Genomic DNA, 115,343 nt, shown 5'->3' on the forward strand with positions numbered 1-115,343 from the left:
CTGTGGTTCGCCCCAGGCCAGGACCACGTCGCCGCGCACAGGAACTCGGGTGGCCTCCTCGCCGAGGTTGCACGCGATGGAGAAGGCGCCGCGGTGTAGCACGATCCAGCGCCGTGTCTCGTCGAAGTCGATGTGCAGGTCGTCCAGCCACGGGTCGGCGAAGTCCGGTTCGCCTCGTCGCAGCGCGATCAAACCCTGATAGACGCGGTAGAGCCGCGCATGGTCACCGTCGCCCACCTCGTCCCAGTTCAGTTTCGATCGCAGGAAGGTGGCCGGATCCTGCGGATTCGGTATTTCGTCGGCGTCCCAACCGTGTTCGGCGAACTCGGCCTTGCGGCCCTCGGCGGTCGCACGCGCCAGATCCGGTTCCGGGTGCGAGCTGAAGAACTGGAACGGTGAGGACGACCCCCACTCCTCACCCATGAAAAGCATTGCAGTATAGGGAGATCCAAGAGCCAGCGCGGCCTTGACGGCAAGCTGGCCGAAGTCGAGCCGCTGGGAGGGCCGGTCGCCGACAGCGCGGTTGCCGACTTGGTCGTGAGTCAGCGTGTACGCCAGCAGGCGCGTCGCGGGAATGGTCGCGGTGTCCAGCGGCCTGCCGTGCCTGCGGCGCCGGAACGACGAGTACGTCCCGGCATGGAAGTATCCGTGCTTGAGCGTGTTCGCCAGGGTCTCCAGCGAGCCGAAATCGGCGTAATAGCCCTGTCGTTCCCCGGACACCGCGGTGTGGATCGCATGGTGGATGTCGTCGTCCCACTGCGCGGTCAACCCGTACCCGCCCTGATCTCTCGGGGTGATGAGGCGTGGGTCGTTGAGGTCGCTTTCGGCGATCAGCGACAGCGGGCGGCCGAGTTGCTCTGCCAGGGCGTCGGTTTCGGCCGAGAGCTCCTCCAGCAGATGCACCGCGGTGGTGTCGACGAGCGCGTGCACCGCGTCGAGACGCAGCCCGTCGGCATGGAAATCGCGCATCCACCGCAGCGCGCACTCGATGATGTAGGAACGCACCTCGTCGGAATCGGCGTCGGACAGGTTGATCGAGCTGCCCCACGGATTGTGCCCGGCGGACAGGTACGGGCCGAACCGTGGCAGGTAGTTGCCCGAGGGGCCGAGATGGTTGAAGACCGCGTCGATCAGCACGCCGAGCCCGCGCGCGTGGCACGCGTCGATGAGCCGGATCAGTCCGTCCGGGCCGCCGTAGGGCTCGTGCACGGCGTACCAGAGCACACCGTCATAGCCCCAGCCGTGGACCCCGCTGAAGGCGTTGACGGGCATCAGTTCGACCAGGCCCACGCCGAGGTCGACCAGGTGGTCGAGCTTCGAAATGGCCGCGTCGAACGTGCCTTCGGTGGTGAAGGTGCCGACGTGCAGCTCGTAGATGACCTCGCCCGCGATGGATCGACCGGCCCAGCCCGTGTCGGTCCAGGCGTCGGGCTTCGGTTGCCACAGCTGCGAGCGCGCGTGCACACCGTCGGGCTGGCGCGGCGAGCGCGGATCCGGCAGCACCTTCGGGTCGTCGTCGAGGACGAAGCCGTATCGAGCGTCGTCGCGCGCATCGACGTCGGCACGCCACCAGCCGTCGTCCGACGGGGTCATGTCGTACAAGGCGCCGTCCACATCGAGACGGACCCGGTCGGGCTCGGGCGCCCAGACGGCGAATTCAGTCATTGCATCGCTCCAGGAGGGCCACGGGGAGTTCGTCGAACAACGCAGCCGCGGGCACCGTGCGGGGGAACTCCCGCCCGTGCAGGACGTCATGCCAAGATCCGTCGGGAAGCGTCAACGTTGTATCACCCCAACTGGTTTCGGCTAACTTCACGGTCCATCGGCAGGCCGCCACCACCACGTCCGTACCCCGGCAGTAGGACACCACATGCGCGGCGGCCGGCCCGTCGGCGGGCAGTGGACGGTAACCGCCGGACTGGAAGAGATCGGCGTACTTCCTGCGCAGCCGCAGCGCGGCGCTGGTCACCCTGATCTTCGGATCCTGCCGACGCTGCAGCGCATCCCGGCGTGCGGCGTAGTCGACGGGTCGGCGGTTGTCCGGGTCGACAAGGCTGTCTTCGGTCAGTTCGGTGCCCTGATACACATCGGGCACGCCCGGCCCGGTCAGCTGGATGAGCTTCTGGCCCAGGCTGTCCGCGCGTGCATGCTCGTCGAGCCGCGCGGTCAGCCCGGTGAGCCCATCGGCGACCGGGCCGTCGAGCACAGCGTCGAGCCAGCGGTGCACGGAATCCTCGAACGCCTCGTCGGGCGTGTGCCACGAGGTGTGGACCGCGGCTTCGCGGATCGCCTTCTCGGCGTACGCGTGCAACCGGCCGCGCAACTCGTCGGTCACGGCGCCGTCGCGGGGCCACACCCCGAAGATGTTCTGCCACAGGAACAGTCCGGTCGCGCGGTCCGGGGGAGGGCTCGTGACGGTCCACTGCTGCACCAGCTCGGCCCACGTCGTGGCGACCTGCGACAGCACGCCGATCCGGGCGCGCACGTCCTCGCCGCGTTTGGTGTCGTGGGTGGACAGTGTCGTCATGGCGCGCGGCCACAGCCGACCCCGGTTGGCGGTGCGCTGGTGGAACTCGGCGAGGCTGACTCCGAACAGCTCGGGTGCCCCGCCGACCTCGTTGAGCGACACCAGCCGGGCGTCGCGGTAGAACAGGCAGTCCTCGACCGCTTTCGCCGTCGCAGCGCCGCACAACTGGTTGAAGCGCGCCACCGCCTCGCGGTCGGTCGCGAGCGCACTGCTGACGATCGTCAGCGCGGGCACCAATTCGGGTGCTGCGGAGGTTGTTTCAGCGATCGCCACGGGCAGCACCGTGGACAGCGATGGATAGTCGCTGCGGTACACCCCGACTCGGCTGATCAGCGCTGCGACGGCGTCGGGCAGCCGCGGGTCGCTGGTCGCGGTGGCCGCCGACATCACGCGGCCCAGCCTGCTCAATTCGCTGCCCAGCGTCTCGGTGACGGCGATGGTCTTGAGCTGTCGCTCGGTGCCCGGATCGCAGTCCCGGCACAGCCTGTTCAGTTCAGCCTCGCCGTCGGGGTCCACGAACAGTCCGCCGACCTCGCGCAGCGCGTCGTAGCCGGTGGTGCCGTCCACCGGCAGCTCCCGGTCCAAGCCTTCGTCTGCCGCCAGGATCTTCTCTGCCACAATCCATGCCGAGGGCCCGACCAGTTCGCGCAACCACCGCAGATAGCCGGCGGGGTCGGTGAGCCCGTCCGGATGGTCGATCCGGAGCCCGTCGACCAGCCCCTCGTCGAACCAGCGTTTGACCTCGACGTGCGTGGCCTCGAAGACCCTGCGATCCTCCTGGCGCAGCGCGGCCAGCGAGGTGATCGAGAAGAACCGGCGGTATCCGCAGACGCCGTTGCGCCATCCGGTCAACTGGTAGTGCTGGCGGGCGTGCACGTCAGCGCCTGAGCCAGTCCTGGTTCCGGGCGCGATCGGCAGCACCAGATCCCCGAGCCGCAGGACGTCGCCGTCCACCGTCAGTGCCGCGACATCGTCGTCAGAACCCAGGACGGGCAACACGATTCGTCCGTCGGCGACGTCCCAGTCGATGTCGAAGTAGTCGGCGAACTCCGATTGCCGCCCGTTGGTGAGGACATCCCACCACCAGCGGTTCTGCCGCGGATCGTCGACGCCGACGTGGTTGGGCACGATGTCCACGATCAGCCCCATCCCGCGGCTGTGCGCGGCCTCCGACAGCCTGCGCAGGCCGTCGGGGCCACCCAGGCCCGCCGACACCGTGGTGGGATCTGTGACGTCGTACCCGTGCGTGGAGCCTGCGGCCGCGGTCAGGATGGGCGACAGATACACGTGGCTCACGCCGAGATCGTCGAGGTAGTCCAGCAGGTTCACGGCGTCGTCGAACGTGCAGCAGTCCGCGCGCATCTGCAGCCGATACGTCGAAAGCACCGGACGCGTCATGCTCACGCTGTCTTGCGGAGTACGAGCAGCGACCGTGCCTGCAGTGAGATCTTCTCACCTGCGGCCACCACGAGGTCGGAATCGCCGACTGGGTCGGCGGTGTCGAGAGCGGCAGTCCACTCGGTCGCGTAGTCACCGTCCGGTGTCACGAAGTCCTGCGAGTGGTCATTGGCGTTGAAACACAACAGGAACGAATCGTCGACCACTCGCTCGCCGCGGGCATTGGGTGCCTCGATGGCATCGCCGTTGAGGAACACCGCCACGCACGTGCCCAGGCCGGTGCCCCAGTCCTCCGGGGTCATCTCGGTCCCGGACGGGGTCAGCCATGCGATGTCGCGCACCTGGTCGCCGCTGCGGATCGGCTTGCCCTCGAAGAACCTGCGGCGGCGGAAGACCGGGTGACGCTTGCGGAACTCGACCACCTTACGGGTGAACGCCAGCAGATCGGCATTCGTCTCGCACCTGGACCAATCCATCCAGGACAGTTCCGAATCCTGGCAGTACACGTTGTTGTTGCCGAGTTGGGTGCGCCCGATCTCGTCGCCGTGGGCGAGCATCGGAGTGCCCTGCGACAGCATGAGCGTGCCCATGATGTTGCGCATCTGCTTGGCGCGCAGGGCCAGGATGTCCGGATCGTCGGTGGGGCCCTCCACGCCGCAGTTCCACGACCGGTTGTGGCTCTCCCCGTCGCGGTTGTCCTCGCCGTTGGCCTCGTTGTGTTTCTCGTTGTACGACACCAGGTCATGCAGCGTAAACCCGTCGTGGCACGTGACGAAGTTGATGCTCGCGCTCGGGCGCCGGCCCGTCGCCTCGTACAGGTCCGACGAACCGGTGAGCCGGGAGGCGAACTCGCCCAGTGTCGCGGGTTCTCCCCGCCAGTAATCGCGCACAGTATCGCGATACTTCCCATTCCACTCGGTCCACAAACCTGGGAAGTTGCCGACCTGGTAGCCGCCCTCACCCACGTCCCACGGTTCGGCGATCAATTTGACCTGGCTGACCACCGGATCCTGCTGCACCAGGTCGAAGAACGCCGAAAGCCGGTCGACGTCGTAGAACTCGCGGGCGAGCGTCGAGGCCAGGTCGAATCGGAACCCGTCGACGTGCATCTCCAAAACCCAGTACCGCAGCGAATCCATGATCAGTTGCAGCGTGTGCGGATGGCGGGCATTGAGGCTGTTGCCGGTTCCCGTGAAATCCTTGTACAACTCCCGCTGACCGTCCATCAGGCGGTAATAGCCTGCGTTGTCGATTCCGCGGAAGTTGATGGTGGGCCCGAGGTGGTTGCCCTCGGCGGTGTGGTTGTACACCACGTCGAGGATCACCTCGATGCCCGCGTCGTGGAACGCCTTCACCATGGTCTTGAACTCGGCCACCGCGCCGCCGGCATGGCGGTTGGCGGCGTACTGGTAGTGCGGCGCGAAGAAGCCAACAGTGTTGTAGCCCCAGTAGTTTCGCAGCCCGAGGTCCAACAGCCGGTGGTCGTGCATGAACTGGTGTACCGGCATCAGTTCGATCGCGGTGACGTTGAGCGATTTGAGATGCTCGATGATCACCGGGTGGCCCAGGCCTGCGTAGGTACCGCGCAGTTCCTCCGGAATACCGGGATGGGTCTGGGTCATGCCCTTGACGTGGGCCTCGTAGATCACCGTGTCGTGATACGGGGTCTTGGGCGCTCGGTCGGACCCCCATTGGAAGAACGGGTTGATCACGACGCTGGTCATGGTGTGGCCCAGTGAGTCCACCCGCGGGGGAGTGCCGGTCCCCGGAGGCTCGGCGGTCAGGTCGTAGGAGAACAACGCCTGGGTGAAGTCGAAGTCGCCGTGGAACGACTTGCCGTAGGGATCCAGCAGCAACTTGCTGGGGTCGCAGCGATGCCCGGCGGCGGGATCCCACGGGCCGTACACACGGAAGCCGTAGCGCTGTCCCGGCGTAACGGTCGGAAGGTAGGCGTGCCACACGTAGCCGTCGACCTCGTCGAGGTTGATCCGCTCCTCGGAGCCGTTCTTGGCCACCAGACACAACTCGACGCGTTCGGCGACCTCGGAGAACAGCGAAAAGTTGGTTCCCGCGCCGTCGTAGGTCGAACCGAGCGGATACGGCTCACCGGGCCAGACCGTGGGCGCGGGCTTGCGGGGCGGTACGTCGGGCGAGGACATCGCTCACCACCACCCGGTGGCTGCCGCCATCTGTCGTCCGAGCTCGTTGGTCATGGTGCGCATGTACGTCGTCGAGATGTGGTGAGAATCGTGGTACATCAACACATTTCCCTCCACCACACGGCAATAGTCCTTACGGCACACCGCATCACTCATGTCGAGCGGTTTCAGCAGCGGGAACCGGGCGACGAAATCCAGTGTTGGGTTGTGGTCGGAGAGTACCTTGGACCGGTCGATACCGCACGAGATCGCGTCGCCGCCGTTGGCCAGGCAGTCGGCCGGGAAATAGGGCTTGCCGTTGCGCACCAGCCACGGCGTGTCCCGCATCGCGAGAATCGGAATGTTGTTCTTCGACAACGTTTCCCAGATACCGACGTACGTCCCTGGCATGACGTCACCGGGCTTGATGTTCCACGGTCGGGTCGACGTGGTGAACACGTATGCGGGGTGATCGGCGATCAGCCTGTCCATCACCTCTTCGTTCCACTTGTGGCACTTCGGGTATGGCCGGTTGTCACCCATCACCAGCGGAACCTCTTCGGTGGTCAGCGGGCAACCCATCTTGAGGTAGGTGACCACCTTGAAGTTGTGCAACCGTCCCAGCAGATCGAGCGCGGTGATCCAATGCTCGGCATGTGAGCCGCCGGCCAGCGCAATGGTGCGGGTCGCGTTCTGGTCACCATAGGTGCAGTTGATGACGTCGACGTTGTCGAAGTCGCTGATGCAGCCGTCGGTTGTGGATGCGGGCAGGTCGTTCTTCGCCTCAAGGACGGTCGGCCGCATCGGCAGCTTGGGCACTCGCACGTGGTTGAGCAGGGCGCGGGCGCCGGGGTAGTCCCGCGCCGACAAACCCGACAGTTCCTTGCCGTTGGCGCGTTGCACCGTGACGTGCTCACGCCAGGTGAACGACGTGGCCGTGAGCGCGACCCCGAGCAGCGCCACCACGGAACCGAGCACGATCGTGGGCCTGCGCAGCCGCGCGCGCAGGGGCACGACAGGGGCCGGCGCCGAGACCTTCTGTGCACGCAGCGGTTCCTCGATGTAGCGCGTCGTCAACCAGGCCAGCACCCCGGACACCAGCAGGATGATCGCGCCCTCGAGGAAGTTCGCGCGCGTGTGACCCGAGTACGACAGCCAGAAGATCAGCAGCGGCCAGTGCCAGAGGTACAGCGAGTACGCCATCGCGCCGAGGGACACGAACGGTGCGGTCGCGAGCATCCGGTTGGGGGCGGGCAGGCGCTGGGCTGTCGCCGGATCCCCCATGCGGTTGGCCGCCGACAGGATGAACAGCATGGTGGCGCCGACCGGGACCAGCGTCCAGGGGCCCGGGAATTCCTTGACCCCGTCGATCAACGCGCCGCACGACAAGATGGCCGCCAGGGACACGATCGAGACAACGGTGCGCAACCACATCGGCCACCGGACGAATGGGACCAGTGCCCCGACAAGCGCACCGAGCAGCAACTCCCAGGCCCGCGCGAAGCTGTTGTAGTACGCGGTTGCCTGATCGGTGTTGTGGGCGATGATCGCGTACACGAACGACGCGATGGTCAGTGCGCTGAGCAGGACGATGAACGCGGTCCGCAGATGCCTGCCGAACAGCTTGCGGCACAGGAAGGCGAACCCGAAGATCAGCGCGAGGAACGCGATGTAGAACTGTCCCTGAACGGACATCGACCAGATGTGCTGAAGCGGGCTGACCGCTTCACCGGCGCGAAGGTAGTCAGCGGCGGTGTTGGCCAACTCCCAGTTCTGGTAGTAGCCGAGGCTTGCCAGACTCTGATCAGCAAACGCTTCCCAGCGGGTCTCCGGCTGGATGAGGATGGTCAGCACCGCGGCGGCCGCCAACACGACGACCAGAGCGGGCAGCAGCCGGCGGATCAGCCGCACGACCTCTCCGACGGGCCACAGCGAAGCCCCCGGTGTCAGGGCGGTGCGCAACAGTTTGCCACCGAAGAAAAACCCCGACAGTGCCAGGAAAACGTCGACACCACCGGAAACCCGGCCGAACCAGATGTGGAAGACAGCGACGAGCGCGATCGCGATACCGCGGAGCCCGTCCAGATCATGACGGTAAAAACCCGACGTACGAGTCCCCATTGCGGCGGGGGCGGCGGGCGATTCCTCGCTCATGGGCGCCGACCGGGAGGGGGCAAGGGTCATCATGATCGAGGCCAATTTACCTAAGAATCCTCGCGTCCTCACATTTCGGATGCGTGCGTCGCACTCTGTGAGCAAAGGGCTAGGCTCCCCGTCTGTGGCTGAGCCGACCAGGGCGCTGACCCCTGCGCAGATCAGTGCCATCGACGCCGCCCATGTCTGGCACCCCTACAGCACCATCGGCGCCGAGGCGTTGGCGCCGGTCGTGGCCGTCGGGGCGCGCGGCGCGTGGCTCACCGTGATCGACCCGTCCGACGGCCGCCCCATCGAGGTGCTGGACGCGATGGCGTCGTGGTGGACGGCCGTGCACGGCCACGGTCATCCGGTGTTGGATGCGGCGATCACCGAGCAGCTTTCCACCATGAATCACGTGATGTTCGGCGGGCTGACGCATGAACCCGCCGCGCGCCTGGCGCAACTGCTCGTGGATCTCACACCCGCCGGACTGGACACGGTGTTCTTCAGCGACTCCGGATCCGTGTCGGTCGAGGTGGCCGTCAAGATGGCCCTGCAGTATTGGCGCAGCCGCGGCCAGGGCGGCAAGCATCGGCTCATGACGTGGCGCGGCGGCTACCACGGCGACACGTTCACGCCGATGAGCGTGTGCGACCCCGACGGGGGCATGCACTCGCTGTGGACCGACGTGCTCGTCGCGCAGGTGTTCGCGCCACCGGTGCCTGCCGACTACCGCCCGGAGTACGTCGCGGCATTCGAAGCGCAGCTCGCCGCGCACGCCGACGAACTCGCGGCCGTCATCGTCGAACCGGTGGTGCAGGGCGCGGGCGGCATGAGGTTCCACGACCCGCAGTACCTGACCGACCTGCGCGCGATCTGCGACCGGCACGGCGTTTTGCTGATCTTCGACGAGATCGCGACCGGGTTCGGCCGCACCGGCACGTTGTTCGCCGCCGAGCGTGCCGGCGTGAGTCCCGACATCATGTGCGTCGGGAAGGCACTGACGGGCGGCTACATCACGCTCGCCGCGACCCTCTGCACGGGCGAGATCGCACACACCATCAGCTCGGGGGAGCCCGGCGCGCTCATGCACGGACCCACGTTCATGGCCAACGCGCTGGCGTGCGCGGTGGGCGTGGCGGCTGTCGAACTGCTGATCAGCACCGACTGGCAGGCCCAGGTTCGCGGCATCGAATCCGGGCTGCGGGCGGGTCTGGAACCGGCCAGGGCGTTGCCCGGCGTAGCCGACGTTCGCGTGCTCGGTGCGATCGGCGTCATCGAGATGGAACAGCCGGTCGACATGCGGGTCGCGACTGCCGCCGCGCTGGCGCACCGCGTGTGGCTGCGGCCGTTCCGCAACCTCGTCTACGTGATGCCGCCGTACATCTGCACCGCTGAAGAGGTCGCTCAGATCACCGCCGCTATGGTCGGCGTCGCGCGTGCTCTAACCTGAACAGTGTTCAATGGCCGGTTCGCCGGCGTGTTCGATGCCGGCTCGGCCGGCGTCTCGGCACTGAGGAGTCAGGTGACGCGCACAGGTCTCTCCCCGCTGGCCTGGTTGGCCGACGTCGAACAGCAGCGCCGCGCGGCCGGGCTGCGGCGCGCGCTGCGCACGCGGCCGCCGGTGGGTGCCGAGCTGGATCTGGCGTCCAACGACTACCTCGGGCTGTCACAGCATCCCGACGTTCTCGACGGCGGCGTCGCGGCACTGCGGACCTGGGGCGCCGGCGCAGGCGGCTCACGCCTGGTCACCGGGAACACCGAGCTGCACGAAGAATTCGAGAAAGCCCTCGCGCGGTTCGTCGGTGCCGAATCCGCGCTGGTGTTCTCGTCGGGGTACACCGCCAACCTGGGTGCGGTGGTGGCCTTGTCCGGGCCGGGGGCACTGGTGGTGTCGGATGCGCTGACCCACGCGTCGCTGGTCGACGCCTGCCGGTTGTCCCGCGCCCGCGTGACCGTCACGCCGCATCGCGATGTCGAAGCCGTCGAAGCGGCACTGAGCTCGCGGACCGAAGCACGCGCGATCGTCGTCACCGAGTCGGTGTTCTCCGCCGACGGAGTGCTGGCCCCGCTGCGGGAGTTGCACGAGGTCTGTCGTCGGCACGGTGCACTGCTGGTGGTGGACGAGGCCCACGGGCTCGGCGTGCGTGGCAGCGGTGGGCAGGGGCTGCTGCACGAGGTCGGCCTGGCGGGTGCGCCCGATGTCGTGATGACCACGACCCTGTCGAAGGCCCTGGGCAGCCAGGGTGGCGTGGTGCTCGGACCGGAGGCGGTCCGCGCGCATCTCATCGACGCCGCGCGGCCGTTCATCTTCGACACCGGGCTCGCCCCAGCGGCGGTCGGCGCCGCGCTGGCGGCGCTGCGAGTCCTGATGGTCGAGCCGCAGCGCGCACAAGCCGTGCTGACCCATGCCGCCGACCTGGCCGCGATGTGCGGGGTCGGCGACCAACCAGATTCTGCGGTCGTGTCCGTCATCCTGGGCGAGCCCGAGGTCGCCGTGGCTGCCGCCGCGGCCTGCCTCGACCGCGGTGTACGGGTGGGGTGCTTCCGGCCGCCGACGGTTCCCGTGGGAACGTCGCGGCTGCGCCTGACGGCCCGCGCGTCGCTGTCCGGCGACGAGATGGAGCTGGCGCGCCACGTGCTGACCGAGGTGCTCGCCGCAGCCCGCGCATGACCGACGAGCGCTTGCGCGAGGAGCCGATATGAGCGTTCTCGTCATCACCGGCACCGACACCGGTGTCGGCAAGACCGTGACCACTGCAGCGCTGGCCTGCGCGGCCCGGATCGCCGGCGTGGACGTCGCGGTGTGCAAGCCCGTGCAGACCGGGACGATCGACGGTGACAACGATCTCGGTGAGGTCGAGCGGCTCTCGGGTGTGCACGAACTGCACGGCGGCTGGCGTTATCCCGAGCCGCTGGCCCCGCTGGCCGCCGCCGGGCGCGCCGGGATGCCCCTGCCTACGCGTGCGGACCTGGTGACCGCCGTGCGCGATGCGGATGCGCCACACCGGCTCACCCTGGTCGAGGGAGCCGGTGGTCTCCTTGTTCGATTGGGCACGGGCGGCGTGACGCTGCGGGAGCTGGCCACGGATCTTTCCGCTTCGGTGCTTGTGGTCACCTCGCCGGGCCTGGGCACCCTCAACCACACCGAACTGACGTTGGAAGCACTTGCTGCACAGGGCATTCCATGCGCCGGCTTGGTCATCGGGGCATGGCCGGAGCAACCGGGTATCGCGGAGGCGGGCAATCGTGACGCGCTCGCGGAACTCGCCCCGGTGCGCGCTGTGTTGCCCGCCGGGGCCGGACTCCTCGGTGCGGCAGATTTCGAAGCCGTCAGTACCGCAGCGTTCGACCGGAGCTGGATCGAAAGCCTGCGGTGACATGGTCCACTCCGTTGAGCTGATCTACGACGCAGACACCGAAGCTGCCGTCCGAGGGATCTGGGACGCTCTGCGCGACAAAGGAATTCCCAGCCAATCGCCCGCCAGCCGGCCGCATACCACCGTGGCGGTGGCAGAACGCATATCGCCCGAGGTGGACTCCGCGCTGGTACCGCTGCTCGACCGCTTCCCGTTGCCGTGCCGGCTCGGCGCGACGCTGCTGTTCGGCCGGTCGGCCGCGGTCCTGGCCCGGTTGGTGGTGCCGACGGCCGAGCTGCTGCGCACCCACCGCGACGTCTACCGGGCGTGCCTGCCCTTCCTGGCACCGAAACCGTTGCCGCACACCGCCGCGGATCAGTGGACGCCGCACGTGACGCTGGCCCGTCATATCGCACCGGCGCGGCTTGCGACAGCGCAGCGCATCGCCGGACGACCCGACGAGATCGTCGGCAGCATCGTCGGGTTGCGGCGCTGGGAGGGCGACAAGAAGGTCGAACATCTCATCGGGTGACATGCTGGTGACGTGGACCGGATCGCGATCATCCGTACCGAGGCCCAACGATTCGCCGATGTGCTGTCGTCCACGGCCCCCGGAACCCCATGTCCGACCTGTCCCGACTGGGACGCCGCCGATCTGCTGTGGCACCTCACCGAGGTGCACTACTTCTGGGCCGGCGTGCTGGCCCGCAACGCGCGGACCGAAGCCGACGTGAGGGCGGTCGAGCAGGCCAAGCCCGCGCGGCCCGACGCGTTGGAAGATCTGCTCGCGGCGCGCGCGGACGCGACAGCGTCGCTGCTGGCCGAGTTGGCGCACCTGGACGACGCCGAGCGCCGCTGGTCGTGGTGGGACGCGGATCAGACGGTCGGCTTCACCCGGCGGATGCAAACCTACGAAGCCACCATGCACCGGGCTGACGCCGAGCTGACCGCCGGTCTGCCGCTCGGACCCGTGAGCGCAGAGGTTGCGGCAGGCGCAGTCGACCATGCCGTCGACGTGATGTGGGGATGGCAGCCCGAAGGTGCAACCTATTCACCGTTAGCGGTCGCTCAGTTCACGGCGACCGACACCGGACAACGCTGGCTCGTCGAGTTCGGCGTTTCCGGGGAATGGCCGCGTGCCGTCCGCGCCGTCGACGCCCGACCTACTGCCGCGGTCACGGGCGCAGTGGCCGACCTGGCCTGGTGGGCGTGGCGCCGGGGCGGGTCGGTGGATGTCAGCGGAGCGCCGGAGTCAGTTGCGGCGCTGCGCGCCGTCGTCGACCACGGAATGCCGTGACGCACGGTCGGCCGCAAGGTTTTTCTGAGCGGCCAGCCCGTCCACGAGCAGGTGCAGGCCGAATGCGAACTGCCGGTTGGTGTCACGGATCAGAATGGACTGCTCGTCGGCGAGTGCGCCTGCGGCATCCCACTGCAGCCGGGACTGTTCGTCGACCGTGAACCCGAGCACGTAATAGATCACCGTGCGAGCGGCCAGTTCGGCGTCGTCATCGTCGACCCCGGCGTGGCGGGCCGCATCCGTCAACCGCGCGACGATCGCGGTCGCCGTGACGGATTGGCCCGCCGCGAAGCTCGATGACACCAACTCGGCGCCGTCGGTGTGCGACAGCAGCGCATCGCGGAGCGACGCACAGATCTCATGGATCCGAGCGCGCCAGCCGGAATCGCCGCCATCGACGCGCACGGGCCGCAAGATGTGGTCGGCCACCGCACCCAGCAGCTCCTGTTTGTTGGCGAAGTGCCAGTACAGGGCGCCGGGGCTGACGTTGAGTTCGCGCGCGAGGCGCCGCATGGTCAGGTCGGCGATGCCGTAGTTGTCGAGGATCGCCGTCGCCGCATTCACCACGTCGGGTTTGTGGAGTTGCACACCGTTACCCTAACCTGAACGGTGTTCAATTGTCGGCACCGCCGACGTGTTCAATCGTTGGCACCGCCGACACGACCTTCAGGAGGACAGCCCGTGACGCAGGCAGCCGTAGACGTACTGGGCGTAGCTCGCGAGCAGGTGCTGGAGCGCGGCGTCGGCCTCGACCAGGATCAGACGTTGCAGGTGCTGCAGCTGCCGGACGAAAAGCTCGAAGAGCTGCTGGCCCTGGCCCACGAAGTTCGCATGAAGTGGTGCGGCCCGGATGTCGAGGTCGAGGGCATCATCAGCCTCAAGACCGGCGGCTGCCCGGAGGACTGCCATTTCTGCTCGCAGTCGGGTCTGTTCGCCTCCCCGGTGCGTAGCGCCTGGCTGGACATCCCGAGCCTCGTCGAGGCTGCCAAGCAGACCGCCAAGACCGGTGCCACCGAGTTTTGCATCGTGGCTGCGGTGCGCGGCCCCGATGAGCGGCTGCTGGCCCAGGTGGCCGCGGGCATCGAGGCGATCCGCAACGAGGTCGACATCCAGATCGCCTGCTCGCTGGGCATGCTGACCCAGGAGCAGGTGGACCGCCTCAAGGACATGGGCGTGCACCGCTACAACCACAACCTGGAGACCGCGCAGTCGTTCTTCCCTAACGTCGTGACCACCCACTCGTGGGAGGAGCGCTGGGGCACGCTGGAGATGGTTCGTGAGGCGGGCATGGAGGTCTGCTGCGGCGGCATCCTCGGCATGGGGGAGACACTTGAGCAGCGTGCCGAATTCGCGGCCAACCTGGCCGAGCTCGACCCGCACGAGGTGCCGCTGAACTTCCTCAACCCGCGCCCCGGCACGCCGTTCGGCGATCTCGACGTCTTGCCGGCGTCCGAGGCGCTCAAGGCCGTTGCCGCCTTCCGCCTGGCGTTGCCCCGCACGATGCTGCGCTTCGCAGGTGGTCGCGAGATCACCCTCGGCGACCTCGGCGCCAAGCAGGGCATCCTCGGCGGCATCAACGCCGTCATCGTCGGCAATTACCTGACCACGTTGGGCCGGCCGGCCGAGGCCGACCTGGAACTGCTCGACGATCTGCAGATGCCGATCAAGGCACTCAACGCCAGCCTGTAAAACGGGTGGTGATGATTAGCGACATTCCGGCGTTGCCCGCACCCGTAGGTGCCGGGGTCTACAACGTCTACACCGGTGCCGAAATCGGCTCGGCGTCGGGCTCGACAATCCCGACGGCCGCGCAGCTCGGACTCGAGCCGCCGCGATTCTGTGCGGAATGCGGGCGTCGGATGATCGTGCAGGTGCGTCCCGACGGCTGGCATGCGAAGTGTTCGCGGCATGGTGAGGTCGATTCGCACGACCTGGAGATGCAGCGATGAGCCTCTCGGGCGAAGAGCCGAAAGCCCCGATGAGCCTCTCGGGCGAAGAGCCGACCGCGGTAGCAGCGGAAAGTGCTGTGGGGCCGCGGGTTTCACGCAACCGCGCGGCGGCCGCCGTGATTGGGGCGTTGACGGTCTCGGGCGTTGTCGTGGGTGCGGTGTGGGCCTGGCTGGCCCCGCCGATCCACGGTGTCGTGGCGTTGACGCGCGGCGGCGAGCGGGTGCACGTCTATCTCGGCAGTGAATCCGATCACTTCTTCACTGCGGCGTTCCTGCTGCTCGGAATGCTCATGGTGCTCGCGGTGATAGCCGGTGTGGCGGTGTGGCAGTGGCGGGTTCACCGTGGGCCCGTTCTCGCGACCGCGTTGTCGCTGGGGTGTGTCGCCTCGGCCGCGGCGGCCTCGGCGGTCGGTGCGGCTCTGGTGCACTGGCGTTACGGCATCATCGACATCGCGGGCGCTCCCGTCACGCCGGAGCATCGCGTGCACTACGTCGTCGAGGCGCCGCCGGTGTTCTTCGGTCACACGCCGTGGCAGATCGCCGCGACGTTGCTGTCGGGCGCCGCGGTCGCGGCCCTGGTGTACGCGCTGACCGCGGTGTCCACGTCGCGCGACGACCTGGGCGCATGGCCTCCGGTCGAGGCTCCGCCGGTGCTCGCGCCGCTGCCCGTCTCCGTCATTCCGCCGGGGGCCTGACCGCCGCAGGTTCGAACAACTCGATCGGGTTTCCGTCCGGATCGTTGAGCTGGATCTGCCTTCCGCCTGGTCCGGATTCGATTGCGTTGCGGAACTGCATGCCGTCCTGGCGGAGTGCCGCGACGGTCCGGTCCAGGTCGTCGACTTCCAGCACGATCCGGTTGGATCCGCCCGGGGTCTGCGGGCTGCCGTCGGGCATCGGCCGGGCGCCCGAGCTGCCCGGGCCACTCAGCCAGAGCGTGAGATCACCGTTGGCGATCGCCGCGAACGCCGGGGCAGGCTGCCGCGTGAGGTGGAATCCGAGCCGCTCGGTATAGAACGTTATCGCCCTGGCGACGTCAGACACCTGGTACCGGACAGCGCCGGCCCGGAACCCGCTGTGGTCGGCCCGCGCGGCGGCGCAGCCGGCCATCGAGGTGGCGGCGAGGCATATGACGAGTAGGCGAAACATATGTGGATTGTGCCGACCGCGATGACGTGCGTATTGAACAAAATTGACCTACGGCCGCAGCGCGACGTGGTCATCCTTGGTGGCCTGTGCGCACCGGTCGAGATGCTCTGTGGGGGTCAGGCCGGAGAACGTCTGGAATTCCCGGATCATGTGGGACTGGTCGGAGTAGCCGTGCTCGACCGCGATGCGTGACAGCTCAGGTGTCCGGCACGAGATGAGCGTCCGGTGGGCGGACCGGAATCGACACAGCCTGGCGAATTTCTTGGGTGTCATTCCGACCTGGACCTTGAACAGTGCGATGAACCGCCGGTGGCTCAATCCCGCTTCGTCGGCGAGTACGCGTACCGGAGGCTGGCTACCGCCGCGCGCGAACGTACGCACCGCGCGCGCAACATGATTGGGTACGGAATCGTCGTCGCGCAGGTGGCCGAGCAGGAGCGATTCGACGATGCGGAAGCGGTACGCGGTCGACGTCGCGTCGCACAGCTGCTCACGCAGGTCGTCGGCCTCGAGGCCCCACAGGGCGCCGAGGTCGACGTGTGTGTCGGCCAGCTCGGCCGGTGACACGCCCAGAAGCGCAAGAGCGCCACCGATTTTGAAATGGATGCCGATCATGTCGGTGTGTTTTCGGGCATCGATGTCGAACGGGCTGGTATATGGACCCGACACCACCGACCCGGAAAGTCGTTGCTGCCCTTCGCGGTTCTCGACACACACGGCTGCGTCGCGCAGATTGACCACTACCTCGACGGTGCCCGCGGGGAGTATCCGCTCGGCCGGATGGGTCGGCCCGTCGGTAAGACACCACACGTGATCGACGTGGCGACGCAGCGCCGCGGCCGGCTGGTGACGGGTGTAGATCATCCGCCCCCATTCTGCCAGCGGCGGACCTGGCACTGCGGGCCGAATCAGAGCGGCATACGCCCGATTGTGCGCCCGGTGACCATCTTGATGCCGATCCCGGCCAGGCGGGCCATGCCCACATAGGTCATCGGGTTGAGCATCGTCGGCCACTTGGTGCGCACCAGGTGCTCGGTCAGCGGTCGTTCGGTGAAGCGATCTTCCAGCCAGCGCAGCGTCATCGGCGCCGACAGCGGGTGCAGCAGCAGGTGCTCGGTGAACAGGTCGCGGTGGTAGGTGACATCGGCACCGCCCGCCGCATAGGTGTCGACGAGGGCGTCGATGTCGTCGACCGAGATGATCTCGTCGTACACGGCCTGCACGATCAGCACGGGCGGGGCGGGGATGGCGACACCGAGTTTGATGTCGTCGAAAACGTGCGTGACCTCGGGTGTTTCGAGGATCTGTTCCAGCGGCATGTCGATCAGGTCGGCCATGTCGGTGCCTACCAGGCGCAACACGGCCTCGACCGTGGACATCCGGTGGAGGCGGTCGAGCAGCTTGCGGCCTTTCGCGGTGGCGTGCTCTTCGACGATGCGGTTCAGGCCCGGGTAGATGTCGGCGAGGGCCGCGACCACCAGCGCGGGCAACCCGGAGAACATGGTGCCGTTGAGGCGGCGGAACGTGTGTCCGAGGTCGCCGACCGGGGAGCCGAGCACCGCACCGACGATGTTGAGCTCAGGTGCGTAGCTTCCGCTCATCTCCGCCGCCCATGCGCTGGCCAGCCCGCCGCCCGAGTAGCCCCACAGCCCGATGGGAGCCGTCGGCGACAGCGCGAGGTGCTCGGAGTTGAGCGCGGCCCGCAGGCCGTCGAGGACGTGGTATCCGGGTTCGTAGGGTGCGCCCCACATGCCGTTGACGCCCTCGTGGTCGGGTACCGACACCGCCCAGCCCTTGGCCAGCGCGGCCGAGACCAACAGCAGCTCCAGCTGGGCCAGGGAGCCTGTGGCCTTGGCATGGCGCCGCAGCGCGTAGGACGGGAAGCATCGTGAAGAGATCGCGTCGATCGCGCACTGGTAGGACACGATCGGACAGTTGGGCTTCGGGTCCGGCGGCATGATGACCGTGGTGGCCGCGGCTTCGGGTGCGCCGTTGCGGTCGGTGGACCGGTACAGCAGCTGGGTTGCGTGCAGGCGCTGGGGAATCAGGCCGACAAAGGCCAGTTCGACGTCGCGGCTGCGCAGCACGGTGCCGGGGCTCGCGTGCTGGAATCCCGCCGGGGGGAGGTAGAACGGATCCTCGCTGGGTAGCCGGGGCCGGTCACCGCGGTTGAGCTCTTCATGCGGTGCACGCCCGATCCATTCAGGTTCCGGTGTGTTGGCGACCGCATTGGCGACGCTGCCCAAGTCCATCCGGGCATTCTTACTTAAGAAGGGTCTAAGAATCCAGTCGACTCACCCGGGCGGGCGCAACGCGGCGAACTCGTCGGTGACGCGGTAGCGCGCTTCGGTGAACCGGTAGAGCGCCGCCGGTCGGCCGCCGCTGCGTCCCGATCGCGCGGTGGTGCCGGTACGGGTGATGACGTTGCGCCGTTCGAGCACGCGCTGCAGGTTGGTCGCGTCCACCTGGTAGCCCAGCGCGGCACTGTAGACGTCGCGAAGCGATGACAGCGCGAATTCCTTTGGGGCCAAGGCATATCCGATGTTCGTATAGGAGAGCTTGGCGGCCAACCGGGTGCGGGCGTGCTCGACCATCGGGGCGTGGTCGAAGGCCATTTCCGGCAACGCGTTGACGGGATGCCAACGGGTGTCCTCGGGAAGTGCCGGCGTGGCGGGGGAGGGCACCAGCCCGAGGAATGTCGACGCGATCGTGCGCACACCCGGCACCCGGGCCGGTTCGGAGAACACTGCGAGTTGTTCGAGGTGGGCGATCTCACGCAGATCCACCTTTTCGGCCAGCTGACGCCGTACCGACGACGTCAGATCTTCGGTGTCGCCGAGGCGACCGCCCGGCAATGACCACTTTCCGCGCTCGGGATCGAGTGCCCGTTGCCATAACAGCACGTTAAGCGTGGGTTGCCGGGAGTTGAGATCGCGAACCTGGAACACAGCGGCGAGTACCTCGTGGGCAGTGTTACCATATTGCATGTTTTCGATTGTAAGTCGAAAACCTGAATCGGACGAGGAGGCCCGCCGTGACGGTGCTCAACGGGATGTCTACGGGGGATTTGGCGGATCGGATCGTTGACGGTCCAGGCGGCTACACCGGGATCGAAGGTGACGAGCAGTGGGCCGCGGAGGTCCGGCGGCTCGTCGAGCAGCGCGGCGCGACGTTGCTCGCGCACAACTACCAGCTGCCCGCGATCCAGGACGTCGCGGACCACGTCGGCGACTCGCTGGCACTCTCGCGCATCGCCGCGGAGGCCCCTGAGGACACCATCGTGTTCTGCGGCGTGCACTTCATGGCCGAGACCGCCAAGATCCTCAGCCCCGACAAGACCGTGCTGATCCCCGATCAGCGGGCGGGTTGCTCGCTGGCCGATTCGATCACCGCCGACGAGTTGCAGGCCTGGAAGGACGAACACCCCGGCGCGGTCGTCGTCTCGTACGTCAACACCACGGCAGCCGTGAAGGCGCTCACCGACATCTGCTGCACGTCGTCCAACGCGGTCGAGGTCGTCGCCTCGATCCCCGACGATCGCGAGGTGCTGTTCTGCCCCGACCAGTTCCTCGGAGCGCATGTCCGCCGGGTCACCGGGCGCAAGAACCTGCACGTCTGGGCAGGCGAATGCCACGTCCACGCCGGGATCAACGGCGACGAACTGGCCGATCAGGCGCGGTCACACCCCGACGCGGAGCTGTTCGTGCATCCCGAATGTGGCTGCGCCACTTCGGCGTTGTATCTCGCCGGTGAAGGTGCCGTACCCGAGGAGCGCGTGAAGATCCTGTCCACCGGGGGCATGCTCGACGCTGCCCGCGAGACCCGCGCACGCCAGGTGCTGGTCGCCACCGAGATCGGCATGCTGCACCAGCTGCGCAGGGCCGCACCCGAAGTCGACTTCCTGGCGGTCAACGACCGGGCGTCCTGCACTTACATGAAGATGATCACGCCGGCTGCGCTGCTCCGATGCCTCGTCGACGGGGCCGACGAGGTCCACGTCGACCCCGAGACCGCCCGGCTGGGGCGCGCGAGTGTGCAGCGCATGATCGCCATCGGCCAGCCCGGCGGCGGGGAATGAAGGTAGGCCGGTGAAACCCTTCGCCTGCGGCACCTCCACGCTGTGGCAGCAGCGGGCCGATGTCGTCGTCATCGGCACCGGTGTCGCGGGTCTGGTCGCGGCACTGGCCGCACAGCGGCGCGGCGGGCGCGTCGTGGTGCTGAGCAAGGCACGCGAGACGGCGACGTTCTACGCCCAGGGCGGCATCGCCGTCGTGCTGCCCGACAACGACGATTCGATCGAGGCGCACGTCGCGGACACCCTCGCGGCCGGCGGCGGAATCTGCGACGCGACGGCGGTGCGATCCATCGTGGCCGACGGCTACGCCGCGGTGGCCGAGCTGGTGGCCGGCGGCGCCAGGTTCGACGAATCCGCGCCGGGGCAGTGGGCGCTGACGCGTGAAGGCGGCCACACCCGCCGCCGGATCATCCACTCCGGCGGCGACGCGACCGGCGCAGAGGTGCAACGCGCCCTCGACTTCGCCGCGGCGAATCTCGACGTCCGGCGCAATCACGTGGCACTGCAGATACTTCGCGACGACACGGCAGTGACCGGCGTCCTGGTCCGCAACGAGGACGGCGTGGGCATCGTGCACGCCCCGTCGGTCATCCTGGCCACGGGCGGCCTCGGTCACCTGTATTCGGCGACGACGAATCCCGATGGCTCGACCGGGGACGGCATCGCGCTGGCGCTGTGGGCCGGCGTCCCCGTCGGCGACATCGAGTTCATCCAGTTCCACCCCACCATGCTCTACGACGGCAACGGCGGGGGACGTCGACCGCTGATCACCGAAGCGATTCGGGGTGAGGGCGCCGTCCTACTTGACGCACAAGGGAATTCGGTCACCGAGGGTGTTCACCCGATGGGCGATCTGGCGCCGCGGGACGTGGTGGCCGCCGCGATCAACGCGCACCTCACCGAGTCGGGCGCGCTGTGCGTGTACTTGGACGCACGGGCCATCCCGGAATTCGGCCGGCGATTTCCGACTGTTGCGGCGGCATGCGCAGCGGCCGGCATCGACCCGACCGTCGAACCGATCCCGGTGGTGCCCGGCGCGCACTACAGCTGCGGCGGAGTGGCGACCGACGTGTGCGGCCGCACCGAACTCGCCGGGCTGTTCGCCGCGGGCGAGGTGGCCCGCACGGGCATGCACGGCGCCAACCGACTGGCGTCCAACAGCCTGTTGGAAGGTCTGGTCGTCGGCGGACGCGCGGGCCGGGCCGCGGCAGACCACGCGGTGGCGGCAGGCTCGGTGCGGGCTCAGGCGCCGGCGGACGGCCGTCGCGACGTGATCGACCGCGCCGTCCTGCAACAGGCGATGTCCGAGTGCGCGTCGGTGGTTCGGGATGCGGCCGGCCTGGACCGCCTGCGTGACATCTTGACCTCGGGCCGCGCGGTCGAACCCCGCAACCGACGCGGTTTCGAGGACGCCGCACTGACGGCGACCGCACGAGCGGTCGTCGCGGCCGCACAGGCGCGCACCGAAAGCCGGGGTTGCCACCACCGCGCTGACCATCCCGAAACCGATCCGGCACAGGAGCATTCGTTGACCGTGCGCAACACTGACGGCCGCGTGGCCGTCGAGACCCCTACGGCGGTGTGCTGATGACACTTTCACCCACTGAATTCGACGAAGCGCGGGCAATCATCGCCCGTGCGCTCGAAGAGGATCTCCGCTACGGACCCGACATCACCACGATCGCGACGGTGCCTGCCGAGGCGACCACCACGGCGTCGGTGGTGACCCGGGAGCCCGGCGTCGTCGCCGGCGTCGACATCGCCCTGCTGGTGCTCGACGAGTTGATCGGGGCCGACCGGTATTCGGTCAAGGACCGGGTCGAGGACGGCGCCCGGCTGGCGGCGCAGGCGCCGCTGCTGACGATCGAAGCGCCCACCCGCGAGCTGTTGACGGCTGAACGCACGATGCTCAACCTGGTGTGTCACCTGTCCGGTATCGCGACCGCCACCGCGGCCTGGGTCGATGCGGTGGCGGGCACGAACGCCAAGATCCGCGACACCCGCAAGACACTGCCGGGCCTTCGGGCGCTGCAGAAGTACGCCGTGCGGGTCGGCGGCGGTGTCAACCACCGGATGGGTCTGGGCGATGCGGCGCTGATCAAGGACAACCACGTGGCCGCGGCCGGTTCGGTCCTTGCCGCGTTGAAGGCCGTGCGGGCCGAGGCGCCCGATCTGCCGTGCGAGGTCGAGGTGGATTCGCTCGAGCAGCTCGACGAGGTGCTGTCCGCCGACGTCGAGTTGGTCCTGCTGGACAACTTCCCGGTCTGGCAGACCCAGATCGCGGTGCAACGGCGCGATTCACAGTCGCCTTCGACGCTGCTCGAATCGTCGGGTGGGCTGACCCTGGACACCGCGGCCGAATACGCCGGCACTGGCGTCGACTACCTCGCGATCGGGGCGCTGACCCACTCGGTGCGGGTGCTCGACATCGGACTCGACACGTAGCGTCAGGTGGTCGCGCCGCGGCGCACCAGAGACAGCGCGACGGCCGCGGTGGCGAACAGGCCGGACAGCACCCGGTTGAGTACGGTCTGCTGGCGGGGCGTGTGCAGCCACCCCAGCAGCCGCGCCGCGAGACCCGTGTAGAGCGCCATCACGACGATGTCGACGATGATCGAGGTCACCCCGATCGCCAGGTACTGCGGAAGCAGCGGCGCCGTCGGTACGACGAACTGCGGCAGCACCGCGATGAAGAACACCAGGCCCTTGGGGTTGGTGGCGTTGACCAGGAAACCACGCGTCACCAGAGCGAGCCGCCCGCCTTCGGCCGAGGCACTGACCTGTTCGCGCAGGTCGATGCCGGCCGTCCGCCATTGCCGGTAGGCCAGGTAGATGAGGTAGGCCACGCCGAGCCATTTGATGACGGTGAACGCGAGCAACGAGTTCGCAACGGCCGCGCCGAGCCCCACCGCGACCACCGCCAGCTGCAATGCGAGCCCGATCTGAAGCCCCAGGATGCTCCAGAAACCGCGACGCACCCCGTGGGTCAGGCCGGTCGCCATCGACTGGATGGCCCCGGCACCAGGGGAGAGGCTGATTGCGATTGCCGCGCCGAAGTAGGCCAACCAGAGCTGCCAGGTCATGACAGCAGTCTGGCAGCGCCGTCAAACGATATCGGCGACGAAGACCCCGATCCGGCGGCCCGCGATCCGTGCGATTCCGGGCAGGTTCGGATCGTCGGTCCCCGCGGGCAGCACCCGTGGGTTGGTGATGTGAACGTCGCCACTGAACAGGTGCACATCTGCCTCGCCGGCCGCCAGCACGTTTTTGACCCAGTTGGTCTTGCCGTGGGCCAGCCCTACCGCAAGCGTGTTGCCTTTGCGAAAGCTGGTGACGACGGTCTCGTAGGGTGTGCCCGACGTCCGGCCGCGATGTTTGATCACCGTGAATCCGGGCATGCGCTTCGCGAACGGTTTCATGAGCGGGTTGATGTATTTGATCTGGAACCGCTCGACCGCGGGTGGGATCAACATCGGTACGCCGGGCGCGTTGTTGGGATGGGATCCCCGTGAGCTGGCAGCTGACATGGCTATCAGCCTACGGCGCCCGGATTTTTATTCAGCTGGACTGATCAGGGACAATTGTGGCGATGCCCGAATTTCAGATGTCCCGTATCGACCTGCGTAACCGTTCCATGAACGCCGCGCAACTGCGTGGCGCCCTGCCGCGCGGTGGCGTCGACGTGGACGCGGTCGTGCCGAAGGTCCGTCCGATCGTCGAAGCGGTCGCCGAGCGGGGTGCCGTCGCCGCCCTGGAGTACGGCGAGTCGTTCGACGGAGTGCGGCCCGCGACGGTGCGGGTGCCTGCCGCCGCGTTGGCGCAGGCGCTCGACGAGCTCGCCCCCGATGTGCGCGCCGCGTTGCAGGTGTCGATCGACCGCGCGCGGGCTGTGCACGCCGATCAGCGCCGCACCGACACCACCACGGTCCTGGCTCCCGGTGCGACCGTCACCGAGCGGTGGGTGCCCGTCGAACGGGTCGGCCTCTACGTGCCGGGCGGCAACGCCGTCTATCCGTCGAGCGTCGTGATGAACGTGGTGCCCGCGCAGACGGCTGGCGTCGACTCCCTGGTGATCGCGAGCCCGCCGCAGGCCCAGTTCGGTGGACTGCCCCATCCCACGATCCTGGCGGCCGCCGCGCTCCTCGGCGTGGACGAGGTGTGGGCGGTCGGCGGGGCTCAGGCCGTCGCGTTGCTGGCCTACGGCGGCACCGACACCGACGACACCGAGCTGGCGCCGGTCGACATGATCACCGGCCCCGGCAACATCTATGTCACGGCCGCCAAGCGCATCTGCCGTTCCCAGGTGGGCATCGACGCCGAGGCCGGACCGACCGAGATCGCGATCCTGGCCGACCACACCGCAGATCCCGTGCACGTCGCCGCCGACCTGATCAGCCAGGCCGAGCACGACGAGATGGCCGCCAGCGTGCTGGTCACCGACAGCGTCGCACTCGCCGACGCCACCGACCGCGAACTCACCGCTCAATTGGCCACCACGGTGCACGTCGAGCGCGTCACCGCGGCGCTGTCCGGTCAGCAGTCCGCGATCGTGCTCGTCGACGACATCGAGGCAGGCATCCGGACCGTCAATGCGTACGCGGCCGAGCACCTGGAGATCCAGACCGTCGACGCTGCCGATGTCGCGGGCCGGATCCGTTCGGCCGGCGCGATATTCGTGGGAGCGTGGTCGCCGGTGAGCCTCGGCGACTACTGCGCCGGATCCAATCACGTGCTGCCCACCGCCGGCTGCGCGCGTCACTCCAGCGGGCTTTCCGTGCAGACGTTCCTGCGTGGCATCCACGTGGTGGAGTACGACGAGGCGGCACTGAAAGACGTTTCCGGACATGTGATCACGCTGTCGAAGGCAGAGGATCTACCCGCCCACGGCGAGGCAGTACGACGGAGGTTCGAGCGGTGACAGAGGTGACATTGGCCGATCTGCCGCTGCGGGACAACCTGCGCGGCAAATCGCCTTACGGGGCACCGCAGCTGCAGGTTCCGGTGCGGCTGAACACCAACGAGAACCCGCACCCGCCCACGCAGGCGCTCATCGACGACGTCGCGGCTTCGGTGCGCGACGCCGCTGCCGAACTGCACCGGTATCCGGACCGCGACGCGGTCGCGCTGCGCACCGATCTGGCGGCCTACCTGACCTCGGCCACCGGAGTGACGCTGACCGCCGAGAACCTGTGGGCGGCAAACGGTTCCAATGAGATCTTGCAGCAGCTCCTGCAGGCTTTCGGCGGGCCGGGCCGCAGCGCGATCGGTTTCGTGCCGTCCTACTCGATGCACCCGATCATCTCCGACGGCACCCAGACGGAATGGTTGCAGGCCGCCCGCGCCGGCGATTTCAGCCTGGATGTGGACGCGGCCGTGGCGGCGATCGAAGACCGCAAGCCCGACGTCGTGTTCGTGGCGAGCCCGAACAACCCGTCGGGACAGAGCGTTCCGCTCGATGACCTGCGCCGGCTGCTCGACGCCATGCCGGGCGGCATGCTGATTCTCGACGAGGCCTACGGCGAATTCTCGTCGCAGCCCAGTGCGGTCGCACTGCTCGCGGAGTACCCGGCAAAGCTCGTGGTGTCCCGCACCATGAGCAAGGCGTTCGCCTTCGCCGGCGGCCGGCTGGGTTACCTGGCGGCCTCACCGGCCGTGATCGACGCCCTGCTGCTGGTGCGGTTGCCGTACCACCTTTCGGTGCTCACCCAAGCCGCGGCCCGGGCAGCGCTGCGCCATGCCGACGACACCCTGGGCAGTGTGGCCACCCTCGCCGCGGAACGCGACCGGGTCAGCGCCGAGCTCGCCCGGCTGGGGTATCGGGTGATTCCCAGCGACGCCAACTTCGTACTGTTCGGTGAATTCGCCGACGCACCCGCGACCTGGCAGCGTTATCTCGACGCGGGCGTGCTGATCCGCGACGTCGGCATCCCCGGATTCCTGCGCACCACCGTCGGCCTGGCCGCGGAGAACGACGCCTTCCTGGCCGCCAGCGCCGAATTGGCCAAGACCGAACTCACCAGCCCAGTAGGAGCGCCATGACCGCCTCGGCGAACCGCCGCGCAAGAGTCGAACGCAAGACCAAGGAATCCGACATCGTCGTCGAGATCGACCTCGACGGCACCGGTGTCGTCGACATCGACACCGGGGTTCCGTTCTTCGATCACATGCTGATCTCGCTGGGCAGCCACGCCAGTTTCGACCTCACCGTGCACGCGAAGGGTGACATCGAGATCGAGGGTCACCACACCGTCGAGGACACCGCGATCGTGCTGGGCCAGGCGCTCGGCCAGGCACTGGGGGACAAGGCCGGTATCCGCCGGTTCGGCGACGCCTTCATCCCGATGGACGAGACGCTCGCGCACGCTGCGGTCGACGTGTCCGGCCGGCCGTACTTCGTGCACAGCGGAGAACCGGACTACATGGTGGAGTTCACCATCGCCGGGTCGAGCACGCCGTACCACACCGTGATCAACCGGCACGTGTTCGAGTCGTTGGCGTTCAACGCCCGCATCGCCCTGCACGTGCGCACCATCTACGGCCGCGATCCCCACCACATCACCGAAGCCCAGTACAAGGCCGTGGCGCGGGCATTGCGCCAAGCGGTCGAGTACGACCCCCGCGTGACCGGCATACCGTCAACCAAAGGCGCTCTGTGACAAAGAAAGTCATCGTCCTTGACTACGGGTCGGGCAATCTCCGCTCGGCCCAGCGGGCACTGGAGCGGGTCGGTGCCGAGGTCGAGGTGACCGCAGATCCGGGCGCCGCGGCCGCGGCGGACGGCCTGGTGGTGCCGGGCGTCGGGGCGTTCGAGGCCTGCATGACCGGACTGCGCGGCATCGGCGGCGAGAAGATCATCGCCGACCGGCTCGCGGCCGGGCGGCCCGTGCTCGGGGTGTGCGTGGGGATGCAGATCCTGTTCGCGCGCGGCGTCGAATTCGGTGTCGAGTCGGCCGGCTGCGGGCAATGGCCGGGGTCGGTGACGCGGCTCGATGCCCCGGTGATCCCCCACATGGGCTGGAACGTGGTCGAGGCTGCGGCGGGCAGCACGCTGTTCAAAGGGCTCGACGCGGCCACGCGCTTCTATTTCGTGCACTCCTACGCCGCACAAACCTGGGAGGGCAAGCCGGATGCGTTGCTCACCTGGGCAACCCATCACGTGCCGTTCCTGGCCGCGGTCGAGGACGGTCCGCTGTCGGCCACGCAGTTCCATCCCGAGAAGAGCGGTGACGCCGGTGCGGCGCTGCTGCGCAACTGGGTCGAGAGCCTGAGCTGACGAGACAAGTAAGGTAGCCCCACGTGTCATTAATTCTTCTTCCCGCAGTCGACGTCGTGGAAGGTCGCGCCGTGCGACTGGTCCAGGGCCAGGCCGGCAGTGAAACCGAGTACGGCTCGGCGCTGGATGCTGCCCTGGGCTGGCAGCGCGACGGCGCCGAGTGGATCCATCTGGTGGATCTCGATGCGGCATTCGGCCGGGGATCCAACCGCGAACTGCTCGCCGAGGTGGTCGGGAAACTCGACGTGGCAGTCGAATTGTCGGGCGGTATCCGCGACGACGAATCGCTCAAGGCGGCACTGGCCACCGGTTGTGCCCGGGTCAACCTCGGCACCGCCGCGCTGGAAAACCCACAGTGGTGTGCCCGCGCGATCGCCGAGCACGGTGACAAGGTCGCCGTAGGCCTCGACGTGAAGATCGACGGCGGTGACTACCGGTTGCGCGGCCGCGGTTGGGAGACCGACGGCGGCGACCTCTGGCCCGTGCTGGAACGCCTTGACGGCGAGGGGTGTTCGCGCTTCGTCGTGACCGACGTCACCAAGGACGGCACCCTCAACGGCCCCAACCTCGAGCTGCTGAGCAGTGTCGCGGCGCGGACCGAAGCACCGGTGATCGCTTCGGGTGGTGTGTCGAGCCTCGACGATCTCCGGGCCATCGCCACGCTCACCGACCAGGGCATCGAAGGTGCCATCGTCGGAAAGGCCTTGTACGCCGGACGGTTCACGTTGCCGGAGGCGCTGGCCGCGGTCAGCGGATAGCCGCGCTGATGGCCCCGAACACGATGGACCCGTCGCGGTTGGAGAGCCTGGTCGCCACGGCCGCCGAGATTCTCGACGCCGCGGCGGTGCCGTTCGTCGCGGGGCACCGCGCCGATTCGGCGGTCCGCAAGAAGGGCAACGATTTCGCGACCGAGGTCGACCTGGCCATCGAACGCCAAGTCGTGCGGGCATTGACCGAGGCGACCGGCATCGGCGTGCACGGTGAGGAATTCGGTGGCGAGCCGATCGATTCGCCCTTGGTATGGGTGCTCGACCCGATCGACGGGACGTTCAACTATGCGGCGGGATCACCCATGGCGGCCATCCTGCTGGCCCTGTTGAGCGACGGAGAGCCCGTTGCCGGGTTGACATGGTTGCCGTTCATGGGCCAGCGATACTCCGCATTGGCGGGGCAGCCGTTCCGGGACAACGGCATCGCGCAACCTCCGCTCGCCTCACCGGGACTGGCCGACTCGATCGTCGGTATCCAGACGTTCAACATCGAGTCACGCGGACGGTTCCCGGGACGCTATCGCGCGGCCATACTGGCGAACCTCAGCAAGGAATGCTCGCGGCTGCGGATGCACGGGGCGACCGGTGTCGACCTCGCCTACGTCGCTGCCGGGATCCTCGGTGGCGCCATCAGTTTCGGCCACCACATCTGGGACCACGCGGCAGGTGTCGCCCTGGTCCGCGCCGCGGGCGGCATCGTGACCGACCTGACCGGTGCGCCGTGGACACCCACATCGAAATCCGCGCTGGCCGCAGCGCCGGGCGTGCACGAACGAATGCTGGAAATCGTGAAATCCACTGGCAACCCGGAGGACTACCTGTGAGCACCAGTACCGACGTGGCCACGAGGGTGATTCCGTGCCTCGACGTCGACGCGGGCCGGGTGGTCAAGGGAGTCAACTTCGAAAACCTCAGGGATGCAGGCGATCCCGTGGAACTCGCGGCCGCCTATGACGCCGAGGGCGCCGACGAGCTGACGTTTCTCGACGTGACCGCGTCGTCGTCGGGCCGCGCCACCATGCTCGAGGTGGTCAAGCGCACCGCCGAGCAGGTCTTCATTCCGCTGACGGTCGGTGGCGGGGTGCGCGCGGTCGAGGATGTCGACGTGCTGCTGCGCGCCGGCGCCGACAAGGTGTCGGTCAACACCGCTGCGATCGCACGCCCGGAACTGCTCGCCGAGATGTCGCGGCAGTTCGGGTCGCAGTGCATCGTGCTGAGTGTCGACGCGCGCACCGTGCCCGAGGGCAGCACCCCGACGCCGTCGGGCTGGGAGGTGACGACGCACGGTGGCCGCCGGGGTACCGGCATCGACGCCATCGAGTGGGCCGTGCGTGGTGCGGAGCTCGGCGTCGGCGAGATCCTGCTCAACTCGATGGACCGCGACGGCACCAAGGCCGGTTTCGATCTGGCAATGCTCCGCGCGGTGCGCGCTGCGGTGTCGGTTCCCGTGATCGCCAGTGGCGGCGCCGGTTCCGTGGAACATTTCGCGCCCGCGGTTGTTGCAGGGGCTGACGCCGTATTGGCGGCGAGCGTCTTCCATTTCCGCGAATTGACCATCGCGGAGGTGAAGGCGGCGATGGCGGCGGAAGGGATCACCGTCCGATGAGCGCAGATCGAGGTGTGGTCAGATGAGTCTGGATCCGAACATCGCCGCGCGACTCAAGCGTAACGCCGACGGTCTGTTCACCGCCGTGGTGCAGGAACGTGGCACCGGTGACGTGCTCATGGTCGCCTGGATGGACGACGACGCCCTGGCCCGCACCCTCGAAACCCGCGAGGCCACCTACTTTTCCCGGTCCCGCGGTGAGCAGTGGATCAAAGGTGCGACGTCCGGGCACACCCAGCACGTGCATTCGGTCCGCCTGGACTGTGACGGTGACACCGTCTTGCTCGAGGTCGACCAAGTCGGCGGCGCCTGTCACACGGGTGCGCATACGTGCTTCGACGCGGATCTGTTACTCGGGGCCGAACCCGAGGGATAGCCAGCTGCGAAAATGCACTGAGCGCCCACCGACCACGCTTTCCGGTGCACCGGCACCGCAGCTGACGGTTCCGGCAAACGGTTCGATCAGAGCAGTGGAATCATCAGCGTTGCGGTGCCCGAACTTGTCGGTGCCGTCGGCAACAATGACGGGATGACCGACACCGCTGCGATCCGCAAAGCGCGCGGTGCTTTCTTCACCCCGCCGGACATCACCCGTTATCTCACGCGATGGGCGGTCCGGGACGCCAACGATACGGTCTTCGAACCCGCGGCCGGGGAAGCCGCGTTCCTCGTCGAGGCGGTCAATCGACTGGCGGAGCTGGGTGCTGCACAGCCGTCGGTGGACGGCGTGGAGCTCCACGCCGCCAGCGCGGCCACTGCGCGCAGACGCGTCGCCGACGCCGGCGGCACGGCTCGGATCACGACAGCCGACTTCTTCACCATCGAACCGCGACCGGCCTACGCGGCGGTGATCGGCAACCCGCCCTACATCCGGTACCAGGACTTCCGGGGCATGGCCCGCGCGCAGTCGCGCCGCGCCGCGCTCAACGCCGGGGTGGCGCTCTCCGCGCTGGCGTCCAGCTGGGCCGCGTTCACCGTGCACGCCGCGCTGTTCCTGCGGCCCGGTGGCCGGATGGCCCTGGTGCTGCCCGCCGAGCTGCTCAGCGTGAATTATGCCGCCGCGGTACGGAAGTTCCTGTTCGACCGGTTCGCCCGCGTCGAATTGGTGATGTTCGACGAGCAGGTCTTTCCCGAGGCCGAGGCCGATGTGGTGCTGCTGCTGGCCGACGGATTCGATGAGGGCCCGTCGGGGCATGCCGTCATCCACCGGGCCCAGAATGCGCGATCGCTCAGTTCCGAACTGGTGCAACGCAGTTGGTCGCCACGCGACCCGTCCGACAAATGGGTCAGCGGCCTGATCGGCAACGCACCGGTGGAGACGCTGCACGGCCTGGAGGCCGCGGGCCTGTTCACGCCGCTGGAGCAGTGGGGGGACACCACGCTCGGCATGGTGACCGGCAACAACGGCTTCTTCGCGCTGTCGCCCGACCGAGTCCGCGAATTGGGCCTGCGGCGCACCGACCTGTTACCGCTGTCGCCGCCCGGCAGTGCGCACCTGCGGGGCCTCACCTTCACGGCCGAGCAGGCCAGGAAACTGGGGGAGGACGGCAGAGCGGTGCATCTGTTCCGTCCGGTCGGCCGGCTGTCGGCAGCGGCGCAGCGCTATGTCGATGCGGGCCATGCCGCCGGCGTGCACCTGGCCTACAAGTGCCGGGTCCGCACGCCCTGGTATCAGGTGCCGCTCGTGCCACCGGCCGACCTGCTGTTGACGTGCATGAACGCCGACACTCCGCGGCTGGTCACCAACCGCGCGGGTGCGCATCACCTCAACTCGGTGCACGGGGTCTACCTGCGTGACGGGCTCACCACGGCCGGCAGGGATCTGCTGGCGCTGGCCGCGCTGAACTCGGTGACCCTGCTGCATGCGGAGATGGTGGGCCGATCGTATGGCGGTGGCATCCTCAAGATCGAACCGCGAGAGGCCGATCGCTGGCTGGTGCCATCGCCCGAGTTCGTCGTCGCCCGCGCCGCAGAACTCCGCGCCGCCCGCCGCCCGGTGGCCGCCCTGCTGGCCCGAGGTGCGCTCCTCGAGGCCGTCGATGTCGTCGACGCGGCGCTTGCCGTCGGCACCGATCTGGATTCGATACGGGCAGCGCGTCATTCGTTGGCAACCCGGCGGGCGGTAAGGTCACGGCGTGCCCGCTGAACCGTCGACGAAAGCCACCGCTTGGGCAATCTTCGACCGGATCGTGGCCGACGCCGCTCCCGGCGGAGTGCACACCAACCCGTGGGTGCGTATCGACGGCGCCTTGACATACGCGCCCGATTTTCGGGTGCTGCGCCGGTTGCTCGGTGTCCCGCTGTATCTCGACGCGCCGTCGACCACGGGGGTGCCGGCCCTGGCATTGGACGTGTGGCTCTCCTACGAGCTGCGTCGTGCCGGGTTCGACCCACAGGCCGTCTGGCCGCGTGCCACCGAACCACGCATCATGCCCGGCGCCATCGCGAATCTGCTTGACGCCCTTCCGGTCCGCGAACGTCAGCTCATCGAAACTCGGCTGCGCCGCTCGATGAAGGGCGTGTCGGGTTCGAGTGCGAGTGTGCTCGGCAAGCATTACATGAAGCAGGTCGACGTGGTGATGTCAGACTGGGACACCGGGCCTGAGTTGCTGATCAGCACCAAGCGCATGGATTCCAGCTTCGGCAAGAACGCCGCCAACCGGGTCGAGGAAAGCTACGGCGACGCCAAGAATCTGCGCTTGCGGCATCCGCTTGCGGCCCTCGGGTTCGTCTACGGTCTGCGCTCGACCATCTTGACCTCGGAGCCGGACAAGGCCGAATGGCTCATCGATCTGTTGGCCAAGCTCGGCACCGAGGATGACGCGTACCACGCTGTGGCGCTGATCATGATCGACCACGATGCCGAACCGAGCGACGAGATCGAGGAGGCCGACAGCATCGAAACAGCCGATCCTGACACGCTTTTCGAGATCGTCGACGTCGCCACCGCCGCAGTCGACGAGGCCGTCGCCGCGCTGCCCGACATCGCCATCCGCCATGACACGGTGCCCCCGGAGCTACAGCCGGCGCGGTTCCTCGCGACCATGGTCAAGCGCGTCATCGACACCACCCCGGTAACCCGGCACCGGGAGGCCCGACGGCGACTCCGCGAAGCTTAGCCTCCCCAACGCGTAGGACGCGGGTCAGAGCACGCGGGAGCTGGCCTTGGCCCGGGCCGTCCACCGGCCGTCCTCGTGCCCCACGACAACCGGGTGCTGGAACGCCTCGGTCACATTCTCGGTGGTGACCGTCGACAATGCGGCACCGCTGGCGACCGTGCGGCCCTGACCGATCAGCAGGGCGTGCGTGGTGGACGTCGGCAGCTCCTCCAGGTGGTGGGTGACCAGGATCGAGGCCATGCCTGGATGCGAGTCGTCCAGCGTGTCAAGGGTTTCCAGGAGCTGTTCGCGCGCAGCGACGTCGAGGCCCGTGGTCGGCTCATCGAGCAACAACAGGTGCGGATCGGAGATCAGTGCGCGCGCGATCAGGGTGCGGCCGCGTTCGCCTTGGGACAACGTCGGCCAGACCGCGTCGACGCGAGCCGACAGGCCCACGGTGTCGATCAGCTCCTCGGCGCGGGCCACCTGCGCGGGGCTCGGCTCCCAGCGCGCCGCGGTGTCGATCGTGGCGGTGATTCCGGTGAGCACCACTTCGCGCACAGTCAACGGGTACTGCAGGCGGTGGCGGGGATTGACGTGGCCGATCGAGCGGCGCAGCACCGCCAGATCGGTGCGTCCCATCTGCCCGCCCAGTACGCGCACCGTGCCGGTCGTCGGAAACGTCACGGCCGCACAGAATCCCAGCAGCGTGCTCTTACCCGCGCCGTTCGGGCCGAGCAGCGCCCAATGTTCGCCGGCCTGCACGGTCAGCGAGATGCCGTCGATGATCTGCTTGCCGTCGCGACGGAATGTCACGTCGGTGATCTCCAAAACTGGTGTCATGAAAAGGATTCCTTCAGTGCGCTGAGGTGGGTTCGGCTTGATGCGGATGCCGCGGCGGGGTCACGCGCGATGATCGCGTCCGCGAGCTGCTGGTGCAGGGCGTGGTCGCACGGCTCCGATTCGATCGGCTTGATCTTGAGCATGTCGATCATCGCGAGCCGCAGCCGCGGCAGGAAGGCGTCGAACAACTGCGTCAGCACGTCGTTGTGGGCTGCGGCGATCACCGCGCGGTGAAACGCCATGTCGGCGTCCACGTGATCGGGTACCGACTGGCCTTCGACGCCGCGGGCGGCCAGGGTGCGGCGGATCGCGCGCAGATCGGCGGGGTGCGGCGGGTCGCGGCGAGGGCAGCTGCCTCGGCCTCGATCGCGATGCGGGCCTCGATCACCGAGGCGATGGTCGTCCGCCGCAGCACGGTGTCCCAATCTTCGGCCACATCCAGCGCGGTGACGAACACGCCCGCACCCTGGCGACTGTCCAGGACGCCCTTGCCCGCGAGCTCGCGGATGGCCTCCCGTAGCGTCGACCGGCCCACACCGAGCTGAGCGGCCAGCGTGGTTTCGCCGGGCAGCCGGTGGCCGAGCGGCCATTCACCATCACGGATACGGGTCAGCAGCAGCTGCGCGGTCTGCGCCGCCAACGGATGCCGTTGCACCTGGGAAACCATCAGAACCTCTCTACTTGTCTGAGGAGTTGTGTATAGTCTAGCCATCATGACGCGCGTGCTTCTCCTTAGCTGCCTCGGCAGGGCCTGACCGACCGGCCCCCTGCCGTGGGGCTCTGTCGCGCCGGTCGATTTCACCCCGACCGATCAGGAAGCACTCATGAACTGGAACCGTCAACAAACCTCTGGAATGCCCTGGCATCGTTACACCGATGTCTACCACCGCGTGGATGTACCACTGGCCCAACGCCGTTGGCCCGACGCACGGATCACCGAAGCGCCGCTGTGGGTGCCCGTCGACCTGCGCGACGGCAATCAGGCGCTCGCCGAACCGATGGACCCGGACCGCAAACGCCGATTCTTCGAACTGCTGGTCGCCATCGGGTACAAGGAGATCGAGGTCGGTTATCCGTCGGCCTCACAGACCGACTTCGACTTCGTGCGCCTGCTCGCCGAAACCGACATTGCGCCACCAGACGTCACGATCGTGGTTTTCACGCCCGCCCGGCGCGACCTGATCGAACGCACCGTGCAGTCGGTCCGCGGCATCAGCAACGACGTCGTCATCCACATGTATGCGGCCACCGCGCCGGTGTGGCGAAACACGGTGTTGGGCAAGGACCGAGCGGAACTGCGCGAGCTGATCCTCTCCGGGGCGCGCGACGTCGCCGAGTTCGTCGACGACGCCACCAACATTCGATTCGAGTTCTCCCCGGAAGTCTTCAACCTCACCGAACCCGACTACGTCCTGGAATTGTGCGATGCCGTCACCGACCAGTGGCAGGCCACGCCGCAGCGTCCGGTGATCCTCAACCTGCCCGCCACCGTGGAGGTGGCCACTCCCAACGTGTACGCCGACCAGATCGAGTACATGCATCGCAACATCGCGCGCCGGGACAGCGTGATCCTGTCAGTACACCCGCACAACGACCGCGGCACCGGCATCGCGTGCGCCGAATTGGCGGTCCTCGCCGGCGCGCAACGCGTCGAGGGCTGTGTGTTCGGCAACGGGGAACGCACCGGCAACGTCGACATCGCCACCCTTGCGCTCAACCTCTATGCGCAGGGTGTGGATCCGATGATCGACTTCTCCGACATCGACGCCATCGCCCGCACAGTCGCGCACTGCACCAGAATGCCGATTCACGAACGGCACCCGTACGTCGGCGACCTGGTGCACACGGCGTTCTCCGGAACGCATCAGGACGCGATCAAGAAGGGGCTGGCCGAACATCGCAACAGGGCCGCGGCAGAGGGCCGGGACGAACGTGAAATCGATTGGCGGGTACCGTATCTGCCTATCGATCCGGCCGACATCGGCCGGACCTATGACGCAGTGATCCGGGTGAACTCACAGTCGGGCAAGGGTGGGATCGCCTACCTGCTGCTCACCGAGTACGGGCTGGACCTGCCGCGCCGGCTGCAGATCGACTTCGCCCGGCACGTGCAGACCCACACCGACCGATCGGGTGCCGAAATCACCGCCGCCGACTTGTACGACTTGTTCGAGGCCACCTACCTGGACAACCGGGGTTCGGTGGAGCTGAAGGACTGGCACACCGGCGGCGACTCGGGCACGGAAATCACCCTGGCGGTCGATGGCCGGGCGCAGACCAGCGCACACCGCGGGATCGGCCCTGTCGACGCCTTGGTGCAGGCGCTCGGCGACATCGGCAGGCGCGTCGAGGTGCTGAGCCTGACCCAACAATCGGTCGGCAGCTCTGCGGTCACCTACCTGGAGTACCGCCGGGACGGTCAGGTCCGCTGGGCGTGTGGGCGCAGCGAATCGGTGCTCGCGGCGTCGATGGCAGCGGTGATGCGGGCCGTCAACGAGCCCTGAGCACCTCCAGCGCCTTGTCGGCGTGGGTGTCCATGCTGATCTCGCTGGAGATCACCTCCAGCACGGTGCGGTCGGTGTCGATGACGAACGTGGTCCGCTTGACGGGCATGAGCTTGCCGAGCAGGCCACGTTTGACGCCGAAATGGCTGGCCACCTTGCCGTCGGCATCGGACAGCAGCGGATAGTCGAACCGCTGGATGTCGGCGAACTTGGCCTGCTTGGCGACCGGGTCGGTGCTGATGCCGACCCGGGACGCGCCGACATCAGCGAACTCTGCGGCGAGATCCCGGAAGTGGCAGGCTTCCTTCGTACAACCCGGCGTCATCGCCGCCGGGTAGAAGAACAGCACCACCGGGCCGTCGGCGAGCAAACTGGTCAGGCTCCGCACCGTGCCGGTCTGATCCGGCAGTTCGAACTCGGCAACGGTATCGCCACGTTTCATGGCTGCCTACGCTACGCCAGCAGCAGTCACCAGGTCTGGGAGGATTGACCCGTGCAAAACCCCGTCGACAACCTCGCCCGGACGACTTCGCGCGATGATTTCCGGGCCCTGGCCGCCGAGCACCGGGTGGTACCGGTGACGCGCAAGGTGCTCGCCGACTCCGAGACGCCGCTGTCGGCCTACCGCAAGCTGGCCGCCAACCGGCCCGGCACGTTCCTGCTCGAGTCCGCGGAGAACGGCCGGTCCTGGTCGCGATGGTCCTTCATCGGTGCCGGTGCGCCCTCGGCCCTGACGGTGCGTGACAACGAGGCGGTGTGGCTGGGCACCACCCCGCAGGGCGCGCCGACCGGTGGCGACCCGTTGCAGGCGTTGCGGACGACGCTCGACGTGTTGGCCACCGCTGCGTTGCCCGGTCTGCCGCCGCTGTCGGGGGGCTTGGTCGGGTTTTTCGCCTACGACATGGTGCGGCGGCTGGAGCGGCTGCCCGAGTTGGCGGTCGACGATCTGGGGCTGCCGGACATGCTGCTGCTGTTGGCCACCGACATCGCGGCCGTCGACCACCACGAGGGCACCATCACGTTGATTGCCAACGCGGTGAACTGGAACGGCACCGACGAACGTGTGGACTGGGCGTATGACGACGCCGTGGCCCGGCTCGACGTGATGACCAAGGCGCTGGGGCAGCCGTTGACCTCGACGGTGGCCACCTTCAGCCGGCCCGCGCCCGCGGCCCGGGCCCAGCTCACGCTCGAGGAGTACGGCGCGATCGTGGAGAAGCTCGTCGGCGACATCGAGGCGGGCGAAGCCTTCCAGGTGGTGCCGTCGCAGCGGTTCGAGATGGACACCGAGGCCGACCCGCTCGACGTCTACCGGATCCTGCGGGTGACCAATCCGAGTCCCTACATGTATCTGCTCAACGTGCCCAATGCCGAAGGCGGACTGGACTTCTCGGTGGTCGGGTCGAGTCCCGAGGCGTTGGTGACCGTCAAGGACGGGCGGGCCACGACGCATCCGATCGCGGGCACCCGCTGGCGTGGGCAGACCGAGGAAGAGGACGTGCTGCTCGAAAAGGAGCTGCTGGCCGACGACAAGGAGCGCGCCGAGCACCTCATGCTGGTCGACCTGGGCCGCAACGACCTCGGCCGGGTCTGCCGGCCCGGCACCGTGCGGGTCGAGGACTACAGCCACATCGAGCGCTACAGCCACGTGATGCACCTGGTGTCCACGGTGACCGGTGAGCTCGCGGAGGGCAAGACAGCGCTGGATGCGGTGACCGCGTGCTTCCCGGCGGGAACGCTGTCAGGCGCGCCCAAGGTGCGGGCGATGGAGCTGATCGAGGAAGTCGAGAAGACCCGCCGGGGTCTCTACGGCGGCGTGCTGGGGTACCTGGATTTCGCCGGCGACGCCGATTTCGCGATCGCGATCCGAACCACGTTGATGCGTGACGGCATCGCCTACGTGCAGTCGGGCGGGGGAGTCGTGGCCGATTCCAACGGGCCGTACGAGTACAACGAATCAGCGAACAAGGCCAAAGCCGTGCTCAACGCGATCGCGGCCGCGGCAACCCTGGCCGAGCCATGAGGTTGATGCGGATCGCGCAGGTTCTGCTCGTCGTCGCCGCCGGGGCGTTGTGGGGCGCGTCGCGCATGACCTGGGTGCAGGTCGGCTCGTTCGACGGGCTCGGCCAGCCCAAGACGACCACCTTGACCGGCGCGACCTGGTCGACGGCGCTGATTCCGCTGGCATTGCTGTTGCTGGCGGCCGCGGTGGCTGCGCTGGCGGTGCGGGGGTGGCCGATGCGACTGCTGGCGCTGCTGGTCGCGGCGGCAAGTGCAGGCATGGGTTACCTGGCGGTCAGCCTGTGGGTGGTCAAGGATGTCGCCGTACGGGCCGCTCACCTGGGAGAAGTGCCGGTAGCGCAGCTCACCGGGACCGAGCGCTTCTACGGCGGCGCGGTCTTGACGCTGGTGGCAGCGGTGTGCGCGTTGGTCGGTGCGGTTCTGTTCATGCGCTCCGCGGCCAAGGGGCGTACCGCCGCGACGCGCTACGCCGCGCCCGCGGCTCGTCGCGCCGCGGCCCAGGCTGACGAATCCGGTGAACCGCTGTCCGAACGCATGATCTGGGACGCGTTGGATGAGGGGCACGATCCCACAGGTGAGGGGACCGATCCGGACAACAAGGGTCGGTGACAGGACGAGGTGTGGTGGCGACTACCCTTCCAGGGAGGTCAACCGGGATCGTCCCGGGCACACCGGAAAGGAATCGACGGGCGATGAGTTCGGCCACAGTGCTCGACTCCATCATCGAAGGCGTGCGCGCCGACGTTGCCGCCCGCGAGGCCGTGATCAGCCTTGCCGACATCAAAGCGCGGGCCAAGGATGCTCCGGCACCGCTCAACGTGATGGCGGCGCTGCGGGAACCCGGTATCGGTGTGATCGCAGAGGTGAAGCGGGCCAGCCCGTCGCGCGGCGCGCTGGCCAACATTGCCGATCCGGCTGAGCTCGCCCGCGCCTACCAGGACGGCGGCGCCCGCGTGGTCAGCGTGCTGACCGAAGAGCGCCGTTTCAACGGCTCGTTGGCGGATCTCGACGCGGTACGGGCAGCGGTGTCAATTCCGGTGTTGCGCAAGGACTTTATCGTCAAGCCGTACCAGATCCACGAGGCCCGTGCGCACGGTGCCGACATGCTGCTGCTGATCGTGGCGGCGTTGGAGCAGTCGGTGCTGGAGTCACTCCTGGAGCGCACCGAATCGCTGGGGATGACGGCACTGGTCGAAGTGCACACCGAGGAGGAGGCGGACCGCGCCCTGACGGCCGGCGCCACCGTCATCGGGGTGAACGCCCGCGATCTGAAGACCCTTGAGGTTGACCGTGACTGCTTCGCGCGCATCGCGCCGGGTCTTCCCAGCAAGGTCATCCGCGTCGCAGAATCCGGTGTCCGGGGCACCGCCGACCTGTTGGCCTATGCCGGTGCCGGCGCTGACGCCGTACTCGTCGGCGAAGGCCTGGTCACCAGCGGAGACCCGCGCACCGCGGTGGCCGATCTGGTCACTGCGGGAACCCACCCGTCCTGCCCGAAACCGGCTCGTTGATTCGGCAATGAGCCGCCGGCACGAAGAGGCACACTGATGGCGGATCTCGCCGGCCCAGAGTTGCCGCGTTCCAGCGCGGCTGTCGCCGAACCTACTGTCCACGACCCTGATGTGCGTGGACATTTCGGTTCCTATGGGGGCCGTCTGGTTCCCGAGGCGTTGATGGCGGTGATCGAAGAGGTCACCGCCGCCTACGAGAAGGCCCGCGGCGATCAGAGCTTCCTCGACGAGCTCGACCGCCTGCAGAGGCATTACAGCGGCAGGCCGTCCCCGCTCTACGAGGCCAGCCGCCTTTCGGAGCACGCGGGCGGCGCGCGGCTCTTCCTGAAGCGGGAAGACCTGAACCACACCGGTTCTCATAAGATCAACAATGTGCTCGGGCAGGCGCTGCTGGCCCGGCAGATGGGCAAGACCCGGGTCATCGCCGAGACCGGCGCCGGGCAGCACGGCGTGGCCACCGCAACGGCCTGTGCGCTGCTCGGGCTCGAGTGCGTGATCTACATGGGCGCGGTCGATACCGAACGCCAGGCCCTCAACGTCGCCCGCATGCGCCTCCTCGGTGCGACGGTGGTGTCGGTGGAGGCCGGCTCGAAGACTCTCAAGGACGCGATCAACGAAGCGTTCCGGGACTGGGTCACCAACGCCGACGCGACGTACTACTGCTTCGGCACCGCGGCCGGTCCGCATCCGTTCCCGGTGATGGTGCGCGACTTCCAGCGCGTGATCGGGCTCGAGGCGCGCGTGCAGATCCAGGCGCAGGCCGGTCGACTGCCCGACGCGGTCACCGCGTGCGTCGGCGGCGGCTCCAATGCCATCGGCATCTTCCACGCGTTCATCGACGACCCCGGCGTTCGTCTGGTGGGCTACGAAGCGGCTGGCGACGGCGTGGAAACCGGAAGGCACGCAGCGACTTTCACCGGCGGTTCGCCCGGCGCATTCCAGGGCTCCTTCTCGTACCTGCTGCAGGACGAGGACGGGCAGACCATCGAATCGCACTCCATCTCGGCGGGGCTCGACTATCCAGGGGTCGGTCCCGAGCATGCGTACCTCAAGGACATCGGCCGTGCCGAGTACCAGCCCATCACCGATACCGAGGCGATGGACGCGTTCTCGCTGCTGTGCCGCACCGAGGGCATCATCCCAGCGATCGAATCCGCGCACGCGGTGGCGGGCGCGCTCAAGCTCGGCCGCGAGTTGGGCAGCGGATCGATCATCCTGGTGAACATCTCCGGCCGCGGTGACAAGGACGTCGAAACGGCGGCCAAGTGGTTCGGCCTGCTCGACGAGGGGAGTGCCCGATGAGTCGGCTAGCCGAACTGTTCGACGCGTGCCACGCCGAGGGTCGCGCAGCGCTCATCGGTTATCTGCCGACCGGATTCCCCGACGTACCGACGTCCATCGCGGCGATGACCGCACTGGTCGAATCCGGTTGCGACCTGGTCGAAGTCGGCGTGCCCTACTCCGATCCCGGCATGGACGGTCCCACCATCGCTGCGGCGACCGAGACCGCGCTGGCGGGCGGGGTGCGCGTGCGTGACACCCTCGCCGCGGTGGAGGCCATCAGCAATGCCGGTGGTCGCGCGGTCGTGATGACGTACTGGAATCCGGTGCTGCGCAAGGGCGTCGACAGCTTCGCACGTGATCTCGCGGCCGCAGGCGGCTACGGCCTGATCACTCCTGACCTCATCCCGGAAGAGGCCGACGACTGGATGGCAGCCTCGGAGGAGCACAACCTGGACCGCATCTTCCTGGTGGCACCGTCGTCGACCCCGGAGCGGCTGGCGGCAACGGTGAACGCTTCTCGTGGCTTCGTCTACGCCGCATCGACGATGGGCGTCACGGGTGCCCGTGACGCGGTGTCCTCGGCGGCGCCGGAGCTGGTGCGCAGGGTCAGGGAGATCTCGGACATTCCGGTCGGTGTGGGACTGGGCGTGCGGTCCGGCCCGCAGGCCGCGGAGATCGGCGCCTACGCCAACGGGGTCATCGTCGGTTCGGCACTGGTCGCGGCGCTGCAGAACGGGCTCGACTCGGTGCGGTCACTCACCGAGGAATTGGCCAGCGGAGTTCGGCAAAGGATTTCGGCTTGACCACAACCGTCCTCGCCTACCTGCCCAGCCCGTCACAGGGCGTATGGCATCTCGGCCCGGTACCCATCCGCGCGTACGCGCTGTGCATCATCCTCGGCATCGTCGCCGCGCTGATCATCGGTGACCGTCGTTGGGAGGCGCGCGGCGGTGAACGCGGCGTCATCTACGACATCGCGCTGTGGGCCGTACCGTTCGGTCTGATCGGTGGCCGCCTGTATCACGTGATGACAGATTGGCGCACCTACTTCGGTCCCGAAGGCAAGGGGCTGGGCGCCGCGTTCCAGGTGTGGGAAGGCGGCCTCGGCATCTGGGGTGCCGTCGCGCTGGGCGGTGTCGGCGCCTGGATCGGCTGCCGCCGCCATGGCATCCCGCTGCCCGCTTTCGGGGACGCGATCGCGCCGGGAATCATTCTGGCGCAGGCGATCGGCCGCATCGGCAACTACTTCAACCAGGAACTGTACGGCCGCGAGACGACGCTGCCATGGGGGCTGGAGATCTACCAGCGTCTCAACGTCAACGGTGTTCGTGACGACCTCAACGGAGTGTCCACCGGTGAGGTGCTGTGGGTCGTGCACCCCACCTTCCTCTACGAATTGCTGTGGAACCTGCTGGTTTTCGCCCTACTGCTGTGGGCCGACCGCAGGTTCAAGCTGGGCCACGGCCGGCTGTTCGCGCTCTATGTCGCCGGATATTGCCTGGGCCGCTTCTGGATCGAGCTCATGCGCAGCGACCTGGCCACCCATGTCGCGGGTATCCGGATCAACACGTTCACGTCGGCCTTCGTGCTCATCGGTGCCGTCGTGTACATGATGTTGGCCCCGAAGGGCCGTGAAGCGCCCGCGTCGCTGGCCGGCAATCACGCTGACGACGACTCCGGGGAGTCCGCTGTCGATGAGTTGGGCAAGGAACTCGTCACTGCGGCGGCGGGCACCGGTGTGGTCGCGGCCGCGACCGTGGCGGGCCAGGACGACATCGACGACGCCGATCACATGCATCCGGACGAGGTTTCCGCCGACGAAGGCGCAGAGGCGGCCGCAGCAGTCGAGATGAAGGCGATCGTCGGCGAGCCCGAAGAGGCTGTTGCCGACGAGGAAGCCGCCGAGGCCGAGCCTTCTGAAGAGGCCGAGGGCGACGAAGCATCGACCGACGCCGCTGAAGCCGAAGCCGAGGCGGACGTTGAGTCGGCTGACGACGAGGACGAAGCCGTGGTCGAGGCTGTGGCCGAGTCTGAGTCGGAAGACGGCGACGCTGCCGCAGAAGCAGCGGCCGAATCCGAGCCCGCCGGCGCCGAGGCCGAGGCTGAGGCCACTGACGAAGCCGAGCCGGAGGCCGAAGAGCCCGAGGTTGAGGCCGCCGAACAGGCCGTCGCAGAGGCGGCAGATCATGAAGCGGCCGCCGAAACCACTGACGTCGAAGACGACGAAGCTGCAGTCGGGGCGGAGGTTGAGTCGGCTGACGCCGAGGACGAAGCCGTGGTCGAGGCCGTGGCCGAGTCTGAGTCCGAAGACGGCGACGCTGCCGCAGAAGCAGCGCCTGGGACCGAGCCCGCCGAGGGCGACGCGGCATCGGCCGAGGTCACTGACGGTGACGTCGAGGAAATACCCGAGGCCCAAGCCGAGACTCCGGTCAGCGGCGAAGCCGAGTCCAACGAAGACGAATCCGAGGTTGAGGCCGCCGAAGATGCCGTTGCGGAGTCGGCAGATCGTGAAGCGGTCACCGACGCCACTGACGCCGAAGAAGTCGAGGCTGCAGTCGAGGCGGAGGCTGAGTCGGCTGACGCCGAGGACGCGGTCACTGACGGCGACATCGAGGAAACACCCGAAGTCGAAGTCGAGACTGACGCCGACACTGACGAAGCCGAGTCGCAGGCCGAAGAGTCCGTTGCAGAGGCGGCAGATCGTGAAGCGGACGCCGAAACCACTGGCGTCGAAAACGAGGCTGCAGTTGCGGCGGAGTCTGAGTCGGCTGACGCCGAAACCGCCGCAGACGAGGCGGCTGAGACCGAGCCTGCCGACGTCGAGGGCGACGCGGCATCTGGCGAGGTCACTGACGGTGACGTCGAGGAAGCACCCGAAGCCGAGAAGGACGGGTCCGGCGCCGAGGCCGCTGCCGAAACAGAATCGGCCGAACCAGCTGGGGACGAGACCGACGATGGCGAGGCACCGAGCAAGGACTCCGAGGATGCGCCCGCCGAGCAGGCAGAGTCCGTACCCGACGAGGCAGAGGCGTCGACCGATACCGACGTGGACGAGCCCGCCGGCGAAGCTGTCGCCGAATCGGAAGATGGTGAAGCGGCCGCCGCGGTGTCGACCGAAAGCGGCGAGACCGATGCCGACGAGTCCGAAGGCGCAGATCTACCAGCTGGCACTGCAGCGCAACCGTCTGTCACAGCGGCGCCGGACACCACCCCGGCGCGCGGTCGTATTCGTCGGCTTCTGCGTCGTCGCAATCGCTGAGCACGGTCAGTCCATGTCTCACCAGTTCGCGAGAACACCGCGCACTGGTGGGCAACTCGAATAGCCCCGAATCGCCAGCTGGTCGAAGGCCTGCGACAAGAGTTGCCGCTGTGACAAACGGGGTAGCGCGCCGCCACCCTCGCTACGTCCGAACACGGCCCTTCCCAGTTCTGGCATCCTGAATCCATGACCGACCAACCACCCTTCGGTGCCGGCGGCACCCCTCCGCCTCCCATGCCGCCGCCAGGCGGATACCCGCCGCCCGGCGGTGGCTACTACCAGCCGATGTACGTCGACCCGAGCGCGCCGTACGGCCGGCATCCGCTGACCGGTGAGCCGTACTCGGACAAGTCCAAAACGGTTGCGGGCCTTCTGCAGTTGCTCGGGTTGTTCGGCTTCGTCGGCATCGGGCGCATCTACCTCGGGGAGACCGGTCTCGGCATCGCGCAGCTGCTCGTCGGCTTCGTCACGTGCGGTATCGGTGCGCTCATCTGGGGTGTCATCGACGCCATCCTGATCCTGACCGACAAGGTCCGTGATCCGTACGGCCGCCCGCTGCGCGATGGCACCTGATCCGATTCTGCAGAATCGACCCGCCCGCTACGGCGCACTTGCCACCGGCGCGCTGATGGCGGGTGGGCTGACCTATATCGGGTTGGCAGATCCTCATCGGCCGGGCTTCTTGTTTCCGCCGTGCCCGTTCAAGGCGCTCACCGGCTGGAACTGCCCGGCCTGCGGGGGACTGCGGATGACGCACGACCTGCTGCACGCCGACCTGGGCGCCGCAGTCGTCGACAACGTCTTCGCGCTCGTCGGGTCGCCGCTGCTGGCGCTGTGGATCGTGGTGCGGTGGCGCCAGGGCCGCCGCGTCTTCCCGGTTCCCGTCATCATCACCCTCGTCGTCGCCGTCGTCGCGTGGACGGTGGTCCGCAACCTACCCGGGTTCCCGCTGGTCCCGACGTTCTTCGCTCGTTAGCCGCCGACCTGCGCTGATACACTGGACGTTCGGGCCGGTGCAGTCCCGGGACCAGGACGTTCCGGACTGCGGAGGTGCGATTCAATGCTGTTCTCGGCGTTGCCAGACGCGCAGGGTCTCTATGACCCGGACAACGAGGCCGATTCTTGCGGCGTCGCAATGATCACCGATATCCAAGGCCGCCGCTCACACGGCATCGTGACCGATGGCCTCGTCGCACTCGAGCATCTCGAGCACCGCGGCGCGGCAGGCGCCGAACCCAACAGCGGCGACGGAGCCGGCATCCTGTTGCAGCTTCCGGTCGAACTGTTGCGTGAAGTGGTCGATTTCGCGCTACCGGCACCGAAAGCCGACGGCACCAACACGTTCGCGGCGGGCATCTGTTTCCTGCCGCAAGACCCGGTCGCCCGGGCCGCATCGCGTGAACGGATCGAAGTGATCGCGGTCGAGGAGGGCCTCGAAGTGCTGGGCTGGCGCGCGCTTCCGGTCGACCCGGACGGCGCGGGCATCGGCATGACCGCGCTCGGCTGTATGCCGTACATGGCGCAGCTGTTCGTCGCCGCACCCGAGTCGGGCGGAGTGCGGCCCGGCGGGCTCGACCTGGATCGCCTCGTCTACCCGCTGCGCAAGCGGGCCGAACAGTCCGATGTGTACTTCCCGTCGCTGTCCAGCCGGACCATCGTGTACAAGGGCATGCTGACCACGATGCAGCTGCCGCAGTTCTTTCCGGACCTGCGCGACGAACGTTGCCTGAGCGCCATCGCGATCGTGCACAGCCGCTTCTCCACCAACACCTTTCCGTCGTGGCCGCTGGCACACCCGTTCCGCTTCGTGGCGCACAACGGTGAGATCAACACCGTGCGTGGTAACCGCAACCGCATGCACGCCCGTGAAGCGATGTTGGCCAGCGCCCGCATTCCGGGTGACCTCAGCCGGCTCTCGCCGATCTGTACACCGGACGCATCGGACTCGGCCTCGTTCGACGAGGTTCTCGAGCTCGTCCATCTCGGCGGGCGCAGCCTGCCGCACGCCGTGTTGATGATGATTCCCGAGGCGTGGGAGAACAACACCACGATGGGGTCCGAGGAGCGCGCGTTCTGGCAGTTCCACGCGTCGCTCATGGAACCGTGGGACGGTCCGGCCTGCGTCACCTTCACCGACGGCACGGTCGTGGGAGCGGTGCTGGACCGCAACGGTTTACGACCGGGCCGCTGGTGGCGCACGGTCGACGATCGGGTCATCCTCGCCAGCGAGAGTGGCGTGCTCGACGTGCCGTCCGGAGAGATCGTTGCCAAGGGCCGCCTGCAGCCCGGCAAGATGTTCCTGGTCGACACAGCGGCCGGTCGCATCGTCACCGATGACGAGGTCAAAGAGCAGCTGTCGGCCGCCGAACCCTACGGCGAGTGGCTGCACGCCGGCCTGCTCGATCTCGCGACGCTGCCCGAGCGGACCCGGGTGCAGCCGAACCACGAGTCGGTGGTGCGCCGGCAGATCGCCTTCGGATACACCGAAGAGGAATTGCGGATCCTGTTGTCGCCCATGGCGGCTTCGGGCGGCGAGCCGCTCGGGTCGATGGGTACCGACACCCCGACCGCCGTGCTGTCGTCGCGCTCCCGGTTGCTCTACGACTATTTCGTCGAATTGTTCGCGCAGGTCACCAACCCGCCCCTGGACGCGATCCGTGAGGAGGTCGTCACCTCGATGGCCCGCGTGATGGGCCCGGAGGAGAACCTGCTCGAGCCCAGCGCGGCGTCGTGTCGTCAGATCGTGCTGCGCCGGCCGGTTCTCGACAACGACGAGCTGGGCAAGATCGTCCACATCAACGACGACGGCGAACACCCCGGGTTGCGCACCACGGTCCTGCGCGCGCTCTACGACGTCGAACGCGGCGGCGAGGGGCTGGCCGAGGCGCTCGACGAGCTGTGTGGCCGGGCCTCCGACGCTATCGCCAAAGGCGCCCGCACCCTGGTGATCTCCGACCGGGACTCTGACCATACGCGAGCCCCGATCCCCTCGTTGCTGGCGATCTCGGCGGTTCATCACCATCTGGTCCGCACCAAGGAACGCACCAAGGTGGCCCTCGTCGTGGAGAGTGGCGATGCCCGCGAGGTACACCACATCGCGATGCTGATCGGGTTCGGCGCCGCGGCGGTCAACCCTTATCTGGCGTTCGAATCGATCGAGGATCTGATCCGCGAAGGCGAGCTCACGGGCATCGAACCAGCGGCGGCGGTGCGCAATTACGTAAAGGCGCTCGGTAAGGGCGTGGTCAAGGTGATGAGCAAGATGGGCATCTCCACGGTCGCGTCCTACACCGGTGCGCAGGTCTTCGAGGCGATCGGGTTGGACCGCGACGTCGTCGATCAGTACTTCACCGGCACCACAAGCCAACTCGGTGGTGTCGGTCTGGACGTGCTGGCCGAAGAGGTCAAGCTGCGGCACCGTCGCGCCTACCCGGAGAACCCGACCGAGCGGGTGCACCGGCGCCTGGAGGTCGGCGGTGAGTACGCGTTCCGGCGCGAGGGCGAGCTGCATTTGTTCACGCCGGAAGTCGTCTTCCTGCTGCAGCATTCGACCCGCACCGGCCGCCGCGACATCTTCGAGAAATACTCCGAGGAAGTCAACCGGCTGGCCGCCGAAGGTGGGGCGCTGCGCGGCCTGTTCGACTTCAAACGTGGTGTGCGCCCGCCGGTGCCGCTCGACGAGGTCGAACCCGTCGACGCCATCGTCGCGCGATTCAACACCGGCGCCATGAGTTACGGGTCGATCTCCGCCGAGGCACACGAGACCATGGCCATCGCCATGAACAACCTGGGCGGCCGGTCCAACAGCGGTGAGGGCGGCGAGGACGTCGATCGCCTGTACGACCCGCAGCGCCGCAGCGCCGTCAAGCAGGTCGCCTCGGGCCGGTTCGGCGTCACCAGCGACTATCTGGTCAACGCCACCGACATTCAGATCAAGATGGCGCAGGGCGCCAAACCTGGTGAAGGCGGCCAGCTTCCGGGCTACAAGGTGTATCCGAACATCGCCAAGACCCGGCATTCCACACCGGGCGTCGGGCTGATCTCGCCGCCCCCGCACCACGACATCTACTCCATCGAGGATCTGGCCCAGCTGATCCACGACCTCAAGAACGCCAACGCCGATGCGCGCATCCACGTCAAACTGGTGAGCAGCGTCGGTGTGGGCACGGTGGCGGCAGGCGTGTCCAAGGCCCACGCCGACGTGGTGCTGATCTCGGGGTACGACGGTGGCACCGGCGCAGCGCCACTGACCTCGCTCAAGCACGCCGGTGCACCGTGGGAGATCGGTTTGGCCGACACCCAGCAGACATTGGTGCTCAACGGGTTACGTGACCGGATCACGGTCCAGTGCGACGGCGGCCTGCGCACCGCGCGTGACGTCATGGTCGCGGCGCTGCTGGGCGCCGAGGAATTCGGCTTCGCCACCGCGCCGCTGGTGGTCTCGGGCTGCATCATGATGCGGGTCTGCCATCTGGACACGTGCCCGGTGGGCGTCGCGACCCAGAACCCGGAACTGCGGGCCCGCTTCAACGGCAAACCGGAATTCGTGGAGAACTTCTTCACCTTCATCGCCGAGGACATCCGTCGCTACCTGGCGGAGCTGGGTTTCCGCAGCATCGACGAGGCCGTCGGGCACGCCGAGGTGCTCGACACCGCCGAGGGGGTGGCGCACTGGAAGAGCCGCGGCCTGGACCTCAGCCCGATCTTCGCGCTGCCCACCGATGCGCACGGTGCCAAGCTCACCCAGCGGCGCCGGCTGCGCGGCCAGGATCACGGCCTCGATCAGGCGTTGGACCGCACGCTGATTCAGCTTGCCGAGGGCGCGCTCGAAGATGCCCACCCCGTGCGTCTGGAACTGCCGATCCGCAACGTCAACCGCACCGTCGGCACCTTGCTCGGATCGGAGGTGACGCGCCGCTACGGCGCGGCGGGCCTGCCGGACAACACGATCCATGTCACCTTGACGGGGTCGGCAGGACAGTCGATCGGCGCTTTCCTGCCGCCTGGCATCACCCTCGACCTCATCGGTGACGCCAACGACTATGTCGGCAAGGGACTCTCGGGTGGGCGCGTGGTGGTGCGACCACCCGACGACGTGCTTTTCCTGCCCGAAGACAACGTCATCGCGGGCAACACGCTGCTGTACGGTGCCACGTCTGGCGAGGTGTTCCTGCGAGGCCGGGTCGGAGAGCGGTTCTGCGCCCGTAACTCCGGGGCCCTGGCCGTGGTCGAAGGTGTCGGCGACCACGCCTGCGAGTACATGACCGGCGGACGTGTCGTGGTGCTCGGCCGGACCGGTCGCAACTTCGCGGCAGGCATGTCCGGCGGCATCGCCTTCGTCCTGGGGCTCGATCCGGCGAAGGTCAACACCGAAATGGTCCAGCTGCAAAGGCTGGATCCCGAAGACCTGTCCTGGTTGCACGATGTGGTGCACCGGCACGCCCAACACACGGGCAGCACCCTGGCCACCTCGATCCTGTCCGACTGGCCAAGGCGCAGTGCCCAGTTCACCAAAGTCATGCCCACCGACTACGAGCGCGTCCTACAGGCCACCCGGATGGCCAAGGCCGAGGGCCGCGATGTCGACAGTGCGATCATGGAGGCCAGCCGTGGCTGATCCGACCGGATTTTTGCGAGTGCCCAAGATCGATGCGGCCAAACGGCCCGTCGACGAGCGGGTGGGGGACTGGCGCGAGGTGTACGAGCGCCAGGATCCGAACGAGCGGCGCGGGGAGGTGTCGCAGCAGGCCCGGCGCTGTATGGATTGCGGTATCCCGTTCTGTCACTCCGGAAGTGCGGGCTGCCCACTGGGCAATCTGATCCCCGAATGGAACGATCTGGTGCGACGCGGGCGCTGGGACGCGGCGAGCGACCGGCTGCACGCCACCAACAACTTCCCGGAATTCACCGGAAGGCTGTGCCCGGCGCCCTGCGAGGCGGCGTGCGTGCTCTCGATCGCCGAGGACCAAACCGGCGGCAGCGTCACCATCAAGCGGATCGAGCAGACCATCGCCGACCAGGCCTGGTTGAGCGGCACCGTCGAACCTCAGCCCGGCGCGATCCGCACCGGCAAGAGTGTTGCTGTGGTGGGGTCCGGGCCTGCCGGACTGGCTGCGGCGCAACAGCTCACCCGCGCCGGCCACGACGTCACGGTGTACGAGCGTGACGACCGGCTCGGTGGGTTGCTGCGCTACGGCATTCCCGAGTACAAGCTGGAGAAGTCGACGCTGAACCAGCGGTTGGCGCAGATGCGCGCCGAGGGCACCCGGTTTGTCACCGAATGTGAGGTCGGTGTCGATCTGACCGTCGAGCAGCTGCGCAACCGGCATGAAGCGGTCGTGCTTGCGGTCGGAGCCCTGCGCGCCCGCGACAACGACGTGCCGGGTCGGGATCTCGCCGGTGTGCACCTCGCGATGGATCACCTGGTCCCGGCCAACCGCGAGTGCGAAGGTGACGGTGCCTCACCGGTTTCGGCGGCAGGCAAGCACGTGGTCATCATCGGTGGTGGTGACACGGGCGCCGACTGTCTCGGCACCGCCCACCGCCAGGGCGCGGCGTCGGTGACGCAACTCGATTACAACCCCGAGCCGCCCGAGTCCCGTGACGAGAGCCTCAGCCCGTGGCCCACGTGGCCGTTGGTGCTGCGGACCTCACCGGCCCATGCCGAGGGTGGCGCGCGTCGGTACGAGGTCGCGGTGCAGCGTTTCGTGGGCGACGACAAGGGTCACGTGCGGGCAATGGAGATCGCAGAGGTGCGGGTGACGCGGGACGCCGACGGGCGCCGCCAGATCACGCCCGTGGGGGAGTCGCTGCAGATTCCTTGCGACATGGCGCTGTTGGCGATCGGGTTCGAGGGGGTCGAACACATGGCGCTGCTCGACGAGCTGGGCCTGCAGCTCAACCGGCGCGGTGCGTTGTCGTGCGGGTCGGATTGGCAGACGGACGCGCCTGGCGTGTTCGTGTGTGGCGACGCGCACCGCGGGGCATCGCTCGTGGTGTGGGCCATCGCCGAGGGACGCAGTGCCGCGCACGCGGTCGACGCCTATCTGATGGGTGAGTCGGATCTGCCCGCGCCGGTCCGGCCGGGCGCCCTCCCTCTCGCCGCCGTCTGAATCGATCAACGACTATGCTCTGAAGCCGTGAACAGACGCGGAAAGATCGTTTGTACGCTCGGTCCTGCCACAGGTACCGAGGAGACAGTGCGGGCACTGGTAGAGGCAGGAATGGATGTCGCGCGGCTGAACTTCAGCCACGGTGACTACAGCGACCACGAGGCGTCCTACCGGCGGGTACGCGCGGCCTCCGACGTCACGGGGCATGCCGTCGGCATCCTCGCGGACCTCCAGGGTCCCAAGATCCGGCTGGGCCGGTTCGCCGACGGGCCGACGTTCTGGGCCACCGACGAAACGGTGCGGATCACGGTCGACGACTGCGCGGGCACCCACGACCGGGTCTCGACCACGTACAAGCGGCTGGCCGAAGACGCCAAGCCCGGCGACCGGGTGCTCGTCGACGACGGCAACGTCGGCCTGGTGGTCGAGGAGATCGACGGCAACGACGTGGTCTGCAAGGTCACCGAGGGCGGCCCGGTCAGCAATAACAAGGGCATGTCGCTGCCCGGCATGAACGTCACGGCCCCCGCGCTGTCGGAGAAGGACGTCGAAGACCTGGAGTTCGCGCTGCGCCTCGGGGTCGACCTGATCGCGCTGTCGTTCGTGCGGTCACCCGCCGACATCGAACTGGTTCACGAGGTAATGGACCGCGTCGGCCGCCGGGTGCCGGTGATCGCCAAGCTGGAGAAGCCCGAGGCCGTCGAGAACCTCGAGGCCATCGTGCTGGCCTTCGACGCGATCATGGTCGCGCGCGGTGACCTGGGCGTCGAGCTGCCGCTCGAAGAAGTGCCGCTGGTGCAGAAGCGCGCCATCCAGATGGCAAGGGAGAACGCCAAACCCGTCATCGTGGCGACCCAGATGCTGGAGTCGATGATCGAGAACTCCCGGCCGACCCGCGCAGAGGCCTCCGACGTGGCCAACGCCGTGCTCGACGGCGCCGACGCGGTGATGCTCTCGGGCGAGACCTCGGTGGGCAAGTATCCGCTGGAGGCGGTCCGGACCATGGCGCGCATCGTCTGCGCGGTCGAGGAGAACTCGGTCGTCGTGCCGCCGCTGACCCACGTTCCCCGCACCAAGCGCGGCGTGATCTCGTATGCGGCCCGCGACATCGGTGAACGGCTCGACGCCAAGGCGCTGGTCGCGTTCACGCAGTCCGGTGACACCGTGCGACGCCTGGCGCGGCTGCACACACCGCTTCCCGTGCTGGCGTTCACCGCGCTGCCGGAGGTGCGCAGCCAGCTGGCACTGACCTGGGGTACCGAAACGTTCATCGTGCCGCAGATGTCGAGCACCGACGACATGATCCGGCAGGTCGACAAGTCGTTGCTGGAGCTGGGCCGCTACAAGCGTGGCGAGCTGGTCGTCATCGTGGCAGGCGCTCCGCCCGGCACAGTAGGCTCCACCAATCTGATCCATGTCCACCGTATCGGGGAGGACGACGTCTGACGCACGCTCGGGAAAGGGGCCCAGTGTCACACTCGGATTTCGAGGAGCTGCTGGCGGTTCTCGATCTCAACCGGATCGACGATGACCTGTTCATCGGGTCACATCCGAGCAAGAACCCGGTGCGCACGTTCGGCGGGCAGATGGTGGCGCAGGCCTTCGTGGCCGGTGGCCGGACGCTGGAGCACAATCAGGCGCCGAGCGCGTTGAACGCCCACTTCATCGCAGGTGGAAACCCCGAGAAGGATCTGGAGTTCCACGTCGTCCGCCTGCGCGACGAGAAGCGGTTCGCCAATCGCCGGGTCGACGTCATGCAGGACGGTCAGCTGCTGACCACCGTGATGATCTCGTACATGAACGGTGGTCGCGGTCTGGAGCACAGCGTCGCGGCACCCGAGGTGCCGCGCCCGGAGACTCTGCCCGCGATTGATGAACTGCTGCGCGGGTACGAAAAGACCGTGCCGTTGTTCGTCGAAGCGCTCCGGCCGATCGAGTGGCGCTATACCAACGATCCGGCCTGGGTGATGCGGGACAAGGGCGGACGGCTCGATTACAACCGGGTGTGGCTCAAGACCCACGGCACCATGCCCGACGACCCCGTGCTGCACGCCGCGGCCCTGGTGTATTCGTCGGACACGACCGTGCTCGACTCGATCATCACGACCCACGGACTGTCCTGGGGGTTCGATCGGATCTTCGCGGTGACCATGAACCATTCGGTGTGGTTTCACCGGCCGTTCCGGTTCGACGAGTGGGTGTTGTACTCGACGACCTCGCCCGTCGCCGCGGAGTCACGGGGTCTGGGCACCGGCCACTTCTTCGATGCCGCAGGCCAACTGGTGGCCACGGTCGTGCAAGAAGGCATCGTCAAGTACTTCCCGGGCGCAAAGGCATCAGGCTCGCCATGAGAGTCGCGTCGCGGTTGCCCGCGCGTGAGCGGATCATCGTTCACGTCGGGTCACCCGCGGCCCGGTGGATCAGCGCACTGACCGTCTTCCTCGGCTTCTGCTGGCTGATCATCCTGCTGGCGCGCGACCCACACCATCCCGACTGGGATCCGGCCAGCCGGCTGACGTGGTCACTGACCATCCTCACCGCGGTCGCCTTCATCGCCCGCGGCATCTTCCTCGGGCGTCCGGTCACCGCCGCGCACGCATGGGCTGCCTCGGGGTTCGTGGTGGCAGGGCTGACCGCGCACGTGTTCGTCTTCGACGAACTCGGCAACCTGTTGATCGTCTGCGCCGGGATCGCGTTGATGTGGCCCACCACGGCCCGGCCCAATCCTGCTGATCTACCGAAGGTTTGGGCACTCGTCGACGCCACCAGCGGTGACCCGTTGGCGCCGTTCGCGATGCATGTCGGCAAGTGCCACTACTTCAACGCACCGGAAACGGCGGCCATCGCGTACCGAACCCGCATGGGTTACGCGGTGGTCAGCGGTGATCCCATCGGTGATGAACGCTGCTTCGCCGAACTCGTGGTGGGATTCGCGCAACTCTGCCACCAGCGCGGGTGGCGCATGGTCGTGCTGGGCTGCAGTGAACGCCGGTTGCAGCTGTGGACGGATCGTGCTGCCGTGGGGCAGAAGCTGCGAAGCGTGCCGATAGGCCACGACGTCGTCATCGATGTCGACACGTTCGACCTGGTCGGCCGGAAATACCGCAATCTGCGCCAGGCCGTCCAGCGGACCCGCAACGCCGGCATCACCACCGAAATCGTTGCCGAGCAAGAACTTGCCGAGCCGCTGCGTGGCGAGCTGATCGAAGTGCTCGCTGCATCAGGGCACGGCGCTCGAACCGAACGTGGTTTCTCGATGATCCTCGACGGCGCTCTGGAAGGCCGGTATCCGGGGATAGTGTTGGCCATCGCCCGCGATGCGACGGGGCGCGTACAGGGCTTTCACCGCTATGCCACCGCGGGCCACGGCACGGACATCACGCTCGACGTGCCGTGGCGGCGCCGCGGGGCACCCAACGGTATCGACGAGCGACTCACGGTCGACATGGTCGACGACGCCCGCGGACGCGGTGCGCAACGGGTTTCGCTGGCATTCGCTGCATTTCCGGAGATCTTCGACCAGAAGGAGCGGGGACGGCTCCAGAACCTGGCCTACATCGCGATACATCTCGGTGACGCCCTGATCGCGCTCGAGTCCCTGTTCCGGTATCTACGGAAGTTCCACGCGTTGGGCGGCCGCCGTTATGTGCTGCTGACCATGACCCAGGTGGTGCCGTTGCTGATCGTGCTCTTGTCGCTGGAGTTCGTGCCGCGGCGCAGGCATCTCGTGACAGCTAGCGCGTCGGCGTCGGCGTGACGCCGAATTCGTCCTCCAGACGCTTCTGGAACGTCTCTTCGCACTGCTGCTGAGCCGCCTGATCGTTGCCCGCCTCCTGTAGACAGCTGACATAGTCGCGGCCGCCAACCTCGTTGAACCAGTGCGCGCCGACGGTGAAGTACACCACCACGAATGCCACCGAGATCACCATCGCGATGAATCCGAGCACGATGCCGGTGGTGGCCACACCGCTGTTGTCGGCTTCGCCGCGTTTGCAGCGGCCTCGTCCGACGAACCCGAGGATGACCGCGACGAGGCCGAGGATCAGACCGCCCAGCACCGACCACACCAGCAGCAGGCCCACGATCGCCGTCACCAGTGCCGCGATGCCCAGCCCGTTGCGGGGGCCGGCGGCCTGCGGCTGATAGGCGCCGTAGGGCGGAGGTGGCGGAGGGGGATAGCCACCGCCGTACGCACCGTACGGCGACGGTGGGACGGGAGGGGTCGGGGGCGGCTTGGGCGTGTCCGACTCGCCGGTCATGTGTGCGAGGTTACCCGCTGTCGGCGGTGTCGAGCCCGTGACAGCGCACGATCGGGCAATCCAGATCGGCAGGCAGTTGATGAGTGGCGACGACGACGGTGCGCTCGGCGGCGAACAACGCGCCAGGCGTCAGCAGATCGGTCAAGATGCGCCGGCCGTCGGCCGCGTCGAGGTGCTCGGTCGGTTCGTCGAGCAACACGGTCGGGAAGGTGGAAACCAATGCCCGGGCCAGCAGCAGGCGCCGGCGCTGCCCGGCCGACACCGCTGCGGCACCTCCGACCAGAACGGTCGAAAGACCGTCGGGCAGGCCTGCCAACCAGTGCCCGAGCCCGACGCGGTGCAACGCCGCGGTCATCTCCTCGTCGGTGATGTCACCGCGCACCACCAGCAGGTTGTCCCGCACGGTGGTGTCGAACAGGTGCGCGTCCTCGGCGAAAAATGCTGCGTGCTGCGGGGTTTCGCGAAACCGGTCGGCCAGCGCCAACAGCAGGGTGGTCTTGCCCGAGCCGCTCGGGCCGACCACCGCGAGGCGGCCACCGGGGGGCAGGTGCACTGCCGGCGCGGCGGGGCGCGACCGCAACCGTCTGTCCGGCGCAGTGATGTCGAGCAACCGCCGCGCCGCGATGCGCGAACGGCTGAGCTGGATCGCGGCGTCTGGCAGCGCGGTCGTCGCTTCGAATGCCGACAACGGCAGCAGCATCAGAATCGCGACCGTGGTGGGCGCCGCGACGGGTGCCAGGGCTATCCCGGCGATGGCCGCGCCGAGGACCGCGGCACCGATTGCCGCGCTCGGCATGGCAGCGGCGATCGCGGCCGGCGCGGCGGCCCGGTCCGCGGCATGGCCCCAATCCCGATGGTGTGCCTCCGATTCCGCGATGACGTCGTCGAGCCGGCCGCTGACGCGCAACTCGGGTGCGTACTCGAGGGCGAGCATCGTCGCGCTGTCGCGGCTCGAGCGATGTTGGGCGGCGAGCGTTTCCGTGGCCACCGCGGCCCGTGCGGTCAACGCCGGGGCCAGTACGCCGGCGATCGCGAGGCACACTGCCAATACGACGGCGGCGCCGGGTGAAATCACGGCGATCACGGCGACCGCCGCGCCGCTCAGCACGACGGCCACCGCGATCGGCAACAGGGCTCGCACGAGCACATCGGACAGTTCGTCGACCGACGTGCCGACCCGCGACACCAGATCGCCGCTGGAGAGCGTGACCGCTTCGTCGGCGGGGGCCGCCGCGAGCCTCCGGTACAACCCGGTGCGGGCATTGGCCGCGGCGCGCAGCGCGACGTCGTGGGACGCCAGTCGCTGGCAATAGCCGAGTACCCCGCGCGATATGCCGAGCGCTCGTACCGCCACCACTGCCACGGTGAGGTCGAGAACGGGCGGCATCTGCCAGGCACGGGTGATCAGCCAGGCCGAGATGCCGGCCAGCGCGAGCGCGCTGCCCAGCGACAGCACGCCGAACGTCGTCGCGAGAGCGAGCCGCCCCAGCCGTGGCCGCAACAGGTCACGTGCCAACCGCAGCAGGGGATCATCGGCGAACAAGCGGAGCACCCCCCACGTCGAGTACGCGGTCGCCGATCGCCAGCACGCTGTCACGGTGCCCGACCACCACGACCGTCGCACCGGCGCGGGCCCGCGCCACGATCGCCGCGAGCACGACGGCTTCGGACTCTGCGTCCAGATGCGCGGTCGGCTCGTCGAGCAGCAGCACCCGCGCCGAGGATCCGAGCACCCGGGCCAGGCCGAGCCGCTGCCGCTGGCCGAGGGACAGACCGGCTCCGTCGCGGCCGACCACGGTGTCCAAACCCTCCGGCAATGTGCGCACCACCTCGTCGAAACCTGAGTCACGACAGGCGTTTTCCAGGTTCGCCAGCGGTCCGAGCAACTCCAGGTTGGATCGCACAGTGCCGGGGATCAGCACCGGGCGGTGCGGCAGCCAGGCGACCTTCTTCCACCACGCCGCCAGGTCCAACTCGTCGACGTCGACCCCGTCGACGCGTGCGCGTACGGCGGTGGTCAGACCGAGGATCGCATGCAGCGCAGTACTCTTGCCCGCGCCGTTGGGTCCGGTGAGCACCGTGACCTGCCCGGGCGTGATCGGCGCGCTCAGCCCGTCGACGTCGATGGTGGGTGCGGTACCGGCAACCGTCCGGTCGCCACCGATGACCGCTCGCGGTGTGCAGAGCCGGAATGCCTCTTCTGCCGCGGTCTTACCGTCCTGGGCCGCGTGGAACGCCGCGCCGACCCGCCGCAGTGGCCAGAAGACCTCGGGCGCGAGCAGCAGCGCCGTCAATCCGGCCGCCAGGGTCATGTCGCCGAACACGAGTCGCAACCCGACGCTGACCGCCACGAGGGCGACCCCCAGTGTCGCCAGCAGTTCCAGCACCAGTGCCGACAAGAAGGCGATGCGCAGGGTGGCCATCGCTGAACGGCGATGGGCGGCAGACAGTTCGGCGATCCGCCCGGTGGATCCGGTGGCTCGTCCGAGCGCGCGGAGCGTCGGCAGGCCCGCCACCAGATCGAGCAACCTGGCTTGCAGGGTCGTCATGGCGGCCAGCGCCGCCGCCGAACGGTCTTTGGTGACCAAGCCGATCAGCACCATGAAGATCGGCACCAACGGCAACGCGATCATCACGATCGCGGCCGCTTGCAGGTCGTACCACGCCATGACGACAAGGGCCGCAGGAGTGAGTATTCCGGCGAGCATCACCGACGGCAGATATCCGGTGAAGTAGGGGCGTAGCCCGTCGAGCCCGCGGGTCACCACCGCGGCGGCCGCGTCGCGATCGGCCGAGAGTTGTCGTGGCGGCGCGGTTGTGACGGTTTTGAGCACCTGTGTCGACAGTTCGCCGATGACCGCGGTAGCCCCGCGCTGGGAGAGCCGTCCCTGCAACCAGGTAGCGACCGCGCGAATCGCCCACAGCACACCCAGCGCCAACAGAGATGAGCCCCACGAGTTTCCGGATCGCGTGACCACACCTGCCACCAGGTGTGCCAGCACCACGGCAGACGCGATCGTGGCGCAGGCGATGACGACGCCGCACGCCACGGAGGCCACGAGATATCGACGCAGCGTCCCGACTGATCCGGTGCCGCCGCGAATACCGAGGGCGCGCCAGAGATTCAGTCTGACCGCCGTGACAGCCCGACCGGGGCGGGGATGCGGTCGGCGGAGATCCGCTTGCGGAACACCCAGTACGTCCAGCCCTGGTACACGATCACCAGCGGAGCGAAGATCAGGGCCGCCCAGGTCATGATCTTGAGGGTGTAGGGAGAGGACGATCCGTTGTAGATCGTGAGGCTCCAGTCCGGGTTCATCGACGACGGCACCAGATTCGGGAACAGGGCGCCGAACAGCAGGATCACCACGGCCGCAACCACAACCGAGGTGTAGGCGAACGCCCAGCCTTCGCCGCTGCGGCTGAACACTCGCGTGACGGCCGCAATCTGCGCCACCACCGCGACGGCCAGCACGATCCAGGTCCACGGCTTGCCGTGGGCCAATTGCGTCCACAGCCCGAATCCGGCGACGAGCACGGTGGCCGGGATGGCCAATCGCGCCGCGAATCCGAAGGCGTCTGTCCGCATCTGGCCGCTGGTCTTGAGTGCTACGAACACCGCGCCGTGCAATGCGAACAGCGCCCCAGTGGCCAGGCCGCCGAGCAGTGTGTATGCGTTGAGCACGTCACCGATCGTCAAGTGCATCTGGCGGTCGGCGTCGACGGGCAGGCCGCGCACCAATCCGGCGAACGCCACACCCCACAGAATCGCGGGCACCCACGAGCCCACTGCGATTGCGATGTCGGCCCACCGCTGCCACCCGGGATCATCGATCTTGCCGCGCCACTCGATGGCTACGACGCGCACGATCATCGCGCACAGGATCGCCAGCAACGGTAGGTACAACCCCGCGAACACCGTCGCGTACATCTCGGGGAACGCGGCGAACATCGCACCACCCGCGGTGATCAGCCAGACCTCGTTGCCGTCCCACACCGGGCCGATGGTGTTGAGTGCGGCCCGGCGGTGCTGTTCGGGGTCGGTGCCCGTGCGGCCCTTAGCGGCCCGGCCGAAAAAGGCCATGAGCATGCCGACCCCGAAGTCGAATCCTTCGAGCACGAAGAACCCGAGAAACAGCGCGGCCAGCAGGATGAACCAGAGTTCTTGCAATCCCATCGTTTCGCTCCTCGGTTGGCGAACGGCTCAGTACGCGAACGACAGTGGCGCCACTTCGTCGGAACCAGGCGGTGCCGGCGGTGCGGGTTCGGAGTCGTGCTCGAGTGGGCCTTCGACGATGTAGCGGCGCAGCAGCCAGGACCAGATCACCGCGAGGACGGCGTAGAGCAACGTGAAGGTCACCAGCGACAGCACCACCATGCCGGTCGAGTGGCCCGAGACGCCTTGTGCCACGGTCAATCGAATGTCCTGGTCGCCGGTCGGGTTCGGGACGACCACCCAGGGTTGGCGTCCCATCTCGGTGAAGACCCAGCCTGCACTGTTGGCCAGGAACGGTGTGGGGATGGTCAACAACGCGAACCAGGAGAACCAGCGCTGGTTGGGAATCCGCCCGCCACGGGTGAGCCACAGGGCAGCGAGCGCGAACAGCCCAGGCACGGCGAGGAATCCGATCATCGCGCGGAACGACCAGTACGTCACGAACAGGTTGGGCCGGTAGTCGCCCGGGCCGAACTTCTGCTCGTACTGGTCCTGCAGATCCTTCACGCCGTCCAGATGCACGCCGGTGAACTTGCCCTCGGCCAGGAACGGCAGCACGTATGGCACCTCGATCAGGTGCGTGACACTGTCGCAGTTGTTGTGGGTGCCGACGGTGAGGACCGAGAACGACGGATCGGTTTCGCTGTGGCACAAGGACTCCGCCGATGCCATCTTCATGGGCTGCTGCTGGAACATCAGCTTGCCCTGGGCATCGCCCGTGAAGAAGAGGCCGACTGCCGCCACGAGTGTCACCAGGCAGCCGAGGATGGTCGCCGGCCGGTACATGGTCACGGCGTCGCCTGTCGGGTCGGTGGCGGCACCAGCACCGGCCCGTTGCGTCCGGACCATCCACCACGCGCTCACACATGCCACGAACACCCCGGCGGTGAGGAAGGCGCCCGCCACGGCGTGGGTAAACGCCGCGATGGCAGTGTTATTGGTGAACAACGCGACGATGCTGGTGAGCTCGGCACGTCCGGTATCGGGGTTGAACCGGGCGCCGACCGGATGCTGCATGAACGAGTTGGCCGAGATGATGAAGAACGCCGACATGTTCACCGCGATCGCGACGATCCAGATGCACGCCAGGTGCACCAGCCGCGGTAGCCGCGTCCAGCCGAAGATCCACAGGCCGATGAAGGTGGACTCGAAGAAGAACGCGGCCAGGCCCTCCATGGCCAGCGGCGCGCCGAAGATGTCGCCGACGAATCGTGAGTATTCGCTCCAGTTCATGCCGAACTGGAACTCCTGCACGATTCCGGTGGCGACGCCGATCGCGAAGTTGATCAGGAAGAGCTTCCCGAAGAACTTTGTGAGCCGGTACCAGCTGGTGTTTCCCGTGACCACCCATGCGGTCTGCATGACCGCGATCAGCGGCGCCAACCCGATGGTCAGCGGGACAAATATGAAGTGGTAGACGGTGGTGATCCCGAACTGCCACCGTGACACATCCAAAGCGTCCATCTGACCCACTCCCGTGGTCGCTAGTTCAATCTACGACGAAGTGTAGTAGACATTCGGTTCGGTAACCAGCGACGACGATCACACAACGGCGGTGGTCCTACTCCGCTCGTGGTGACAGCGCGGCGCTGAGCTTCTTGGCGTCGCTGCGGATCCCGAAGGCCGTGACGATGTCGATCACGCCGAGCACGATCAGCAGGATGCCGGTCATGAGCGCGATCGCGGCCAGACCGTCGACCGGGGCGACGAACATGATGATGCCCGCGATCACACTGATGACACCGAGGATGATCTCCCAGATCCGACCTGGCAGTGACGGATCGCCGATGGCCGACATCGCGGTCGCCACACCGCGGAAGATGAAGCCGACGCCGATCCAGATGGCCAGCAGCTGGATCGAATTCTCCAGGCTGATGAAGCACAGGATGGCCAGGATCACCGCGGCCGCGCCGCTGATGAACAGCAGCACCCGGCCGCCGACGGTGGAACGCAAACTGAACGCCAGCACCACCTGCCAGATGCCGGTGACGAGCAGGTAGGCGCCGAAGAAGATCGCTGCGACCAGGATGGTGATCCCCGGCCACACCAGAACCAACACGCCGAGAATGAGCGCGAGGATTCCCGAGGCCAGAGTGGCCTTCCACAGATGCGGCAACACGCTTGGTACAGCAGTGGTTTCCATGCAGGCAGTGTGGCACATGCAAGGTTGCGCTCGCGGATTTTACGGTACCGCTGTGATGTCGGTGCGCGGTCGTTAATGTTCCGTTACCGGCACTGCGAGCTGGGTCCATGGCCGTTAACGTCTCCGACTTGAAACAGGCGGCAGGCGACGCGACACAGAGAGAAGAAGAGGCAACCGTGAACGCTGGATGTCATATCCGTCGAGGCAGGCTTTGGCGCGTGGTGGGGGTGCTCGCGGCTACGAGCGCACTCGCACTGTCGGGGTGCGCGAGCAACACCGAGGGCGGGGGCGGCGGAGGTGGCGGGGAGACCAAGACCACCACCGCGGCGACGGCCGAGAAGGTCGACGCGATCGCCAACACGGTGCCCGAGCCCATCAAGTCGAGCGGCAAGCTCATCATCGGGACCGACCCGTCGTATCCGCCGAACGAATTCAAGGATCCCGCGGGCAAGATCATCGGCTTCGACGTCGACTTGATGAACGCCATCGCCGCAACGCTCGGCCTGACCCCCGAATACCGGGCGTCGTTGTTCGACAAGATCATCCCGTCCGTGCAGGGCGGCAACTACAACGTCGGCATGTCGTCGTTCACCGACTCGAAGAAGCGTGAAGAGCAGGTCGACTTCGTGACGTACTTCAAGGCCGGTTCGGCATGGGCGCAGAAGGTCGGTGCGGGCATCAATCCGGACGATGCGTGTGGCAAGAAGATTGCGGTGCAGACCGCCACCGTGCAGGACACCGAGGAGATGCCTGCCCGTAGCAAGAAGTGCACCGACGCGGGTAAGCCCGCGATCAATGTCGTGAAGTTCGACGACCAGACCGCGGCCACCAGTGCCGTGATGCTCGGCCAGGCCGACGCCATGTCGGCGGATTCACCGGTGACCGCCTACGCGATCAAGCAGAGTGACGGAAAGCTCGAGGCGGCCGGAGAGATCTTCGATTCCGCGCCGTACGGCTGGGCCGTGCAGAAGGGTTCGCCGCTCGCGCAGTCACTGCAGCAGGCCCTCCAACACCTCATCGACAGCGGTGCCTACAAGCAGGTGGCCGCGAACTGGGGTGCCGAGAACGGGATGATCGACAAGCCGGTCATCAACGGAGCGGTCAGCTGAGCCAACTCATGACTGATGCATCGCCGTCACCCACTATCGACGCTGTCCCACTGAAGCATCCGTGGCGGTGGGTGGCGGCGGGCGTCATCATCGTCCTGCTGGGGCTGTTCCTCTGGGGCGCCGCCACCAACGACGCGTACGGATGGGAGACCTACGCCAAGTACCTCTTCGACCAACGCATCTCGGAAGCCGCGTGGAACACACTGCAATTGACCATCTATTCGATGGTTCTCGCGCTTGTGCTCGGCGTGTTGCTCGCGGTGATGCGGTTGTCGCCGAACCCGGTGCTCAAGGCCGTGTCCTGGACGTATCTGTGGATCTTCCGCGGAACACCGATCTACGTGCAGTTGGTGCTCTGGGGACTCGTTCCGGTGATCTACAAGAACATTCAGCTCGGCGTGCCGTTCGGCCCGACGCTGTTCGAGTTCAGCCTGTCCGATCCGAACGTATTCCTGCTGGCCGTCCTCGGTCTGGGGCTCAACGAAGCGGCCTACATGGCCGAGATCATCCGGGCAGGCATCAACTCGGTGCCCGAGGGGCAGACCGAAGCGTCTGTGGCCCTCGGCATGTCGTGGGGTCTTACCATGCGGCGCACCGTTCTGCCGCAGGCCATGCGCGTCATCATCCCGCCCACGGGTAACGAGTTCATCAGCATGCTCAAGACCACGTCGCTGGTCACCGCGGTGCCGTACAGCTTCGAGTTGTACGGTCGCTCAAAGGATATCGGCGTCGCGCTGTTCCAGCCGGTGCCGTTGCTCCTGGTGGCCTCCACCTGGTACCTGGCCATCACCAGCGTCCTGATGATCGGGCAGTACTACCTCGAGCGACACTATGCGCGCGGCGCGTCCCGCAAGTTGACGTCCAAGCAGCTCGAGGCGTTGGCGAAAGCACAGATGGGGGAGCCGCATCCATGACCGCCATGGTGAAGGCCGAAAGCGTCTGCAAGAACTTCGGCGCCCTGCACGTCCTCAAAGGGGTCACGCTCGAGATCGATCGCGGCGAGGTGCTGTGCATGGTCGGCCCCTCCGGCTCGGGCAAGTCGACATTCCTGCGCTGCATCAACCATCTTGAGCAGATCAACGCCGGCCGGCTCTACGTCGACGGCGAGCTCGTGGGTTACCGCGAACGCGGCGGCAAGCTGCACGAGCTGCGTCCCAAGGACGCCGCCAAGCAGCGCCGCGAAGTGGGCATGGTGTTCCAGCACTTCAACCTGTTCCCGCACCGCACCGCGCTCGAGAACATCATCGAGGCACCCATTCAGGTCAAGAAAGTCAAGAAGTCCGAAGCGGTGAGCCGGGCCAAGGATCTGCTCGACCAGGTCGGCCTGGCGGCCAAGGCCGATGCCTACCCGGCGCAGCTATCGGGGGGACAACAGCAGCGTGTGGCAATCGCCAGGGCGCTGGCGATGAGTCCCAAGCTGATGTTGTTCGACGAACCCACCTCGGCCCTCGACCCCGAGCTCGTCGGTGAGGTGCTGGCCGTCATGAAGAAGCTCGCCGGTGAGGGCATGACCATGGTGGTGGTCACCCACGAGATGGGGTTCGCCCGTGAGGTCGCCGACAAACTGGTGTTCATGGACGGCGGTGTCATCGTGGAGAGCGGTAATCCACGTGAGGTCATGGCCAACCCGAAACACGAACGCACGAAAGCGTTTTTGTCCAAGGTGATGTAGCTTCGATCGGGTGGTGTCAGAACGGTCGCAGGTATTCGTCACAGCAGCAGAACTCAGCCGCCTGATCGCGGCGGGGGAGCCGGTCACCCTCCTCGACGTGCGCTGGACGCTGGCCGAACCCGACGGCCATGAGGCCTATCTCGGCGGGCACTTGCCGGGCGCGGTGTACGTGTCACTCGACGACGAGCTCAGCGATCACTCGGTGACCGGGCGCGGCAGGCACCCGTTGCCGAGCGGGCGGAACGTCGAGGCGGCAGCGCGACGCTGGGGCGTGCGCGAAGGCGTTCCGGTGGTGGTGTACGACGACTGGAACCGGGCCGGTTCGGCGCGTGCCTGGTGGGTGCTCACCGCCGCGGGTGTCGGCGACGTTCGCATTCTCGACGGCGGCTTGACGGCGTGGACGGCGGTCGGTGGCGCCCTGCAGCAGGGGCCCGTCACCCCGGTTCCCGGGGATGTACGGGTTCACCACGACGACCTGTACCGCGGCGGCCGCCGCGTGATGACGGCCGACGAGGCCGCGTCCTGGGGTGGGGTTCTCGTGGACGCCCGGGCGCCGGAACGCTTCCGTGGTGAGGTCGAACCGGTTGATCCCGTCGCCGGTCACATTCCCGGCGCGGTCAACATCCCGAGCACCCGGATCCTCGCGGCCGACGGCACATTGCTGCCCGCCCCCGAACTGCGGGCGGTACTGGCCGAAGCGGGCGCGACGGGTGACACCGAGGTGGGTGCGTACTGCGGTTCGGGTGTCACGGCCGCGCTCGCGGTCGCAGGCCTGGCCGCGGCGGGTGTCGACGCCACCCTGTTCCCCGGATCATGGTCGGAATGGGCGTCCGATCCGACCCGGCAAGTGGTGCGCGGATAACGCTCTGAGCGACTTTATGCTGGGCTGATGCAGCGCGGCCCCGATCCGGTTGCACCGCTGTGGCGGGCGGCCCAAGCCTTCCGGCTGCTCAGTTGCATCTACGCCGCGGGTTTTCAGATCGCGGTGAACGACGATCTGGACCGGCCCTTGCTCGCCTCGGCGTTGTTCGGCGTGTTGATCGTCTGGAGCGTCGCGTGTGGGGTGGCCTACCTGCAGGGGTTCGGCAGGCGACCGGGTTGGGTGATCACGGAGATCGTCGTGGTGATCGCGCTCATGTTGTCCACCGACCTGGTGGCCTCCGATCAATGGGTGGCCGACAACCAGTCCTGGCCGACGACGCTGTGGGCCACCAACGCCACCATCTCGGCTGCTCTGCAGTTCGGCCCGATCGGTGGGATGGCTGCGGGGGTTGCGGTGATGGCGGCCGCAGCCGTGCTGAAGGGCTACGTGAGCGTCAACCTCGGCCGCAATGCGACGATTGTCATCGAAGTAGCGGTCGGACTCGCGGTTGGCATGGCCGCACTCACAGCTCGGCGCGCGCACGCCGAGTTGGAGAAGGCCGCACGGCTCGCGGCCGCGCTCGAGGAACGCGAGCGGTTGTCGCGGCAGGTCCACGACGGCGTGATCCAGGTGTTGGCGTTGGTGTCGCGCCGGGGACGGGAAATCGGTGGTGAAACCGCACAATTGGCCGAGCTCGCCGGCGAGCAGGAACGCCGGCTGCGGCGGCTGGTGAGCGCGGGCGACGCCGACCTTGGCACCGCGACGGCGACCGATATCGGTGTCCTCTTGCGTCGCAGGGCCTCCGATCGGGTTTCGGTGAGCCTGCCCGGCGATCCCGTGCTGTTGCCGGAGGCCACGGCCCGCGAACTGTTCGCCGCCGTCGAGAATGCGCTCGACAACGTGGCCGCTCATGCCGGCGCTGATGCGCACGCCTTTGTGTTGCTCGAGGATCTCGGCGACTCGGTGACGGTGAGCATCCGCGACGACGGGGTCGGCATCCCAGCGGGCAGACTCGCCGAGGCAGCCCGGCAGGGCCGCATGGGGGTATCGAAATCGATTGTGGGACGGATGGATTGGCTCGGCGGTCAGGCCAGTCTGCACACCGAGGTGGGAGGTGGCACCGAGTGGGAGCTGACGGTGCCCCGGCCTGCGGGAGTCGAGAGGAGCGGTGATGAGCGAGGCTGAGTTGAAGGTGATGGTGGTCGATGACCATCCCATCTGGCGCGATGCTGTGGCACGGGATTTGGCGGCGGACGGATTTTCCGTGGTGGCCACCGCCGACGGGGTCGCCGCGGCACGGCGCCGCGCGGCGGTGGTGCTGCCCGACGTCGTGGTGATGGACATGCGGTTGGCGGACGGCAGCGGGGCCGAGGCGACCGCCGAGGTGCTGGCGGTGTCGCCGTCATCGCGGGTTCTCGTGCTTTCGGCATCCGACGAGCGCGACGATGTGCTGGAGGCCGTGAAGGCCGGCGCCACGGGATACCTGGTGAAGAGCGCGTCGAAGGAGGAGCTCGGGGCCGCGGTCCGCGCGACAGCCGAAGGGCGCGCGGTGTTCACGCCTGGTCTGGCGGGGCTGGTGCTCGGAGAGTACCGGCGGATCGCGCAGCGCCCGGACAACGGACCAGGCACCCCGAGCCTCACCGAACGGGAAACCGAGGTGTTGCGATATGTTGCGAAAGGGTTGACCGCCAAGCAGATTGCCACGCGGCTCTCGTTGAGTCACCGCACTGTGGAGAACCACGTGCAGGCGACGTTCCGCAAACTGCAGGTGGCCAATCGGGTCGAATTGGCCAGATACGCGATCGAACACGGCCTGGACGAGTAGTCCTACTCATCTGCTCGGCGCGGTTTCGTTGCACGATATCGGCTATGACCGAACCGCATCGTGCCGTCATCAGCCGGTTGTCCGCCGACTTCGCCGCGATTTCGGCGTACATGTCGCGGGTCTCCGCCGACCTGGTGGAACTCGATCGCCTGCTCGCACACCAGCCCCAGCCGCAGCCCCAGTATTGGGCTGCACCGTTCCCGTACCCGGTCGCCGCACCGCAGTACGCCGTGCCGCAGGCGCCGGTGCACCGGCCGCCAGTGCCACCCCCAGCTGCTCCGGCCCGGCCGCCCGTGACCGAGCGCTCAGAGAATTGGATCGGCAACGTGCTGGCGGTCGCGGGCGTGGCGGTCACCCTCATCGGCGTGGTGCTGCTGCTGGTGCTGGCCGCGCAGGCCGGGATCCTGCGGCCCGAGTTCCGGGTGGCGGCGGGCGGCGTGCTGGCTGCGTCCTTGGTGGGGGCTGCGGTCTGGCTGAACCGCAGGCCGGGTGGGCGGGTCGGGGCGATCGCGCTGGCCGCCACCGGTGTGGCCGCGGCCTACATCGACATCATCGCGGTCACCACCGTCTACCAGTGGGTGCCGGCACCAGTGGGGTTGGCGCTCGCGGCCGTGATCGGCGGCGGGGGCCTCATGCTGGCGCGCCGGTGGGACGCGGAGAGCCTCGGGTTGTTGGTGCTCGTGCCGCTGCTGATCCTGGCACCTGTGGTGACCGATGGCGTCACGTTGCTGTTGGTCGGATTCATGCTCGCGCTGTCCGCGGCGTCGTTGCCTGTGCAGTTCGGCAAGGACTGGATCTGGCTGCACGCCGCACGGACCGCGGCCGCCAGCGTTCCGCTGTTGATCGCGCTGACCGCGGCGGCGTTCGACACCCGCGACGATCTGCGGCTGGCCCTGGCGTGTGCGCTGGCGGCGGTACTGGCGCTCACCGGAGGGCTGCTGCTGGTGCGGCGGACCGCACGTCCGGCCGCCACAGCGGTGCTGGCCGCGATCGGCGTGGTTCCGCTGTTGTGTGTGTCAGCCTGCGTCGACCGGTTGTTGGCCGCGCTGATGATTGCCGCGCTCGCCGCCGCGCTGCTCGGCATCGTGGCCATCGGCGATCGGCTGCCGGGAGTGACCGTGGCGGTCCGGCGGGTGTGGTCGGCGCTCTCGGCAGTCGCAGCGCTGATCGCGGTGGTCGTTGCGTTCGACGGTGCGGTAGCCGGACCGGTACTGCTCGCGATGGCAGCTGTGGTTGCCTTCGCGGGCCGCGGAAATCTCGTCGCCCGGTGGAGCGCAATGAGTTTCGCAGCGGTCGGCGCAGCGTTCTACCTGGATGCCGCACCGCCGCGTGCGCTCGCCCGCGCGGTCGAACTCTCCACCGGGGCATCGGTTTCGGTGTTGATCAGTAGCGTCCTGGTGGTCGCCGCGACGGTGGCGATCGCGTGGTCGTGGACTCCGGTCTTGGCCGGGAACACCCTGCGGGTGTGGTGGTCGGTGGCTGCGGCGGTGGCCGGCTACGCGGTGACCACGTTTGCGGTGACGGCGGGCGTGCTCGTCGGCGGGACCGGCGGTGGCTTCTTCGGCGGCCATATGGCAGCAACGATCTGCTGGATCGCCGTGGCAGCCGGATTGTTCGCGTTTGCCGCGCGTCGGCCGAAGGCCCAGCGATCGCTGCCGATCGGGGGCGGACTCGTGCTGGTGATCGCGGCGATGGCCAAGCTGTTCCTGTTCGACCTGGGCACGCTCGACGGCATCTTCCGGGTGGTGGTCTTCATCGTCGTGGGCCTGGTGCTGCTCGGTATGGGGGCGGGGTACGCGCGGCTGCTGACACAGCAGGACCAGCATGACGAGCTGCCTGTGTGATACGAGCCACACATCACCTAATCTGGATTGATTCCAGATTTGGGGATGTTGCACCTGTCATGAACGCACGTCGAAACGAAACAGATATCCAGGGGTTCCACGCAACGCCCGAGCTCAGCGCACGTCTGCAGCAGGTTCTGGTCGACCTGATCGAATTGGCGTTGCAGGGCAAGCAGGCGCACTGGAACGTCGTCGGCACCAATTTCCGCGACCTGCACCTGCAGCTCGATGAGGTCGTCGACTTCGCCCGCGAGGGCGGCGACACAGTCGCCGAACGCATGCGGGCGCTCGACGCAGTGCCCGACGGCCGGTCCGACACCGTGACCGCGCAGACCTCACTGCCGCAATTCCCCGCCTACGAGCACAGCGCAACCGATGTCGTCGATCTGATCGTCACGAGGATCTACGCCGTGGTGGACACCATGCGCCAGGTTCACGATGCCGTGGACGCCGAGGATCCGACCACCGCGGACATCCTGCACCAGTTGATCGACGGACTCGAGAAACTGGCGTGGCTTCTGAAGTCCGAGAACCGGAAAGTTTAAGTCTGACTTCCGATTTCGAGCGAGTCACGCACGGCGTCGTCACGCCGGCCGACCAGGTACCAGGTGCGCATGAGGCCCTTGCCCTTGATGTCGATCTCGCCGCGCTCTTCGAGCAGGAACGTCTGCCGAATGCGGTCATAGACGTTCTGCGGAACCTGGATCCGGCCGGCGACGTCCGTGGTCTCCATCCGGGAGGCGACGTTGACGGCGTCCCCCCACACGTCGTAGAAGAACTTGCGGGCGCCGACGACCCCGGCCACCACGGGCCCGGAAGCCAGCCCGATCCGCAGTGGAACCGCCCGGCCCTGCGGATCTTTGAGGTCCGCAACGGCATCAGCCATGTCGAGCGCCAGGCAGGCCAGTGCCTCGACATGGTCGGCGCGTGGACGCGGGACACCGCTGACCACCATGTACGAATCGCCACTGGTCTTGACCTTCTCCAGGCCGTGCTTGTCCACCAGGGCGTCGAGGTCGGTGTAGAGCTGATCGAGGAACCGCACCAGATCGGTCGGGGTGGTGTCGCTGGCCCGTTCGGTGTATCCGGCGATGTCCGCGAACAGGATTGACGCGTCGTCGTACTTGTCTGCGATGATCGTGCGGGCCGGATCCTTGAGCCGGGCGGCGATGGTGGCCGGCAGGATATTGGCCAAAAGCTGTTCGGAGCGCTGATATTCGGCTTCCATGGCCTGTTCGGCGCGGGCGGTTTCACGCAACGAGTACCAGACCGTCGCGAACATCATCACCGCCGACGAGATCGCCGAGCTGACGAATCCGACGGTGAGCGTCCACGACGGGCCAAGACCGCGGTCGTTGGGCACCAGGAGTTCCAGGGCGATGATCGCCGCCACGCCCATGGCCGCCAATGTGCCTGCGAGCACGATGCGTTCGATGCCCAGCACCAACACCACCAGCGTCGCGGACACCAGCAGATAGAACTGCAGCCCCGAGCCGGTGCCGATCTCGAAACACATGAACGCCACCGAGACGTACGCGACGACGAAGAACGCCAGCGGCGCGATCAGCTCGCCGAACCGGTACAGCAGCGGCACCATGAGGAACAGGGCAGCCGAGGCCAGGTTGATGAACCCGAACCGCCAGATCTGACCCCCGAGCGTCAGCTGGAAAATCCCGAACCCGCCGGACACCGCCGCGGCGATCCAGGTCGCGATGGTGAGCACCCGCAGCCGGCTCGACACGCTCAGCGCGTAATGCTGGGTGCGTGCCGGCACCCGGCTCTGCAGCGCCAACTCGGGGATACACACCGGGCGCCGGAACTCGCTGACGGCCACGGACAGAGCCTATCGTCGCAGGCCGGTCAGCCGGCCGACATTCGCGCGGCATCCCGCGCCCGCAACGCCAGCCACAGTTCGTGGCGGTCGTGCGCGGCGTCCATCCGCCTGCCGGTGAGCTTCTCGACCGCGTCGATTCGGCTACGCATGGTGTGCCGGTGCACACCAAGCGCCGCGGATGCCTGCGCCCACTGCCCGTTGTGCTCGAGGAACGCGGTCAAGGCGCGCAGCAGGTCGGCGGCCCGGTCCGCGGCATCGACCGGTCCCAGCACCGCGTCGGCGAACGCGCTGAGCGACTGGGCCCCGACCGAGTCGAGCAGCAGCCGGCTGCTGGCGACCTCCTCGGCGTGCATGTGCCGCCCGTGCAGCCGGCTGGCGGGCAGGGCCGAGCGGGCCTGCCGGAGCGACACCACCAGCGCACCCGGCCGGACCCCGATCCCGATGCCTGCAGGGCGGCTTGCCGCCAGCGTAGCCAGCACCGCAGGCAGGTCGATGTCGAGCGGAACGGCGACCTCGACGACGTCGTCGACCACGCGCACCAGTGCGTCCGGCACCGTGATCATCAGGTCGGCCGCGAGATCGTCGGCGTCCTCGGGGGCGGCAACCGCGGCGGCACGCAGATCCGTGTCGGACAGGCCGACCGACGACAACCAGCGGGCCGCGACCACGTCGTCCACCGTCGCGCGGCCCAACCGGTCGAGCACCTGCGCGCGTCCACGGCGCTGACTCGAGTTCAACCCGTGCCGACGTTCCAGCTCGAGCGACAGCAGCGACACCAGGTCGCCCGTGATCTGCGGGGCGACCGGCATTTCGGCGGGACCGTCGATCAGCAGCCAACCGCGGAGCCTGCGTGCGCCGAGTGCGTGCAGCTCGCGACGGCGCCCGGCGGTGATGTCGGCCGCCGCCGCGGTCAGCCCACGGTCGCGAATCGAGGAGAGTAGGCCGCTGAGCTCCTCGGCCAGGACATCACCGCCCGGATCGGATTCGGCGAGGATCCTGCCCAGCAGATCGATCACGACTCCGGTGCGGCCCGTGGCTTCCCGGTGCGCCGCGAGGATGCCCAGCAACCCGCCCGGCGTCACCGCGGCGGCGGTCAGGGCCCGCTGGGTCTGCAGCGCCCACTCGAGTTCACGGCGTTCGGCACGGGCACGCTGAGCGAACACCGCTTTGGTGACGGCGATGAACGGCACCGGATCGGGGACGGTGACCAGCGGTATGCCGACCTGATCGGCGGCCACGACGAGGCGCTCGGGTGCGGCCTGGTGGGGCAGGTCGCCGCCGAGGCCCAATCCGACAGCGCGCACGCCTGCGTCCTTCAGCTCGGCGAGATACGACCGGCACCCGTCGACGTCGTCGGGCAGCAGCAGCCCGATCGTGAGAAGCAGCTCGCCACCCTGCAACCACGGGCCGGGATGGGCGAGCTCGGAGACCGCCGCGGCCTCGATCTCGTTGTCGGCATCGGCGCCACCTGCGACGAGGGCCAGCCCGAGGTCGGGATCCGCGACGAGTTCGGCGACAGTTGGCATGGACCCAGTGTCGAACATGGAGCTGCAAGATTCGACACATTGTCCATATCGATGTGATGCATATCTCGTGGATTCTGATTGTCATGAGCCAGCAGAACCCGTCTAGCACCCCGATCGGCCCCGTCGACGCCACCAAGATCCCGCGGTATGCGGGCCCGGCGACCTTCGCCCGGCTGCCGCGCACCGACGAGGTTCCGCACACCGACGTGGCCGTGGTCGGCGTGCCGTTCGACTCAGGCGTTTCCTACCGGCCGGGCGCCCGGTTCGGTCCGGGCCACATCCGGGCCTCGTCGAAGCTGCTGCGCCCGTACCACCCGCGCCTCGACGTGGAACCGTTCGCCGTGCAGCAGGTGGCCGACGCCGGCGACATCGCGGTCAACCCGTTCGACCTCAACGAGGCGATCTCCACCATCGAGTACGCCTCGGACGAGTTGCGCGAGGGCGGCACCAAGCTCATCACCCTCGGCGGCGACCACACCATCGCGCTGCCGCTGCTGCGTTCACTGCATCGGGACCACGGACCGATCGCGGTGCTGCACTTCGACGCCCACCTCGACACGTGGGACACGTACTTCGGCGCGCCCTACACGCACGGCACGCCGTTCCGCCGGGCCAGCGAGGAAGGCCTGCTCGACAAGGAGCACTGTCTGCACGTCGGCACGCGCGGCCCGCTGTACTCGTCGACCGACCTGTCCGACGACAAGGTGCTCGGATTCCAGGTGCTCGGCTCCGACGATTTCCAGATCGACGGCCTGGCCACCGTGATCGAGCGTATGCGCGCCCGCCTCGGCGAAGCCCCGGTGTACGTCTCGGTCGACATCGACGTCCTCGATCCCGCGCACGCACCCGGCACCGGAACCCCCGAGGCCGGCGGCATGACCAGCCGCGAGCTGCTGCACTGCCTGCGAAACCTGGTGGGACTCAACGTCGTCGGTGCCGACATCGTCGAGGTCGCACCGGCCTACGATCACGCCGAGATCACCGGCATCGCTGCGGCCCACGTGGCCTACGAGCTGATGTCTGTGCTGGCCACCAAGCCGGGAGCCTGACATGAGCGGCCATCGCAATGGCGGCGCGGCCGTCGTGGAAACGCTTGCGGTCAACGGAGTCGACACCATCTTCGGCATCCCGGGTACGCACAATCTGGAGGTCTACCGGCATCTGCGGTCCGCCGACATCCGCGCCGTGACGCCCCGCCACGAGCAGGGCGCCGGCTACGCTGCGGAGGCCTACGCCCGCGTGACCGGACGTCCCGGTGTCGTGGTCGCGACCAGCGGGCCCGGTCTGACCAACGCGATGACCGCGGCGGCGACGGCCTACGCCGAGTCCCAGCCGATGCTGGTGTTGTCCTCGGGAATGCCGACCGGTGCCGAGGGGCGTGACCTCGGCCAGCTGCACGAGGCCAAGAACGTCAGCGGTGCCATGAACGAGCTGGTGCGGTGGAGCCGCCGGGTCCGCAGCGCCGACGAGGCGGCCGAGGCTGTCACCGAGGCGTTCTCGTCGTTCACCGGGCGCCGGCCCCGGCCCGTCCATGTCGAGATCCCCATCGACGTCCTGGAGCAGGACTGGTCGGGCCGGGCCCGGGCGGCCTTGAAACTGGTTGCCGCGCAGGCGGACCCGGAGGCGGTCCGGCGCGCTGCCGAAGCGCTCGGCACCGCCGAGGCTCCGATGATCATCGCCGGCGGCGGAGCGGTCGCGGCGCAGCGCGAGGTCACGGCGCTGGCCGAGGCGCTCGGCGCACCGGTGGCCACCACGGTCAACGGCAAAGGCGTTGTCTCGGAGAGTCATCCGCTTTCGGTCGGCGCGTCGGTACGGCTGCGCGCCCTGCAGGCCGCGGCGGCCGAGAGCGACGCGCTGCTGCTCGTCGGCACCGAACTGGGCGACTCCGATCTGTGGGAAGGCCAGATCCGCGGCAAGACGGTGATCCGCTGCGACATCGAGCCCGGACAACTCGACAAGAACTGCCCGGCCGACATCGCGCTGCTCGGTGACGCCGCTGCCACGCTCGGTGCGCTGACGGCGGCCCTGCCCGCCGGACGGAGCGCCGACGGTACCCAGCGGGCGGCCGAACTGCGTGCCAAGTGCGTGGCCGAGGCCACCGCTGACGCGGGCCCGTACGCCGAGATCAACGCCGCGGTACGCGCCGCACTGCCCGCCGAGGCCGTGCTCACCGGCGACAGCTCGCAGGTCACCTACTTCGGCTCGGTGCACTTCTTCGACGTCCCCGGCCCGCGGCAGTTCTGCTACATGCCCGGCTACGCCACACTCGGCTACGGCCTGCCCGCCGGGGTGGGCGCAGCCATCGGTCGGCCCGGCGCACCCGTCGCGGTACTGCTCGGCGACGGCGCGCTCATGTTCTCGGTGCAGGAACTCGTCACCCTTGTGGAACAACGGCTTTCGGTGCCTGTGATCGTCGTCGACAACGGCGGCTACCGCGAGATCCGACAACAGCAGGACAGCCGCGGCATCCCGCCGATCGGTGTCGACCTGCACACACCTGACCTGGCCGCACTGGCCATTGCCATGGGCGCCAACGGTGTTCGCACCACCTCGACGTCCGATATCCCCGAACTGGTCAGCGGCGCGCTCGGCGCCGACGGCCCGACCCTCATCCACCTCGACATCCGCTGAAAGGAGACCGGCATGACCGCTCATCTCGACGTCGTCATCGTCGTCATCTATATCGCCGGCATGATCGCCTTCGGCTTCTGGGGTAAGCGCCGGGCGACCACGCAATCCGACTTCCTCGTGGCCGGGCGCAGGCTCGGCCCGATGCTCTACTCGGGCACGATGGCCGCCATCGTGCTGGGCGGTGCGTCGACCATCGGCGGGGTCGGGCTCGGCTACCAGTACGGCATCTCCGGCATGTGGCTCGTGGTGGCCATCGGTGTCGGCATCCTCGCGCTGAGCCTGCTGTTCGCCGGCCGAATCCAGCGCCTGCGCGTGTACACCGTCAGTCAGATGCTCGAGTTGCGTTACGGCCCAGGGTCTTCGGTGCTGTCGGGGCTGGTGATGTGGGCATACACGCTGATGCTGTCGGTCACCTCGACCATCGCCTACTCGACGATCTTCGGTGCGCTGTTCGACATCGGCAAGGTTCCGTCGATCATCATCGGTGGCAGTGTCGTGATCATCTACTCGACGCTCGGTGGCATGTGGTCGATCACGCTGACCGACTTCGTGCAGTTCATCATCAAGACCGTCGGCATCTTCTTCATCCTGCTGCCGATCGTCGTGGTCCGGGCCGGGGGAGTCCAGGGCATGATCGACAAACTGCCCGCCGACGCGACGTCGCTCACCGCGATCGGCGGCGGAACCATCGTCACCTACTTCGTCATCTACACCTTCGGCCTGCTCATCGGCCAGGACATCTGGCAGCGCGTTTTCACGGCACGCAGCCCCGGTGTGGCCAAGTGGGCCGGCACGGCCGCGGGCGTGTACTGCCTGCTCTACGCCGCGGCAGGCGCGCTGATCGGCATGGCGGCCCACGTGCTGCTGCCCAAGCTCGACGCCCGCGACGATGCGTTCGCCCAGATCGTGGAGGCCCAGCTGCACCCGCTGCTGGCGGGCCTGGTGCTGGCGGCCGCGTTGGCCGCGGTGATGTCGACGTCCAGCGGCGCGCTGATCGCCACCGCCACCGTGTTCAGCCAGGACATCGTGGCGCGGCTGATGAAGCGCGACGTCGAGGCCGGCTCCGAGCACGACCACGTGCGCAGCAACCGGCTCTACGTTGCCGGGTTCGGCATCGTGATGGTCATCATCGCGTGCGTGCTGCAGGACGTGGTGGCCGCGCTGACCGTGGCCTACGACATCCTGGTGGGTGGGCTGCTGGTGCCGATCCTCGGTGGTCTGGTGTGGCGCCGCGGCACCAACATCGGCGCGATCGCCGCGATGGCGGTCGGCACCGTCGCGACGCTCGTCACCATGGCCGCCATGGGCGACATCTTCGCCAACGGGCCGATCTACGTCGGTTTGATCAGCGGCCTGATCATCTACGTGATCGCGAGCCTGGCGAGCAAGCCCACGGCGCCCGAAGTCCTGGCCGAGTGGGACCGGCGCAGCCGCGGCGAGGCCGACGAGCCGGTACCCACCCCGGCATAGCGCGGCACACGCACAGGGCCCCCGGTATCGCCGGGGGCCCTGTCCAGCAAATATAAGAATCTCCGGATGTGTCAGAATGGGTCTTTGTCCGACGAGCGCGGTGCTCCGGCACCGCTGACCCCCGGGGGAATGTGGGCGTGCACCGGCCATGGATGCGGAACACCGCGATCAGTTGCGCGATCGCCTGTGGTGCGATGGTCGCCGGCCCCGGCGTCATCGGCACATCGGTCGCTTCGGCCGATCTGTTCGGGATCGACGTCGACATCCTCGACATCTTCGGTCACCACAAAGACAAGAAGAAGTCCGACCACGGCTCCAGGGGTGGTGGGCCGAACGGCGCCGCCGGCCAGTCCAACAAGTCCGGTGGTCCCGGCCAGTCCGGTCCCAAGCAGCCGAAGACCTCCGTCGGCGCCAATTCGAACAGTCCGAACTCGAACAGCGCAAGCGAATCATCCGGGCCCGCAAGCCGTTCCGCCGCGACCGCGGACGCCCCTGAAGCGGCGACCTTCGGCGGCACGGGGGTCACCGGTGGCGGGGCCAGCGCGGCGGCACCAGGCGCGGTTTCGGGCGGTGGCGGCGGCGGTGGTGTGCCGACCAACGCCAACATCGGCCGCGCCCCAAACCTCGCGCCCGTCCCGACGACGCCGAGCAGTCGCAGCATCGTGATCCGGGCCGAACCCCCGTCGGCACCGGCGCCCGTAGCTCCGGCCGCACCCGCGGCCCCGGCCGTGCCGGTCGCCGCGCCACCACCGATCCCCGTGGTGCCGCCCGTGGTCATCGTGCCGCCAGTGGTGGCCCCCGCACCGTCCGGTCCCGGCGGCGCTCCGGCGGCACCTGCCGCTCCCGCAACGCCGTCCGCACCGAACGCCCAACCGCCGGGCGACGACGCGATCTCGGCGCGCGCCATCCCGGAGTCCTTCCGGATCGGATACGCGGACTACCTGCGCGTGGCGAGCACCACAGATCTGCTTTTCGCGGTGCTGCCCGGAGTCGCGGGACTGGTTCTGCTTACCGCCGCGGGCGGTGTGGTCGGCTTCCGTCAGGCCCGTGCGGCCCAGACCCTGCCGTCACCGCAGATCGCGCGCTTCCTGCCGTAAACACGGCGTGAGCTGGGGGTTTGACTGGTGCCCTCGGTGAGATTCGAACTCACACTGTACGGGTTTTGAATCCGTTTCCTCTGCCAGTTGGGATACGAGGGCGTGCGCACTGTTCGTGCTGCGGGTTACCACCATAGAGGATGCCCCGCGGTCGCTTGCGGGCGGTCTTCACGACAGAATGTCTCCCATGACGTCTCCCAGCACCGGGTCACCGGCCGACCCGAAGAAGCCGCGGCGCGTGCTCGTCGCCGAGGACGAGGCACTGATCCGGTTGGACCTCGCCGAGATGTTGCGGGACGAGGGCTACGAAGTCGTCGGTGAGGCCGGCGACGGGCAGGAGGCCGTGGAACTGGCCGAGAGCCTGCGCCCGGACCTGGTGATCATGGACGTCAAGATGCCGCGCCGGGACGGGATCGACGCGGCAGCCGAGATCGCCAGCAAGCGCATCGCCCCGATCGTCATCCTCACGGCGTTCAGCCAACGGGAGTTGGTGGAACGGGCCCGCGATGCCGGCGCCATGGCATATCTCGTCAAACCGTTCAACGTCACCGACCTCGTCCCGGCGATCGAGGTGGCGGTCAGCCGGTTCGAGGAGATCGCCGCACTCGAGACCGAAGTCGCGACGCTGTCGGACCGGTTGGAGACCCGCAAGCTCGTCGAGCGCGCCAAGGGTTTGCTGCAGGCCAACCACCAGATGACCGAGCCGGAAGCGTTCAAGTGGATTCAGCGCGCCGCGATGGACCGCCGCACGACGATGAAGCGCGTCGCCGAGGTGGTGCTGGAGACCCTCGACCAACCCAAGGACGCGCCGCAGAAAGAGCAGTAATCGGCTGGCGCCGTTGTTAATTGTGGGTTTCGGATGCCCCGATCGGCCGAGTTCGGCTCGTTCCGATGCAAACAACTCGCGAAAATGCATGCGTCAACAGCCCGCACCACGGCCCGGCTTTGGCTATGTTCTACCCGGAGCATCGGCGCCTACCTGGGAAGAATCCAAGGCGGCGCCGGTGGAAACTTTGATCCGGAGGTGAAGCGTGCGTGGTCGCGTGGCACGGAAAGCGTTAGCTCTTGGCGGCGCCGGAGTGTTGGTGCTGGGAATAGCCGGCTGCCAGCAGCAGTCGACGCCCGAAGAAGAGGCAGCGCAGACGAGTCTGAAGATCGTCGAGCAGTTCCCGATCGACGAGAACGGCGCTCAGATCAAGCCACCCGACACCGCGGCCGCGGCCGACCCGGCGGGCGACGGCAAGGCGGTCTGCGATCCGACCAAGATCGCCATGATGGGCGCGTTGACCGGTCCCGATGCGGCGCTGGGCATCAACATCGTCAACGGGGCACAGCTCGCGGTCGACAAGCACAACGCAGCCAATCCCGGCTGCCAGGTGACGCTGGAGAAGTTCGACACCGAGGGCGATCCGAACAAGGCCAACGGCGTCGCGCCCCGCATCGTCGACAGCCCGGAGATCATCGGGCTGATCGGCCCGGCGTTCTCTGGTGAAACCGACTCCACGGGCGGTTTGTTCAGCCAGGCCGGCCTGACCGCGACGACGGCTTCGGCCACCCGCGTCGACCTGAGCACCAAGGGGTGGCGGACGTTCTTCCGCGGCCTGGGCAATGACGGCAGCCAGGGCAAGGCCGTCGCCAACTACCTGAAGAACACGCTCGGCAACAAGAAGGTCTGTGTCGTCGACGACCAGTCCGCATACGGCATCGGGCTGGCCACGGTGGTCCGGGAAACCCTTGGGCCGGTGGCCGATCCGGGCTGCAACATCTCGGTCAAGAAAGAGGATAAGGATCTCTCGGCCGCGGTCACCCAGATCAAGGGTGTGAGCCCGGATTCGATCTTCTACAGCGGCTACTACTCGCAGGCCGCACCGTTCGTCCAGCAGCTGCGCGACGGCGGTGTCACCGCGACGTTCGTCAGCGCCGACGGCACCAAGGATCCGGAGTTCGTCAAGCAGGGTGGGGACGCGGCCAAGGACGCGATCCTGTCCTGCCCGTGCAGCCCGGCGCCGCCGGCGTTCGCGAAGGAATACACCGACAAGTTCAAGCAGGAGCCGGGCACCTACAGCACCGAGGGCTACGACCTGGCGACCATCCAGCTCAAGGCGATCGACTCGGGGGTCAAGGACCGCCCCGGCATGCTGGAGTTCGTCAAGAACTACAACGCACCGGGTGTGGCGCGCAACTACCAGTGGGATCCGACCGGCGAGCTGACCAACACGCTGATCTGGGTCTACAAGGTTCAGTGACACTCTGCTGACGGAAACGCGTCCGGGACAACCAGTTCCGGACGCGTTCTCGTTGGTGGTACCTACCGAGGGGAGCCGCACCCGGATGATCCCGGACTGCGTGGGTGACTACGCGTGCACCGCAGCCGACATCAACTTCAACGTCGAGAACCTGCTCAACGGGTTCGGGCAGTTGACGATCGACGGCCTGGCCTGGGGCGCGATCTACGCGCTTGTGGCCGTGGGATACACGCTGGTGTTCGGCGTGCTGAGGCTGATCAACTTCGCGCATTCCGAGATCTTCATGCTCGGCATGTTCGGCGCGTACTTCTGCCTTGACGTCATCCTCGGTTTCAGCCCCAGCGGCACCGCGTACAACAAGGGCGTGCTGCTCACGTTGCTGTACCTGGGTATTGCGATGTTGTTCGCGATGTTGGTGTCCGGTACGGCGGCAATGGGTTTGGAGTTCATCGCCTACCGGCCGCTGCGAAAACGCAATGCCCGCGGGCTGACCTTCCTGATCACCGCGATCGGCATGTCCTTCGTGCTGCAGGAGATCGTGCACTTCGTGTTGCCCAAGTTCATGCCGGGCTACGGCGGGAGCAATGCGCAGCAGCCGATCATCCTGGTGAAGCCCACTACGCAGTTCACGTTGTTCGGCGCCGCGGTGAGCAACGTGACGTTGATGATCATCGTGGCTGCGGTGATCCTGGCGATCCTCACCGAGATCGCGATCAACCGCACCAAATTCGGCCGCGGCATTCGCGCGGTGGCCCAGGATCCGACGACCGCGACGTTGATGGGTGTGTCGCGCGAGCGCATCATTCTGTCGACGTTCCTGATCGGCGGCCTGCTGGCCGGCGCGGCCGCACTGCTGTACACGTTGAAGATCCCGCAGGGCATCGTCTACTGGGGCGGTTTCGTGCTCGGCATCAAGGCGTTCGCGGCCGCGGTGCTCGGCGGTATCGGCAACCTGCGCGGTGCGCTGCTGGGCGGCCTGCTGCTCGGCATCATCGAGAACTACGGGCAGGCGGTGCTGGGTGCCCAGTGGCGCGACGTCGTGGCGTTCGTCCTGCTGGTGCTGGTCTTGCTGTTCCGCCCCACGGGCATACTCGGGGAGAGCCTCGGAAAGGCGCGGGCATGAGCGAAGACGATCAACAACAACGGGAAGGCCGCAAGTCGCCGCTCACGACTGCGTTTCTGGCGCCCGGCGACGGTATCCGGGATCTGTGGGCGACGTTGCCGCGTGCGGCCAAATGGGTGGTCGGCATTCCGCTCTTCGTGCTGCTCGGGCTGCTGCCGCTGTACACGCCCGACATCCTCGATACGCCGGGTGTCAGCTTCGGCGGCACCATGGCGCAATTTGCGATGGTCGCGATCATCGCGATCGGCCTCAACGTCGTGGTCGGCCAGGCCGGTCTGCTCGACCTCGGCTATGTCGGGTTCTACGCGGTCGGCGCGTACACGGTCGCGCTGCTGACCAGCCCGACCAGCCCGCTGAACCAAGCCGGACCCGGCGGCATCCTCGGCACCAAGTGGGCATGGCTCGCGTGCGTGCCACTGGCCATGGCGATCACGGCCCTTGCCGGCCTGGTCCTGGGCATCCCGACGTTGCGCCTGCGCGGGGATTACCTGGCCATCGTCACGCTGGGCTTCGGCGAGATCATCCGATTGGTCGCCGACAACCTGGCCGAGGTCACCAACGGCCCCCGCGGGCTCAGTGAGGTGGCCTACCCCCGGTTCCGGGAGGCGCAGGAGCCGCCCAACGGGGTGTTCTCGCACGGAAACGCCTTTGGCGACACCAATTACGGCACCTGGTGGTTCTGGCTGGGCCTGGTGCTGATCGTGGTGATCCTGCTGTTGGTCGGCAATCTGGAACGCAGCCGGGTGGGCCGCGCGTGGATCGCGATCCGCGAGGATGAGGACGCTGCGGAGGTGATGGGTGTCAACACCTTCCGGTTCAAGCTGTGGGCGTTTGTGATCGGCGCCGCGATCGGTGGTCTGTCGGGTGCGCTGTACTCCGGTCAGGTCCAGTTCGTGGCCCCGCCGACGTTCAACATCATCAACTCGATGCTGTTCCTGTGCGCGGTGGTCCTCGGTGGCCAGGGCAACAAGCTCGGCGTGATCTTCGGCGCGTTCGTCATCGTCTACCTGCCGAACCGGTTGCTCGGCGTCGAGGTGGCCGGGATCAACCTCGGCGACCTCAAGTACCTGTTCTTCGGCCTGGCGCTGGTGGTGCTGATGATCTTCCGGCCGCAGGGCCTGTTCCCGGCGCGGCAGTATCTGCTGACCTACGGCCGCAAGGCCCGCCAGTTCCTTCGGAATCCTCCCGTCCACGAGGAGGTGGCGCGATGAGCATCGAGGATCTGGCCGGTGTGCACCGGGACATCAGTGCGGCCGAGGGTGAGGTTCTGCTGCAGACGCAGGATCTGACCGTCAAGTTCGGCGGCCTCGTGGCCCTCGACGCGGTCACCTTCAACATCCGTCGGGGCGAGATTCTCGGCTTGATCGGACCCAACGGCGCCGGGAAGACCACGTGCTTCAACGCCATCACGGGCGTGTACCGCCCGAGTTCGGGCTCGGTGACGTTCGACGGCGCGCCGCTGGGCCGGATCAAACGGCACCGGATCACGCGCCGCGGCATCGCCCGAACCTTTCAGAACATCAGGCTCTTCGGTGAGATGACGGCGCTGGAGAACGTCATGGTGGGCACCGACGCGCGGCACAAGACGTCGGTGCCCGGCGCACTCATCCGCAGCCCGCGGCACTACCGCGAGGAGCGCTCGGCGATCGAAAGAGCGGCTGCACTGCTGCACTTCGTGGGGATTGCGCACCGGGGCGAGGAGAAGGCCAAGAACCTGCCCTACGGTGACCAGCGTCGCCTCGAGATCGCCCGCGCACTGGCCACCGAGCCGAAGCTGCTGTGCCTGGACGAGCCTGCCGCCGGATTCAACCCGAGCGAGAAGGCCGCACTGATCGACCTGATCCGTAAGATCCGCGACGACGGGTACACCGTGCTGCTGATCGAACACGACATGCGTTTGGTGATGGGGGTGACCGACCGCATCGTGGTGCTGGAGTTCGGCCGCAAGATCGCCGATGGCCTGCCCGCGGAGATCCGCGAGGATCCCAAGGTCATCGCCGCCTACCTAGGGGTTCCCGATGACGAAATCTCCTGAGACCGGCACGGCCGGGTCCGACCGTCCCGTCCTGCTCGAGGTGCGCGACGTGGTGGTGCACTACGGCAGGATTCAAGCGCTGCACGGTGTTTCGCTCGTGGTGCACGAGGGCGAGCTGGTGACGCTGCTCGGGTCCAACGGCGCAGGCAAGACCACCATGATGCGGGCGATCTCGGGTCTGCGCCCGCTGAGCTCGGGTTCGGTCTGGTTCGAGGGGCGTGACATCTCGCGGGTCAAGGCACACCTGCGGGTGGGCGAAGGCCTGATCCAGGCACCTGAGGGCCGCGGCGTGTTCCCGGGCATGACGGTGCTGGAGAACCTCGAGATGGGTTGCTATGGACGCAAGTTCGCCTCCAAGAGCGAGCACCGCGAACGGCTGGACTGGGTGCTGGAGACGTTTCCCAGGCTTGCCGAGCGACGCTCCCAGGTGGGTGGCACGCTCTCGGGCGGCGAGCAGCAGATGCTGGCCATCGGACGCGCCCTCATGGCCAGGCCGCGCGTGCTGCTGCTCGACGAGCCGTCGATGGGGCTGGCTCCGATGGTGATCTCGCAGATCTTCCGCATCATCTCCGAGATCAACTCGCAGGGGACGACGGTCCTACTGGTGGAGCAGAACGCCCAACAGGCACTGAGCCGCTCGGACCGCGCCTACATCCTGGAGACCGGCAACGTCACCCGCACCGGACCGGCCAGGGAACTGTTGGCCGACAGCAGCATTCGTGCCGCCTACCTGGGTGTGGCCTGACGCCGCCTGCTCGGGGATCAGTCCAGGTTCGCGCGGTCGTCGTCGAGATCGTCGCGGTTGAGGCCCATCGGGGTGGCCACGGGCACGTCGCCGGCCGCGACCACGGTCCTGGTGATCGGCGTCAACACCGCGAACAATGATGCGACCTCGTCGTCGGACAACGCGTCGAGCGCCGACAACGCGAGCGCATCGGTGCGGTCTTCCACGGTTTGCTTGACGTCGCGCCCAGCCTGCGTGAGCTCGCCGTCCGCGTCCAGCCAGCCTCGCTGACGCAAGCGGTCGACGTGGTGTGCCCACTGCTCGTCGTCGTAATCGCGACTGCGCATGATCATCTCGCGCGGCACCCGCCCCGCGGCAGCGTGCAGGACATTGCATTCACGGCCGCTGATCCCCTCGGAGGTCAGCACCGCGACGTGGGCGTCGCCACGGTGCTCGCGCAGCAGTGTGACGGCATGCCACAGCGTGGCCAGCGGTTCATCGGGCCACTCGAGCGCCCGGTTGGCCGCGTAGAGCGGACGTCCGTCCAGCGGTGCGGTGCGCGCTGCCTTCGCGGCCAGCTGGGCCGCCGTGCGGGTGGCGTCGGAATCGGTGACGCCGGACCGCCGCAGGGCAGCCACTGCCGACTCCTGCCGCGTCGTCAAAAGCGTTGCAGGCGGGGCGATATCCCATGCGGCGGGCAGGGCCTTGGCGACGCGTTCGGGGGTGAAGTTGTAGAACACGGCCGTCACGACCTCAGGGGCGACCACGCCGAGCGGTGCCGAGCGGGCGGCGAAGTAGCCCGCCCAGAACCCGCGGTAGCCGAGCGCGTCGAGCGCGGCGCGGGATTCGGGGGCGAAGTAGGTAACAGCATGTACCGGTTCCAGGCGGTCGAAGAATCGACGCGCCAGCGATGGCGAACGACCCACGCAGTCAGTTAACCATTGGCCGCCTGATCGCCGGTGACCGCGGTAGCCGCCTCATCGATGATCGCGCGCATGGCCCGCTCGGCGGCGGATTCGTCGCGCATCCGGATCGCCCGGGCCACCTCGTCGTGCAGTTCGATCGCGGCGGGGTTGGGGGAGACCGGCATCATCCCGTGATGTGTGCGCCCGGTCAGCACCTCGGCCACGACGTCGTTGAGTGCGCGGAACATCTCGTTGCCGCTCGCCTCGAGCAGCGTGCGATGGAACACCTTGTCCGCCAGAAGGTACGAGTCCAGGTCGCCCGAGCGGCCGTGCACCACCATGTCGGACACCGCGGCGGCCATGATGCGGCACTGATCGGCGTTGGCCCGGCGTGCCGCCAGCGCGGCGGCCGCGGGTTCGAATCCGCGGCGCAGCTCTGACAGCGATCCCAGTTGCGCCGCGCGGTCACGGCCCTCCAGCCGCCAGCGAATCAGCCTGGGATCGAAAACATTCCACTTGGTCGACGGCTGGATGGTGATGCCGACGCGGCGGCGCGATTCGATCATGCCCATCGATTCCAGCACCCGGATGGCCTCGCGGGCCACGCTCCGGGAAACTCCGTGCTGGGCGCTCACCCCCTCAAGCGTGAGCACCTGGCCGGCCGCGAGTTCGCCCGAGACGATCCCCGTGCCGAGCGCGGACAGCAAGTTGCCGTGCAAGGCGCCGACGTTTGATGGGGTGGACACGCTTACATCGTGTCATATGCCCAGGTCTTAAAGTTAAAAACATACGAAATCGTGATTCTCTTGCAAAAGTATGCTTTTTAAGCGATGCTGTGTGACGGCAAGCACAACTGGTGAGGTGGAGCGAATGGGATCACCAATCGTCGTAATGGGCGTATCAGGGTCGGGAAAATCAACCGTCGGCGCGGCGCTGGCACAGCGTCTACGGGTGCCGTTCGGCGACGCCGACGATTTTCACCCGCCGGCCAACATCGAGAAGATGACGGCGGGGCACGCCCTCGATGACGACGACCGCTACCCGTGGCTCGAGGCGATCGGCGACTGGCTTGCCGAACACCACGACGGTGGCGTCATGAGCTGCTCGGCGCTCAAACGCAAGTACCGCGACCAACTGCGGCGACACTGTCCCGAGGTGCAGTTCTTGCACCTCGCGGGTTCACCGGAGGTCATCGGTCGTCGGCAGGCCAGCCGCCCGGGTCACTTCATGCCGCCGTCACTGCTCGCGTCCCAGTTCGAGACGCTTGAGCCGCTCGACTCCGACGAGGCCGGCGTCGTCATCGACGTCGACCAGAACATCGACGCCATCATCGACACCTACGTCGCCCGCACGGCAGGACAGGACAGCCACCGATGAACTCGACACTGACCCTCCTCGCGGCCGACACCGAGCTGCCCGAGCCGGTCGCGCCCGGTTGGCAATTGGTGCTGGCGTTCCTCGCAGGCATCGCCGTGATCGTCGTGCTGATCTCCTTCGTCAAACTGCACCCGTTCCTGGCGCTGATCTTCGGCGCCGTGACGGTGGGCATCGTGCCGCTCGTGTTGAGCCTGGTCACCGGTGACACCGTGGACCAGAGCCTGACGACGGTGCTCAAGTCGTTCACCGACGGATTCGGCTCGACCGCGGCCGGGGTGGGCATATTGATCGCGCTCGGCGCGATGTTCGCCAAACTGCTGGCCGATTCGGGCGGCGCGGACGAGATCGTCGACACCATCATCGGGCACTCGTCGCCACGCATGCTGCCGTGGGCCATGGCGTTGGTGGGCGCCATCATCGGCCTGCCGATGTTCTTCGAGATCGGCCTGGTTCTGCTGATGCCGGTGATCTACCTCGTGGCCCGGCGTTCGCAGCTGTCCCTGATCACGGTCGGAATCCCGGCCCTGGCAGGCCTTTCGGCCATGCACGGTTTCGTTCCGCCCCACCCCGGACCGCTCACGGCCATCGACCTGTTGCACGCCGACCTCGGTGTCACACTCGCGCTCGGCGTCCTGGTCGCGATCCCGACCATCATCGTCGGTGGCCCGTTGTTCGGCCGCCTCGCCGGCAAGTGGGTCGTGGTCGGTGCACCCGACACGTTCGACGGCGACCGGGCCGGGCTCAGTGACGACGAGCGGGCACAGCGGCCGTCGTTCGGCATCACGCTCTTCAGCGTGCTGCTGCCGGTGGTGCTGATGATGGGCAAGGCGCTGGTGGACATCTTCATCGACGACAAGAACCAGTGGCTGCGGGTCACTTTCGACGTGCTCGGCATGCCGCTGGTCGCGCTGCTGATCGCCGTGATCGTCGGGATGCTGACCCTCGGGCGCGGCGCCGGGATGTCGCGCGAGGCCATCACCAAATGCGTCGAGTCGGGCTTGCCGCCCGTCGCGGGCATCATCCTGATCGTCGCGGCCGGCGGCGGCTTCAAGCAGGTGCTGGTCGACAGCGGAATCGGCACGATGCTGGCGCGGTGGGCCGAGAACGTCAACATCTCGGTGATCCTGCTGGCCTGGGTGCTCGCGGTGCTGATCCGCCTGGCAACGGGTTCGGCCACCGTCGCGACCATCACCGCGTCGGCCCTCGTGCTGGGCCTCGTCGAGAACATGGGCACCGGTCAGACGTCGCTCGTCGTTCTCGCCGTGGGCGCGGGCTCGCTGTTCTTCTCTCACGTCAACGACGCGGGCTTCTGGTTGGTCAACCAGTACTTCCGGCTCAGTGTCAGCCAGACCATCAAGACCTGGTCGCTCATGGAAACGGTGCTGTCGGTGGCCGGCCTGGTGTTCGTGCTGCTGCTGTCGCTCGTGGTCTGATTCGCGGCCCGGCAGATATGAAACTGCCCCCTTTTCTCTGAAAAGGGGGCAGTTCCTGTTCGGCCGTTACGTCTTGACCACCTGGGTGCCGCCGGCGAACTCGTCGTGCTTGCCCTGTTTGGTCGGGCTGCCGCTGATCGTCACGGCGATCACGATGATGGCGATGACACCGAGGAACCCGCCGACGATGGGAATCACCGGCAGCACGGTGAACGCATTGCGGATCGCCGACTGCCCGAGCGTGGGCTTCGGTGCACCGCCTGGGCCGTGCACGGCCAGGCCCAGGATCTTCTTGCCCGGCGTCCAGCCCTGTGTGACCTCGAAGAGCACGAAATAGGCGAACATCAGCACGCCCGTGAACAACCCGGTCACCCAATAGCTCGACAGTGAGTCGGTGACGAAGCTGAGGAAGAACGCCACGATCCCGACGATGATGCCGTCGATGACTCGGGCGAAGAAACGCATACCAAGGCCGCCCGGCTGCACGGCTCCATAGGGCGGCGGATAGCCGCCCGGCTGGCCGTACTGTCCGGGCTGCGGGGGATACTCGGTCATGACCCCAAGCTACCGACTGCGGCGCTGATCGAGCTGTTTCTTCGCTGCGCCAGCGAGTTCCGTGCCGCGTTCCCGGGCGGCCTCGGCCACTTCGGGTGCCCGTTCGCGGGTCACCTCGGCCAGTTCGGCGGCGCGTTCTCGGGCGATCTCAGCCAGTTCGGCGGCCCGTTCGCGCGCCACCTCGGCGAATTCGCCCCCACGTTCGCGCGCCACCTCGGCGAGCTCGCCGCCGCGCTCACGCGCCACGTGCGCCAACTCGCGTCCGCGCTCTGCCCCGATCTGCAGGCCATGGCCGACCTTCTCGGCGACTTCGCTGTCGGCGAGCGAGTGGCTTGCCGCCGCACCCGCGGGCAGCGCGGCCGCCACGGTTTCGGACAACGATCGTGCGGCGCGCCGGCCCCGCCAGCCGAGAGACGGCTTGCCCGCGGTGTCGACGGACGCGATGATCAGACCGCCGATGAGGCTCACATCGGTCAGAAACGCGCGCCGTTCCTCGGCCTGGCGCTGAGGATCGGATTCGTTCCAGAATGCATGCGAGCCAAGGCTTCCCGGCACCACGCTGACCGCGAGCACCGCCGACGCGAGCCGCGGCAGTCTGCCGCTCGCGAGCAACAGGCCACCACCGATCTGGGCCAGCGCGTTGACCCGGGCAACCGTCTCGGCGTTGGCCGAGGTGTTGGCGCCGACTTGCGGGGATACCCGGCTTGCCATTGCGAGTGCCGGGCGCGCCGCGTCAGCCGCGGGTTTCGGATTTCGTAGCGCTTCGACGCCGCGCGCGATGAAGGTGGCCGACAACATGGGGCGAGCGATTCGTCTGATCAACATGCTCTGTGTATTCCCGGACCGCCGTGCGGCAAACCTCTCAGCTCAGGCCGGCCAGCAGTAGTTCGCTGAGCCGCGTGGTGGTCGCCACGCCGTCGTCGTAGCCGCCTTGGTCGCCGAGCGCATTCATCACGGCGAGGGTGTAGCGCTGGTGCGGGCCGGCGAAGCCGACCGTATTGACGACCCAGCCACCCTGTTCCAGCGACCAGCCGTCCTTGTTGCCCGGTTGCATAGCCGGACCGGCGCCCCACACACCCCACTGCTGGTTGGCGTCGACGTGCTGGAGGGCGTCGACGATCGCCGCGGTGTCCTCGGCGTTCATCCGGGTCAGGGTGTAGGTCATGAGCCGGTCAAGATCCTCGGGCGTGGTCTTCTGGAAACCCCAGTACGGGAATGTGGAGCTGAAACCCCGCTGCGGCACGAGGCCGGTCATGCCGAACGCCGGAAAGTCGTTGTTGAACGCTTGGTGATCGGCACCGCCGTACCGCGCCCACAGCGTGTCGGCGGCGTCGTCATCGGATGAGTGCAGCATCGCCGCGATGAGCGCCCTGTCCGAATCGCTCAGCGTCACGGTGCCGGCGCGCTGTTTGCCGAGCAGATCGACGACCATGGCCAGCTTGATCGTCGACGCGGTCCACACCGGGTCGGTCGCGTGCGCGTTGCGGTAGGCCGCACCGGTCACGCGGTCGCGCACCACGTAGCCGACCGTCCCGGGCCTGGTGGCCAGGTAGGCGTCGGCCGTCGCGATGCGGGATGCGAGATCACACTGGGCTTCTGCCGTGCATGCCGCATGCGCAACGGGCACACCGACTCCGACATGCATCGACACCAGCGCCAAAGCGGTAACCAGAATGCGTCTCACCGGAGTAGCTTCGCAGGCGTGTCTCTGGTTGCCGGTATCGACTCGTCCACTCAGTCCTGCAAGGTCGTCATCTGTGACGCCGAGAGCGGAGCCGTGGTCCGCTCCGCGTCCACCCCTCATCCGGGCGGCACCGAGGTCGACCCACACGCGTGGTGGGATGCACTGCAGCAGACCATCACGGCTGCGGGTGGATTCGACGACGTGGACGCCGTATCCGTCGGCGCTCAGCAGCACGGCATGGTGTGCCTCGACGAGCACGGCGCCGTCGTACGAGATGCCTTGCTGTGGAATGACACCCGCTCGGCGCCCAGCGCGGCTGATCTGGTGGCCGAACTCGGGGGAGCGGCCGAGTGGGCGAACCAGGTCGGGGTGGTTCCGGTCGCGGCGATCACCGCGGCCAAACTGAGGTGGCTCGCAGACAACGAACCGGCGCATGCCGACGCGACCGCGGCCGTGTGCCTGCCGCACGACTGGTTGACCTGGCGGCTCACCGGTTCGACCGACATCGCCGACCTGCGCACCGACCGCAGCGACGCCAGCGGCACCGGCTACTTCTCGGCGGAGACCGGCGAGTACCGGATGGACCTGCTCGAGCTGGCGATGCGGGGCAGGCGGCCTGCGGTGCCCACGGTGCTCGGCCCACACGACGTGGCCGGCCGGCTCGGCTCCGGTGCCGTGCTGGGGCCGGGAGCCGGCGACAACGCCGCGGCCGCCCTCGGCCTGGGCGCGGGGCCCGGTGATTGCGTTGTGTCGCTCGGCACTTCGGGGGTGGTCAGCGCCATCGGCGACGCGGCTCCGCACGACGCAGAGGGCATCGTCGCGGGATTCGCCGACGCGACCGGGCGGCAACTGCCGCTGGTCTGCACGCTAAACGGCGCACCGGTGCTGGCGGCCGCGGCGGGCATGCTGCGGGTGGGATTCGAAGAGTTCGACCAGCTTGCGCTCTCGGCGCCGTCCGGGGCCGACGGGCTGACGTTGGTGCCATACCTGGAGGGGGAGCGGTCCCCGAACCTGCCGCAGGCCCGCGGCGCGTTGCAGGGCGTCACGGTGCAGAACTTCAACTCCGCCAACGTCGCTCGGGCCGCCGTGGAAGGCCTGCTGGCGTCGATGGCGTACTGCATCGACAAGATCGTCAGCTACGGCGTCGACATCAACCGCATCATTCTGGTGGGCGGAGGTGCCCGCTCGGAAGCTGTGCGTCGCATCGCCCCTGCCATCTGGGGGCGCCCGGTGGATGTGCCGCCGCCCGCCGAGTACGTTGCGCTCGGTGCGGCGCGCCAGGCGGCCTGGACGCTCACGCAACAGGATCCGCCGCCGCAGTGGGCGCCGGGGTTGATCACCCCTTACAGTGCGGCGCCCACGCCCGAGATACTCAAGCAGTATCTGGCTGCCCAGCCGCTGACGCTGGGTCAGTGAATTATCTCTGGGAGACTTTGGCCGACGGGGTCTGGCGAACCCGGCTGCCGTTTCTCGACGTGACGGTCGGTGTGGTGCGCGGCCGCGACGGAGCGCTGCTCGTCGATTCCGGTACGACCGAAACCGAGGCCCGGGCGATCGAGCAGGATGTCCGGCTGCTCGCCGGGCAGGGTGTCGAACAGATCGTGCTGACGCACAACCACTTCGACCATGTGCTGGGCAGCGCGTGGTTCCGCGACGCCGGGCTCTACTGTGCCCCCGAGGTCGCCGCCACCATGACCACCGGCACAGACCGGTTGCGCGCCGACGCGCTTGACCATGGTGCCGATCCGGTGGCCGTCGACCGCGCGATCGCGGCATTGCGGCGGCCCGACCATCTGGTTCACCGCGCCGAGGTCGAGCTGGGTGAGCGGCACGTCACGATTGTCCATCCCGGACCGGGGCACACCGACCACGACCTGATCGTGGTTGTCGCAGGCGCGCAGCCCGTCGTCTTCTGCGGTGATCTGGTCGAGGAGTCGGGCGATCCGGTGATCGACTCGGATTCTGACATCGGTGCGTGGCCGGCCACGCTGGACCGGGTCATCGCCGCGGGCGGCGCACACGCGGCCTACGTTCCGGGACACGGCGCGACTGTTGGCGTGGATTTCGTTCGGCGCCAACGATCGTGGTTGGCTCAACGGGTTTGATCACGGCGTCGGACGCAACCAGCGGCGCTGCGGCACCGGCCCACCGGCGGGCGGACGCATGGCGTCGAGCACGACGCGCAGCGGCGGCCAGGACGCCCGGCCTTTGCGGGTCACCGCGTATGCCGTCAACGACGGGGTGGCGTCGGCCAGTTCGAGCACCTTCACGCCGGCGATCGTCGGGCGCCCGAGCGGCAGCAGGCCGACGCCGTAGCCGGCCAGGATGAGGTCTTCGACCAGGTCCAGGCTGTCGATCTGATGCGCGATGCGCGGCGTGAAACCCGCCATGGCCGCCAGCGTGCGCACTGCATCCTCGTCGGCGGTGTTGCGGGAGTTGACAATCCAAGTCGCGTCGGCGTAGTCGGCGATCTCGACCGGCCGGTCGGGGGTGTCGGCAGGAACCCCCAGTCCCCACGGAACGCTCCACAGCGCAACGGTTTCCAGCACCGCGCCGGGCGCTGCCGGCGCCAAGTTGTAGTCGTATGTGAGCGCAAGGTCCAGATTGTCGTCGGTGAGCAGCGCGAATGCTTCGAGCGGTTCGTACTCGCTGATCACGAATCCGACCTGCGGGTGGATCGACGCCAGCTCGGCGATGCTCGGCAGCAGCGAGACCCGAATCCCGGTGGCGAAGCCGCCGACCCGCACGGTGCCGCTGGGTTCTGCGTCCGGGTCGAGGTCGAGCCGCGCGGCGTCGACGGCGGCCAGGATCGTGACCGCGTGGTCGGCGAGCCGCAGCCCGGCTGGTGTCAGCCGGACCCGCCTGCCGTCCGGTTCGATGAGCTGCGCACCGGTCTCCTTGGTCAACGCCGCGATCTGTTGGGACACCGTCGAGGTGGTCAGGTGGTGGGTCTCGGCGACCGCCCGCATCGAACCCAAGCGGGACAGGGACAGAAGGAGTTGCAGGCGGCGCGTGTCCATGCCGGCAATTGTTCAGCCTTTGCGAACGGTCTGTCCAGATCGTTCGCGATTGTGTGGATAGTTAGCCCATATGCGACGATGCGGAAATGACCGAGGTGGTGGCGCATTTCATCCCGTCCGCGCCGGACGTGTTTCAGCCGACGCGGTTCGCGCAGAGTCATTGGGGCGAAGACCACCTCAACGGCCCGGCGCTGGTCGGGCTCGCCGCCCACGCGTTGGAGTCGGCCTTCGGGTTGCCCGAGTTTCTGCCGGCGCGGCTCACGGTCGACCTGTTCAAGGCCGCACGCGGAGTGCCGACCACGACGAAGGTCGCGCTCATCCGTGACGGCCGGCGCGTCCGCAACTCCGAGTGCGAACTCGTGCAGGACGGTGTGACGGTGGCTCGGGCGACTCTGGTGCAGTACCGGCGGTCGTCGGCGCCCCGCGGCGAGGAATGGTTCTCCCAGGCGAGTTTCGAGCCCCCCGCCGACATCGACCCGGACCGCTTGACATACATGGGCAGCGACGGGGGCGGCTGGAGCCACGCCATCGCCGACCACCAGAACACGTCGCGCAAGCGGTTCATCAACCGGACCATCACAGTGGTGCAGGGCGAGGTGAATTCGCCGTTCGTGCGGGCCGCCATGGCTGCCGAGGGCACGAGCCTGGTCACCAACCTGGGCTCGGCAGGCGTCGGCTACATCAACGGTGACCTCACGGTGGCGCTGTCCCGACTGCCCGTGGACGAGTGGATCGGCGTGCAGGCAGATTCACACTGGACCGCAGAGGGCATTGCCGTGGGCGCGTCGACGCTGTTCGATCACGCCGGGGCGTTCGGTACCGGTCTGATCACCGCGGTCAGCAACCCGGCGGCCCAGATCGACTTCGCCAACGATCCGTTTCCCGATCGCGGTGCCCCGAGGTGACCCACGCGATCACGGTGCCGACGTAGGGTTGTCGCGTGGACTTGCTGCTCGGAATCGACATGGGAACGGGGAGCACCAAGGGCGTCCTGGTCGACGCCTCGGGTTCAGTGATTGCCACGGAGACCGTCGCGCATTCGATGGACCTGCCGCGGCCGGGATGGGCCGAGGTCGATGCGGAAAACCTGTGGTGGCGTGAGGTTTGCCAGATCAGTCAGGCGCTGATGGCCCAGCTGCCCGCTGGCGGCGCGGTGGCCGGGATGTGCGTCAGCGGCGTCGGCCCGTGCCTGGTGCTCTGCGACGACGATCTGCGGCCCCTGCGCCCAGCCATCCTGTACGGCATCGACACGCGCGCCTCGGCCGAGATCGAGGCGCTGACCGCCGAGTTCGGCCAGGCCGAGATCCTGCAACGCGCGGGCACCCTGCTGTCCAGCCAGGCGGTGGGGCCCAAACTCGAATGGGTCCGCCGCCACGAACCCGAGGTGTTCGAACGTGCCACGGGCTGGTACGGCTCCAACTCCTACATCGCCGCCAAACTCACGGGCGAATACGTACTCGATCACCACACCGCCAGCCAGTGCGACCCGCTGTACGCCACGCGCGATTTCGCATGGAATGAGCCATGGGCGCAACGCATTTGCGGGCACCTGCCGCTCCCGCGGCTGGTGTGGCCCAGCGATGTGGTCGGGACCGTGACCCGCGAGGCTGCCGCGGCAACCGGAGTGCCCGCGGGAACCCCGGTGTCGGCGGGCACCGTCGACGCGTACTCCGAGGCCTTCTCGGTCGGCGTGCGCCGACCGGGGGACCAGATGCTGATGTACGGGTCGACGATGTTCCTGGTCCAGATCATCGACGAGTACCACAGCGATCCCGCACTGTGGACCACCGCCGGAATCGAACACGGCAGCCTGGCGCTGGCGGCAGGCACGTCGACCGCAGGCAGCCTCATCGGATGGCTGCAGACCGTGACGGGTGGCGCGTCGTTCGAGGAGTTGATGGCCGAGGCGCAAGCCGTGCCGCCCGGCAGCGAGGGGCTGCTGGTGTTGCCGTATCTGGCGGGCGAACGCACTCCCGTGTTCGACCCGCAGGCGCGCGGCGTGGTGGCCGGACTGACCCTGCGGCACAGCCGCGGCCACCTGTTCCGGGCCGCGTACGAGGGAATTTCGTTCGGCATCCGCCAGATCCTCGAGCGGTTCGACGATGCCCATCACGCCACCAGGACCGTCGCGGTCGGCGGCGGGTTGCGCAGCCCGATCTGGGCCCAGGCGCTCAGCGACATCACCGGGCGTCCGCAACTGGTGCCCGAGCAGGCCATCGGTGCCAGCTATGGTGACGCCTTGCTGGCGGCGATCGGCGTCGGGCTGGTGCCGCCGGACACGGACTGGGCGAAGATCGCCACGGAGATCAAACCGAACGCGGACAACCGCGCGCTCTACGACGATCTGTACGCCACGTGGCAGGAGTTGTACCCCGCCACGCGCGAGCAGGTGCACCGGCTGGCACGTCAACCCATCGTGTAGCCACCGTCGACGGGAATGTCGACGCCGTTGACCATGCTTGCCGCATCCGAGGCCAGCCACACCACGGCGTCGGACACTTCGTGGGGAACCGCGAAGCGGCCCAGCGGGATTCGGGCGATCATCGGGGCCGCCTTGGCCTCCTCACCCCACACCCGCTGTCCCATCTCGGTGAGCACGACGGTGGGGCACACCGAGTTGGCCCGGATCCCGTGCGGTCCGAGTTCGCGAGCCAGCACCTTGGTGGCCATCACGAGCCCGGCCTTCGACGCGCAGTACGCGTAGTGGTCGGGCAGCGGCGCCAGCGCGGCCGCCGAGGCGACCGTGACTATGGCCCCACCTGTGCCCGCGGCGACCATGTCGGCCCCGACCGCGGCCGCCAGCAGTGCGGGGGCGCGCAGGTTGACGGCGATGGTCGCGTCGAACAAGGCCGGGTCGGTGTCGATCACGGGTTGCGGATGTGAGATGCCGGCGTTGTTGACCAGGATGTCCAGCCCACCGAACGCTGCGGCCGCGGCCTTTGCGAGCCCGGCCGGGCCCTGCGGCTGCGCGAGATCGGCTGCCACGGCGTGCACGTCGACGCCGAACTCGTCTGCCAGGGTGGACTGCGCCGCGTCCAGCTCGCCGGTGTCCCGGCCGCTGAGCACCAGCCGGGCACCCGCGGCGGCGAATGCCCGCGCGATGTCGGCACCGATGCCCTTGGTGGCCCCGGTGATCAGGGCCCGCTTGCCGTCGAGTCGCAGCGCCCCGCTGTAGCGGGGTTCGTGCGCGTTGGTCATACCGACTCCGTACTCTCCAGGATCGCGGTGGCCGTTGCGGGATCGGTCACCAGTTGATTGAAATATCCGCCGCGGGCGCCCGCGATGATCGAGTCGACCTTGTCCTTGCCGATGGCCACCGCGATGGTGACCGGAACATGGCGCAGCGCTTCGAGTTCCACCGCGATCAGCCGGTCGCTGCCGTCGAATTCGACGGCCTCACCGTCCCGGTCGAAGAACCGCGAACACACGTCACCGACCGCGGCGCGCAGCGAACTCGACTCGGTGGGGACGAACTGTGGGATGTCCGAACGCATCAGCGGCGGTGCGCCGACACCCATCAGCGCGCACCGCGCCCGCGGCCACAGGTGCAGCACCCGCTGGATGCTCGGGTCGTTCAGGAGCGACGGGTACAGGTCGGGGCCCGGCAACGCGGGCGCGAACAGGTAGTTCGGCCTGCCGTTGACCCGATTGGCCACCAGCCGCGTGATCTCGTTGGTCTGATACCACTCTTCGGGCTGATCGTTGCCACCCACGGTCGGTGCCACCAGGACACCCGGAAGGTCGACGAGTTCATACTGGGCGACCTCGTACACCGTGCGACCCGACGACACGAGGAGCACATCGCCGGGCAGCAGTCCCGCCGCGGCCAACGCCCGGCCGACAGCCGGCGCCAGCGCGCCGCCCATGACGTCGACCGCAGACCGGCCGGGGCCCGGAGTGGGGAGGGCATGGCTGATGTACACGGTGTTCAACGCGAGCGCCCTGGTTAGCTGATCGGCCACGTCGCCCGCACCGACTTCTGCCGGTGGCACCACTTCGATTCTGACGATCCCTCGGCGTTTCGCTTCTGCCAGTAGCCGACTGACCGTCGCGCGACTGGTTCCGAGCTGGGCCGCGACATCGGCCTGCGTGGCGTCCTCGTTGTAGTACATCTTTGCTGCTGCGTACAGCAACGAGGCCGGGAAGTGGCCGGCTTCGGTGTCGGGGGATGGACCGTCGACACCGGCCGAGGAGGGTGGCTGCGCGGACCGGGGCACGTCACGAGTATGGCACTGAACATCTGTTCACGGTCAATATTCGCTGAACAATTGTTCTGGACATATGTGCATACGTTGGTTAATGTGACTGCAACCACAGTGCGAAAGGTGTCAGCGGTGTCCGATCTCAAATCCGGTCAGGTTCCCGAAAAGATGCAGGCAGTCGTGTGTCACGGCCCCCATGACTACCGCCTCGAGGAGGTCGCGGTTCCGCAACGCGGCCCCGGTGAGGCACTGATCCGCGTCGAAGCGGTCGGCATCTGCGCCAGTGACCTGAAGTGCTACCACGGCGCGGCCAAGTTCTGGGGCGACGAGAACCGCCCGGCCTGGGCCGAGACCATGGTGATCCCCGGCCACGAGTTCGTCGGCCGGGTCGTGGAACTCGACGACGAGGCCGCGACACGATGGGGCATCGCGGTCGGCGACCGCGTGGTGTCCGAGCAGATCGTGCCGTGCTGGGAATGCCGATTCTGCAAGCGCGGCCAATACCACATGTGCCAGCCGCACGACCTCTACGGTTTCAAGCGCCGCACCCCCGGCGCCATGGCCAGCTACATGGTGTACCCGGCAGAAGCCTTGGTGCACAAGGTGTCCGCGGACATCCCGCCCGCCCATGCGGCGTTCGCCGAGCCGTTGTCGTGCGCGCTGCACGCCGTCGAGCGGGCGCAGATCACGTTTGAGGACACCGTCGTCGTGGCCGGCTGCGGCCCGATCGGCCTGGGCATGATCGCCGGTGCGAAGTCGAAGAACCCGATGCGGGTCATCGCGCTGGATCTGGCGCCCGAGAAGCTCAAGCTCGCCGAGAAGTGCGGTGCCGATCTCACCATCAACATCGCCGAACAGAATGCCGAGCAGATCGTCAAGGAACTCACCGACGGTTACGGCGCCGACGTGTACCTGGAGGGCACGGGGCACACCTCGGCCGTACCGCAAGGACTGAACCTGCTGCGCAAGCTCGGCCGCTACGTCGAGTACGGCGTCTTCGGCAGCGACGTCACGGTCGACTGGAGCATCATCAGCGACGACAAGGAGCTGGACGTGCTGGGCGCCCACCTCGGCCCGTACTGCTGGCCCGCCGCCATCAAGATGATCGAATCCGGAATCCTGCCGATGGACGAGATCTGCACCCACCAGTTGCCGCTCACCGAGTTCCAGAAGGGCCTCGATCTGGTGGCCAGCGGGAAGGAATCGGTCAAGGTCTCCCTGATCCCCGCATAGGCGAAGGTCGCATTCCATGACACGAGAATTTCAGCCCGGCCTCGGCGAACGACGACTGTCGCGGCGAAACATGTTGGCCGCCATGGGCCTTGCCGGCGCTGCGGCGGTGAGCCTGCCCGTACTGAGTGCGTGCGGCGTCGGCGGACGGATCTCGGCCCCCAACGGTGCCTCGGACGTCAGCGGTGGTTTCGACTGGCGCAAGGCAGCCGGATCCACCATCAACATCCTGCAGACCCCGCATCCGTACCAGCAGTCGTATCAGCCGTTGCTCAAAGAGTTCACGGAGCTGACCGGGATCACGGTCAACGTCGACCTGGTGCCGGAAGCGGACTACTTCACCAAACTCAACACCGAATTGGCAGGCGGCACGGGCAAACACGACGCGTTCATGCTCGGCGCCTACTTCATCTGGCAGTACGGCCCGCCGGGCTGGATCGAGGATCTCGGTCCCTGGCTGCAGAATTCGTCGGCGACCGGACCCGATTACGACTTCGAGGACATCTTCGAGGGCCTGCGGACGTCGACCCGGTGGGATTTCACGCTGGGTCATCCGCTGGGTACCGGCGGGCAGTGGGCGATCCCGTGGGGCTTCGAGAACAACGTCGTCGCCTACAACAAGAAGTACTTCGACGCGCACGGGATCAAGAAGTTGCCGGACAACTTCGACGATTTCATCCAGCTCGCGATCGACCTGACCGACCGGTCGCAGAACCGCTACGGCATCGCGACCCGAGGCTCCAAGTCGTGGGCGACCATTCACCCGGGGTTCATGACGCAATACGTGCGTGAGGGCGCCGTGGACTACACGTTCAACGGCACCGAGCTGGTCGCCGAGATGGACAGCGACAAGGCGGTCGCCTACACCAAGAAGTGGATCGAGATGCAGCACAAGGCCGGTCCCACGTCGTGGACCACCTACGACTATCCGAACGCCACCGGTGATCTGGGCGACGGCAAGGCCATGATGGTCTACGACGCGGACAGCGCGACGTACCCGAAGAACAAGCCCGGCGCGAGCGCCGAGGCAGGCAACCTCGGGTGGTATCCGGGCCCGGCCGGCCCGGACGGCAACTACAAGACCAACCTGTGGACGTGGAGTTGGGCGATGAACTCCATGTCGAAGAACAAGCTGCCGGCCTGGCTGTTCATCCAGTGGGCCACCGGCAAGGATTCGATGAACCAGGCCGTCGAGGGCGGCATCTACGCCGACCCGGTCCGAAAGTCGGTGTTCGACACCACGTTCAAACGCATCGCGGCCGACCAATACGGCTACCTCGACGCATTCGAGACCGTGATCGGGCAGTCCAAGATCCAGTTCACGCCGCAGACCAAGTTCTTCGACACCACCAAGGACTGGGCGGTCGCACTGCAGGACATCTACGGCGGCGACGACGCGGCTTCCCGGCTGCGCAGCTTGGCCAAGACCAACACCTCCAAGGTCAACCTCTAGGAGCCGGCCACCATGACAACGCAGACATCCAAGGCCCCCGCGGGCCCAGGCGAACAGGCCGCCGAGCGCACTGCCCGAGCCCTGCCCGAGGTACCCGCCTGGCGTCGCCGCCTGCGGCCCTACCTGTTGTCGATTCCCGCACTGGTCATCGTCATCGGCATCCTGTACCCGTTCGTGGTCGGTGCCTACTACGCCTTCCTCAACTACGCAGCGGTCAATCCCGATCCGCACTTCGTGTGGTTCGACAACTTCAAATCGGTTCTGGGCGACCAGATCTTCTGGCAGAGCGTCAAGGTCACGGTGATCTTCGCGATCGTCGCGACCGGTATCGAGACGGTGCTCGGGGTTGGCCTGGCGCTGCTGCTCAACCGGTCGTCGATGATCGGCAAACTGTTCGAGAAGGTGCTGATCCTCCCGCTGATGATCGCGCCGGTCATCGCAGGCGTGATCTGGAAGCTGATGTTCAACCCGCAGTTCGGCATCCTCAACCACGTTCTCGGACTGGGCAACACGTTCGACTGGCTGTCGTCCACCAACGCGCTGTGGTCGGTGATCCTCGTCGACCTGTGGATCTTCACGCCGTTCGTCGCGATCCTGGTGCTGGCCGGCATCCGGTCGCTGCCCAAGGAGCCGTTCGAGGCATCAGAGGTGGACGGTGCCAACTGGTTCTACATGTTCCGCAAGCTCATGCTGCCGATGCTGTGGCCCTACATCCTGGTCGCGGTCATCTTCCGGTTCATGGACAACCTCAAGGTGTTCGACCACATCTACGTGCTGACCGCGGGTGGCCCCGGCGTCGCGACCCGCACGCTGCAGATCGGCGCCTTCGAGGACTCCATCATCAACCTCGACTACTCCCGTGGCAGCACATACATGCTGCTGCTCTGGATCATCGTGTTCATCACCGCGCGCTACCTGGTGAGCGTGCTGGGCAAGGCGCAGCGCCGAGCTGCCGGAGCGGAGTCCTGACCCATGGCCCTCTTCAACAGAACCGAACTCCTGCCGGGCCAGAAGCGGCTGTCGATCGGATCGGTCACCGCAGACATCGGTCTGGTGTTCTGGTTCGTCTTCTCGCTGTTCCCCATCTTCTGGATGGTCATGCTCGCGCTGAAGAACGCCGAACAGCAGACCACCACGTACTTCTCGTTCAGCCCGACGTGGTCGAACTTCGCCACGGTGCTCTCCGACAAGGGCACGCAGATGACCAGCGTCGACTTCAAGGCGTCACTGCTGACGAGTCTGCTCAACTGCGGTGGCGCGGTGATCGTGTCGCTGGTGATCGGCATCCCGGCCGCCTACGCGGCCGGCCGCTGGAAGTTCCGCGGCAGTGAAGACCTCATGTTCAACATGCTGTCGTTCCGGTTCGCGCCCGAGCTGATGGTGATCGTGCCGTTGTTCGTGATCTACAACCAGATCGGCCTGTTCGACACCAAGGTCGGCATGATCTGGGTGCTGCAGCTGGTCACCATGCCGCTCGTGGTGTGGATCCTGCGGTCGTACTTCCAGGATCTGCCGGAGGATCTCGAGCACGCCGCACTGCTCGACGGCTACACGCGGCGGCGCGCGTTCCTGATGGTCGCGTTGCCGATCGTGCGGCCCGGCATCGCCGCCGCGGCGCTGCTCGCGTTCATCTTCGCGTGGAACAACTACGTGTTCCCGCTCATCCTCGCCGACACCAATGCCGGCACGGTGACGGTCGCGATCACCAAATTCCTCGGCGGCGGTGGGCAGGCGTACTACAACCTGACCGCCGCGGCCGCCATCATCGCCGCGCTCCCACCGTTGATCCTGGCTCTGACCATTCAGCGGTACCTGGTGCGCGGCCTGTCGTTCGGGGCGGTGAAAGCCTGATGGCAACAATCTCGATTGCCGATGTGCACAAGACATTCGGCAAGACCAGGGCCGTCAACGGTCTTTCGGTGGACATCACCGACGGCGAGTTCTTCGTGATCCTCGGCCCCAGCGGCGCCGGCAAGACCACCACACTGAAATCCGTTGCCGGGCTGATCGACATCGACTCGGGATCGGTCCACATCGGCGGCGTCGACGTCACCCGGGTGGAGCCATACCACCGCAATGTGGCGATGGCCTTCGAGAGCTACGCGCTGTACCCGCAGAAAACCGTTGCGGAGAACCTGGCGTCCCCCCTGAAATCGGGACGCACCGGCAAGTACTCCGAGCAGGAACGCGCGCAGCGCATCGACCAGGTGACCTCGACACTGGGAATCAACCACCTGCAGAAGCGGTTTCCGCGGGAACTGTCCAACGGGCAGCGGCAGCGCGTGGCCTTGGGCCGCGTGCTGGTGCGGCCTGCCGACGTGTACCTGCTCGACGAGCCGCTCAGCCACCTCGACGCCAAGCTGCGCGCCGCGATGCGTGCCGAGCTCAAGCAGCTCGGCGCGATGAGCAACACCACGACCATCTACGTGACCCACGACTATCAGGAGGCGTTGGCGCTCGGGGACCGTATCGCGGTGATGCGTGCGGGCACGCTGGTCCAGATCGGCACGCCCGAGGAGATCTGGCGCAGGCCCGCCGACACGTTCGTCGCCAAGGCGCTCGGTCAGCCGGAGATCAACCTGATCGACGGTGTGGTCGACGACAACCGGATCCAGCTGGGTGACGGCTCCTTCGGTGTCTCGATACCCGCGGGGCTCGACTGCGCACGTGGCGACCGCGTGCGAGTAGGGCTGCGGCCGTGTGACATCCACGTCACCGCGGGCCAGGGCGACCTGCGCGGCCGGGTGCTGCTGGCCGAACGGCTGGGCCGCAACGTCGAGCTGACCGTGGACATCGGCGGCACGCATCTGATCGTGCTCGCGTCGGGGCGGGAAGGCGTCGACGAAGGCGCCGAGGTCACCATGACGGTCGCCGATTCCGACATCCACGTGTTCGCGGCCGGTGAGGGCGACACCGCGCGACTCGGCCAACAGGATTCCGCATTGGAGGCGGCACAGTGACATCCACGGCAACCGCGGCGCCACCCGCGACGGCGCAGAGCCTGACCCTCACCAGCCTGGTCAAGACGTACTCGGCCCGCGGCCGGGAGAGCTTTCAGGCCGTCAAGGGCATCGACATGGCGATCGAGCCGGGTGAGCTGGTTGCGCTGCTCGGGCCGTCGGGCTGTGGCAAGACCACCACGCTGCGGATGATCGCCGGCCTGGAAACCGTGACGAGCGGGTCGATCCGCATCGGCGACCGCGAAGTGTCGCAGCTGCCCGCGGCCAAGCGGGGCATCGGAGTCGGGTTCGAGAGCTATGCGCTCTACCCGCCGATGTCGGTTCGGGAGAACCTGCTCTACGGCTTGAAGGCCCGCAAGGTCAAGGGCGCCGAACAGTTGGTCGCGGCCATCAGCCGCCGCCTCGAGATGGACGACATGCTCGACCTGCGTCCTGCCGGGTTGTCCAGTGGCCAGAAGCAGCGGGTCGCGCTCGCGCGGGCTTTGGTGCGCAACCCTCCGGTGCTGTTGCTCGACGAGCCGTTGAGCCACCTCGACGCGTCGGCCCGGCAGCGGGTGCGACGCGAATTGAAGGTGCTGCAACGGGAATTCGGCTACACCACCATCGTCGTCACGCACGACCAGGTCGAGGCGCTGTCGCTCGCCGACCGGCTCGCGGTGATGGACGCCGGGGTGGTGCAGCAGTTCGGCACACCCGACGAGGTGTTCGACGATCCGGCCAACCTGTTCGTGGCGCAGTTCGTCGGCGAACCGCAGATCAACGTGCTGCCCGGGGTCGCGCGCGTTGCCGACGGCCGTACCACGGTCGAAATCGGCTCCGGCTCAGGAGCCCTCGACACCGCGGTGACGGGAGTCGCCGACGGCACGCGCGTCACGGTCGGGATCCGGCCGCAGGACTGCGCGCTGCGAACCGACACCGCCGCCGCGGGCATTCGCACCACGGTGGCCTACTTCGAACACCTTTTGGAGTTCGGGCTGGCCACCAGCACGGTGTCCGGTGTCGAGGAAGGCATCGTCGTACAGACGCCTGCCGCCGAAAACTACGAACCAGAACAGAAGGTCGTCGTCACGGCACCGGCCGAACGCGTCTATCTGTTCGACAGCGATTCAGGGGAACGGCTGCGATGACCAAGCTCTTCAACGATCCGGCACGCTTCACCGAGGACATGCTCGTCGGATTCCTCGACGCGAACTCCCGGTACGTCAGCGGTGTACCAGGCGGCGTGGTGCGCGCGCACCGCACGCGGCCGGGCAAGGTCGCCGTGGTGATCGGCGGGGGATCGGGTCACTATCCCGCGTTCTGCGGGACGGTCGGCCCCGGATTCGCCGACGGCGCCGTCGTGGGCAACATCTTCACCTCGCCGTCGGCCGAAGAAGCCGCTTCGGTGGCACGCGCAGCCCACGGGGATGCCGGAGTGCTGCTCACCACCGGCAACTATGCGGGCGACGTGATGAACTTCGGTCTGGCGGTCACCCAACTGCGCAGCGAGGGCATCGATGCGCACTATTTCGCGGTGACCGATGACATTGCCAGCGCGCCGCGCGGCGAAGAAGCCAAACGACGCGGTATCGCAGGCGATTTCACCGTCTTCAAGTGCGCGAGTGCGGCCGCGGAGGACGGGCTGGACCTGGCGGGCGTCATCCGGGTCGCCGAGGCCGCCAATGCCGCCACCCGCACGCTGGGCGTGGCGTTCGACGGCTGCACACTGCCCGGTGCCGACCATCCACTGTTCACCGTGCCACAGGGTCACATGGGCCTGGGCCTGGGCATCCACGGGGAGCCTGGCGTCGCCGACGAGGCCATGCCGACCGCGGCGGGGCTGGCCGCGACACTCGTCGACGGTGTGCTTGCCGACCGGCCCGATGCCGCGGACAAGCGGATTGCGGTGATCCTCAACGGACTTGGCCGCACCAAGTACGAGGAACTGTTCGTGGTGTGGGGGGAGGCGTCGCGCCTGCTGCGCGAACGGGGCTACACCGTGGTCGAACCCGAGGTCGGTGAGCTCGTCACGAGCCTCGACATGGCGGGCTGCTCGTTGACCGTGATGTGGCTCGATGACGAACTGGAAAAGTACTGGACGGCCCCGGCCGACACCCCCGCATACAAGAAGGGCGCCGCGCAGCAACCGCAGTCCGGCGAACTCCGTTCTGCCGACGACAGTGAAAACCGCGCTACCGCAACACATGTGGCGGATCTGTCCGACGACGCGGGCCGCGCGGGCGGCCGGCTGGCTGCGCGAGCCCTCGGCGCGATGGCAGACGTGCTTGCCGATGCCGAAGACGAGCTCGGCCGCATCGACGCGGTCGCAGGCGACGGCGACCACGGGCGCGGCATGGTGAAGGGATCGTCGGCGGCGCGCGAAGCCGCGACCGCCGCGGTCGCCGAAGGGGCCGGTCAGGGCTCGGTGCTGACCGCGGCCGGAAAAGCCTGGGCCGCCAAGGCCGGCGGCACGTCGGGAGTGCTGTGGGGCGCGCTGCTCACCGCGCTCGGCACCCGGCTCGGCGACACCGGTACCCCGGACGGCAAGACGGTGGCGGCCGGCGTGCGCGACGGCTATGACGCGCTCATCCAGCTGGGCGGCGCGGCGCCGGGGGACAAGACCATGCTCGACGCGTTGCTGCCGTTCGTCGAGGAGCTGCAACGCCGAGTCTCCGACGGCCAGAGCTGGCAGGAGGCATGGGCGGCGGCAGCCCAGACCGCGACGGAGGCTGCGCGCGCGACCGCGGACCTGCGGCCGAAGGTCGGCCGGGCCCGGCCGCTCGCCGAACGCAGCATCGGCACGCCGGATGCCGGTGCCACCTCACTGGCGTTGTGCGCCCGCACCGTCGCCGACTGCATCACTGCCACCCGATCAGGAGAAAACCAATGACGCTGCGCGTTGTCGTCGGCTCGGACGATGCCGGATATGAATACAAGGAAGCCCTCAAGGGTGATCTCGCCGCCGATCAGCGGGTCGCCGAGGTCATCGACGTCGGGGTCGGCGCCGACGAGGACACCGCCTACCCGCACGTCGCGGTGGCCGCGGCCCGGCTGGTTGCCGAGGGCAAGGCCGACCGCGCGTTGCTGGTCTGCGGCACGGGCCTGGGGGTGGCGATCAGCGCCAACAAGGTGCCCGGCATCCGGGCCGTCACCGCGCACGACAGCTTCTCGGTGGAACGTTCGGTGCTGTCCAACAACGCCCAGGTGCTGTGCTTCGGGCAGCGCGTCGTAGGCCTGGAACTGGCGCGCCGGCTGGCCCGCGAGTGGCTCGGCTACGAGTTCGATCCGTCCAGCAAGTCGGCCGACAAGGTCGAGGCCATCTGCGGTTACGAGCCGGCGGACCGCTAGCGCGGCCGGGATGTTTGCCCGGCCGCGGCACGGGTAACCCGTCATCTCGTGGCCGATCATGATCGCTCGTTGTGTGCTGACCTCCTTCAAGAGCTGTTGTGGGCGTACGGGCCGTGCGGGCAGGAGCATGCGGTCCGGGAGGTCTGCAGTCGCGAACTGAGGCCGTGTGTCGACGACATGTGGGTGGATGCGGCCGGCAACCTGATCGGGCTGATTCGCGGGCGGGACGAGGATGCGCCCGCCACGCGGGTGATCGCACACATGGATGAGCTGTCGATGCTCGTCAAGCGTGTCGAACCGGACGGCACACTGCGGCTGACCCCGTTGGGCACCATGTACCCGGCCAATTTCGGCCTCGGGCCGGTTGCGGTGCTCGGCAACCAGGAGACCTTCTGCTGCGTCCTGGCGCTCGGATCCGAGCACACGACGCAAGAGAGTCAACGGATCTGGGCGACAAAGCCAGACCAGGGCGACAAGGCGCTCGACTGGCCCGACGTGTACGTGTTCACGGGCCGCACGCCCGAAGAACTGACCGATGCAGGCGTCGGCCCGGGCACCCGCGTGTGCATCGACCGCAGCAAGCGCACGCTGATCGAGATCGGCGACTACGTCGGCTGTTACTTCATGGACGACCGCGCAGCAGTCACGGTGCTGCTGCAGACCGCGCGCAGGTTGCACACGGATGGCAACCGCCCGGCGAGCGATGTCTACCTGGTGTTCAGCACCAGCGAGGAGATCGGTGGTGTCGGGGCGTCGTACGCATGTAAGTCCCTGCCCGGCGAGCTGACCCTCGCCCTCGAGGTCGGCCCGACCGAAGCCGAGTACGGCACCACGGTCACGGGCGGCCCGATCGTCGCCTACAGCGATGCGCAGGCCGTGTACGACAAGGACGTCGCCGACCGGCTGATGGAGATCGCGACGAAGTTGGATCTCGCACCGCAGGCCGCGGTGTTGGGCGCGTTCGAGTCCGACGCGTCGCACGCCAAGTCCACCGGCGCCAGCCCACGGGCCGGGCTGCTGTGCCTGCCGACGCTGAGCACGCATGGCTACGAAGTGATCTCGCGCACAGCCATTCCCGCGGCAACCGATGTGCTCGTCGAGTTTCTCGGCTAACCGGCGCTACTCCTGAACACCACCCAACGCATCGCGCTGTACATGTACACGGCTTCACACGCACCCGCTACGATCCGCGCGAGGTGATACTCGACGCCCCAGGCGGCCAGAGCACTCGACACACCCAGGATGAACGCCAGGTAGTTCACGATCACGACCACGACGTACACCGTCATCTGCGGGCCGACGGCGGCGTGCGAACGGAAGTTGAAGATTCGGTTGAGGACGTAAGCCAATCCGAACGCGCAGGCATACCCCACGGTCACGGCCACCGGCAGCGGTGCGCCGAGTCCACCGTGCAGCGCCGTGAGAATGGCCAGGTCGACTCCGAAAGTGAAGCCGTTGATCAGCACGAAGCCCAGAAAGGTCGGCGCGACAACGGCTTTGAGACCGAACGGGAGGCAGGCTACGACGCCGACGCATAGCCGGTGGAACCGCTCCACGGGCGGCACCGGACTGGGTTCGACCCGCACACCCCGCAGGCTGCCACGTCTGGGTGTCCCGAAGGTGAGCGCGACACGAACAGCGGGATGCCGCCGGACCTCAAGGCCTCTCGGAACCGAGAACCGCCCAGCTGCCGGGCGGCGCGTACCGCAGTAGAGCGCTGAGCCCCGCGTCGTCGAACGAACTGCGCACGTTCTCAAGGGATTCGCTGTAGAGCGACCAGCCCTCGCAATGGACGGGGACGACGATCGACGCACCGAGCAGCTCGGCGACGGCGGTGGCCCGGTCGGCTGTCAACGTCAAGGGACGCCCCGCGTTCTTCGCAGCGACCCGCGCGGCGCCGATGTGCAGGATCGCGATGTCGACGGTCGGGAAGCGGTCGGCGATCTCACGGACCGGAACCATCGACGTGTTGTCGCCACTGACATAGACGGTCGGCAGCCCTTCGGCCTCGAGGACGAACCCCGTCACCTCGGTGTTGATGTTGCCGTACTCGTCGCGCTCGCCGTCCGTCGGCCCGTGCTGCGCGGGTACCGCGGACACGCGCACGGGCGGCGCGTCACCCGACGCGCGTAGTTCGGTCGCGTCGAACGACCGTAGCCCGCGGGCGTTACCGCCCAGCCGTTGCGCGGCCTGCGGCCCGGTCAGCAGCAGGGGAGCGCTGCGCGCGAAGTCGCGGCCGGCATGGTCGAAATTGTCCTGGTGCAGGTCGTGGCTCAGCAGCACCGCGTCCACCGGGCCGAGCTCTTCAGGCCTCACCGCGGGCCCGGTTTCCTTGCGGTACGCGCCGTAGTCGCGGGGAGCGTCGAAGGTCGGTTCGGTGACCAGGCGCAAGCCGCCGAAATCGATCACCGTGGTGGGACCGCCGATGATCCCGATGGCCAGTGGGTGTCGTTGCGCACCGATTCTCGCTGTCGCGGACGTCGTCACGAGACGCGCCGATCCAGCCCGACCGTATGCTGATCGACAGCCTGCAACGGTTCCTTCGGCGTCGCCGCGCGAGCACAGGCCAAGAAGCGGGCGATCGCGGCGGTCTCGGCCGCATCCCGCCGGCGCACGAATACCGTTTGGGCGCGGGCGGTTTCGGGTGGCACCTGATGGATCTTGAGGGTCGGCGCCATCGGGGAGGCGGCCACCACCGCCAACGGCAGCAGCGTCGTGCCCATCCCGGCTGCGACACAACCGAGTATGCCGTCCAGGTTGGACAGTTCGAGGATGCCCGGAGCCGGGAGCTCGCGGTCCTCGTAGAGCTTCTCCAGGCGGGCTCGGTACGCACAGCCGGCCTTCAGCACCAGGATTCTCGGCGGATCCCGCCGCATGAGCGCGGCGTCGAAGTCCGCTGCGGTGGCATCGCTGACGACGACGAGCTGTTCGACGAACACCGGTTCCGCGACGAGCTCCGGATGACGGACCGGGCCGCACACGAACGCGCCGTCCAGCCTCTGGTCGGCCACCTGGCCGACGAGTGCCTCCGTGGTGTCGATCGACAGCGTCAAGTCGACGTTCGGGCATTGGGTGCTGAAACTGCCGAGTACCTCGGGGAGACGCAGACCCGCGGTGGATTCCATCGACCCGATCGCGACCCGTCCGCACGGCTCGCCCTCGGCCCGGACCACCTGAGTGAGCTCGCGCATGAGCGCAGTGATCCGCTCGGCGTAGGGCACGAGCAAATGACCGGACGGCGTGAGCGTCATCCCGCGGGCATGGCGGCGGAACAGCGGAACACCCAGTTCGTCTTCGAGCGCGCGGATGCGAGAGCTCACGTTCGACTGGACGGTGAGCAACTCCGTGGACGCGCGGGACACTCCGCCGGTGCGGGCCACGGCGAGGAAGAAATTAAGGTCGGTGACGTCCACCGGCAATCTCCTTTTTCCACGGCAGCTTCGGCTTCATTGCTCAGTATCCACCCAGACGCATTTCGAGCTCTCGGTTGCGCTGCCTCAGCAGGGTGATCTCCTCGAGCAACTGTGCCCGTGCGAGCCGGATCCGTTCCTGGATGGCGCGCTCACCGTACTTGGGCGTGATGTTCCTGCGGCAGTTGATGTCCGACGCCTCGACGCGGATCACCATCGCGCGGTCGGTGCGCGCCTGAGTGCCGTCGGTCACCAGGTCGACAAATGCGGGATCGTCCGTGCGCTCGACCACGGTGGCCCGGCCGAAAACCTTGACGCGCGTGCGGGTGGGATAGTCGACGAAGATCAGCGCGGTGCGGTCGTCGGCGTCGAGGTTGCCGATCGTGACGAACTGTTGATTGCCCGGGTACTCGGCGAAAGCGATCGTCTGGTTGTCCAGTACCCGAACGAAACCCGGTGGGCCGCCCCGGTGTTGAAGGTAGGGCCAGCCATCGGGAGTGACGGTGGCGATGAAGAACGAATCCGCGGCTTCGATCAGCGCACGAAGCCGGCCATCGAGACCTTCGGCGGGCCCGGTGTCTTCGCCGTCGGCCCGGAACCGGCCGTAGGTGTAGATGCTGCCCGCGGCCTCCTGCCGTTTGGCAACCGGAGGCGTGAAGGCGATCGAACCGTATCGGGTGGGGGTGGCCGGCGATGTCATCAGTTGGGCTCCGGAACCGCGAGTTCGCCGGTGAGGTATTGGGCCTTGCCGAAGCCGAAAGACCAGTCTTCGGGCCCGTTCTCGACGAGGCCGACGAACATGTCGTTGCCCCGCACTCCCACGGTCTGCAGTTGCGCAGCCAACTCGGCGAACAGGCGCTCCTTCGTCTCGATCGAACGGCCGCGCTGCGTGAAGATCTGGACGACGACGACATCGCGGGAGCGGTCGAAATCCAGCCCGGCGTCCAAGGCGATGATCTCGTCTGCGGCGTGGGTGGTGATGACCTGGAATCGGTCGCGCTCGGGGATTCCGAGGACCGTGACCACGCCACGATGGATGGCATCGGCGATGTCGCGGATGTGGTCGCGCTCGTGATGGTTCAGCAGATCGATGCGGACCAGTGGCATGTCACTCTCGCTTTCTGACGGGTTTCGTCGGCACCCACATCAACAGGACACGCGGTCGGGCGCCGATGTTCCCGCGGTGTCGGTGGCGGCCCACGCGCGGACGACCACCGGGCTCGCCGGACCGCGCCGCAGCAGCCCGATGAACACCGCCGCAGTCACCGCAGTGACCGCGATCGGGTAGATCAGGCCCGCCATGTCGCTGCCGAGAGTGGCGTTGAGGGACAGCGCGATGAGTGGGGTGAATCCGCCGAACACACCGGTGCCCACGTGGTAGGCCAGCGACAGCCCGGTGTATCGGATCTGGGGTGGGAAGAGCTCTGTGAGGAATGCCGCCACCGGTCCGTAGATCGCCGCCACGAGAACGACCTGCAGCGTCAGTGCCACGATCATCTGCCCGACGTGCCCGTGCACTGCCGCGTGCCGTACCCAGGCGAACAGCGGATAGCAGCCGGCCGCCGAGCAGAGCAAGCCCGTCACGATCACCGGCACGCGACCGATCTGGTCGGACAGCCGGCCGAAGACCACGAAGAACGGGGTCGCGACGACCAGGGCGACACCTACACACAGGTTGGCGGTGAGAAAGTCGACGTCGAGGATGGTCTGCAGAAAGTAGAGCGAATAGAACTGGCTGGTGTACCAGGCGACGCCGAGCCCGGCCGTCAGGCCGAACAAGACCGTCAACAGCAGACCGAGCGTCGGCCGCTGCGCCACCGCGTCTTTGACCGGTGTCTGGGACAGTCGGCCGGTCTGCCGCATCTCCTCGAACACCGGTGACTCGTGCATCTTCAGGCGGACCTTCAGGGAGAACAGCACGAGCACCGCCGACAGCAGGAATGGGATGCGCCAGCCCCAGGCCTCGAAGTTCGCTTCACCGACGATCAGCCGGCACGACACGATGACACCGATCGACAGGATCAGGCCTCCTGTAGCGGTGGTCTGCAGGAAGCTCGTTACCATTCCGCGTCGACGTTCGGGCGCGTGTTCTGCGATGTAGATGGCGGCGCCGCCGTATTCGCCGCCGATGGCCAGGCCCTGTAACAACCGGAGCAGGACGAGCAGCAGGGGCGCGGCGAGACCGATGTGCTCATAGGTGGGGAGCAACCCGAGCAGGGTCGTCGCACCGCCCATGATCAGCAATGTCGTCAGAAACGTCTTCTTCCGGCCGACCCGGTCGCCCATCCGGCCGAACACGACCGCTCCGATCGGGCGTACGACGAATCCGGTTCCGAACGCCGCCACCGTGACGAGCAGCGCGGCGGCGGTGTTGCCGTTCGGGAAGAACATCCCGGAGAACACCACCGCGAGGCTGCCGTAGATGTAGAAGTCGTACCACTCGATGAGGGTGCCCAGGCTGGACGCGGTGACGATCTTGCGCAGGCCGCGCGCCGAAGTGGGCAGGATTTGTCGGGAATCGATGGCCATTTGTTTTCCTATTCGGCGGCCGGAACAGGGGCCGGCCGACCGAGAATATCGGCGGCCGTCGTGACCATTTCCTCGACGATCGATTCCGCTGTGCGGACGGCCGTTACCTGTCCGATCACCTCGCCGACGATGACGTTCGCGATGTCATAATTCCGCGCTTCGACCGCGGCCTGGAATTCCTCACGGCGCTGTTCGAGTTCGGTGCGCAGACCCGATTCGTCACCGTGCCAACGGCGCACGAAGTCGTTGCGCAGCACCCGGCCGGTGTAGGGCGCCGGCCACGACTTGCCGCGGACGATGTCGAACGCGCTCTGGCGGACCGTATCGTCGCCGGTCATCTGGATCCCGCGGGCCTGCGCAGCGCGGGGGATCGCGGCTTCGGCGGCTGCCCAGAAGCGTGTCCCCACCACGGCGCCGTCGGCGCCGAGGGCAAGGGCGCCTGCCAGGCCGCGTCCGTCGCCGACACCGCCCGCGGCAAGGAGCATGACGTTCGGTGATTCGCGGGCGATGAGGTCGGCGACCTCTGGCACCAGGGTGAATGTCGAGCGTGCCGCCGTTCCGTGGCCGCCGGCCTCGCCACCTTGTGCGACGACGACGTCAGCGCCGACAGCGATCGCGTGACGTGCTTGCTCGACATCATGCACCTGGCACATGAGCGGAATGCCCGCGGCAAGGATTGCCGGGGCGTGCGGCGCGGGGTCGCCGAACGAGAGGAAGATTGCCGCGGGTTGTTGCTGTATCGCGAGCTCCAGTAGGCCGGGCTGGCGTGCCATCGACCACGTGATGAAGCCGATTCCGACGCGCGTGTCGCTCACCTGCCCGAACTGCTCCTTGAGCCACACTTCGTCGCCGTATCCGCCGCCGAGGAGGCCGAGCCCGCCGGCCTGGGAGACCGCACAGGCCAATCGCCAGTCGGCGACATAATCCATCGGCGCCAGGACAATGGGATGACAAATCCCGAATTTCTCCGTAAAGCGATTCTCCAGCCGCATTTGTCCTCCACATTTCCGACGGTTTGGCGTTGCAATTCATTGCGGTGATTCACCGTAGGACCGTTCTTGACTGCACCACCAACGGTTTGTTGCGAAGGCAGCGTTCTGGAAAACAGAACGCACGACCGGCAGCATCGTTCATGATTCATGAACGATATGTCCATGAAAATCACGTGGACGTGAACGGTCTGGCTGTCTTTCAATGCAATGGTGACTCCGAATCCGGCCCGCAGCGGCGCACTCATGGCAATGGGTTCCATGGCGTGCGTGCAAGTCGGCCTCGCCGTGGCCGTCTCGCTGATCGACGACATCGGTGCCGAGGGCGCGGCCTGGTTGCGCTTGGCGTGGGCCGGGCTGCTGATGTTGGCGATCGTGCGGCCCCGGCCCGCTGCGTTCACCAGGTCGGCGTTCAAGACCTGCGTGATGCTCGGCGTCGTGACCGCAGGCGTGACGCTGCTGTTCATGGCCGCGCTGGCACGCATCCCCCTCGGTACCGCTGCGGCTCTTGAGTTTCTCGGTCCGCTCGGTGTGGCAGTGGCGCACGGCAAGGGCCGTGGCCGCCTCGTCTGGCCGGGGCTCGCCGGCGCCGGCGTGCTCCTGCTCACTGAACCCTGGTCTGGCTCAGTCGATCCCGTGGGTGTGCTCTACGCGCTGGGGGCCGCAGGCTGTTGGGCGTGCTACATCCTGCTCACGCAGCGGGTCGGCGACGAGGTCACGGGCATCAACGGCCTGGCGGTGTCCATGCCCGTCGCGGGGCTCGTCGCCACGGCGACGGTCGGTCCGTCGGTGTTCGCACACCTGACGCCTGAGATCCTGTTCATCGGCGTTGGCCTGGCAGTCCTGCTACCAGTCGTGCCGTTCGCCCTCGAGATGCTCGCGCTGCGCCGGTTGACCACGGCCGCATTCGGCACGCTGATGAGCCTGGAACCCGCATTCGCCATGATCGTCGGTCTGGTGATGCTCCACCAGGTGCCTGGCCCGGCCGGAGTGTTCGGCATCTGTTTCGTGGTCGCGGCAGGGATGGGCGCGGCCCGCACCGGTGCCCGTCCGGCGCCGGTGCCGGCCGAGGTCGGCTGCGCATCTCGACGCCGCGGCGAGCCCACGCCGCAACACCGCACCGTTGACACCCCATAATCCGGCTACCCTGGGGCGAATGGCACGTGGAATCTTCAATTCACCGGTGGTCGGTTGGTTCAATGCCGCAGCTGTCGGCCTCACCCGGGTACCGGTGTTGGGCCGTTGGATCGGCCACAGTGTGGTGGTGATCCGGTATCAGGGACGTCGCTCGGGCCAGACGTTCGAGACACCGGTTTCGGTGCACCGCGACGGCGACCAGGTCACCATCAACGTGATGACGCCCGACAGCAAGAACTGGTGGCGCAATTTTCTCGGCGAGGGCGGCCCCATCACGTTCTTGAACCTCGACGGTGCCGATCGCACGGGACACGCGATCGCCCACCGCGACGACCGGGGCAAGGTGGCCGTCGCGGTGAAGCTCGATGCGCCCTAGACGTCGATCCGCTTGCGGCGGTAGAGCGTTCCCGCCGCGAGCAACGCCAGGCTGATCACCAGGATCGCCGTCGCCAGCACGTTGATCTGCGGTGGCACCGCGGCCTTGACCGCCGCGTTGACGTACAACGGGTAGGTCACCGTGGAACCGCTCACGAAGTACGTAATGATGAAGTCGTCGAGCGACAGCGCGAACGACAGCATCGCGGCGGCGACGATGCCCGGAACGATAAGCGGCAGCGTCACTTTGAAGAACGTCCTGGTGGGGCTCGCACCCAGGTCCATCGACGCGTCTTCGAGCGTCCAGTCGAATCCCCGCACCCGCGCCCGCACCGTCATCGCGATGAAGCTCACCTCGAACGCGATGTGCGCGATCAGGATCGTGGTGTAGCCCGCGGCCCAGCCGAGGTCCAGGAACAGGGTCAACAACGACGCACCCATCACGACCTCTGGTGCCGTCAGCGGCAGCACCAGGAACGTGTCGACGGCCTTCTGGCCGCGGAAACGCTGGCGCACCAACGCGATCGCGACCAGGGTGCCCAGCACCAGCGCGACCGCGGTCGACACCGCCGCGACGTTGAGGCTCAGCTTGAGGGCGTCGGTCAACGCCGGGTACTTGAACGGATTGGCCCAGTTGTCGAGCGTGAAGCCCTGCCAGGTGTAGTTGAACTTGCCCGCCGGTTTGTTGAACGAGAACAACACGATCACGAAGATCGGCAGGAAGAGGTACAGCAACACCAGGCCCGCGACGATCCGCAGGATCCAGTCGCCCCACCTGGGGGAGCCCTTGACCACCTTCGGTTCGGCAGGGCTCGTGGCATCGGCCATCGCGGT

At 67.6% G+C, this 115,343-nt stretch carries 107 protein-coding genes, 1 tRNA gene and 1 pseudogene (2 of these 109 cut by a window edge); 70 read left to right on the forward strand and 39 right to left on the reverse strand.

The genetic code is table 11. The annotated features are described in order from the left end of the window. The 4 genes in view from treZ to G6N67_RS30640 are tightly spaced (at most 3 nt apart) and all read right to left on the reverse strand, a layout consistent with a single transcriptional unit that may run on beyond the window. Positions 1–1,665, reverse strand: partial view of a malto-oligosyltrehalose trehalohydrolase gene (gene treZ, locus G6N67_RS30625; protein WP_036441768.1) — the 5' portion only. It extends 69 nt beyond the left edge of the window; the window shows 1,665 of its 1,734 coding nt (coding positions 1–1,665); the start codon lies at positions 1,663–1,665; its stop codon lies beyond the left edge, outside the window. Then, positions 1,658–3,925 carry a malto-oligosyltrehalose synthase gene (treY, locus tag G6N67_RS30630; protein ID WP_036441771.1) on the reverse strand — a complete coding sequence of 756 codons (2,268 nt, stop codon included), beginning with the start codon at positions 3,923–3,925 and terminating at the stop codon, positions 1,658–1,660. The genes treZ and treY overlap by 8 nt, the downstream gene beginning before the upstream one ends. 2 nt (positions 3,926–3,927) lie before the next feature. Beyond that, complete coding sequence (glgX, locus tag G6N67_RS30635) at positions 3,928–6,084, reverse strand: glycogen debranching protein GlgX (protein ID WP_036441774.1); 2,157 nt, start codon at positions 6,082–6,084, stop codon at positions 3,928–3,930. A gap of 3 nt (positions 6,085–6,087) precedes the next feature. Then, positions 6,088–8,250: an acetyltransferase SucT gene (locus G6N67_RS30640; protein ID WP_036441777.1), complete on the reverse strand. Its 2,163-nt coding sequence runs from the start codon at positions 8,248–8,250 to the stop codon at positions 6,088–6,090. Between the two features lie 91 nt (positions 8,251–8,341). Between G6N67_RS30640 and G6N67_RS30645 the strand changes: the two genes are divergently transcribed. From G6N67_RS30645 to G6N67_RS30665, 5 genes are all read left to right on the forward strand, one after another. Beyond that, positions 8,342–9,652 carry an adenosylmethionine--8-amino-7-oxononanoate transaminase gene (locus G6N67_RS30645; protein WP_036441780.1) on the forward strand — a complete coding sequence of 437 codons (1,311 nt, stop codon included), beginning with the start codon at positions 8,342–8,344 and terminating at the stop codon, positions 9,650–9,652. Positions 9,653–9,724: 72 nt separating this feature from the next. Continuing rightward, the gene (locus tag G6N67_RS30650) at positions 9,725–10,873 is read left to right on the forward strand and encodes an 8-amino-7-oxononanoate synthase (RefSeq protein ID WP_036442297.1); all 1,149 of its coding nucleotides are present in this window, start codon (positions 9,725–9,727) and stop codon (positions 10,871–10,873) included. Between the two features lie 28 nt (positions 10,874–10,901). Beyond that, positions 10,902–11,579 (forward strand): dethiobiotin synthase, encoded by a 678-nt coding sequence (gene bioD / locus G6N67_RS30655; RefSeq protein WP_036441783.1) that lies wholly within the window; start codon positions 10,902–10,904, stop codon positions 11,577–11,579. Between the two features lies 1 nt (position 11,580). Beyond that, positions 11,581–12,090, forward strand: coding sequence for a 2'-5' RNA ligase family protein (locus G6N67_RS30660; RefSeq protein ID WP_036441785.1), 510 nt, complete (start codon positions 11,581–11,583; stop codon positions 12,088–12,090). A 12-nt stretch (positions 12,091–12,102) separates the two neighbouring features. Then, the gene (locus G6N67_RS30665; RefSeq protein ID WP_036441788.1) at positions 12,103–12,855 is read left to right on the forward strand and encodes a maleylpyruvate isomerase family mycothiol-dependent enzyme; all 753 of its coding nucleotides are present in this window, start codon (positions 12,103–12,105) and stop codon (positions 12,853–12,855) included. On the opposite strand, the gene G6N67_RS30670 is transcribed toward G6N67_RS30665, so the two are convergent. Continuing rightward, a complete protein-coding gene (locus G6N67_RS30670; protein WP_036441791.1) occupies positions 12,811–13,443 on the reverse strand; it encodes a TetR/AcrR family transcriptional regulator C-terminal domain-containing protein in 633 nt (210 codons plus the stop codon). The genes G6N67_RS30665 and G6N67_RS30670 overlap by 45 nt on opposite strands. 93 nt (positions 13,444–13,536) lie before the next feature. Here G6N67_RS30670 and bioB point away from each other — a divergent pair, with 93 nt between their 5' ends. The 3 genes from bioB to G6N67_RS30685 are packed head-to-tail and all read left to right on the forward strand — an operon-like array spanning position 13,537 to position 15,499. Then, a complete protein-coding gene (gene bioB / locus G6N67_RS30675; protein WP_036441793.1) occupies positions 13,537–14,544 on the forward strand; it encodes a biotin synthase BioB in 1,008 nt (335 codons plus the stop codon). Positions 14,545–14,555: 11 nt separating this feature from the next. After that, entirely contained in the window at positions 14,556–14,804 is a 249-nt protein-coding gene (gene bsaP, locus G6N67_RS30680) for a biotin synthase auxiliary protein BsaP (RefSeq protein WP_235749963.1), read from the forward strand. Between the two features lie 29 nt (positions 14,805–14,833). Further along, complete coding sequence (locus G6N67_RS30685) at positions 14,834–15,499, forward strand: DUF2567 domain-containing protein (RefSeq protein ID WP_036442301.1); 666 nt, start codon at positions 14,834–14,836, stop codon at positions 15,497–15,499. Here G6N67_RS30685 and G6N67_RS30690 read toward each other — a convergent pair. The 4 genes from G6N67_RS30690 to G6N67_RS30705 are packed head-to-tail and all read right to left on the reverse strand — an operon-like array spanning position 15,480 to position 18,937. After that, on the reverse strand, positions 15,480–15,950 hold the full coding sequence (locus tag G6N67_RS30690) for a VOC family protein (RefSeq protein ID WP_308289836.1): 471 nt from the start codon (positions 15,948–15,950) through the stop codon (positions 15,480–15,482). The two genes, G6N67_RS30685 and G6N67_RS30690, sit on opposite strands and share 20 nt — an antisense overlap. Before the next feature lie 48 nt (positions 15,951–15,998). Beyond that, positions 15,999–16,814, reverse strand: coding sequence for an AraC family transcriptional regulator (locus G6N67_RS30695; protein ID WP_051579267.1), 816 nt, complete (start codon positions 16,812–16,814; stop codon positions 15,999–16,001). A 44-nt stretch (positions 16,815–16,858) separates the two neighbouring features. Then, entirely contained in the window at positions 16,859–18,202 is a 1,344-nt protein-coding gene (locus G6N67_RS30700) for a lipase family protein (protein ID WP_036441796.1), read from the reverse strand. A gap of 42 nt (positions 18,203–18,244) precedes the next feature. Next, positions 18,245–18,937, reverse strand: coding sequence for an NUDIX hydrolase (locus G6N67_RS30705; RefSeq protein ID WP_036441799.1), 693 nt, complete (start codon positions 18,935–18,937; stop codon positions 18,245–18,247). Positions 18,938–18,984: 47 nt separating this feature from the next. Between G6N67_RS30705 and nadA the strand changes: the two genes are divergently transcribed. The 3 genes from nadA to nadC are packed head-to-tail and all read left to right on the forward strand — an operon-like array spanning position 18,985 to position 22,470. Continuing rightward, positions 18,985–20,028, forward strand: coding sequence for a quinolinate synthase NadA (nadA, locus tag G6N67_RS30710; protein ID WP_036441801.1), 1,044 nt, complete (start codon positions 18,985–18,987; stop codon positions 20,026–20,028). A gap of 10 nt (positions 20,029–20,038) precedes the next feature. Next, the gene (locus tag G6N67_RS30715) at positions 20,039–21,613 is read left to right on the forward strand and encodes an L-aspartate oxidase (RefSeq protein WP_036441804.1); all 1,575 of its coding nucleotides are present in this window, start codon (positions 20,039–20,041) and stop codon (positions 21,611–21,613) included. Then, complete coding sequence (gene nadC / locus G6N67_RS30720) at positions 21,613–22,470, forward strand: carboxylating nicotinate-nucleotide diphosphorylase (protein WP_036442308.1); 858 nt, start codon at positions 21,613–21,615, stop codon at positions 22,468–22,470. The genes G6N67_RS30715 and nadC overlap by 1 nt, the downstream gene beginning before the upstream one ends. 2 nt (positions 22,471–22,472) lie before the next feature. On the opposite strand, the gene rhtB is transcribed toward nadC, so the two are convergent. Beyond that, positions 22,473–23,108, reverse strand: a complete 636-nt coding sequence (gene rhtB / locus G6N67_RS30725; RefSeq protein ID WP_036441807.1) for a homoserine/homoserine lactone efflux protein — start codon at positions 23,106–23,108, stop codon at positions 22,473–22,475. A 21-nt stretch (positions 23,109–23,129) separates the two neighbouring features. Next, a complete protein-coding gene (locus G6N67_RS30730) occupies positions 23,130–23,552 on the reverse strand; it encodes a nitroreductase family deazaflavin-dependent oxidoreductase (protein ID WP_036441811.1) in 423 nt (140 codons plus the stop codon). A 62-nt stretch (positions 23,553–23,614) separates the two neighbouring features. Between G6N67_RS30730 and hisD the strand changes: the two genes are divergently transcribed. The 10 genes from hisD to G6N67_RS30780 all read left to right on the forward strand — a co-directional run bounded on the left by hisD (position 23,615) and on the right by G6N67_RS30780 (position 32,793). Beyond that, on the forward strand, positions 23,615–24,943 hold the full coding sequence (hisD, locus tag G6N67_RS30735; protein ID WP_036441814.1) for a histidinol dehydrogenase: 1,329 nt from the start codon (positions 23,615–23,617) through the stop codon (positions 24,941–24,943). Further along, positions 24,940–26,064: a histidinol-phosphate transaminase gene (locus G6N67_RS30740; RefSeq protein WP_036441817.1), complete on the forward strand. Its 1,125-nt coding sequence runs from the start codon at positions 24,940–24,942 to the stop codon at positions 26,062–26,064. Before hisD ends, G6N67_RS30740 begins: the two co-directional genes overlap by 4 nt. Then, positions 26,061–26,681: an imidazoleglycerol-phosphate dehydratase HisB gene (gene hisB, locus G6N67_RS30745; RefSeq protein WP_036441823.1), complete on the forward strand. Its 621-nt coding sequence runs from the start codon at positions 26,061–26,063 to the stop codon at positions 26,679–26,681. Before G6N67_RS30740 ends, hisB begins: the two co-directional genes overlap by 4 nt. After that, complete coding sequence (gene hisH, locus G6N67_RS30750) at positions 26,678–27,298, forward strand: imidazole glycerol phosphate synthase subunit HisH (RefSeq protein ID WP_036441826.1); 621 nt, start codon at positions 26,678–26,680, stop codon at positions 27,296–27,298. Before hisB ends, hisH begins: the two co-directional genes overlap by 4 nt. Before the next feature lie 23 nt (positions 27,299–27,321). Continuing rightward, positions 27,322–28,056, forward strand: coding sequence for a bifunctional 1-(5-phosphoribosyl)-5-((5-phosphoribosylamino)methylideneamino)imidazole-4-carboxamide isomerase/phosphoribosylanthranilate isomerase PriA (gene priA, locus G6N67_RS30755; protein WP_036441829.1), 735 nt, complete (start codon positions 27,322–27,324; stop codon positions 28,054–28,056). An 8-nt stretch (positions 28,057–28,064) separates the two neighbouring features. Further along, a complete protein-coding gene (locus G6N67_RS30760; RefSeq protein WP_229478326.1) occupies positions 28,065–28,892 on the forward strand; it encodes an inositol monophosphatase family protein in 828 nt (275 codons plus the stop codon). Next, a complete protein-coding gene (hisF, locus tag G6N67_RS30765; RefSeq protein WP_036441835.1) occupies positions 28,889–29,674 on the forward strand; it encodes an imidazole glycerol phosphate synthase subunit HisF in 786 nt (261 codons plus the stop codon). The genes G6N67_RS30760 and hisF overlap by 4 nt, the downstream gene beginning before the upstream one ends. Positions 29,675–29,696: 22 nt before the next feature. Continuing rightward, positions 29,697–30,050 (forward strand): phosphoribosyl-AMP cyclohydrolase, encoded by a 354-nt coding sequence (gene hisI / locus G6N67_RS30770; protein ID WP_036441838.1) that lies wholly within the window; start codon positions 29,697–29,699, stop codon positions 30,048–30,050. A 153-nt stretch (positions 30,051–30,203) separates the two neighbouring features. Further along, complete coding sequence (locus tag G6N67_RS30775; RefSeq protein ID WP_051579290.1) at positions 30,204–31,820, forward strand: N-6 DNA methylase; 1,617 nt, start codon at positions 30,204–30,206, stop codon at positions 31,818–31,820. Continuing rightward, a complete protein-coding gene (locus G6N67_RS30780) occupies positions 31,810–32,793 on the forward strand; it encodes a hypothetical protein (protein WP_036441844.1) in 984 nt (327 codons plus the stop codon). Before G6N67_RS30775 ends, G6N67_RS30780 begins: the two co-directional genes overlap by 11 nt. Before the next feature lie 24 nt (positions 32,794–32,817). On the opposite strand, the gene G6N67_RS30785 is transcribed toward G6N67_RS30780, so the two are convergent. Both G6N67_RS30785 and G6N67_RS30790 read right to left on the reverse strand, forming a co-directional pair. Further along, the gene (locus G6N67_RS30785; protein ID WP_036441847.1) at positions 32,818–33,615 is read right to left on the reverse strand and encodes an ABC transporter ATP-binding protein; all 798 of its coding nucleotides are present in this window, start codon (positions 33,613–33,615) and stop codon (positions 32,818–32,820) included. Further along, positions 33,612–34,282: pseudogene (locus G6N67_RS30790) on the reverse strand (FadR/GntR family transcriptional regulator). Before G6N67_RS30790 ends, G6N67_RS30785 begins: the two are co-directional and overlap by 4 nt. Positions 34,283–34,469: 187 nt before the next feature. Here G6N67_RS30790 and G6N67_RS30795 point away from each other — a divergent pair. Further along, positions 34,470–36,119 carry a 2-isopropylmalate synthase gene (locus tag G6N67_RS30795; RefSeq protein ID WP_036441854.1) on the forward strand — a complete coding sequence of 550 codons (1,650 nt, stop codon included), beginning with the start codon at positions 34,470–34,472 and terminating at the stop codon, positions 36,117–36,119. Here the strand turns inward: G6N67_RS30795 and G6N67_RS30800 are convergent. After that, positions 36,106–36,561: a peroxiredoxin gene (locus tag G6N67_RS30800; protein ID WP_036441857.1), complete on the reverse strand. Its 456-nt coding sequence runs from the start codon at positions 36,559–36,561 to the stop codon at positions 36,106–36,108. The two genes, G6N67_RS30795 and G6N67_RS30800, sit on opposite strands and share 14 nt — an antisense overlap. 51 nt (positions 36,562–36,612) lie before the next feature. Here G6N67_RS30800 and G6N67_RS30805 point away from each other — a divergent pair, with 51 nt between their 5' ends. From G6N67_RS30805 to G6N67_RS30865, 13 genes are all read left to right on the forward strand, one after another. Further along, positions 36,613–38,142 carry an anthranilate synthase component I gene (locus G6N67_RS30805; protein WP_036441860.1) on the forward strand — a complete coding sequence of 510 codons (1,530 nt, stop codon included), beginning with the start codon at positions 36,613–36,615 and terminating at the stop codon, positions 38,140–38,142. A 2-nt stretch (positions 38,143–38,144) separates the two neighbouring features. Then, positions 38,145–38,750, forward strand: coding sequence for a TIGR02234 family membrane protein (locus G6N67_RS30810; protein WP_036442310.1), 606 nt, complete (start codon positions 38,145–38,147; stop codon positions 38,748–38,750). Between the two features lie 83 nt (positions 38,751–38,833). After that, the gene (gene trpC, locus G6N67_RS30815; RefSeq protein ID WP_036441864.1) at positions 38,834–39,652 is read left to right on the forward strand and encodes an indole-3-glycerol phosphate synthase TrpC; all 819 of its coding nucleotides are present in this window, start codon (positions 38,834–38,836) and stop codon (positions 39,650–39,652) included. A 36-nt stretch (positions 39,653–39,688) separates the two neighbouring features. Further along, positions 39,689–40,954, forward strand: a complete 1,266-nt coding sequence (gene trpB / locus G6N67_RS30820; RefSeq protein WP_036441867.1) for a tryptophan synthase subunit beta — start codon at positions 39,689–39,691, stop codon at positions 40,952–40,954. After that, complete coding sequence (gene trpA / locus G6N67_RS30825; protein WP_036441869.1) at positions 40,951–41,739, forward strand: tryptophan synthase subunit alpha; 789 nt, start codon at positions 40,951–40,953, stop codon at positions 41,737–41,739. The genes trpB and trpA overlap by 4 nt, the downstream gene beginning before the upstream one ends. Then, positions 41,736–44,195, forward strand: coding sequence for a prolipoprotein diacylglyceryl transferase (lgt, locus tag G6N67_RS30830; RefSeq protein ID WP_036441871.1), 2,460 nt, complete (start codon positions 41,736–41,738; stop codon positions 44,193–44,195). The genes trpA and lgt overlap by 4 nt, the downstream gene beginning before the upstream one ends. Before the next feature lie 186 nt (positions 44,196–44,381). Continuing rightward, on the forward strand, positions 44,382–44,768 hold the full coding sequence (locus G6N67_RS30835; protein WP_036441872.1) for an NINE protein: 387 nt from the start codon (positions 44,382–44,384) through the stop codon (positions 44,766–44,768). Continuing rightward, complete coding sequence (locus G6N67_RS30840; protein WP_036441875.1) at positions 44,758–45,171, forward strand: DUF2752 domain-containing protein; 414 nt, start codon at positions 44,758–44,760, stop codon at positions 45,169–45,171. Before G6N67_RS30835 ends, G6N67_RS30840 begins: the two co-directional genes overlap by 11 nt. 84 nt (positions 45,172–45,255) lie before the next feature. Next, on the forward strand, positions 45,256–49,812 hold the full coding sequence (gltB, locus tag G6N67_RS30845) for a glutamate synthase large subunit (RefSeq protein WP_036441878.1): 4,557 nt from the start codon (positions 45,256–45,258) through the stop codon (positions 49,810–49,812). Beyond that, positions 49,805–51,307: a glutamate synthase subunit beta gene (locus G6N67_RS30850; RefSeq protein ID WP_036441881.1), complete on the forward strand. Its 1,503-nt coding sequence runs from the start codon at positions 49,805–49,807 to the stop codon at positions 51,305–51,307. The genes gltB and G6N67_RS30850 overlap by 8 nt, the downstream gene beginning before the upstream one ends. Before the next feature lie 27 nt (positions 51,308–51,334). Then, the gene (pyk, locus tag G6N67_RS30855) at positions 51,335–52,753 is read left to right on the forward strand and encodes a pyruvate kinase (RefSeq protein ID WP_036441884.1); all 1,419 of its coding nucleotides are present in this window, start codon (positions 51,335–51,337) and stop codon (positions 52,751–52,753) included. Positions 52,754–52,776: 23 nt separating this feature from the next. Next, on the forward strand, positions 52,777–53,658 hold the full coding sequence (locus G6N67_RS30860; RefSeq protein ID WP_036441887.1) for an acyl-CoA thioesterase II: 882 nt from the start codon (positions 52,777–52,779) through the stop codon (positions 53,656–53,658). Continuing rightward, on the forward strand, positions 53,655–55,064 hold the full coding sequence (locus G6N67_RS30865; protein WP_036441890.1) for an MprF family protein: 1,410 nt from the start codon (positions 53,655–53,657) through the stop codon (positions 55,062–55,064). Before G6N67_RS30860 ends, G6N67_RS30865 begins: the two co-directional genes overlap by 4 nt. On the opposite strand, the gene G6N67_RS30870 is transcribed toward G6N67_RS30865, so the two are convergent. The 6 genes from G6N67_RS30870 to G6N67_RS30895 all read right to left on the reverse strand — a co-directional run bounded on the left by G6N67_RS30870 (position 55,042) and on the right by G6N67_RS30895 (position 61,925). Continuing rightward, the gene (locus tag G6N67_RS30870; RefSeq protein ID WP_163642347.1) at positions 55,042–55,566 is read right to left on the reverse strand and encodes a DUF4190 domain-containing protein; all 525 of its coding nucleotides are present in this window, start codon (positions 55,564–55,566) and stop codon (positions 55,042–55,044) included. The two genes, G6N67_RS30865 and G6N67_RS30870, sit on opposite strands and share 23 nt — an antisense overlap. Before the next feature lie 10 nt (positions 55,567–55,576). Then, positions 55,577–57,109 (reverse strand): ATP-binding cassette domain-containing protein, encoded by a 1,533-nt coding sequence (locus G6N67_RS30875; protein ID WP_036442314.1) that lies wholly within the window; start codon positions 57,107–57,109, stop codon positions 55,577–55,579. Beyond that, positions 57,096–58,640: a thiol reductant ABC exporter subunit CydD gene (gene cydD / locus G6N67_RS30880; protein WP_051579291.1), complete on the reverse strand. Its 1,545-nt coding sequence runs from the start codon at positions 58,638–58,640 to the stop codon at positions 57,096–57,098. The genes G6N67_RS30875 and cydD overlap by 14 nt, the downstream gene beginning before the upstream one ends. 50 nt (positions 58,641–58,690) lie before the next feature. After that, complete coding sequence (gene cydB, locus G6N67_RS30885; RefSeq protein ID WP_036441896.1) at positions 58,691–59,743, reverse strand: cytochrome d ubiquinol oxidase subunit II; 1,053 nt, start codon at positions 59,741–59,743, stop codon at positions 58,691–58,693. Positions 59,744–59,770: 27 nt separating this feature from the next. Further along, positions 59,771–61,246 carry a cytochrome ubiquinol oxidase subunit I gene (locus G6N67_RS30890; RefSeq protein ID WP_036441899.1) on the reverse strand — a complete coding sequence of 492 codons (1,476 nt, stop codon included), beginning with the start codon at positions 61,244–61,246 and terminating at the stop codon, positions 59,771–59,773. Between the two features lie 97 nt (positions 61,247–61,343). Next, on the reverse strand, positions 61,344–61,925 hold the full coding sequence (locus G6N67_RS30895; RefSeq protein WP_036441902.1) for an HdeD family acid-resistance protein: 582 nt from the start codon (positions 61,923–61,925) through the stop codon (positions 61,344–61,346). Between the two features lie 107 nt (positions 61,926–62,032). Between G6N67_RS30895 and G6N67_RS30900 the strand changes: the two genes are divergently transcribed. The 8 genes from G6N67_RS30900 to G6N67_RS30935 are packed head-to-tail and all read left to right on the forward strand — an operon-like array spanning position 62,033 to position 69,782. Beyond that, positions 62,033–63,034, forward strand: a complete 1,002-nt coding sequence (locus G6N67_RS30900; protein WP_230023475.1) for an ABC transporter substrate-binding protein — start codon at positions 62,033–62,035, stop codon at positions 63,032–63,034. 8 nt (positions 63,035–63,042) lie between these two features. Next, positions 63,043–63,948, forward strand: a complete 906-nt coding sequence (locus tag G6N67_RS30905; protein ID WP_036441905.1) for an amino acid ABC transporter permease — start codon at positions 63,043–63,045, stop codon at positions 63,946–63,948. Next, on the forward strand, positions 63,945–64,706 hold the full coding sequence (locus tag G6N67_RS30910; RefSeq protein ID WP_036441908.1) for an amino acid ABC transporter ATP-binding protein: 762 nt from the start codon (positions 63,945–63,947) through the stop codon (positions 64,704–64,706). Before G6N67_RS30905 ends, G6N67_RS30910 begins: the two co-directional genes overlap by 4 nt. Before the next feature lie 13 nt (positions 64,707–64,719). Further along, positions 64,720–65,568, forward strand: coding sequence for a sulfurtransferase (locus G6N67_RS30915; protein WP_235684074.1), 849 nt, complete (start codon positions 64,720–64,722; stop codon positions 65,566–65,568). Positions 65,569–65,595: 27 nt separating this feature from the next. Beyond that, complete coding sequence (macS, locus tag G6N67_RS30920) at positions 65,596–66,753, forward strand: MacS family sensor histidine kinase (RefSeq protein WP_036441913.1); 1,158 nt, start codon at positions 65,596–65,598, stop codon at positions 66,751–66,753. Next, positions 66,740–67,393, forward strand: coding sequence for a response regulator (locus tag G6N67_RS30925; protein WP_036442318.1), 654 nt, complete (start codon positions 66,740–66,742; stop codon positions 67,391–67,393). Before macS ends, G6N67_RS30925 begins: the two co-directional genes overlap by 14 nt. Positions 67,394–67,437: 44 nt before the next feature. Beyond that, positions 67,438–69,237 (forward strand): DUF2339 domain-containing protein, encoded by a 1,800-nt coding sequence (locus tag G6N67_RS30930; RefSeq protein ID WP_163642349.1) that lies wholly within the window; start codon positions 67,438–67,440, stop codon positions 69,235–69,237. A gap of 59 nt (positions 69,238–69,296) precedes the next feature. After that, the gene (locus tag G6N67_RS30935; RefSeq protein WP_036441915.1) at positions 69,297–69,782 is read left to right on the forward strand and encodes a Dps family protein; all 486 of its coding nucleotides are present in this window, start codon (positions 69,297–69,299) and stop codon (positions 69,780–69,782) included. Here the strand turns inward: G6N67_RS30935 and G6N67_RS30940 are convergent. Together G6N67_RS30940 and G6N67_RS30945 are read right to left on the reverse strand one after the other, a co-directional pair. Then, positions 69,779–71,071, reverse strand: coding sequence for an adenylate/guanylate cyclase domain-containing protein (locus G6N67_RS30940; protein WP_051579268.1), 1,293 nt, complete (start codon positions 71,069–71,071; stop codon positions 69,779–69,781). The two genes, G6N67_RS30935 and G6N67_RS30940, sit on opposite strands and share 4 nt — an antisense overlap. A 26-nt stretch (positions 71,072–71,097) precedes the next feature. Next, positions 71,098–72,597 (reverse strand): PucR family transcriptional regulator, encoded by a 1,500-nt coding sequence (locus G6N67_RS30945; protein WP_036442321.1) that lies wholly within the window; start codon positions 72,595–72,597, stop codon positions 71,098–71,100. An 83-nt stretch (positions 72,598–72,680) separates the two neighbouring features. Between G6N67_RS30945 and speB the strand changes: the two genes are divergently transcribed. The 4 genes from speB to G6N67_RS30965 all read left to right on the forward strand — a co-directional run bounded on the left by speB (position 72,681) and on the right by G6N67_RS30965 (position 77,795). Further along, positions 72,681–73,646, forward strand: a complete 966-nt coding sequence (gene speB / locus G6N67_RS30950; protein ID WP_036442323.1) for an agmatinase — start codon at positions 72,681–72,683, stop codon at positions 73,644–73,646. 1 nt (position 73,647) lies between these two features. Continuing rightward, the gene (locus G6N67_RS30955; RefSeq protein WP_036441918.1) at positions 73,648–75,228 is read left to right on the forward strand and encodes a thiamine pyrophosphate-binding protein; all 1,581 of its coding nucleotides are present in this window, start codon (positions 73,648–73,650) and stop codon (positions 75,226–75,228) included. A gap of 12 nt (positions 75,229–75,240) precedes the next feature. Continuing rightward, positions 75,241–76,698, forward strand: a complete 1,458-nt coding sequence (locus G6N67_RS30960) for a sodium:solute symporter family protein (RefSeq protein WP_036441921.1) — start codon at positions 75,241–75,243, stop codon at positions 76,696–76,698. A gap of 152 nt (positions 76,699–76,850) precedes the next feature. Further along, the gene (locus G6N67_RS30965; protein WP_051579269.1) at positions 76,851–77,795 is read left to right on the forward strand and encodes a hypothetical protein; all 945 of its coding nucleotides are present in this window, start codon (positions 76,851–76,853) and stop codon (positions 77,793–77,795) included. A 25-nt stretch (positions 77,796–77,820) separates the two neighbouring features. Here the strand turns inward: G6N67_RS30965 and G6N67_RS30970 are convergent. Then, positions 77,821–77,897, reverse strand: a tRNA-Leu gene (locus tag G6N67_RS30970). Between the two features lie 85 nt (positions 77,898–77,982). On the opposite strand from G6N67_RS30970, the gene G6N67_RS30975 reads away from it, so the two are divergent. The 6 genes from G6N67_RS30975 (at position 77,983) to G6N67_RS31000 (ending at position 83,944) form a co-directional block, all read left to right on the forward strand. Continuing rightward, entirely contained in the window at positions 77,983–78,621 is a 639-nt protein-coding gene (locus G6N67_RS30975; RefSeq protein ID WP_036441927.1) for a two-component system response regulator PdtaR, read from the forward strand. A gap of 205 nt (positions 78,622–78,826) precedes the next feature. Next, positions 78,827–80,041, forward strand: a complete 1,215-nt coding sequence (locus G6N67_RS30980) for a branched-chain amino acid ABC transporter substrate-binding protein (protein ID WP_036441929.1) — start codon at positions 78,827–78,829, stop codon at positions 80,039–80,041. A gap of 85 nt (positions 80,042–80,126) precedes the next feature. Beyond that, the gene (locus G6N67_RS30985) at positions 80,127–81,164 is read left to right on the forward strand and encodes a branched-chain amino acid ABC transporter permease (protein WP_036441932.1); all 1,038 of its coding nucleotides are present in this window, start codon (positions 80,127–80,129) and stop codon (positions 81,162–81,164) included. Further along, positions 81,161–82,375 carry a branched-chain amino acid ABC transporter permease gene (locus tag G6N67_RS30990; RefSeq protein WP_036441935.1) on the forward strand — a complete coding sequence of 405 codons (1,215 nt, stop codon included), beginning with the start codon at positions 81,161–81,163 and terminating at the stop codon, positions 82,373–82,375. The genes G6N67_RS30985 and G6N67_RS30990 overlap by 4 nt, the downstream gene beginning before the upstream one ends. Beyond that, positions 82,372–83,199, forward strand: coding sequence for an ABC transporter ATP-binding protein (locus tag G6N67_RS30995; protein ID WP_036441938.1), 828 nt, complete (start codon positions 82,372–82,374; stop codon positions 83,197–83,199). The genes G6N67_RS30990 and G6N67_RS30995 overlap by 4 nt, the downstream gene beginning before the upstream one ends. Beyond that, the gene (locus G6N67_RS31000; protein ID WP_036441941.1) at positions 83,183–83,944 is read left to right on the forward strand and encodes an ABC transporter ATP-binding protein; all 762 of its coding nucleotides are present in this window, start codon (positions 83,183–83,185) and stop codon (positions 83,942–83,944) included. Before G6N67_RS30995 ends, G6N67_RS31000 begins: the two co-directional genes overlap by 17 nt. Positions 83,945–83,961: 17 nt before the next feature. Here the strand turns inward: G6N67_RS31000 and G6N67_RS31005 are convergent, their stop codons facing one another. Further along, entirely contained in the window at positions 83,962–84,849 is an 888-nt protein-coding gene (locus G6N67_RS31005; RefSeq protein WP_036441944.1) for an SCO6745 family protein, read from the reverse strand. An 8-nt stretch (positions 84,850–84,857) separates the two neighbouring features. Beyond that, positions 84,858–85,574, reverse strand: coding sequence for a FadR/GntR family transcriptional regulator (locus G6N67_RS31010; RefSeq protein WP_036441946.1), 717 nt, complete (start codon positions 85,572–85,574; stop codon positions 84,858–84,860). Between the two features lie 124 nt (positions 85,575–85,698). Here G6N67_RS31010 and G6N67_RS31015 point away from each other — a divergent pair, with 124 nt between their 5' ends. Then, positions 85,699–86,205, forward strand: a complete 507-nt coding sequence (locus tag G6N67_RS31015) for a gluconokinase (protein WP_036441949.1) — start codon at positions 85,699–85,701, stop codon at positions 86,203–86,205. After that, positions 86,202–87,638 carry a GntP family permease gene (locus G6N67_RS31020; protein ID WP_036441952.1) on the forward strand — a complete coding sequence of 479 codons (1,437 nt, stop codon included), beginning with the start codon at positions 86,202–86,204 and terminating at the stop codon, positions 87,636–87,638. Before G6N67_RS31015 ends, G6N67_RS31020 begins: the two co-directional genes overlap by 4 nt. A 66-nt stretch (positions 87,639–87,704) precedes the next feature. Here G6N67_RS31020 and G6N67_RS31025 read toward each other — a convergent pair whose 3' ends face one another. The 3 genes from G6N67_RS31025 to G6N67_RS31035 are packed head-to-tail and all read right to left on the reverse strand — an operon-like array spanning position 87,705 to position 89,838. Continuing rightward, positions 87,705–88,193 (reverse strand): RDD family protein, encoded by a 489-nt coding sequence (locus G6N67_RS31025; RefSeq protein ID WP_036441955.1) that lies wholly within the window; start codon positions 88,191–88,193, stop codon positions 87,705–87,707. 9 nt (positions 88,194–88,202) lie between these two features. Next, positions 88,203–89,018: a DoxX family protein gene (locus G6N67_RS31030; protein WP_036441958.1), complete on the reverse strand. Its 816-nt coding sequence runs from the start codon at positions 89,016–89,018 to the stop codon at positions 88,203–88,205. A 37-nt stretch (positions 89,019–89,055) separates the two neighbouring features. Next, entirely contained in the window at positions 89,056–89,838 is a 783-nt protein-coding gene (locus G6N67_RS31035) for a serine hydrolase (RefSeq protein ID WP_051579292.1), read from the reverse strand. A gap of 57 nt (positions 89,839–89,895) precedes the next feature. Here G6N67_RS31035 and xylB point away from each other — a divergent pair, with 57 nt between their 5' ends. Beyond that, complete coding sequence (xylB, locus tag G6N67_RS31040; protein WP_036441961.1) at positions 89,896–91,293, forward strand: xylulokinase; 1,398 nt, start codon at positions 89,896–89,898, stop codon at positions 91,291–91,293. After that, complete coding sequence (locus G6N67_RS31045; protein ID WP_036441964.1) at positions 91,290–91,982, forward strand: MBL fold metallo-hydrolase; 693 nt, start codon at positions 91,290–91,292, stop codon at positions 91,980–91,982. Before xylB ends, G6N67_RS31045 begins: the two co-directional genes overlap by 4 nt. On the opposite strand, the gene G6N67_RS31050 is transcribed toward G6N67_RS31045, so the two are convergent. Beyond that, positions 91,983–92,897 (reverse strand): LysR family transcriptional regulator, encoded by a 915-nt coding sequence (locus G6N67_RS31050; protein ID WP_036441967.1) that lies wholly within the window; start codon positions 92,895–92,897, stop codon positions 91,983–91,985. 86 nt (positions 92,898–92,983) lie between these two features. Between G6N67_RS31050 and G6N67_RS31055 the strand changes: the two genes are divergently transcribed. After that, on the forward strand, positions 92,984–93,802 hold the full coding sequence (locus G6N67_RS31055) for an acyl-CoA thioesterase domain-containing protein (RefSeq protein ID WP_036441970.1): 819 nt from the start codon (positions 92,984–92,986) through the stop codon (positions 93,800–93,802). Between the two features lie 35 nt (positions 93,803–93,837). Beyond that, the gene (locus G6N67_RS31060) at positions 93,838–95,319 is read left to right on the forward strand and encodes an FGGY-family carbohydrate kinase (protein WP_036441973.1); all 1,482 of its coding nucleotides are present in this window, start codon (positions 93,838–93,840) and stop codon (positions 95,317–95,319) included. On the opposite strand, the gene G6N67_RS31065 is transcribed toward G6N67_RS31060, so the two are convergent. Together G6N67_RS31065 and G6N67_RS31070 are read right to left on the reverse strand one after the other, a co-directional pair. Then, on the reverse strand, positions 95,304–96,095 hold the full coding sequence (locus G6N67_RS31065) for an SDR family NAD(P)-dependent oxidoreductase (RefSeq protein WP_036441976.1): 792 nt from the start codon (positions 96,093–96,095) through the stop codon (positions 95,304–95,306). The two genes, G6N67_RS31060 and G6N67_RS31065, sit on opposite strands and share 16 nt — an antisense overlap. Next, positions 96,092–97,114, reverse strand: a complete 1,023-nt coding sequence (locus G6N67_RS31070) for a sugar-binding transcriptional regulator (protein ID WP_036441979.1) — start codon at positions 97,112–97,114, stop codon at positions 96,092–96,094. Before G6N67_RS31070 ends, G6N67_RS31065 begins: the two co-directional genes overlap by 4 nt. 153 nt (positions 97,115–97,267) lie before the next feature. Between G6N67_RS31070 and eltD the strand changes: the two genes are divergently transcribed. The 9 genes from eltD (at position 97,268) to G6N67_RS31115 (ending at position 107,182) form a co-directional block, all read left to right on the forward strand. Further along, entirely contained in the window at positions 97,268–98,332 is a 1,065-nt protein-coding gene (gene eltD / locus G6N67_RS31075; RefSeq protein ID WP_036442327.1) for an erythritol/L-threitol dehyrogenase, read from the forward strand. Between the two features lie 70 nt (positions 98,333–98,402). After that, positions 98,403–99,782: an extracellular solute-binding protein gene (locus G6N67_RS31080; RefSeq protein WP_163642547.1), complete on the forward strand. Its 1,380-nt coding sequence runs from the start codon at positions 98,403–98,405 to the stop codon at positions 99,780–99,782. 12 nt (positions 99,783–99,794) lie between these two features. Next, entirely contained in the window at positions 99,795–100,751 is a 957-nt protein-coding gene (locus G6N67_RS31085; protein ID WP_036441985.1) for a carbohydrate ABC transporter permease, read from the forward strand. Between the two features lie 3 nt (positions 100,752–100,754). After that, positions 100,755–101,633, forward strand: a complete 879-nt coding sequence (locus G6N67_RS31090) for a carbohydrate ABC transporter permease (protein ID WP_036441988.1) — start codon at positions 100,755–100,757, stop codon at positions 101,631–101,633. Further along, the gene (locus G6N67_RS31095; protein ID WP_036441990.1) at positions 101,633–102,742 is read left to right on the forward strand and encodes an ABC transporter ATP-binding protein; all 1,110 of its coding nucleotides are present in this window, start codon (positions 101,633–101,635) and stop codon (positions 102,740–102,742) included. The genes G6N67_RS31090 and G6N67_RS31095 overlap by 1 nt, the downstream gene beginning before the upstream one ends. Beyond that, positions 102,739–103,869, forward strand: a complete 1,131-nt coding sequence (locus tag G6N67_RS31100; RefSeq protein WP_036441992.1) for an ABC transporter ATP-binding protein — start codon at positions 102,739–102,741, stop codon at positions 103,867–103,869. Before G6N67_RS31095 ends, G6N67_RS31100 begins: the two co-directional genes overlap by 4 nt. Then, complete coding sequence (gene derK, locus G6N67_RS31105; protein ID WP_036441995.1) at positions 103,866–105,611, forward strand: D-erythrulose 4-kinase; 1,746 nt, start codon at positions 103,866–103,868, stop codon at positions 105,609–105,611. The genes G6N67_RS31100 and derK overlap by 4 nt, the downstream gene beginning before the upstream one ends. Then, a complete protein-coding gene (gene derI1 / locus G6N67_RS31110) occupies positions 105,608–106,069 on the forward strand; it encodes a D-erythrulose 4-phosphate isomerase DerI1 (protein ID WP_036441998.1) in 462 nt (153 codons plus the stop codon). The genes derK and derI1 overlap by 4 nt, the downstream gene beginning before the upstream one ends. Positions 106,070–106,117: 48 nt before the next feature. Further along, complete coding sequence (locus G6N67_RS31115) at positions 106,118–107,182, forward strand: M42 family metallopeptidase (protein WP_036442001.1); 1,065 nt, start codon at positions 106,118–106,120, stop codon at positions 107,180–107,182. Here the strand turns inward: G6N67_RS31115 and G6N67_RS31120 are convergent. From G6N67_RS31120 to G6N67_RS31150, 7 genes are all read right to left on the reverse strand, one after another. Continuing rightward, positions 107,179–107,655: a GtrA family protein gene (locus G6N67_RS31120; RefSeq protein WP_036442004.1), complete on the reverse strand. Its 477-nt coding sequence runs from the start codon at positions 107,653–107,655 to the stop codon at positions 107,179–107,181. The two genes, G6N67_RS31115 and G6N67_RS31120, sit on opposite strands and share 4 nt — an antisense overlap. 70 nt (positions 107,656–107,725) lie before the next feature. Further along, positions 107,726–108,556: an MBL fold metallo-hydrolase gene (locus G6N67_RS31125; RefSeq protein ID WP_235684075.1), complete on the reverse strand. Its 831-nt coding sequence runs from the start codon at positions 108,554–108,556 to the stop codon at positions 107,726–107,728. Further along, the gene (locus tag G6N67_RS31130; RefSeq protein WP_051579271.1) at positions 108,553–109,482 is read right to left on the reverse strand and encodes a LysR substrate-binding domain-containing protein; all 930 of its coding nucleotides are present in this window, start codon (positions 109,480–109,482) and stop codon (positions 108,553–108,555) included. The genes G6N67_RS31125 and G6N67_RS31130 overlap by 4 nt, the downstream gene beginning before the upstream one ends. Before the next feature lie 40 nt (positions 109,483–109,522). Beyond that, entirely contained in the window at positions 109,523–110,179 is a 657-nt protein-coding gene (locus G6N67_RS31135; protein WP_036442006.1) for a pyridoxamine 5'-phosphate oxidase family protein, read from the reverse strand. After that, complete coding sequence (locus tag G6N67_RS31140; RefSeq protein ID WP_036442008.1) at positions 110,179–110,586, reverse strand: tautomerase family protein; 408 nt, start codon at positions 110,584–110,586, stop codon at positions 110,179–110,181. Before G6N67_RS31140 ends, G6N67_RS31135 begins: the two co-directional genes overlap by 1 nt. Positions 110,587–110,625: 39 nt before the next feature. Then, positions 110,626–112,008, reverse strand: coding sequence for an MFS transporter (locus tag G6N67_RS31145; RefSeq protein ID WP_051579272.1), 1,383 nt, complete (start codon positions 112,006–112,008; stop codon positions 110,626–110,628). 8 nt (positions 112,009–112,016) lie between these two features. Next, positions 112,017–113,000: an NAD(P)H-dependent flavin oxidoreductase gene (locus G6N67_RS31150; protein WP_036442009.1), complete on the reverse strand. Its 984-nt coding sequence runs from the start codon at positions 112,998–113,000 to the stop codon at positions 112,017–112,019. Positions 113,001–113,207: 207 nt separating this feature from the next. Between G6N67_RS31150 and G6N67_RS31155 the strand changes: the two genes are divergently transcribed. After that, complete coding sequence (locus tag G6N67_RS31155; RefSeq protein WP_051579273.1) at positions 113,208–114,134, forward strand: EamA family transporter; 927 nt, start codon at positions 113,208–113,210, stop codon at positions 114,132–114,134. Positions 114,135–114,153: 19 nt separating this feature from the next. Next, a complete protein-coding gene (locus G6N67_RS31160) occupies positions 114,154–114,510 on the forward strand; it encodes a nitroreductase/quinone reductase family protein (protein ID WP_051579274.1) in 357 nt (118 codons plus the stop codon). On the opposite strand, the gene G6N67_RS31165 is transcribed toward G6N67_RS31160, so the two are convergent. Further along, on the reverse strand, positions 114,507–115,343 hold the 3' portion of the coding sequence (locus tag G6N67_RS31165; protein ID WP_036442011.1) for an ABC transporter permease. It continues 9 nt past the right edge of the window; 837 of the gene's 846 nt are visible here — the last part of the coding sequence; its start codon lies beyond the right edge, outside the window; the stop codon is at positions 114,507–114,509. The two genes, G6N67_RS31160 and G6N67_RS31165, sit on opposite strands and share 4 nt — an antisense overlap.

This window comes from Mycolicibacterium mageritense (assembly GCF_010727475.1).
GTDB lineage: Bacteria > Actinomycetota > Actinomycetes > Mycobacteriales > Mycobacteriaceae > Mycobacterium > Mycobacterium mageritense.

Coding starts and splice junctions, on each gene's coding strand:
- G6N67_RS30905 (WP_036441905.1), top strand. CDS start 63,043: ATGACTGATGCATCGCCGTCACCCACTATCGACGCTGTCCCACTGAAG.
- gltB (WP_036441878.1), top strand. CDS start 45,256: ATGCTGTTCTCGGCGTTGCCAGACGCGCAGGGTCTCTATGACCCGGAC.
- G6N67_RS31030 (WP_036441958.1), bottom strand. CDS start 89,018: ATGTTGATCAGACGAATCGCTCGCCCCATGTTGTCGGCCACCTTCATC.
- G6N67_RS30925 (WP_036442318.1), top strand. CDS start 66,740: ATGAGCGAGGCTGAGTTGAAGGTGATGGTGGTCGATGACCATCCCATC.
- G6N67_RS31155 (WP_051579273.1), top strand. CDS start 113,208: ATGGTGACTCCGAATCCGGCCCGCAGCGGCGCACTCATGGCAATGGGT.
- G6N67_RS30705 (WP_036441799.1), bottom strand. CDS start 18,937: ATGCAATATGGTAACACTGCCCACGAGGTACTCGCCGCTGTGTTCCAG.
- G6N67_RS30890 (WP_036441899.1), bottom strand. CDS start 61,246: ATGGACGCTTTGGATGTGTCACGGTGGCAGTTCGGGATCACCACCGTC.
- G6N67_RS31000 (WP_036441941.1), top strand. CDS start 83,183: ATGACGAAATCTCCTGAGACCGGCACGGCCGGGTCCGACCGTCCCGTC.
- G6N67_RS31035 (WP_051579292.1), bottom strand. CDS start 89,838: ATGCATGTCGGAGTCGGTGTGCCCGTTGCGCATGCGGCATGCACGGCA.
- G6N67_RS30660 (WP_036441785.1), top strand. CDS start 11,581: ATGGTCCACTCCGTTGAGCTGATCTACGACGCAGACACCGAAGCTGCC.
- G6N67_RS31085 (WP_036441985.1), top strand. CDS start 99,795: ATGACAACGCAGACATCCAAGGCCCCCGCGGGCCCAGGCGAACAGGCC.
- G6N67_RS30935 (WP_036441915.1), top strand. CDS start 69,297: ATGAACGCACGTCGAAACGAAACAGATATCCAGGGGTTCCACGCAACG.
- G6N67_RS30900 (WP_230023475.1), top strand. CDS start 62,033: ATGGCCGTTAACGTCTCCGACTTGAAACAGGCGGCAGGCGACGCGACA.
- trpA (WP_036441869.1), top strand. CDS start 40,951: ATGAGTCGGCTAGCCGAACTGTTCGACGCGTGCCACGCCGAGGGTCGC.
- G6N67_RS30865 (WP_036441890.1), top strand. CDS start 53,655: ATGAGAGTCGCGTCGCGGTTGCCCGCGCGTGAGCGGATCATCGTTCAC.
- G6N67_RS30895 (WP_036441902.1), bottom strand. CDS start 61,925: ATGGAAACCACTGCTGTACCAAGCGTGTTGCCGCATCTGTGGAAGGCC.
- G6N67_RS30775 (WP_051579290.1), top strand. CDS start 30,204: ATGACCGACACCGCTGCGATCCGCAAAGCGCGCGGTGCTTTCTTCACC.
- bioD (WP_036441783.1), top strand. CDS start 10,902: ATGAGCGTTCTCGTCATCACCGGCACCGACACCGGTGTCGGCAAGACC.
- treY (WP_036441771.1), bottom strand. CDS start 3,925: ATGACGCGTCCGGTGCTTTCGACGTATCGGCTGCAGATGCGCGCGGAC.
- G6N67_RS30995 (WP_036441938.1), top strand. CDS start 82,372: ATGAGCATCGAGGATCTGGCCGGTGTGCACCGGGACATCAGTGCGGCC.
- derK (WP_036441995.1), top strand. CDS start 103,866: ATGACCAAGCTCTTCAACGATCCGGCACGCTTCACCGAGGACATGCTC.
- hisB (WP_036441823.1), top strand. CDS start 26,061: ATGACCGCCTCGGCGAACCGCCGCGCAAGAGTCGAACGCAAGACCAAG.
- G6N67_RS30700 (WP_036441796.1), bottom strand. CDS start 18,202: ATGGACTTGGGCAGCGTCGCCAATGCGGTCGCCAACACACCGGAACCT.
- G6N67_RS31080 (WP_163642547.1), top strand. CDS start 98,403: ATGTTGGCCGCCATGGGCCTTGCCGGCGCTGCGGCGGTGAGCCTGCCC.
- G6N67_RS31025 (WP_036441955.1), bottom strand. CDS start 88,193: ATGACCGAGTATCCCCCGCAGCCCGGACAGTACGGCCAGCCGGGCGGC.
- G6N67_RS31090 (WP_036441988.1), top strand. CDS start 100,755: ATGGCCCTCTTCAACAGAACCGAACTCCTGCCGGGCCAGAAGCGGCTG.
- G6N67_RS30760 (WP_229478326.1), top strand. CDS start 28,065: ATGGCCCCGAACACGATGGACCCGTCGCGGTTGGAGAGCCTGGTCGCC.
- G6N67_RS31015 (WP_036441949.1), top strand. CDS start 85,699: ATGGGATCACCAATCGTCGTAATGGGCGTATCAGGGTCGGGAAAATCA.
- G6N67_RS30955 (WP_036441918.1), top strand. CDS start 73,648: ATGAGCGGCCATCGCAATGGCGGCGCGGCCGTCGTGGAAACGCTTGCG.
- G6N67_RS30690 (WP_308289836.1), bottom strand. CDS start 15,950: ATGTTTCGCCTACTCGTCATATGCCTCGCCGCCACCTCGATGGCCGGC.
- G6N67_RS31135 (WP_036442006.1), bottom strand. CDS start 110,179: ATGACATCGCCGGCCACCCCCACCCGATACGGTTCGATCGCCTTCACG.
- nadC (WP_036442308.1), top strand. CDS start 21,613: ATGACACTTTCACCCACTGAATTCGACGAAGCGCGGGCAATCATCGCC.
- G6N67_RS31145 (WP_051579272.1), bottom strand. CDS start 112,008: ATGGCCATCGATTCCCGACAAATCCTGCCCACTTCGGCGCGCGGCCTG.
- speB (WP_036442323.1), top strand. CDS start 72,681: ATGAGCCAGCAGAACCCGTCTAGCACCCCGATCGGCCCCGTCGACGCC.
- G6N67_RS30985 (WP_036441932.1), top strand. CDS start 80,127: ATGATCCCGGACTGCGTGGGTGACTACGCGTGCACCGCAGCCGACATC.
- G6N67_RS30975 (WP_036441927.1), top strand. CDS start 77,983: ATGACGTCTCCCAGCACCGGGTCACCGGCCGACCCGAAGAAGCCGCGG.
- macS (WP_036441913.1), top strand. CDS start 65,596: ATGCAGCGCGGCCCCGATCCGGTTGCACCGCTGTGGCGGGCGGCCCAA.
- G6N67_RS30965 (WP_051579269.1), top strand. CDS start 76,851: ATGCGGAACACCGCGATCAGTTGCGCGATCGCCTGTGGTGCGATGGTC.
- G6N67_RS30945 (WP_036442321.1), bottom strand. CDS start 72,597: ATGCCAACTGTCGCCGAACTCGTCGCGGATCCCGACCTCGGGCTGGCC.
- glgX (WP_036441774.1), bottom strand. CDS start 6,084: ATGTCCTCGCCCGACGTACCGCCCCGCAAGCCCGCGCCCACGGTCTGG.
- G6N67_RS31160 (WP_051579274.1), top strand. CDS start 114,154: ATGGCACGTGGAATCTTCAATTCACCGGTGGTCGGTTGGTTCAATGCC.
- G6N67_RS30730 (WP_036441811.1), bottom strand. CDS start 23,552: ATGTCAGCTGCCAGCTCACGGGGATCCCATCCCAACAACGCGCCCGGC.
- G6N67_RS30840 (WP_036441875.1), top strand. CDS start 44,758: ATGGCACCTGATCCGATTCTGCAGAATCGACCCGCCCGCTACGGCGCA.
- G6N67_RS30695 (WP_051579267.1), bottom strand. CDS start 16,814: ATGATCTACACCCGTCACCAGCCGGCCGCGGCGCTGCGTCGCCACGTC.
- G6N67_RS30990 (WP_036441935.1), top strand. CDS start 81,161: ATGAGCGAAGACGATCAACAACAACGGGAAGGCCGCAAGTCGCCGCTC.
- G6N67_RS30910 (WP_036441908.1), top strand. CDS start 63,945: ATGACCGCCATGGTGAAGGCCGAAAGCGTCTGCAAGAACTTCGGCGCC.
- G6N67_RS30930 (WP_163642349.1), top strand. CDS start 67,438: ATGACCGAACCGCATCGTGCCGTCATCAGCCGGTTGTCCGCCGACTTC.
- eltD (WP_036442327.1), top strand. CDS start 97,268: ATGCAGGCAGTCGTGTGTCACGGCCCCCATGACTACCGCCTCGAGGAG.
- derI1 (WP_036441998.1), top strand. CDS start 105,608: ATGACGCTGCGCGTTGTCGTCGGCTCGGACGATGCCGGATATGAATAC.
- G6N67_RS30795 (WP_036441854.1), top strand. CDS start 34,470: ATGCCCTGGCATCGTTACACCGATGTCTACCACCGCGTGGATGTACCA.
- cydB (WP_036441896.1), bottom strand. CDS start 59,743: ATGGGATTGCAAGAACTCTGGTTCATCCTGCTGGCCGCGCTGTTTCTC.
- G6N67_RS31050 (WP_036441967.1), bottom strand. CDS start 92,897: ATGGACACGCGCCGCCTGCAACTCCTTCTGTCCCTGTCCCGCTTGGGT.
- G6N67_RS30960 (WP_036441921.1), top strand. CDS start 75,241: ATGACCGCTCATCTCGACGTCGTCATCGTCGTCATCTATATCGCCGGC.
- G6N67_RS31150 (WP_036442009.1), bottom strand. CDS start 113,000: ATGCGGCTGGAGAATCGCTTTACGGAGAAATTCGGGATTTGTCATCCC.
- G6N67_RS30800 (WP_036441857.1), bottom strand. CDS start 36,561: ATGAAACGTGGCGATACCGTTGCCGAGTTCGAACTGCCGGATCAGACC.
- bsaP (WP_235749963.1), top strand. CDS start 14,556: ATGATTAGCGACATTCCGGCGTTGCCCGCACCCGTAGGTGCCGGGGTC.
- G6N67_RS31140 (WP_036442008.1), bottom strand. CDS start 110,586: ATGCCACTGGTCCGCATCGATCTGCTGAACCATCACGAGCGCGACCAC.
- trpB (WP_036441867.1), top strand. CDS start 39,689: ATGGCGGATCTCGCCGGCCCAGAGTTGCCGCGTTCCAGCGCGGCTGTC.
- G6N67_RS30835 (WP_036441872.1), top strand. CDS start 44,382: ATGACCGACCAACCACCCTTCGGTGCCGGCGGCACCCCTCCGCCTCCC.
- rhtB (WP_036441807.1), bottom strand. CDS start 23,108: ATGACCTGGCAGCTCTGGTTGGCCTACTTCGGCGCGGCAATCGCAATC.
- G6N67_RS30640 (WP_036441777.1), bottom strand. CDS start 8,250: ATGATGACCCTTGCCCCCTCCCGGTCGGCGCCCATGAGCGAGGAATCG.
- G6N67_RS30685 (WP_036442301.1), top strand. CDS start 14,834: ATGAGCCTCTCGGGCGAAGAGCCGACCGCGGTAGCAGCGGAAAGTGCT.
- G6N67_RS31020 (WP_036441952.1), top strand. CDS start 86,202: ATGAACTCGACACTGACCCTCCTCGCGGCCGACACCGAGCTGCCCGAG.
- G6N67_RS31065 (WP_036441976.1), bottom strand. CDS start 96,095: ATGACCAACGCGCACGAACCCCGCTACAGCGGGGCGCTGCGACTCGAC.
- trpC (WP_036441864.1), top strand. CDS start 38,834: ATGAGTTCGGCCACAGTGCTCGACTCCATCATCGAAGGCGTGCGCGCC.
- hisD (WP_036441814.1), top strand. CDS start 23,615: ATGCCCGAATTTCAGATGTCCCGTATCGACCTGCGTAACCGTTCCATG.
- G6N67_RS30785 (WP_036441847.1), bottom strand. CDS start 33,615: ATGACACCAGTTTTGGAGATCACCGACGTGACATTCCGTCGCGACGGC.
- G6N67_RS31095 (WP_036441990.1), top strand. CDS start 101,633: ATGGCAACAATCTCGATTGCCGATGTGCACAAGACATTCGGCAAGACC.
- G6N67_RS31055 (WP_036441970.1), top strand. CDS start 92,984: ATGACCGAGGTGGTGGCGCATTTCATCCCGTCCGCGCCGGACGTGTTT.
- G6N67_RS30870 (WP_163642347.1), bottom strand. CDS start 55,566: ATGACCGGCGAGTCGGACACGCCCAAGCCGCCCCCGACCCCTCCCGTC.
- hisI (WP_036441838.1), top strand. CDS start 29,697: ATGAGTCTGGATCCGAACATCGCCGCGCGACTCAAGCGTAACGCCGAC.